Here is a 93192-nt window from a genome sequence, read left to right as displayed (position 1 = left end):
CTCATGGGCAACAAGACTCTAAAACCAGATGGCCCCGTTCACTGGGGACACGCCAGCGGTCTTGCCCGCCTTGATCTCGGACTGAATGCACCCCGCAGAGTCGCGGGCATAGGTGACGGAGATGGCGTTCTGGACAGCCGATGTGATCCGACCGGCACTGCCGCAGGTGAGCTCGGTCTCCACTTGGGGCGAATAACGTATGTCGACTTCCACTTCTGGAGGGAACCGACGGCCAGATCATCGAGGCACCAGCCGTGACGAGGCAACTAGTGGGGGCCGACGACCGGCCCGGGTGGCGCAACAGCGGTGCCGGTGGACGTCGCGATGAATGCCAGAACCGAGGAAGTGAACAGTCCAATGGCAACAAAGCGCCGGACATTCTTCATAGTGCCCGCCACGTCATCGGCCAACCATCCGATTCCGAATAAGCACAGCAACTCCCATCCCGATCGAAGCCAGGATCAGCGGTGCGGCTATTGCCATGTTCGCACCGACGGCGAGGAACAGGATGAGTAGCGCCAGAGCCGCGAGGAAATACACGGCCGCAAAACTGGGTGCCCCAGAAACTGTGTGCATGGAATCCCCAACGTCAGAAGCAGTCTCATTCGGACCGGCGGACGAGAAAAATCGCGGACATGCCCCTCGCCGTTAGCCAGGGTACTAGTTTGACTCGTTAGTCAAGTGTCAGTCGCACACTCACTTCTCGGGTATGTCTGCAGCGGCCAGCGTGAATTGCACGACGTCGATGCGTGAACTCTTGAATCGCGCTGACGAGCCGGTGAGGTATTGCACGTATTTTTCGTACGTCGCCTCCGAGGACACGGCAATGGCCTCGTCGCGAGACGCGATCAGTTTCTCGGCCCAGGTATCGAGTGTCCTCGCGTAGTGCAACCTCAGAGGATGCTCCCGCAGCAACTCGAATCCGGCGTCGGCGGCTTTCGCCTTGATCACCTTGACGAGCGTCAACTGTCCGCCGGGAAAGATGTCGCGCAGAATGAAGCGTGAGAAGTGCGCATCCTCACGCGTGAGGCCGCCCGCACCGGAGGCCGGGTCGGGTGGGGTGATGACGATGGTGTGCAACAACATTCGTCCGTCGACGGGCAGTACCGAGCGGCACTTCGCGAAGAATGCCGAGTACCGGTTACGCCTGAAATGCTCGAACGCGCCGATACTGACGATCCGGTCGACGGGCTCGTCGAATTCCTCCCACCCCTGCAACCGGATGTCGACGGTGCGGTCGGTCGACAGGTCGGCCACGACGGTGCGCCCGTGCTCGTACTGATTTCTGCTCAACGTCAGACCGATGACGTTGACGTCGTACTTCTCGACCGCCCGCTTGGCGAGAGCGCCCCAGCCGCAGCCTATGTCGAGCAACGTCATCCCCGGCTTCAAGTCGAGCTTGCCGAGGGCGAGGTCGATCTTGGCCGTCTGCGCCTCCTCCAGCGTCATGTCCTCACGCTCGAAGTAGGCGCAGCTGTACGTCATGCTCGGGTCGAGGAACAGTGCGAAGAACTCGTCCGAGAGGTCGTAGTGTGCTCGCACGTCATCGACGTACGGCTCCAATTGTTCGCTCATCACGCCACACCTTTCCCCACAGCATCGGTGCCGATCACTCGGCCTAGTGCACGGGCACCGATCTCGCCCAGCATGTCTTCGTGTTCCACATCGACCCGGTGAACCGACATCCGCCCGCCCACGAACTGCGTCCACTGCTCCGCACCGTGCGAGCCGCGAGCGGCGAAGTAGTGCACCGACCCCGCGAACACCGCAGGCGCGTACGACGCCACCCAGGTGGGAGCCTCCGCGACGGGACGATACATCCGCCGCAGATGATCCACGGTGAGGAACGCAAGTTCACTTATGTTCTCGCGCAATCGATCCACGATGGTCTCGAACGAGTCACCCTCGACCCCGAGCTGACGAGCAAGATCGTCGACGCCGAACTCTGCGGCACCCTCCGGTGCCGAGAGCTGCGCGTCGACGAGCGCCAACAGCGCGACGTCCTCACCTTCCGACTGCAGTTGCGTCGCAACAGCATGCGCGATCACACCGCCGAGCGACCATCCGAGCAGGTGGTAGGGGCCGTGCGCCTGAACGCCTCGGATCTCGCGCACATATCTCTCGGCGAACTCCTCGATGGAACTCGGCGCAGCGTCACCGTCGGCGATACCGGGCACCTGAAGCCCGTACAGCGGACGTTCGGTCTCCCCGAGCAGCGAGAGGTAGCTCCACGCGATTCCGATGGCCGGGTGCACACAGAACAGCGGTTCACCCACGCCGTCAGTTCGAAGCGGAAGCACCACATCGAAGGCACCGTCCGCACCGTCCTCGCCCGCGTCGAGTTTCGCTGCCAGGGCCGAAATAGTCGGATGCACCAGCAGCAGACTGATCGGAAGCCGACGGTCGAGCCGGTCCCCCAGCGCATCCATCACCTGCACCGCCGAGAGGGAGTGCCCACCGAGATCGAAGAAATTGTCGTCCACCCCGATGTCCTCACCGGCCATCTGCAGTACATCGGAGAACACGGCATGCACCAGTACTTCGTTCGCGGAGACCGGGGCACGTCGTTCGGTCGACATGATCGAGGGCTCGGGCAACGTGCTCGCATCTACCTTGCCGGACAACGTCATCGGCAGTTCATCGACGACGGTGACGGTACTGGGCACCATGTACGCCGGCAGTGTCCTGGCCAAGAACTCGCGAGCCTCCCGAGGTTCGACGCCGCCCACCACGTAGGCAGCGAGCGACTGCCCACGACCGATCACGCTGGCCTGACGCACATCTCGGTGACGCAGCAGTGTCGCTTCCACCTCGGACAGCTCGACGCGATGGCCGCGAACCTTGACCTGCGAATCGACCCGGCCCAGATATTCGAGTTCACGATCGCTGCTCTGAACCACCCAGCGCACCAGATCGCCTGTCCGGTAGAGCCGACCGTCACCGAACGGATCGGCGACGAAGCTGCTCGCCGTCGTTCCGCTCTGTCCCAGATACCCTTCGGCGAGGCCGGCCCCGCCCAGGTAGAGCTCCCCGACGACGTTGTTGCCCACCGGGCGTAGACGGGCATCGAGTACCACGGCGTCGAAGCCGCGAACCGGTCCACCGATGGTCACCGGCACCGCCAAGCCCCACTGACGCTGGTCCGTGGTGCAGGTGCTCATGACGGTCCCCTCGGTGGGACCGTAGGCGTTGAACACCGAGCGTCGACGCGACCATCGTTGCAGCAGTGCCGAATTGGCGGCCTCGCCTGCCATGACGATCACTCGAAGCGACGGCACGGCCTCCGCGTCGGTCACCTGCAGGACGGTCGGTGTGAGGCACGCATGGGTCACCTGGTGTTGCTCGATGAGCGCTTCGAGTTCACGCCCTCCGTGCACCTCGGGTGGAACGATCACCGTGCTGGCTCCCGCACCGACGGCCATCAGTGTCTCGAAGATCGACGCATCGAAACTCGGCGATGCGAACTGGAGCACCCGCGATACCGGCTCCACCCCGAAGAGATCTCGTTGGCTCTGCACCAGATTCGCGATGCCGCGGTGCGTCACCCGCACGCCCTTGGGCACCCCGGTGGAACCGGAGGTGTACACGACGTAGGCCACGCTGTTCAGCGGTGCCTCGCGACCATCGACCCGATCGAGCTCGTCGCCGGTGACGCTCATCCAATCGTCACCGACCGAATGAAAGTCGGCTGCCGAGATTCCTGTGACCGGGGCAGCGCGCTCGAGGATCTCCTGCACCCGGGCCACGGGTTGAGAGGGGTCGATGGACAGGAACCCCGCTCCGGTCTTGGCCACGGCCCAGATCGCGACGAGGTACTCGACAGATCGTTCATAGGCAACCGCAACCAGAGCCCCTGGCCGAGCACCTGCGTCTATCAGTCTGTCGGCCAGCGCATTCGACTGTCGATCCACCTCACGGTAGGTCAACGATCGCGAGCCCTCGATCACCGCGACATTGTTGGGCCAACTCTGCACTGCCTGCTCGAACACTGCCGCCAGTGTCAGTCCGGGTGCAGTGTCGCGGTGAGAGGTGACAGCCGACGGGGCGTGCCCGAACTGCGCGCTGCCCAGCCGAATGTTCGGCCGCGTCGAGACCATCGTAAACACCTCGGTCAGGCGCTCGGCGAGTCCGAGGATCACCGATCGCGAGAACCGTGCGGGCGAGTACCCGAGATGGCCGATCAGTCCTGCATCGGACTCGTCGACCAGGACCTCGAGGTCGAACTGCGTGTCCGTGATGTCCACGCGACGCGGGGCGATCGACGTCGACCCCAGTTCGATTGCCGGAGTTGCCGTATCACCGAAGGCGAGGAGCACCTGGAACAGCGGGTGGGTATCGATCGCGCGAGTGGGTTGCACCGCGTCCACCACCCACTCGAACGGTACGTCCGCGTTCGCAAAGGCATCGAGATCCCGATCGCGTACCACGGTGACGAAGTCCTCGAACGTCGTCGACGGATCGACCTCGGTCCTGAGTACGACGGTCCCGACGAACATGCCGACGAGGTGATCGAGTGCCGGATCGGATCGGCCACCCACCGGGGTCCCGATGGCGATGTCCTGGGTACCACTGGCTTCTGCGAGGACGGCGGCCAACGCGGCGTGGACCACGACGAACACCGTTGCGCCCACACGATGCGCGAGCGAACGCAGCAGCGTGAGAGTGTCCGGGCCGACGGAGAACTCCACGGCCGTCGCATCGGCCGAGGGATCAGGGGTTCCGGTCGGCAGGTCGAGGAACTCCGGCACGCCGGCCAGGGTGCGAAGCCAGAACTCGAGCTGGTCCGACGCCACGGCGTCGAGCACAGTGCGCTGCCACACTCGGTAATCCGAGTAGTCGACGGCGAGAGGACCGAATTCCGGTGTCGATCCGGCCATTCGGGCCAGCAGGGCGATCTCGACGTCTCGCGCCAGTGGACGGAGCGAGAGCCCGTCGACCGCGATGTGGTGCGCAACAACGGACAGCACCCGCTCGCCGCCTCGGTCCAACAGTCCGAGGCGTAGCGGTGCTTCGAGGGTCAGGTCGAAGCCGTGCAGGGCCAGAGCATCGTGCCCTGCATGGGCATCGTCCAACGTCGACAGCACGATCTGCGGGTCGAGAACCACGGTGACGGGACCGTTCGCGGTCGACGGGTACACCGTGCGCAGCGGCGTATGCCGTTCCAGCACATCAGCTATCGCGGCGCGCAGAACATCGAGGTCCAGGTCCGCCGGAAGCGGTACCTCGACGGCGATGTTGTACGCGGCCGAGGTCGGGTCGTATCGATTCTGCAGCCAGATACGACGTTCGGCCGGGGCAAGACCGGGGTACGACCGCGCGTCGGGATCGTGGACCAGAGCGGGAAGCGGAATGTAGTTCTCGGACAACAACTCGATCGCCGACGCAAGCTGCTGCGCGGTGGGAGATTCGAAGACGGTCCGCACCGGGACATGGGTACCGAGCGCCGCGCTGATGCGGGTTGCGGCACGCGTCGCGACGAGGGAGTCCCCGCCGAGTACGAAGAAATTGTCGTCGACGGCAGGATTCTCGATGCCCAGCAGGTCGGCAAAAATTCCGAGCACCACCTCCTGCGCCAACGTCCGCGCCGCCGCCGGATCGCCGACGGGAAGCGCATTCGAGTACAGGGCGGCGAGATCCACTTTGCCGTTGCCGGTCAGCGGAATACCGTCGATCCGGGTGATGACGGTCGGCTGCATCGACAACGGCAGCCTGTCCAGCAGCCACTGGGCAGCGTCCTGGCCATCGAGTCCCACCACCCAGGCGTGAATCCTGTTCTCACGCACCGCTGTCACCACTCCACCGACGTCGGGATGCGCCGTCAGTGCACTCTCGATCTCCCCCAGTTCGACGCGCACACCGTTGATCTGGACCTGGTCGTCGCGGCGCCCGCGGTAATCGAGCATGCCCGACGGCTGCTGACGAACGAGGTCACCGGTCCGGTACATCCGTGTGCCGCCGGGTGCCGCGACGAAGCGCGTTGCGGTCGACGCCGGGTCCGCGTGGTAGCCGCGAGCCACGCCCGAGCCTGCGAGGTAGAGCTCCCCGACGCCTCCGAGTGGCACCGGATGCAGTCGGTCGTCGAGCACGTGCGCTCCCACATGATCCAGCGGCCGACCGATGGTGACCGGCTCACCGGCACGCAGCGACTCGGCCAACGTGGCCACCACCGTCGCTTCACTGGGACCGTAGGCGTTCAGCATCGACCGCCCGGCCGACCAGTCTTCGACCACAGCGGAACCCAACACGTCACCGCCGACGGCGACGGTCTCGATTCCGGGGGTCGGCGGCACGGTGGCGAGCACCGCGGGTGTGGACAGGTAGTGGGTGACGCGATGCGCAGTGAGGAAGGCCGACATTTCGTCCCCGCCGAGTAGGTCCGGCGAGGCGATCACCATGGTCGCCCCGGCCCCGAAAGCAAGGACGAGTTCGAGCACAGCGGCGTCGAAATTGACCGAGTAGCCATGGAGCACGCGCGAACCCGATGTCACGCCATATCGCGGAATGACCTGCTGCGCAAGCGCATACACACCCTGATGCGTCACCACCACCGGCTTGGGGGTTCCCGTCGAACCGGACGTGTGAATCACGTAGGCGGGGTGCGTCGGTGTCAGCGCTGCCAGGCGGTCCGCATCGGTCAGGGCCACGTCGCTGAAGTTCTCGGCCTGTGTCTCGTCGAGCCAGTGCACTGTCGACTCGACTCCGCCGAAGCCGATCTTGATGTGCGTCAGCATCTGTTCCCGGCGAGCGGCCGGGTAGCGCGGGTCCACGGGCACGAACGCGCCGCCCGCCTTCACCACGGCCCACAGCGCGACGATGTACTCGGCCGAGCGTTCGAGAGACACAGCGACAAGAGTCTCCGGTCCGACGCCGTGTGCGATGAGCAGCCGGGCGATCCGGTTCGAGCGAGAATCGAGCTCGGTGTACGTCATCGGTTCCAGGCCGTCGACTGCGACAGCACCGGACATCGCTGTGCCACCGCCCAATACATCGAGCAGCGTGCCGTCGGGCTTCGACGACGGCAAAGCCGGCGTGTCGGCAAGCGCAAGATCACCGACGACAAAAGCCGGATTCGCGACCGCTGCGTTCAAAAAAGCCAGAACCACCGAGGCGAACTGTTCGACTGTGGCCCGCTGGTAGAGGTCCACCGCGTACTCGATCTGGCCGGTCGACGACGCCGAATCACCCTGTTCGTCCGCAAGCACGAGCGTCAGATCGAATTCCGAGGTGCGAGTGGGTATCTCGAGCACCGAGACGGGTAGGTCCTCGACCGATCGGTGCGGCGCATTGTCGAATGCCAACATCACCTGGAACAGCGGATGCCGGTCGAGGGAGCGATCGGTCGCGAGGGCGTCGACGATGCGCTCGAACGGGACGTCGGTATGCGAGAAGGCATCGAGGTCTGCGGTGCGGACTGCATCGAGCAGGGACGTGAAACTGTCCGATGGGTCCACAGTGACTGCAAGAGGCAGGGTTCCGACGAACATCCCGACCATCTCGTCGAGCGCTTCGTGTCCTCGCCCTGCGGTCGGAGATCCGACCACCACCCGGTTAGAGGTTCCGAAGCGGCTCAGGGCGGCGGCCACGGCGGCGTGGACGATCATGAACGTGGTCGAGTTGGTCGATCGGGCCAGCTCACGAATGCCTGAGTGCAGGTGTGCCCCGATCTCGAAGGGGACTGCGTCCGTTCTCATCGATTGCACCGCAGGCCTGGGGAAGTCCGCCGGTAGCTCCGCTGCCGCGGTGTCGGCATCAGCCAGAACCGACGTCCAGAACGAGAGCTGTTCGGCGGCAACCGAATCCACCACTGTCCGGTTCCACACTGCGTACTGGCCGTACTGGGCGCGCAGACGCGGCCAGGTGGGCGCGTGACCCGCCGTCCGAGAGGCGTGGGCGAAGGCGAAGTCGCGTACGAGTGGGTCGACCGACCACCCGTCCATCGAGATGTGGTGCACCACCACCACGACAACGGTGTCGCCGCATTCGTGCACGTGCAGAAGCGTTGCGCGGATGGGTACCTCGGCCGAGACATCGAAGCCCTCGGCCGCGACCGCTGCGACAGCGGAGTCCAGATCCCGCTCGGAGACAGTGCGCTCGAGTACCTCGACGAGGACGGTATCGGTGGGCCGCACCACCTGCCGCGGACCGTCGTCGTCGGCCGGGTAGTAGGTGCGCAGGGCTTCGTGTCGCTCGATGACGTCGCGCAGAGCCGTCAGAACCGTCGCGGGATCGTCACCGGCTCCGACTCGCACTGCGACCGGCATGTTGTACGCGGGCGATGTGGGATCGAACTGGTTGAGGAACCACAGCCGCTGCTGAGCGTACGACAGCGGGATACGACCCGGCACAACGGTATCGAGTAGTTCGAGTGACGGCTCGGAAGCAGAGGACGCGTCGATGGCCGCAGCGACTGCGCGGACGGTGGAGTCGGCGAACAACACGGTCAACGAGATGGCGGAACCGAGGCGTGCGAGAACTCTGGTAGCACTGAGCGAGTCGCCGCCGAGCTCGAAGAACGAGTGCTCGCGCCCCACCTTCTCGACACCGAGGACGTCGGCGAAGGCTCCAGCCACGGTGCGCTCGGTATCGGTGTGCGGCGCAACGTATTCGGTATTAACGAATGCGGTGGGGGCCGGCAACGCACGACGGTCGACCTTGCCGCTCGCCGTCATGGGCAGCGCGTCCAAAGCAACGACGATGCTGGGAACCATCCAGGCGGGCAGGCGGTTCCGGAGATGACCGTCCAGCTCCGCCGAGCCTCCGGTCACGTACAGAACGAGTCGGTTGTCGCGCACGACGGCCACGGCCGCGCTCACTCCCGCACACGTGGTGGCCGCGGACTCCACCTCGCCGAGTTCGAGACGACGCCCGTGCAGCTGGATCTGCTGATCACTGCGGCCGAGGTACTCCATCGTGGACCCGTCGAACGACCGACGGACGATGTCTCCCGTGCGATACAACCGAGCTCCGGCTGTCCCGGGGTCTGCGACGAACCGCGCCGACGTCACGCCCGGCTGCCCGCTGTATCCGCGGGCCAGTCCGTCCCCACCGAGATAGAGCTCGCCGACGCCTCCGTACGGCGTGGGCCGCAGGTGTGCGTCGAGCACCAACGCCCTCACACCCGGCAGCGGCGCGCCGATGGTCACCCGTTCGGCGGCGCGCATCGGGTCGGACAGCGTGGCCAACACCGTCGCCTCGGTCGGCCCGTATGCGTTGCGCATCGTTCGATCGGCGGAGACGAACCTGTCCCGCAACGCGGGTGGGCACTCCTCACCCCCGACGTCGAAGACGTCGATGGAGCTGAGGTCGTCCGGGTCCAGAGTGGCCAGCACCGTGGGCGAGGTGATCAGGTGCGTGATCTTCTCGCGGTCCAACACGCCGGCGAGGGCGGGACCGGCGTAGACGTCGGCCGGGGCGATCACCAGGGTGGCACCTGCAGCGAACGCGGCAAGAAGCTCCTGGATGGACGCGTCGAAGACCGGCGACGCCGCCTGCAGTACGCGCGAGTCGGGAGTGACGGCATACCGTTCGACGACGTTGGCCGCGAGTTGCGCGAGCCCGCGGTGAGTGACGCTGACGGCCTTGGGTTTTCCGGTCGACCCCGAGGTGTGGATGACGTAGGCCTCGTTGTCGACGTGCAGGGTCGGCGGCGTGAACGCGATCGGGTCGGCGTCGAGCAGGTCCTCGATGAGCAACCATCGGACAGTGCTCGGAAGGTGGTGCGCTCCGGCACGAGTCGTGATGCCGAATTCCACGTGCGCATCGGCGAGCACGGCAGCCAGACGTTCGGTGGGCTCGGTGGGGTCGAGTGGAACGAACGACGCGCCCGAGAGTGAGACCGACCACGACGCCAGCAAGGATTCGTAGGAGCGTTCGATGGCGACGGCAATCCGCTTCTCCGGTCCTGCACCGATCGAGACGAGTTGCGCAGCAATGTGTTCCGCGACCCTGGTGAAGTCGTCACTGGATTGATCGACTCCGGTGGCACGCACCACCGTGCCGGTCGTCAGCAGCGAGGGCAGCAGCGCGGGGGCTACGGTCGCCGTGGAATCCGCGTCGAGCAACGCTGCCTTCTCCTCGGCACCCAGCACTTCGAGCTCGGACACAGCGAGTCCCTCGGGGGCGTGGACCACCTCGCGCAGGAGTGCCAGGAAGCGTCGGTGGTGGGCTGCGAGCTCGTCGGTGCTGTAGAGGGCCGGGTTACCGAGGAAGTCGACGCGGGTGCTGGTGCCTGCGACACCGGGGTAGACGTTGACCATCATGTCGTCGATGGGGCCGCTGGAGAGCACGCGGTATTCGCCGATGACGTCGCCGAGCCGAATTGTGCTGTTGTACATCATGATGTTGACCGTGGGACCGAAGACCCCGCGTCCGGCAGCGGCACTGCCGGTACCGTCGCCGGTAGCACGCTGCATGTCCTCGACGCGGAACCGCTGATGACGAAGTGCGCCGGTGAGTTCCACCTGAATCCGTCGAAGAAGTTCCTCGACGGTCACCCCTCGTTCGACGCCGATACGCAGCGGCACGACGTTGGACATCATGCCGGACGATTCCCGCAGTTTGGTGGTCGCTCGGCCCGATACCGGCAAGCTGAGCATGACGTCGTCGGTGTCGGTCATGCGCGCGAGATAGAGCGCGAACGTGGCGAGGACGACGGGGACGTCGGAGGAGTTGCACCGATGTGCCACTGCTGCAACGGCTTCGGTGAGGTCTGCGTCCAAGACAGCACCGACGCTGACCGTCACTCCGCTGGGAGCGGCCGGTTCACTCGGGCTACCGGCCAGCCTGGGGGCCTCGAGGTGGCCGTCGAGTCGACCGAGCCAGTACTGGCGGTCGGTCTCGTAGCGGGAGGAACTGGGGTACGCGGCCTCGTAGTCGTAGATCTCCCGCACTCCGATGGCGCGGGTCTTCGGGATCTCGGTGCCCGTGATCAACGCGGTGTACACCGCAGCGGTGCGCTCCTGCACCGAGATTGCGCCGAGGCCGTCCATCACGATGTGGTGAGCCCGGCTGTACCAGTAGTAGTGGCACGCGCCCACCTGGATGATCTCGGAGGCGATCAGTTGGTCGCGAACCAGATCCACCGGTTTCCGGTACTGCTCGTCCATGTAGCGCTGGGCATCGTCGATGGGATGGTCGCGGTCGGTGAAATCGCGGTAGATCATCGCGTACGGCACTCGCAAGTCCGACCACTGGTACGGGTGACCGTCGTCCACGCCGATCCGCACGGCAGGCGATTCGAGCCGTCTGCAGGCGATGTCCGTCGCGCGAATCAGCACGGACGGATCGATATCGCCGCGGATCTCGACGTATTGCGCGATGGTGAACGGCACATCCGGTGCCAGCTGCTGAGCGAGGTAGATGTTCATCTGAGCAGCCGACAGGGGGAAGCGGCCATCCTCGAACCGCTCGTCCGCCTCTGGCGACACTTCCCGACCTCCTCAACGCACGCGCCCTGACGGCTTCGATTCGGCCGGCGCGCCACCTCGACGTAGATCTTTCATCGCCCATTACAAACTAGTCGACCCGGTGTGAATGCTCTACCCGGATCGAACTACAGGTACGCGGATCGCCTACTCCCCTTTAGGCTGTGCACTCGAACTCATTTCCTCGACCGAGAGGCCACCGACGATGGCAACCAGTTCCACCGATACCCGTGGTCGGAAATCGGGCAGAAAGCGGCCGATTCTCATCGCGGTGGGGGTATTTCTGGTCATTGTCATAGCTTTTGCGGTGTGGCTTGGTTACGAAGCCTATTCCGCGCAGTCGAGTTTGACCGCCACCCGCGACTCGGCCACACAGGCCAAGGACGCATTGCTCGACGGCGATTCGGCCGGAGCCGAGGCAGCAGCGGCTCGCGCCTCCGAATCCGCCGACGATGCTGTGTCGTCGACGACGTCCCTCCCGTTTTCCATCGCCAAAGCCGTTCCATATCTCGGTAGTCCCTTGAAATCGGTAGCGCAGATCAGCGACGTGGTGCAGGGACTGGCCGTGGACGTGCTCGCACCGGCGTCGGCGGCGGGTGCCAGCCTGAATCCGAGCAGTCTCGTCGACGGCGGCAAGGTGGATACCGCAGCACTGCGGGACGCGCAGCCGGTATTGGAGCAGACCTCCGCCGCAGCCGACGAGCTCAGCGAGCGGGCCCAGCAAGTGGACGAGCCCGACTTCCTCGGCGTGGTGGACGAAGCTCGCACGTCGTTGATCGATCAGACTCACGAACTCGCGACTCTGCTCACCAACACCCGGATCGCCAGTGAACTGCTGCCGTCGATGCTCGGCGACAACGGCCCGCGCAGTTACTTCCTCGCATTCCAGACCAATGCGGAGGCTCGGGGTACCGGCGGGTTGCTCGGTGGCTACGGCATCATTCGGGCCGAGAACGGCACCGCCCGGGTCGACACTCTCGGTGCCAACAACGAACTCGAATTCGCGGAGCAGCCCATCGATCTGGGACCCGAATACAACGCGCTCTGGGCCCCGCGAAACACCACCACCGATTTCCGTAACTCGAACGCGAGCCCGCACTTTCCGTATGCAGGCCAGATCTGGTCGTCCATGTGGACGGAGCAAACGGGTGAGGTGCTCAACGGCGCCATCGCCACCGACCCGATTGCGTTGAGCTACATCCTCGGTGCGACGGGCCCGGTTGCGTTGGCCGACGGTGAGCAGATCACCGCCGACAACGTCGTCGAAATAACTCTCAGCACGGCGTATTCCAGGTTCGGCGACGATCAGTTGGCGCGCAAGGCATATTTGCAGGAGATCGCCGCAGCAGTTGTGCAGAAGATGACCACGGGCGCAGCACCCACCAGGGCTCTGCTCGACGCGGTGGGCCGCGCCGGCAGCGAGGGCCGCATCTCGGTGTGGAGCGCCGATCCGGCGGAGCAGGCAATTCTGGCCGGCACCAAGGTGGGTCACGTCTTGCCGGACAGTCCGGCCCCGTACGCCAATGTGGTAGTCAACAACGCCGGCGGTAACAAGCTCGATTACTACCTGACGCGCGACATCACGTATTCGGCTGAATCCTGCACGGCGGGTACCCGCAAGTCGACCGTGACTGCCACACTCACTAACAACGTGAATCCGAACGGCCTCACGCCGTACGTGGCGAGCACGTTCCAGCCGACGGCGGAGTACGGCACCAACGAATCGATCGTCTACCTGTACGGCACCCAAGGCGCGAAGATCACGTCCATGAAGGTCAACGGCATCACGGGATTCTCCATCCAGGCCGGCACCGAGCTCGGCCGGCCGGTGCAGGCTGCGTACCTCACTATCCCGCCGGGTAAGTCGCAGACGGTAACTTGGGAACTCGAGGAGCCTTCCGCTCCAGGCGAGGCCACGGTACCCATGCAGCCTCTGGTGGATCAGCCAACCGTGACCATCGACGTTCCGCAGTGCTGATCGCGGAGTAATTCGCCCACATCAGTCATTCAATCGAATGAACTTTTAGGCGATGACAGGCCGAATAACGTCCGCTGATAGAGCTACAACTGCTGATGTTATGCGCCCGTTCCCGGGCGAGCACGCCTGCGCATCCGAAAGATTTCGACGTAAGGACATCAGTCCTTCTAACGCGCCGGTTGTGCCGAAGCCATCTCAACACTGGCTAGTCAGTCGGCGAAACGTAGACCTCGAGACGGGAGCATAACTCTCGTTATGCGCCCACAAAAGGGGAACACAACTACTGAACTGCCCTGCGTTCCAAGGCTTTTGACGTGCCGCAACGACGTGTAGCTTCGACGGTGTCATCAACAAATGCCACCTCAGGAGCTACACATGACCAAGAAGAAGATGGAACCCAGCATCAGCGACAGGCTCACAGTGGTGCTTCAGCTACTAGCCGCGGTCGCTTTCACAGCGCAGCTTCCCAACGTCTCGACGCCACTACTTCTAGCGGTGCTGACTCTGGCGGGAATCGTCATCGGTGCAAGCGGACGGACGAAGCCGGACTCCTCACGATCGAAGTGAGTCCGGCCCTCTGTTAACTACTTCCGCAGTCGCGGGCTGTCGGAGCCGTTTCTGGGCGGAGTCTCCGACCGACGGGATCGAGCGTACGACTCCGGTTCCTGAGTTGCTTCTGCTGTACGCGGGCCGGCAGCAGGCGACGCGGAAGCAGAGCGAGGAGCGGACTGCCGCGTCGGCGGCGCATGCACCGGTGCTGGAGCGGGAGGGGACACCGGCGTCGTCGAGGCGACCGGTGCCTGCGGTGCAGGCGCGGGAACCGGCGGTGTCACTTGTCTGGGCAGGTTGGTGTCGGCGGTGTAGTTGTACGAGTAGCTGTACATGTCGCCCTTCTTCGAGGGCGTCAATGCCAGCACCACACCCAGGACATGGGCACCGATCGTTTCCAAATTGCCGATCGACCTGGACAATTCGTTGCTCTTCGTGTGCCCGTAGCGGGTGACCAGGAGGGCACCGTCAGCATGAGTGGTCAGGACGGCCGAGTCGGTAACCGGCAACAGGGGAGCGCCGTCGACAATGACGTAGTCGAATTTGGAGCGCAGTTCCACCAGCAAGGCACGAGATGCTTCCGAACCCAGCAGCTCGGACGGGTTCGGCGGTATCGGACCTGACGCCATGGCCTGCAGGCCCTCGTACTTGGTCGGCTGAAGGACCTCGTCGACTTTCGCCTGTCCCGCAAGGACGGTGCTGAGACCGACCGAACCGATGAGACCCATGTACTTCGAGACGCGGGGGCGACGGAGATCGCCTTCGACGAGAACGACGTGATGGCCGGCCTCGGCCAGCGAGATCGCCAGATTCAGCGCAGTGGTCGTCTTTCCCTCGCTCGGAATCGCGCTGGTGACGACGATGACGCGCGGCGGATGATCGACTTCGAGAAACTGCAGGTTGGTGCGGAGCTCACGGAAAGCCTCGGCGCTGGCCGACTGGGTGAGGTCCTGGAAATCGACGGCCGGATGCGCCTTGCGTTCCTTGTCGAACGGAATGGTGCCGACCAGAGCCTTGCCGGAGATCGACTCGATCTCGCGACGTTCCTTGATCGTGTTGTCCAGACGATCACGCAGGACCGCGAGCGCGATACCGAGCAACAGTCCCACCGCGGCACCCAGGGCAAGGTTGCGCTCGGTGTTCGGACTGACCGGGGTTGCCGACGCATCGGCCTGCTGAAATGTCTTCACTCCGGCCGACGGAGTTCCGCCGTCCTCGGGGGTCTCGAGCTCGCGCACCTGGTTGGTCAGCTCGTTTGCCATTGCGTTGGCGATGTCGCGAGCTATTGCCGGGGACGAGTCACTGACGGTGATGTCGAACAGAACTGTGTCGGGCGTCGACGATGCCTTGACCTTCGCGGCCAGCTGCGACGGGGTCAGACCGAGCGGCAGTACATCGAGAACTCGAGCTGCCAGCGCTTCACTGGTGACCAACTCGGAATAGGACGCGACACGTTGCTGCGAAAACAAGTTGCCCTGGTACGTCTCGCTGACCGATGTTCCACCGGATGTCGAAACGAACATCCTGGCGCTGGACTCGTACATAGGCGTCGTCAACAACGACGTGCCCAGAGCACCCAAGATCGCTACAACCACGGTGACGGCGATGATGATCCAGCGCGCCTTCAGGATCTTCAAATAATCCTGTATCTCCATGCTTCGAGCTCCTCAGTCCGTTCGTAAAACACGCAACGCGACACTGCGTGGCTCAATCGTTACATATCTACCGCACCTTCGCGCATCCGGCAGCCGAGGTGCCACGGAAAACAATTCAAACGCTCGGTTTGCGACACGGGACTGCCCCGAGTTCAGTTGACTCGTGGGGTTGATTGATTCAGGCCGCGTGTGCGGTCTGGTTGATTGTCTCAAACTCGATAGGAGTGAGCTTGCCGAGGCGTCGCTGTCGGCGCTTGCGGTGGTAGGTCCGTTCGATCCACGTAACGATAGCCAGCCGTAGTTGCGCTCGGGTGGACCACCGTTGTCGGTCGAGGACGTTCTTCTGCAGAAGTGCGAAGAACGACTCCATCGCGGCATTGTCACCGCACGCCCCGACACGTCCCATGGAGCCCTGTAAACCGTTGCAAGACAGTTCATGTACGAATTTACGTGACCGAAATTGGCTGCCCCGATCCGAGTGGACAATGGTCCCGTCCGGATTTCGTTGCTCGACTGCATTTCGCAACGCGGTCACGGCGAGGGAGGCTTTCATGCGGGAGTCGATCGAGTAGCCGACGATCTTGTTCGAGTACACGTCCTTGATGGCGCAGAGGTAGAGCTTGCCCTCGTCGGTGCGGTGTTCGGTGATGTCGGTCAGCCAAATTTGGTCGCGTTCCTGTGCCGTGAACTGGCGGTCGACGAGGTCATCGCGGACAGGCGGGCCGGCTTTCCTGTTCAGGCCGCGCTTCTTTGAGAACACGGACCAGAGTCGTTCTTGTGAGCACAGACGTGCGACTCTGTTCTCGCAGGCCGTGATGCCGCGTTCCGGCAGTTCGTCTGCGATGAATCGGTAGCCGAATGCGGGGTCGTCGGCGTGAATGCCTCGGGCGATGTTGATCAGATGCGCATCATCCCAATCACGTTGCGTAACTGGCTGTTTCCTCCATTTATAGAATGCTTGAGTAGAGAAACCGAGAACCCGGCAGGTCACTGTGACGGGCACTCCGTCGGCAGCAAGGTCGAGGACCAGCGGGTAGATCATTTTGGGTTGACGTCCCGGGAGAGGTAGGCGACGGCCCGGCGCATGACCTCGGCTTCTTGCTCGAGGAGTTTGATCCGTTTGCGGGCTTCTCGCAGCTCCGCGGACTCGTCCGAGCCGGCTGAGGTGGTGTTGATGGCTATGCCGTCGTCGCGGTTGGCGATCTTGAGCCAGCGGTGCAGGCAGCCTTCGGAGACGCCGAAGTCCTTCGCGATCTGACGAAGCGGAGCCTCGCCCTTGCGTGCGACAGCGATGACATCGCGGCGAAACTCCTCGGGAAATGCTTTCGGCATGGTGAACATCCTTCCACCGTGAGGAGCGATCCTCACAGATCAGATGTCAACCAAAGCCGGGGCAGTCCCATCTCACGCGGTGCCTTGAGCAATGTAAGTGTAGCAACGATCCCTCGAAATGCCACACGGGTGACACATTTATGGAGACCGGTTGACACTAAGACTTCTAATCAGAAACTGAGCATGGAGACCTTCCACTCACCCCCCACGTAGCGACCACGATTGCCACATCGGCTGATCGGTACGCAGAGATACGAAGCGAGTCATCTGAAAAGATCCCCTTCGTGGTGCATGATCACTTCATGCAACAGCTCAAGCACATACGCAGCCTGATCGACATCGCCAAAGCCACCGATGATCTAGTCGGCTCACACCCGTCCACGCGAAGCCAAGGTTCAATAATTACGACTCTGAAGAGGCTGCTAACGAACCCCTCGGTACGCGCTGGAACCTTAATGGTCCTCGCGTCTCGGTCCAAACGCAGCCATTGGATTTACCGAAACTTGCTAATATCGCTACATTCTTGCGACATCTCGCGGGGCGCAAAAATATCGGGGCCACTACTTCTTCCGCATCCGATCGGCATCGTGATCGGGGCCGGAACAAAAATCGAGGCATACGCGACAATCTATCAGGGGGTCACCCTAGGGACCGACAAGTCCGGAAATTACCCGACTATTGGCGGCGGAGCAATTATTTATACAGACTCCTTGATCATAGGAGGCGTCGCTATCGCACCTGGAGCGAAAGTTCCTGCAAAAACCTTCCTCCGACCTGAAATTCAGTAGGGCAAAAGCAGCAAATCGCGGAAACGGCCCAAAGCGAAAGTTCTATACAAAGGAAGGAACGGCGGCACTACGTGCCGCCTAAAACTGAATGACGGAACTAAATCTTGACCATCTGCGAGCGGCCGCACGCTTCGTCCACTATCGCGGGTCTTCCGTTCCAATCGACGATGGAAATAAGCAAAGCAAGCGCGATACACGAAGGGTAAAAGACAACCGGGTCAGTAACCGAACAAATTAGTATATACAGCCATAAGAAAAGTGCGCCCGTAGACCTCTTGGTAGCTACAAAAACGAAAAACAGACCGAAAGCGACAAACACACAACCGACCAAGCCCAGCTCTACATACGCAGTGACGTAACCGCTGTGCGCGCCCAGACCATCCCCGATTTGAACTTTAGTCTGCTGCCAACCAATACCAAAGAGATTCGGAAACTCGACGAGATTGAGAGCAGACTGCCACTGGCTTAAGCGCCAGCTTCCAGATGAGCTGGAAGCTAAACTGCCAGACTCCAAAAAGGGGAGTACGCGATCTAGAAATGTGGAACCAAGGATTGCGACCGCGGAGGCCACGAGACCTCCAGCGATGAGGAGTCTAACTGGCTGCCTGAGCAGGATAAGTACTCCGATGGCAGCCAAGACGAGCAAAGCCGTCTGTGACGCCGCCAATAGCATCGCTATTAAACCGAGAACGCAAATTGAGATGTCAACCTTCGACAGCCTCTTTCCAACCATAATATAAATAATATAACTTCCAATTAAGTACGATCCGAAATTCGGATGGCCCATCAAGCCACCGTAGCGCACAGACCCATCTGCATCGTAAAATGGCTGAATAAAACGGGTCGCTGTCTGTAAAAAGATACTAAATATACCGACGAGGAGAACTATCCTAATTATCCGCATCAGCACACCGCGGCGAACAAATGGCGCGCACAGCGTCAATAGGATTAACGAGGAAAATCGCACGCCCACCTGCAGGAATGGTACGTCGTTGACCAAACCGGATATCACGACGGCCAGCGCGATGGTGCACGGAAGCACCATCAAAGCGCTGAAACGTACGCCTCTGGTTCGTGTAATCCAAAATAGAAGATAACAGCACCCTAGGAGGACCGCTATATTGTCACCAGTAAGGCTCGATATGCGGATCGTTGACAACAAAACTGGGCCAACGATCATCAAACCAACACCGAACTCCAGCGGCCTAGTTAAACCCCAAATACAAATAACGACTGCTGCAACAATTGCTGGTGCCAGCCACATAAATCCAACCAGGCTCGCAAAGGCAATGACAGCAATTGCGAAAATGTTGCCGATCAAAAGCGTGAGCGCAGTAGATACTGTTCCAGCTTCGACTCGAATCACGTGGTACCACCAATACTATCGATTGCTGCTCAACCCTCAGTGTGTAGAGCTACTGTACCGGACCCGGCGATACATCTTCTTTTCAGTAGAGGCCCAACAGCCCGGACACCCAAAGTCAGTGGGCCACATGCCAAGCTTGGCAAGGTAAAGGCCGTCACCTCAAGTCGATGTCGTCGGCTCTGAAATCTGCGCCGTGATTTCGGCTCTACCCGCAAATGCCCTGGCCCCGTCCGGCAAATCGTCGCTAACAAGTGCATTAGCGCCGACGAAACACCCTGTCCCGATGTCGAGCCTTCTTCCGCTACGAGGGAGGATCACCGCTCCAGTCCCTATGAAAGCGTCGTCGCCAACATAGACTGACAGTCCGTCTCCAATAAGCTGAGAACCCGCAGCAATGGTGACGCCGTGACCAATACGAACGTTTCGGCCAAATACCGTCTTCGGGTGAATTACAGTACCCAAACCGCGGTGGACAAGCTGAATATCTCTAGGAACGGCGCACTCATACGGAAGCACACAGTGAAACAGGAAGAAGCAAATGCCCTTCAACGCCCCTGGCAACAAGGGAATACCAGCGTGATGCAGTTGCGAAGAAACGCGCCATATTAATTCTGGCCTCATATCAAACTCCTTGTTCAGTAGTGTTGGATCTCGATAATCCGTTGAAAGTCAGCGCGAAAGATCAAGCCACTGACGCTCCAAGGCCGGTAAAACACTGCTGGCGTCGAATCTATCAAGGACTACCAGTCGTGCACGTTTTCCCTGCGACTGTGCGACATCCCCCACCATCATGCTTTTGATCGCTATTGACAAATCTTCTACGTTCCCTGCTCGGCACAGAATTCCGGATCCGTTCGATACCAGCTCCGGTATCTGCCCCACCCGTGTAGAAATCACCGCGCAGGACCTGGCCATGGCCTCAATTAGGAACATCGGAAGCGCCTCGTCCCTCGAAGGCAAGACTGCCACCAACGCACGCGCCTGCAACTTTAAGATATCCGCGTGAGAAACAGCGCCTAAAAATTCCACGCCTGTTGTCCTGAGCATGGTTTGGGACACCTCTGCAGTTATTGGTCCAGCGATCACCAATCGCCAATCCCTAGAGTCAACCCGACTCCACGCGGATAGCAAAACATCCACTCCTTTTCGAGGCCCAACTTCACCTCCGAATAGGAACAATTTAGCTTTCTCGATCGGAACATCCGGCACCGCGACACAATTTGTTACAACACGGACGTCTGCGACCCCTAACCGTTCGACCTCACGCAGCGACAGTTGGGTAAGCACGAATGTCGCAGCGCAGCGCTTTAGCACAAACCGCACCAACCATGAGTAACGCTGGCTAAAACTAACGAAATTGGCACCGTGGAGGTGGCCGACTACCCTCAGGCCCAGACATCTACTAACTACAATCAAGATGCCCTCCCGAACAAAAGACCCGCGCTCCGACAGATGGACCACTACCAACCGACGGTTTCGTGATTCGAATCTGAACCAGACGATGTATGCGAAACAGTACAAGATCCTCAATATCGTCCACGGATCACGCTTACCCGCTGTCGAGCAAATCGCGCGCACGCGAACCGTTGCGAAATCCCAATCCAGATAGCCGTTCAAAACCTGAGCCATGCCGCCCGGGTAAGGCCCTACGATTCCGATATGAAGAATATCGGCATCAAACTCGCCCTGGTCTTTGGTCATTTACGCTCCAAGCCCAAGTCCCTCGCCGGATTACCAGCGACCGTAGAACCCGCAGCAACACTGCGGATTACAACGCTTCCGGCACCGACTGTCGCCCCATCACCAATGACGATGTCGCCGAGCACGATTGTGTGCGGTCCAATATCGACCCAATTGCCGATCCGTGGTCCATTGGTATTCTCGGACTTCGCCCCCAAAGTGGTCGAATGACGGACGGTCACATCGTTCCCGATCTTGGTGGTCCGATTTACAACCAGTGCCGTCCCGTGATGAATTCGTAGCCTCCTGCCGACTGAAGTGCCTGCAGGTAGGTCAATATGCGCAACCGAAAGTGCGAACGTACGATATACCATCGCCACCGGAATGCCCGCAAGTCTAATTGCAGGCACGGAGCTTGCGCGGAAAAAGTTGGCACATCTAAACAGAATCAATGTGGCCTGAATGATTGGCCGCCCACCATTGGGCGTGAAGTCCTCGAAGATGCCGCCCGATCGTGACTGTCTCACCTCTGCAGGACCTTTCGACTGTTTGGAGACTTAGCCAGACTATTATATATATCGACGTACGCGGACGCGGTCCTTCCGATCCCAAAACTTTCCGACCTGTTCAATGCCCGTGTACTCATTTCGTCATTCTTCAAAACTGCATTGCACAAAGCCGCCTCAATCGATAGCACAGATTCCGGGTCACAATAGGTTGCCGAGTCGATGCACAATGTTCGGTTCACCGGAATAGAACTTGCCACACAAGATAACCCTATCCCCATCGCTTCGATTAACGAATTAGGAAGTCCTTCACTTCGCGAAGGCAGGATGAATACGTCGGACGCGGCGAGAGCGTCCAACGTTGAGGAATGGGACAATTTCCCGTTAACCCTGATGGTATTCCTAGTAGAAGGATCCAGGTCACCGAGAATTCTTAGAATCTCCTCCCGCACAGGTCCAATTAACGTTAGAGTCGCATCGGGATAGCTGTTTAAAAACCCACGCCAAGCCGCTAACAATGTGTCTACACCCTTTCGAATACAGACGTCACCGGTGAAGATCACCTTCGGCTCGACAACTGGAATCCTCGCACGCAATTCTCTTTCCTCGCGAAAACTTTTGTTCAGTTTCACCCCATTTGCGACGACTACCGTCTCAATTCTGGAGCTGAAATTTGCGCACGCTTTTTGAATGTCGGTGTTCAACGCAACGACGCGATCCGCCCAGAAGAACTGTCGTACAAGAATAATACCGATATTTAGCCCAAGCTTCCTTTGCGCTCGTATAGACTGAGGGTCGTCCGTACCAAGAAGCGTTACCTTCAGTACAATTGGTATGCGGCGGATCTTAGCTGCTGCAGTAGACGAGAATCCATAGTAAAATGCGCCATGGCAATGTAATATATCTGCTCGGGAACTGATTACAATGAAGAAGATTAGTATAGCGAAAATGGCATTACTCAGAGCTTCCGACCGTATCAATGGTCCGACAAATCGAACCATTTCACTCTGCGAGCGAGTCGATTCCCTTCTTCTCGCATAGATGCGCACCGTCGATCCCTCGGCTTCAAGCTCCTTTGCGAGCAGCAGCGCCTGCTGCCCAGCTCCACCATAGTGGGGAGGGGCGGCGTCTACCACCATCAATATTTTCGTCATTTACTGGCTCCTGGGACCAGACGTGAATTCCTGAACAGCCCATTCGTACTGCGCAGCGAGGCCCTGTTCCAGGGACACTTCAGCTGACCACCCAATTTCATTCGCGGCTTTCTCGGAGGTACCCCCCGTCTGCATTACGTCGCCAGCAAATCTCTCCTGCCGCTTAACGATAAGATCATCAACCGCCAGCTCCTGGAGTATTTGAAGGACTTCGTTGACCGAGACCCTGCTACCACCAGACAAATTGTAAACAACACCCGCATCGATTGAAGTCGCAGTGGCCGCCAGAATATTTCCGTTGACGATGTCATCAATGAATGTAAAATCTCTAATTTGACTTCCGTCTCCAAAAAGTGTTATCGGAGTGTTCGTGACTGCAGCTTTAGTGAAGCGAGTGAACGCCATATCGGGCCGTTGCCGTGGCCCGTATACGGTAAAATAACGAAGCGAAACAGTCGGCACTCCGAAGTTCTCGGCGTACAAGCTGCAGAGATGTTCGCCAGCAAGTTTTGAAACACCGTACGGACTGAGCGGTGCAGGCAGATCCACTTCGCTCGTTGGGTACCTATCGGCATTCCCATAGATAGAAGACGATGATGCATATACAAATCGAGTGAGAGACTTGGATTTCTTAGCCGCTTCGAGCAACTTTTGGGTAGCAAGGATATTGGAATCGCAATAAAGCGAGAACTGGCTTCCCCATGAGCCCCTGACCCCCGGTTGACCGGCCTGGTGAAAAACTACGTCAGCCGCACCCACCAGCTGTTCTAAATCTGCCGTATTAATATCCGCTTCGCATAGCGTAAAATCCGTGCAGTCGAGAAGTTCTACATTTCTTCTCTTTAGCGTCGTATCGTAATAGTCTGTAAAGCAATCAAGGCCGACCACCTCATGGCCTTCCTGGAGCAACTTCTGGCAGAGGTTCGAGCCAACGAACCCCGCGGCTCCGGTTACTAGCGTCTTCATTTGCTTCTCGACTTCCATGATTCAATTGCAACGTTTATAAATGCAGGCCCCTTGATTAGATATCTCTGCCACAGCCTCCTTGGCTCCAGGAGCAGCCTCCACAGCCATTCGAATCCCGATCGCCGAAATATATAGGGTGCGCGCCGAAGATCGCCGGCCGCGAAGTCTATGGCTGCGCCTGCGCCAACATAGACTGCGTCCGGGAGTATGTCCCTCCAATGAAGGAACCACTTTTCCTGCTTCGGCGATCCTAAACAAATAAATACTAGATCAGGGTTGTAATCTTGCAGCACCTTAATGCTTCCGAGAGACGCTTCATGGTCCGCCGAAGGTAAGAATGGCAGTTGAATCTGTTTAATTTCCGGTTTCTCACCAATTTCCATGAGCCGTTGGATCGCCCGTTCGCCCGCCCCTGGAGACCCGCCTAGTATAGCGATCTTCCATCCCCTGCTAATCGATTCTTTTGCGCACGCGACTAAAAGGTCGGCCCCCGTAATTCGCTCGATTGTCTTTGCTCCAAGTACTCGCGACAACAGAAGCAGTGGAGAACCGTCTACTATTCGCAAGGTGGCGTAATCATAAGACTCTCGCAGCGAGCGATCGGTTCGCAAATTCAGCACTTGGTCGACATTTGGTGTCACCGCTAACGAGGGCTTTCCGCTCAACGCGATCGTTGCAAGAGTGTCCATAAGGTCCTGCCTACTTCCAGAAAACAGTAGCCACGGCCCTACGTAGGTGTCACCGAGGCTGTCTACTCGGAAATTCACTGGCAATCGCTGCATGGCCTTCATTTCAGGCTCCTCTTCAATAGCATTATTCAAGATCGTCCGCTCCTGCTGACACGAATGAGTCATGCTGTCTCCCTGAAAGATGACATCCGCGGACTGCGACGGTGCGGAGTATCGATTCGAATCGTGGTGCGGAATGGATACACTCGATCCCAAGTATTTTTGAGGGTGTTCACGTCACTCTCCAACAGTCGCCTTGGTTTTTGGGACGTCGTCTATTGCATCAATGGTGCTGGATCCTCGTATCAGCCAGACGACCGCCGCTGAGCATGCGGCCGCGGTTGCCATAGTGACGGTTGTAACGAGCATCGATTGAACTATGCTGCTGCTGAGTGCTGGAAACGCCCACTCTCCAGCCATACTGATGAGGCTTGCGCCCACTATAGTTACGCAAAAAATGGAGACAATCTGCGCATGCAAGAGTGTCAATCGAGCTAGGTTGTTTCCGACCGTGTAGTACGAGAATATAGCGTAGGTGAGTAAAAGAGTCAGAACTCCTCCGGCCACGACGCCTGGGAGTCCATATGTCGGTCTGAATAGAACAGACGCTGCGATACCCAACGACGTTGTTCCGATTGATGTTGCAGCGGCACGTCCATAGTGGCCGGTTGCATACTGAAAGTTAACCAGCGGGCCTGCTACCGCGGAGAATGCGACGCCGACCATCGCCACGCGAATCAGCGCCGAGACGCTTTCTACGTCAGCTGGGTCAAACGCTCCCCGCAGATACAAGATTCTTACGATCTCACGTGAGTGGAGGAATCCGACCACTGTGAAGGGCGCAGCAAACCCGGCAACGTACGTTGCGACACTGGCTGATAACGCGCGGCCTTCCTCGATTTTGCCTGCTGCCACGGCCTTGCTGATCTGTGGGAGCGAGATCAACGCGAGTCCCAACGTACTGGCCAGCAGAGCAGCTTGCGTAATCTTCTCGCCGTAGGCAATGATCGACGGCCCGCCATCAAAAATCGAAGACAGCGAACGCTCGACTAGAGGCTGGCTCTTGTAAAGGATGGCTGAGGAAAATAGTATTGCAATATTTCGTGTAAGTGACTTCTGCTTTGCGTCGCTATTGGTTGATAGTGCCCGGCGGCCATCAAGTTCTGTTGCCTGCTGCCGGTTTTTGATTTCGACGTCACTACGCACTGCGATCAACTGAACTGCAGCCTGCACTGCGTATCCAACTACGAAGCAGATTGCAAGCCGTTGACTGCTGATTCCCATTGAAAAATAGACTACAGCAGTAAGCAGGAGCGCTGCACCGTTCACCGCTCCCGACAATCCAACTACAATGAACCGTTCGCGCGCAATTGATATCGATTGAAAGATCGATGCAAACCAAGCGAGCGGACAAGCCAACAAACAGGTCCTTGCTACGGACGTCAGCTGCTGCGGCTGGTCGTCCGTAAAGAGCGAAGATATGTGGGGCTGCAGAACAAATAATAGAACGACGGGAACTGACAGCATCAGTGTTGGCAAGTAGTAGTCAGCAAGGCTCACTTTTGGTTGATTCTTGGCCAGAATCGAGGGCACCAGTACCGATGGAGCGGAGCCGATGAGTATCGTGGCGATTAGTGTCGGTGCCATAGTACCCAGGAAATACCTGTCAGAAACTTCACTAACGCCAAGCTGCTGCGCGAGCAACAATTGAAAGCCTACGCCGACCAGCACATTCGCAAGAGAACCACCGGTCATGAAAGCGCTCTTGCGAGCCATCGAGCTCATATTGAGCCGCTAGGATTCGAGTCGGGCACTAGCTTGCGCGCGTAGCAAGTACTGGACTTGCGAGCGCTGTGGCTATACGTATCACGGCTCGGGACACAGCCTCCATACTTTTCACTAGTACGCGCCATCACTACCTGCCACAGCCCGAAGCGTCTTCGCAATTATCAGTAGATCCCCCACCATCGACCAGTTTTCGACGTACGAAAGATCCAGTCGGACTGTCTCTTCCCACGACAGGTCTGATCGTCCGCTGACCTGCCACAGGCCGGTGACTCCAGGCTTGACCAACAATCGCCGACGAACCTCACCGTTGTAGGTCTCGACCTCGCGACGTAGCGGCGGTCTCGGCCCCACCACGCTCATCTCACGCTTGAGAACGTTCACGAATTGCGGCAGCTCGTCGAGACTGAAGCGCCGCATAACTTTGCCGACTGGCGTCACCCGCGGATCGTCACGCATCTTGAACAGGACCCCGCCAGCACCCTCGTTTTGATCGAGGAGGTGTGCAACCTGCTTGTCGGCGTCAACGGTCATGCTGCGGAACTTGATCATCGAGAAGGGTTTTCCGTCGATGCCCATCCGCTCGGACTTGTAGAACACCGGCCCACGACTCGTGCTTTTCACCGCGATAGCGACGGCCAGTAGGATGGGCGAGATCGTCACCAGCACCAGTGCAGCGAACGTGAGGTCGAAGGCTGTCTTGCCGAATCGTGTCGCACCGTTGTACTGCGGCTTCTCGACATGGATCAGAGGGAAACCGGCCACCGGGCGCATCACCAATCGAGGGCCGGCAACGTCGACGACTCCCGGCGCGACGACAAGATCAACATCTTTCTTCTCGAGGTCCCAGATCATCTTTCGGATGCCCTTGTGGCCGAGGTGCTCGGTTGCGGTGACGGCAACTGTATCCGCACCGCACTCCTCGATCGCGTCCAGGACGTCGTGCTCATCGCCGAGTACCGGAATGTCGGTTCCCTCAATGTGAACCAGGCCGTCCCGCGGAGCCTCGTATCCAGGCATGCAGATCCCGACCACCGCGTAACCCGAGGTCGGAGACTTCTCGAACGATTGCGCCATCGAAACAGCCGCCACGCGGCTGCCCACGATCAAGACCGAGGTCTTGTATTCGCCATTGCTGCGCAGTCGAGTGACGACTTTGCGCCAAACCCACCGGCTGAGTAGGAGTGCGAGTAGTCCTACCGGTAGTGCGATGGCCAGATACAAGCGAGCGAAGTCGATACGGAACAGCAGTGACACGATCGCGATGACACCGAACAGGCGGAAGGTTGCCGAGACGATACGTCGGTACTCCTCCGCACCGTTTCCTATGACGCGAGGCGATCGGGTGCGGAAGATAGCGAGGAAGGCGATCCAGAGGACGCCCAAAGCAATGGATACCCCGGTGTACGTCACCGTCGGAAACAACCCCGCAGTCGCCACATCGCCGTCACCGAACCGCACGACCTGGGCCAGCGCGACCGACAGCACGACGACGACGACGTCGGTTGTCCGCAGCCGCCTGATGTACTGCTCTTCCCACACGTGACGTGAGGTCAGTGTGCGTGTTGGCACTGCGCCCTGGCGACGCGAGTATCCCCACAGAGTGCGCTGTGCAGCCCCGACAGATGCCACGTGCTCCCCTCCTCTGCAGTGCTGCGCACACCGGAGGTGAACGCGCGAGTTCGGATCGAACCAATCCGGATTGCAACTGGTATCGAATTGGAATAGTCCCACGCCGCTATCCGATGCACCACGCGAGCGGTGCAGATCACAAACGAATAACAGCAGGTATTCGGTTTACCACACCATCACCGACTAGGCGATATGTGTAACAAGAACCCACCGGGTGTAACCGTTCAACGGCCCAAAAACGTTACACATGAACGCAATCGACCCGAGCGATGTGAGGCTTCACAGGCCACCGCGCCGTTTATTGTGTGATCGAAAGCCCCACTCCCGTCTATAGGACGCCGAACAAACCACTGCACCGTCCAACCAGGGCTGAAACAAGGATTACGACTGCATAAAAAGGCACAAGGCACCGAATTGCCGATGCGCGAAATTCATTCCATCAAATGATTCAACGCGAGGATTGTGTGGCGCCGTTAGGGCCGGCCCAAGCCGCGGTAGTTCCATCCCGCCGCTCGCCACTGCTCCGGGTCCAGGCAGTTTCGGCCGTCGATCAGCTTCTTGCTGCGCACGACGCCGTCCAGGTCCTGCGGAGCAAGAGCCTTGAATTCCTTCCACTCCGTCAGCACCAACACCACGTCAGCGCCCTCACAGGCTTCGAGCGCGGTGCTGTTATAGGTCAAGGTTGGGAACAGAGCTCGCGAGTTCTCCATCGCCTTGGGGTCGTACACGTTGACCGCGGCCCCCTGAAGCTGGATCTGCCCCGCCACGTTCAGCGCCGGCGAATCACGAACGTCGTCCGAATCGGGCTTGAAGGCCGCGCCGAGCACGGCGACTCGAGCACCGAGGAGAGATCCACATGCCTCACGCGCAAGCTCCACCATGCGGGTACGGCGACGCATGTTGATGTTGTCGACCTCGCGCAGGAACGTCAATGCCTGGTCAGCACCCAGTTCACCTGCCCGCGCCATGAACGCCCGGATGTCCTTGGGCAGGCAGCCGCCGCCGAAGCCGATGCCGGCATTGAGGAACTTGCGGCCGATGCGCTCGTCGTGGCCGATGGCGTCGGCGAGCACGGTGACATCTGCCCCCGCGGCTTCACAGACCTCCGCGATGGCGTTGATGAACGAGATCTTGGTGGCCAGGAACGCATTGGCGGAGGCCTTGACCAGCTCGGCGGTGGCCAGGTCGGTCACCAGGAACGGGATCTTCTCGTCGAGCAGCTGCCCGTAGACCTCACGGGCCAACTCCTCGGCGCGGCCCGGACGGGCGCGATCAACACCCAGCACCAAACGGTCGGGGTGCAGAGTGTCCTTGACGGCGAAGCCTTCGCGCAGGAACTCGGGGTTCCACGCCACCTCGACGTCGTCGCCGGCAGGTGCGAGTTCGCGAGCGATCTTGCCGAGGCGTTCCGCGGTGCCCACGGGGACGGTCGATTTACCGAAGATCACGGCCGGTTTGGTGAGCAACGGCGCAAGAGTCTCGATGACCGAGTCGACGAACTTCATGTCGGCTGCGAACTCCCCCTTCTTCTGGGGAGTACCGACTCCGAGGAAATGCACCTCTGCGAAGTCCGCAGCTTCCTGATAGGACGCGGTGAAGCGCAGGCGTCCGGCGGCGATGTTGCGCTGCAGCACCTCTTCGAGACCGGGCTCCCAGAACGGGACCTCACCGGCTTCGAGCTTCGCGAGCTTGGCCGGGTCGACATCGACGCCCAGAACCTCGTGGCCGAGCTCGGCCATGCACGCGGCGTGAGTGGCACCGAGATAGCCGGTACCGAAAACTGTGATTCGCATGCTGCTGATTCCCCCCGCAAGAGTGGACGGTCCAAGTACTCGGTCATGGTTAGCGGCGAGGAGCCGCCGAGACTGCGGATACACCCAGTCGACCATGGTCAGTAAACACTGAACAGCCCGGTCCGTCACTCCCACGTGACGAAGCAGGCCTCTCCGTATGGTGGTTTGGAAGTGCGATCGCGTCTGCGCAGACCGATACTATGCCTGCCGGGCCGATTTACTGCCCACCAAATTCGAGGGGACCTGAACCAGACATGAAGAGTGCGTTGATTACTGGTATCACCGGGCAGGACGGGTTGTATCTCTCGGAGCTACTGCACAGTAAGGGCTACAAGGTCTACGGGTTGGTGCGGGGGCAGAACAATCCGAAACGGGCACTCCTGGAGAAGTCGCACCCATTCGTCGAGATCTTGTCGGGGAACCTGTTGGATCTGTCGTCGCTGATGCGCGCGTTCAGTGCTGCGCAACCCGACGAGGTCTACAACCTCGGCGCAATTTCCTTCGTGGCATACTCCTGGGAGAACGCGCGCCTGACCACCGACGTCACCGGCGGCGGCGTCCTCAACGTCCTCGAAGCATTGCGCTTCTACCAGGACACCTCCGGCAAACAGGTCCGGTTCTACCAGGCATCGAGCAGTGAAATGTTCGGTAAAGTCCAACAGGTACCGCAGAGCGAAGAAACACTCCTGTGGCCACGCAGCCCTTACGGCGTGGCCAAGGTCTACGGGCACTACATGACGATCAATTACCGCGAGTCCTATGGACTGCACGCGAGCTCGGGAATCCTGTTCAACCACGAATCACCCCGCCGTGGGCCGGAATTCGTCACCCGCAAGGTCTCACGCGCCGTCGCGCGCATCTCCCTCGGACTCCAGGACCAGATTGCCCTGGGCAACCTCGATGCGAAGCGGGACTGGGGATTCGCTGGTGACTACGTCGAGGCGATGTGGTTGATGTTGCAGCAGGACGAGGCCGACGACTACGTGATTTCCACCGGCGAAACTCACTCCATCCGGGAGCTGCTCGACATCGCGTTCGCCGAGGTGGGCATCGACGACTGGACCGACAAGGTATTCATCGACCCGGCGTTCATGCGGCCGGCGGAAGTGGACCTGCTCATCGGCGACGCGACCAAAGCGCACAGTGTTCTCGGTTGGAAACCGAAGGTCGGGTTCCCGGAACTGGTGAAGATGATGGTACGCAACGACCTCGACGAACTACGAACGGAAAACACGTGACACAACGCGCCCTGATCACCGGAATCGGCGGACAGGACGGAACGATCCTGGCACGCCGATTGAACGAACTCGACTACTCCGTGGTGGGCACCCTCCAACCTGGATCGGCCACATCGGATCAGCCAAGCAACGCCAAGCTCGTCGAAGCCGATCTGCGAGACTCGAATGTGTCCCGCAACGTCATCATGGACGCGGAGCCCGATGTCGTCTTCCACTTTGCTGGAATCTCGTCGGTCGGTTACTCCTGGGACCACCCGGTGGAAACAGCCGAGGTCAACGGTAATTCAGCTGTTGCACTGCTCGACGCGCTGCTCGAGCTCCAGACGAGTTCGGGTAAGGAACGCACTTTCGTCAATGCATCGAGTGCCGAGATCTTTGCCGGAACCACGGCATCACCGCAGAACGAGCAGACGCCTATTGCACCGTTGTCACCGTATGGAGCGTCGAAAGCGTTCAGCCACAACATGACGCAGGTCTACCGCGCGAAAGGGTTGAAGGCCAGCAACGCAATCTTCTACAACCACGAATCGACATTTCGGCCGACCAAGTTCGTCACCCGTAAGATCACGGCTGCAGCGGCAGCGATTGCGCGTGGTAAGCAATCGACGTTGGAACTCGGCAACCTCGATGCACGACGTGACTGGGGTTGGGCACCCGACTACGTCGAGGCGACCTTGCTCATGGCGACCCACGATCGCGGTGACGACTTCGTGATCGCTACGGGCGAGGCTCATTCAGTGCGAGAGTTCGTCGATGCAGCTTTCCGTGCTGCGGGCATTCCGGACTGGCAAGCACTGGTGACGAGCAACGACGCGTTCGGTCGACCTGCGGACTCGGCAGAGATGGTGGGAGACGCCAGCCGGGCCAAGGATGTCCTCGGATGGACGCCTACGAAACGGTTCGACGACGTGGTCAAGGCCATGGTAGAGCACGATTTGTCGCTGCTCTGAAATCGACTGACCCAGTTCATGGGCCATTCGAATCTGCAGCTACCTTCTGACGGGAAACTGCGGGTTCTCCGGTTCTTCGACGGCCTCGGCGCAGCGGTGGACGAAATCACTCAGCTCGGCGCGGACCTCCGGAGCCAGGAGATTCAACGGTGCCTCGGTGCCGTGATACTCCGCGAACGCAGAAGTGTAGGCGTCGACGCTGTCGGAGATGACAGCGTGCAGCGAGGTGGACCTGTTCAGATGGACGCGGGCGATCACGTCGACGCGATCTGCCAGAAAATCGTGAAACGTGTTCTGCCCCATGGATACGTCACGTCCGTTCTGCGACACAGTTGTCATTGCACAATGATACGAACAAAACCGACCGACCGCAGGGTGAGCCTCAGCGCTACTAGTACGCGCCGTCGCTCTTGAGAACGGCGACTGCGGTCTTGGCGATGATGAGCAGATCGCCTGTCATGGACCAGTTCTCGACGTACGAGAGATCGAGGCGCACGCTCTCCTCCCACGACAGATCCGATCGGCCACTCACCTGCCACAGCCCGGTGATACCGGGTTTGACGAGCAGCCTACGACGCACTTCACCGTCGTACGTTTCCACTTCGCTGCGCAGCGGCGGCCGCGGACCCACCACACTCATCTCGCGCTTGAGCACGTTGACGAACTGAGGTAGCTCGTCGAGGCTGAACTTGCGCATCACCTTGCCCACCCGGGTCACCCGTGGGTCGTCGCGCATCTTGAACAACACCCCGCCGGCCCCTTCGTTGAGGGCGGCCAGTTCTTGCACGCGCTTGTCGGCGTCGTGGACCATGCTGCGGAACTTGATCATCTGGAAAGGCTTGCCGTCGATGCCCATTCGCTCGGACTTGTAGAAGATCGAGCCCTTGCTGGTGAGCTTGATGATCACGGCGAGAGTGATCAGAACCGGCGAAATCAACAACAGGATCGAGGCGGCGAACAGGAAGTCGAACGCCGTCTTGCTGAATCGCTTCGCGCCGTTGTACTGCGGCTTCTCGACGTGGATGAGCGGGAAGTTCGCGACCGGACGCATCACCAGACGCGGACCGGCCACGTCCACCACTCCCGGCGACACCACGAGGTCGACCTTCTTCTTCTCGAGGTCCCACACCATCTTCCGCAGGCCGTGATGACCGATGTGTTCGGTGGCCGTCACCGCGACGGTGTCTGCGCCGGAGGTCTCGATGGCCTCGACGACGCTGTGTTCATCTCCGAGTACCGGAATCTCGACGCCGTCGATGGTGAACGACGAGTCGTTGCCGGGCTCGTAGTTGGGGAGGCAGATACCGACCACGCTGTAGCCGGCTTCGGGGGAACGCTCGAACGACGTGGCCATGGCCAGAGCCGAACTACGACTGCCGACGATGAGCACCGAGGTTTGATATCCACCACGAGCACGTTGGCGCGACACTATCTTTCGCCACACCCACCGACTCAACAGAAGCCCCACCAGGCCGACGGGCAGCGCGATCGCGAGATACAGACGGGCGATGTCCAGACGGAACAACAGTGAGAGAATCGCGATGGTTCCGAAGAGCCGGAACGTGGCCGACACGATGCGGCGATACTCCTCCGACCCGTTGCCGATCACCCGAGGAGAACGAGTACGGAAGATGGCGAGAAACGTCAGCCACAGAATTGCGAGTACTCCGGATATCCCGAAATAGCCGACGATGGACCACGGTTCACGAAAATCGATGTCGCCGAAGCGGATGATCTGCGCCACCGTCACCGCACCGAGAACGACCACCGTGTCGGTGACACGCAGGCCCTCGGTGTAATGCGTTTCCCATTCACGACGCGACGTCACCCTGCGCAACCGTCGAGCGTCACGCCGCGAGACAACCGAACTCTGCGCTTCCAGATCGCTGACTGACACTGATTTCCCCTCGGTACGTACGCATTGCCGAACCATTGCGTGATCGACACAGCTCCGTGCCACCCCGTCGTGCAGATTATCTTGTCGTACTTGTCGTGTCACTTGGTGACGATGGTTTGATCGCCATGAACCCGCAGGTCGTTACATGTTTCCACTGCATTAATCGCACGCATCCACAGCGTTGCCGACTTCTCCCCGTGGCCCCCACCCCGGCCTTCCCGACCACCAATTAGCGCGAGATCCACGTCCCGTGTCAAGCAGTGTCGGTCGAACGTCGGACGCTCGGAGATATCTTGGCGAAGGCCTCCCACATTCGGCGTCCCAGTTCCCGTTGCCCCTCGCCGTTGTAGTGAATCTTCTCGGTCTCGCTGTTGTAGAGCCCCCGCGGACCCGGCACGTATGCCACTCCGGCCCTACGTCTGGGCGTATCGGCGTGTACCGCATCGATGACGGCGTAGTTCGCATCCCCTGATTCGATTTCGTCCGGCACCATCTGACCGAGAACGAACGGAACGTCGCCGAACTCGCCGCGCAGGGTATCGATGAGGCTGTCGAGCTTCTCCGCGTACACCGGCCCGGTCAGCAGCGGCACATCGCTCTCCCCCTGATGCCACAGCACCGCCGCGAGCTCGTTGCCGGGCGTGGTCGCCAATCCCGTTCGGATGCGCTGCAGTGAATCCCAGAACAGATTGACGCGCGCCCCGGCATCGGCCGGATCCCAGGAGATACCGTGAATCCGCGCGAAGCCCGAATCGCCGCGCGCATACGGAACCAGCAGCACCGGCCTTCCGGTCGCATCGGCGAGATGCGCGGCGAACGTTGAGCCGAATCCGACTGCCTTGGAGGGCACCTCGTGAAAGAGCGGATTGCTGCCTGCCACGATGGTGTTCTTCGACCGGCCCGACGCCGCCCACTGATGCACCCGTGGATGCGGCGCATCGAGACCCGATCGGTCCAACCCACTGCCCGCACCGTGGGCATTGGACTGTCCCAGCACTGCCACCACCAGATACGGCTCGTCGATCGCTTCCACCGCGATGCCGCGTCCGAGACGCTTTTTCACGACGTCCTTGGCCCGTACCTTCGCGTTCCGACCGAACCCCATGGCGCTCCCCCTGTTCACGTGCAATCGTTCTGAGCCGGTGCCCCCGCGAATCGATCGGCCAACCACTGATTGACGGTGTCGCCGTTGACGTCGCCATGCCCGCGTCCGGCCTGCCGGTCGATGGTGATGACATCGCCCAGTCCGCAGGCCGATTGCAGTGCCGCGTCGGTCCACGCCACGTCGATGTAGGTGTCGGCATCTCCGTAGGCCACCAACATCGGTGCCGACGCCTGCCCCGTCGGCAGCGCCATCCGAGTCAGTTCGTCCCGGAGCACTGCGGCGGCCGCCGGGGACTTCGGCGCAAAGTCTTTGTTGCCGAGACGCTGTGCCGCCTCGGTGCGCGCAGCCGCTTTGTCCGGCGTGCATTGGGTGAGAGTGTCCCAGTCCTGCTCGGCGTTGCCACTGCGGTAGTCGTCCAGATCGACGGTCTCGTCACGCCGCGCGAGTGATTCGAGTATCCACTGCAGCACCGGCCCCTGGTCCTCGGTCAACGTGCCCGCCGTCGCCTTGTCCACCAGACCCACCATGTTGGCGGTGGGTGCCAGAGCGACGGCCCCGACCAGATTCAGCTCCGGCGCATAGGAATCGGCGAGTTCGTTCGCGGCCCAGGCAGCACCGCCGCCCTGCGAACCACCGAACGCAGCCCACCGCGTACCCACGTCGGGAAAAACCGTGCGCAGTGCCCGCACCGCGTCGATGACGTCGTAGCCGGCGGTGATGTTGTCCAGGTAGGCATGGTTGCCCGGATGCCCGAGGCCCTCGTAGTCGGTGATGGCGACCGCGAATCCGGCTGTGGTGTAACCCTGTACGAGCGCCGATGCACCCAGCAGCGACGCGGACCTCGACGGCGCGCACGCCTGCTCGATACCCGTGGTGCCGTGGGCGTAGGAGATGACGGGCCAGCCACCCTCGGGCGCATCACCGGACGGGGTGAACACCGTGCCCGATACCTCGCGCTCACCCACACCCGGTTGCACCGAGCGGTAGACCACCTTCGCCGCGTCGATACCCGACATCCGCACCGGAAGCGGCAGATTCGGCATCGTCTCGGCACTGACGATGGAGCCGCTACCGGTCCCGGGATTCGCAATGTCCATCGGCTCCGGATCGGAACCACGCACCGCCGCTGCCACTGCCCCCTGCGCCTGCACACCGAGCGGCACCACCACCGCGCATCCTGCGAGCAGAGGAAGGAGCATCAGCGGCGCGGCGAGCCTACGGACGGTGTGCATGAATCTATTTGCTCGCCTTGAATCTACGCGCGTACGTCAACGACGGCTTCTCGATGAATCGATACGTCACCGCACCGAACGCGATGCTCACCGCGCTCACCAACACGAAGTTCCGCAGTAACCCCAACGGGCTGTCGCCTGCCATCCATCCGAAGCGGCCCAGCATGATCAGGATGGGAAAGTGCCACAGGTAGACGCTGAGCGAGATCATGCCCACGTAGCTCAGCGGTGCCCAATCGGCCCGTTCGGCGAGCTTCGACTGCTCACCACGTGCCAGCGGCACGATGATGAACAGGATGAGCAGTGCCGATCCGAAGGACACGGTGGAGGTCTGCCAGCGCGAGTTGTCGTCGATCAGCATCAGTGAGATCACCGCGGTGGGAATCATCGCGATCCCGGTCCACCACCGCATGCGGGTGACCAGGGCACCCTTGAACATTCCGTTGTCGATCGCGACGAACACCACCGCCGCCAGCATCCCGTAGGTGAAATTGTCTGCCAGCGACCAGAAGCTGCGGCTGAGCACCGCGATCTCGTTGGGTCCCCATTCCAGCAGTTTCGGATCGGTGATGCCCGACGGCCCCACGCGCGAGGCGGTGTAGAGCTTTCCGGTGATGCCGATGACGAACATGATCACCACCGGAATCAACGCCAGCACCGGTGCCGGGATGGACGTGCGCTTGCGCAGGAAGAACGCGATGCTCGTCAGCAGCGGCAGTGCAATGTAGAACGCGAACTCCAGCGACAGCGACCACGACGGGTTGATGCCAGTCTGGATCATGCTCGGAATGTAGGTGTGCACCAGCGTCAGATTGGCCACCAGCGTCAGCGGATCGGTGAGCAGGCCCAGGCCGTTGTCGGTGAAATGCTGTTCGGCCACCGCTGCGTTCTCCACGAAGACCGCACGCATCACGTAGTTGGCGAACAAGAAGATGAACAGGTACGCGGGAAACACCCGCAGCAGCCGATGCATCGCGTAGCTGACGTTGTTCGGCATCGGTTTGCCGGCGAACAGCTTTCGGACCATCGGGAGGAAGATCAGGAAGCCCGAGAGCGCGAAGAAGAAGATCAACCCCTGCCCCAGCACCCCGAGCTTGTAGGTCAGGACAGTCTGCGGCGAGTAGTGACCGCCGACGTGCACGGCGAGCACACACAGGCAGGCGAATCCACGGGGGCCGTCGAGCCCGACGAGGCGGGCTGGACGCTTGGTACCGGTATCGGGGGCGACCGCGGTGGCGGCGGTCGCAGTGCTGTCTGGAGTGGCGGTCATGGGTACCTTCTGGAGGTCATGGCGCAGGAGGCGGGCAGAAGCTGATGGCCTCGGTGCCGGCGAACCGGTCTTCGAGCCATCCGAACGCAGCAGCACCGTCGATGTCTGCGTGACCGGAATTCGGTTGGAGTACAGATTGAATCGTGTCCCCGGCGGCGCAGCCGGCCGCGATGGCGGTCTCGGTCCACGCCTGCGAGATCAACGTGTCCTTGCCGCCGTAGAGAACCAGCATCGGTGCGGCGGCCGGAGACATCGGCAAGCTCATCTCGCGCAGGTACTCCGCGAGCTTCGCCGTCGCCTCGGGGGTAGCCGGACGCAGATCGTCGTCGCTGATCTGTGCCGCCAACGACGTACGGTCGGCAGCGAGAACGCCGCCGCACGCCGAGAGCTCGTCCCACTTCTCGGCGACGATGCCCCTGCGATAGTCGTCCAGGTCCAGCTCGGGATGAGACTGGGCCAGACCCACCAGAACCCACTGCAGCAGCGGCTTCTGATCGTCGGTGAGGGTGCCGTTCGCGGCGGCGTCGGCGAGACCGACCATATCGGCGGCCGGTACCAAACTGACCGAGCCGACCAGCTCGAGACCCTCGCCGTAGCTGCTCGCGAGTTCGTTTGCAGCCCAGGAGGCCTGACCGCCCTGAGACCCGCCGAACGCCGCCCACTTCGTGGACGCCTCGGGTATCAGCTTGCGGGCTGCACGCACCGAGTCGATGAGATTGTTCCCGACGGTACGAGCGTCGAGATAGGGATGATACGAACCCTCCAGGCCCAGTCCCTGATAGTCCGACACCGTGACGACGTTCCCGGCGCGCACCAGCGCTGCGACGATCTGCGAGCTGCCGAGCAACTCGGGATCGGTCGACGGCGCACAGTCCTCGAGCACGCCGGTGGTGCCGTGGCCGTACGCGATGATCGGCCAACCACCCTCGGGCGGTGTGCCTTCCGGTGCGAAGATCGTGCCCGAGACGCGCTGCGGCGAACCGTCGACGCCGGAGGTGGACGAGTAGACCACCCGCGCGGACACCGAGGACACAGCACTGACCCGACGGTCGATGGTCAGCAGTTGCTGCGCACTCTCGAGCGAACCGGGGCCCGCTTCACCGTAATCGGCGTCGAGCGTCGCACCGAACGCTGCGGACTCCGATACCGAGTACGGATCGGCAGGCGGTTCGTCGGAGGAACACCCCGACGTCACCAGAATCAAGGCCAGTGCGCAGGCACCGCTCGCTTGTCTTGCTCGGCTCGTTCTCGACAGTGTCATCGGACCCCCTCTGCAACAGGCGTCCGCTGGGCAGCGGTCGCCTGCTTCACGATGTTCTCCACTTGATCGCGATGGTCGATCGAGTCGCGTGCAATTCCGAATGCCAGAACCAGCACACTGCTCAGGATCGTGCCCATCACTCCCCCCAGAATCATGTTGCTCATCGGCGTCGGTGTGGTGACCTGATCAGGAGTGGTAGCCGCGTCGACGAGCGTCACCTCCGACACCGCTCCATTGGCACCCAGGTCGATCTCTCCGACGAGCTTGATGAGCTGCACCGCAACCTCATTGGCAATGTCGCGTGCCTGCTCGGCGTCGGAGTTCACCACCGAGATCTCGATCAAAGCGGAGCCCGGAGTGGGCACCGCCGTGATGTCGTTCTTCAGCGTCTCCGGTTCGAGCGGCAACCCCTGCGAGGCGATGACGCGTCGTAGTACCTGTTCGCCGGTGGCCAACTGAACATATGTCTCGACGCGAACCAGCGACCCGCGATTGCCGTCGAGCGAATTCTTGGGCGAGGTGGGACCGGGGGCGGTGACGAACACCCGCGACGCTGCGGTGTACGTCGGCTCGACCAACTGCGTCGCCAGCCATCCGGCACCCGCCGACAGTATCGCGGCGGCGAGAATCAATGCCCAGCCGGACAACAGAATACGGCCGTAGTCCTTGAGGGTCGGCACACCCGTGGGGGCGATCATCGATTCAGCTCGCACGTGTTCACCGGGCGCTGGCCGGCGAACATGCCCTTGACCCACGGAACCGACCGACTGCTGTCCAGATCTCCGTGCCCCTCGCCCTGATGCAGCTCGTACTCGACGAGGTCTCCGGAAGCGCACGCGCGCTGCAACGCCTTTTCGGTCCACGGTTCGAGAATCAGATCGTCCTCGCTGCCGTACATCACCAACAGCGGTGTCGACGAACGCTGCTGTGGTAGAGCCATATCCGCCAGGTAGCCGCGCAGGCGATCGGTCGCTTCGACGCTGACGGGCGTCAGATCTGCAGCCTGCAGACCTGCCAACAGCCCCGGCACGTCGTCGGACTTCGGCGGTACGCACTCCATGAAGTCGTTCCACCGCTCCCGCGCCAACCCGGATCGGTAGTCGTCGAGGTTCATCTCGGGATGGCTGATCGCCAGAGTGTGCAATGCGTACATCAGCAGCGGGTACTGGGCCCGCGTCAGAGTCTGATTCGCTGCGGCATCGGCCAAGCCGGACATGTCCGAGACCGGCACCATCGCCGCGGTGCCCACCAGCTCGAGCCCGCCCCCGTACTCGGCGTTGCGGTCGCTGGCCGCCCAGGCCGCCATACCGCCGAGCGAGACCCCGTAGGCGGCCCACCGCGAACTGAGAGTGGGCACGAAGTTCCTGGCTGCACGGACCGCGTCGATCATGTTGTAGCCGAACGTCTTCGAGTCCAGGTACGGGTGATACGACCCACCGAGCCCGAGCCCCTGATAGTCGGTCATGGCCACGGCGAAACCGTTGAGCACCAGCGCCGCCACGATGGGGGCACTGCCGAGAAGGTTGGCGTACCTCGACGGCCCACACGCTTCGAGCACGCCCGTCGTACCGTGCCCGTAGGACACCACCGGCCAACCACCCTCGGGCGCAGTACCACCCGGGATCACCACGGTGCCCGAGACCTCCGTCGGCTCGCCGGTGACACCCGACGTCGATTGGTACACCACCCGCGTCGCGGTGGCACCCAACTCGGTGATGTCTGCTGCGATGTCCTCGATCGGCTCGGCCGAGATCAACGAACCAGGCCCGGTACCACCGAAATCGGACGGTGGCAGCGGCTCCGATGTCGCCGGAGCGGCCGTCACGGGAGCCGTCTGCGCACCGGGCGGCAGCACGATCGGAGCCTGCTGCGAGCAGGAGATCGACACCCCTGCTGCACACAGCACGGCACCGACTCGGACCGTCCACCTCCCTGACATCGAAGCTATCCTCTGCTCGCCGAGGACGTCGCAGAGTCGTTGTTCGCCGGCCTCGGCCGGACCGCAGCGTGGGCGGGCCCGGACGGAGCATGCGCGGTCGGAACAGTGGAACTGTCTGCAGCAGCGGTTGTTTCACTGGAACCCTCGCCTGCCTCGGAGCTGCCACCGCGGAGGCGTCGGGCCGCGGGTTCGAAGGTGGTCACCACGCCCAGCACGGTGCCGCCGACGCCGTCGAGCGCCTTGATCGCACTCCGCAGCTTGTCACGTGTGGTGCGGCCGGTGCGAGCGAGAAGCACTGTGCCGTCGGACAATGCAGTCAGGATTGCGCCGTCGGTGACGTCCAAAAGAGGCGGGGTGTCGACGATGACGTAGCGGTAGTCACCGCGCAGCGCTGTCAACAGTTCCTGAGTGCGGTCCGATCCGAGCAACTCACTCGGGTTCGGCGGCACCGGCCCTGCCGGAAGCACCGACACACCGTCGAACACGTCATCCTGGATGGCATCCTCCACGCTGTGCTCACCGGAGAGAACTGTGGACAGGCCGCTGTACTGGTCGATGCCCAAGCGGGTGCCCAGCGCCGAGCTACGCAGGTCGCCGCCGACGAGCAGCACGGAATGCCCGGCCTCGGCCAGAACGGCGGCGAGATCGATGGCGGTACTGGTACGCCCTTCACCCGCAGTCGCGCTCGTGATGGTGATGACGCGCGGCGGGGAGCCGCCGCCGAGGAAGCGAATGTTGGTGCGCAGGACGCGCAGTGGTTCGCCCATCGTCGCCATCGACGCCACCGGCACCGTGGGACGCGTCGCATCCACCGGGAGGCCACCGAGTACGACGCGGCCCGAGACGTCCTCGGCGCGTGGACGATCGCGAATGGAGCGATCCATCAGACCACGGAGCAACGCGAGGGCGAGGCCGACCACGAAGCCGATAGCGCCGCCTAGAACGAGAGCCGTCACCAGACCCATGCCGATCGGCGCCGTCGGAACGTCACCCTGATCGACGATGGTGGCACCGGCCGCGGGGTTGCCTCCGCGCTGGGATGTTTCGAGTTCCTGCACCACCTGCGTCAGCTGCCCGGCGACCGCATTGGTCAACGCCTGGGCGACCTCGGGATCGGCGTCGGTGGCACACAGATCGAGCAACACCGTCTTCTCGATCGGCGTCGCGGTGATCCTGGACCGCAGTTCCGCCGCGGACTGCTGCAGCTGCAACTGATCGACGGCTCGCTGCGCAACCTGTGTGCTGGTGGCCAACCCGGCGTAGGAGGACACGCGTTCCTGCGAGAACAGATTGTTCTGGTACGCCTCACCGACGGAACTGCCGCCTTCGGTGGTGACGAACAAACGAGCACACGCTTGGTACTGAGGCGTCGTGAAGAACGTGTAGGCATAACCCCCGGCGACGCCGATGATCGTCGCGAGAGCGACGATCCACCATCCCGCGCGAAGGATCCGCCAATACTCTCGAATCTCCACGAATGCTCCTATCGAATAACCGACGGTCAAGGGCAAAGAATAAAGCGCAGCGAAGGATTCGGCACGGCGTACATGTTGCGAGTAGATGAAAGCGTGACAACATCAGAACCCATGAGCATCGCGCAGCGGGTCGGATGGGTCGCCATCGTGGCAATCCCCGTAACCGTTACATTCGCCATGATCGTCGGCGGAACTCCAGCGAAATTGGGGGCATTCGCCCTCGTCGCGCTGACGGTGGGAGCGTACATAGGCCTACGTCACCCGCTGTATTTGACTCGCGCTCTTGCCTTTTCATTGGGGGCACTCCCCTTCGGTTATGCACCGGGAACACCCGCTCCGCTGGTCTTCACGTTCGCCGTCGCGACGATCTTCGCCACTGTGATTCACCGCACAGCAGTGAGCCGCATCACATGGCCCGAAACCACCGTCATTACGCTGATCGTCCTGTCCGCACTGTCGGTCGTCGTCATGGCAACCGGACTCGGCGATTTCTTCGAATTCGGTAAATGGCTGATCTCGACGCTCGTGGTGGTGTGCCTGTTGCGAATGCCGCGGGACGAAATGGCGATGTTCGGCCGGATCTACGTCTACGCAGCATCCGGGGCCGCCGCTTTTGCATTGCTGATCTTCGTCGGTGATCCCGCAGGCAAGCTCATTCGCTACCTCTCGATTCTCGGATACGGCACCGAGGAGGAGAGCACGCGGTTCGTCTACAGCCCCACCGGAGCTACCTCGGTTCGCCTGGCAGGGACGTACATCGACCCCAATGCCGCCGGAATCGGCTTCGTCCTCGCGCTGATGCTGTGCATCCTGTTGTTGCGTGGATACCTGCGTACCGCCCTCGCAGCCCTGCTGTTCCTGTCGATCGTGCTGACGCTGTCGCGAGCGGCTCTGTTCTCGGTGGTGTTCGGCGTAGTCCTGATGTTCGCGTTCCAACAACTGCGGACCAGGGAACGCCTGGCCATCGTCGGCGCATTCGTCGCGGCCTTCATCGGAGCGCTCGCAGTACCCAGCGTGCGCAGCCGCGTCTTCTCGTCCTTCGGCAACGAGGACGCAGGCTCGAGCGCACGCGGCGATGCCCTCGCCGAATTCCCCGGCCACATGCAAGGCCATTGGCTGTTCGGCCTCGGTTGGGGACGGCCGGAATTCGTCGATCCGGCCACCGCATTCGAGGTGAACTTCGTCGCCAACTCGCCGCTGCTCACCGTCTACCGCGGCGGGATATTCACCGGCCTCGCCTTCACCGCAATTCTCGTTGCCGGTGCCGTTGTCGGCTACCGAATGCTGCGATCGGGACGCTGGGAACTCGGCTTCTACGGCGGCACATTCATCGGCTTCTCGGTGGTCGCGCTGCAACTCGACTTCCCCGTCGTCAGCAATCCTTCCACGACGACGGCATTTTCCGTGATGCTCGCATTCGTCGTCTACGCGTGGGAAAAAGCGACGGAAACCAAGCCCGACGGCGACAACTTCGAGGGTACGAAAACGAAAAGCTTGCTTTCGGCCGGAGGTACTCGACCAGCAGTTTCATAATTATCGGTCCGCTTTTTGTGATTTACACAAAAGCGCGCTCGAGGTGCAATGATTCCCGCACCGGCCCGTCGAATGTTGGTACGGACCCCCTGGTGGAGAGAATTGAAGATGGTTCACTTTCGCGGTGGCTTTCGCACAGTAATGTCAGCGACAACCGTTCTGATCGTCGCTGCCGGGCTCGCTTTCGGAGTCACGTCCGTCATCACTTCACCCGACCACCTCGTCGGCCCGTCCCGCGCCGAAGCAGCCCCCAACCCACCCGGCGTCGGCATTTCCGACGGCGGCGGTTTGCTGTGGGCCTCCGATGCGGAGTTGAACACCACCGTGCAATTCATGACGAGCATGGGCGTCAAGTCGATGCGTATCGCCATTCCGTGGTCCACCGTCGAGTACACCCAGAACAAGCTGGACTGGACGGCCGTCGATCGCGTCGTGAACAAGCTTCGAGCAGCGAACATCTCGATGCTGGGCATCATCGCGTACACCCCGCCGTGGGCGACCTCCCCGGTCAATCAACCCATCAACACCCGCCCGGCATCGCCTGCGGCGTTCAGTACCTTCGCCGGTAAGGTTGCCGCCCGCTACAAGGGCAAAGTGGCCGACTACGAGATCTGGAACGAGCCAAACGGGTCTATGTTCTACGGTCCGCAGCCCGACGCGGCCGGCTACACGGCCCTGCTCAAAGCCGCGTACCCCAAGATCAAGGCAGCCGACTCGGCCGCAACCGTCGTCGGCGGAGTCCTCGGCGCAGCCGAACAAGGCTGGGGCATCGTCAACCCCGTCGACTTCACCAACCAGATGTACGCCGCAGGTGCCGCAGGAAGTTTCGACGCCCTCTCCTACCACCCGTATCAATACTCGTTGAAGTTCTCCGAAGGCCCCTACGTCGAGCATTCACCGGCCCGGCAGGTCATGGACATGCGCGCGGCCATGGTCGCCAACGGCGACGGCAGCAAGAAGATCTGGGCCACCGAGTACGGCGTTCCCACCTCCGCGGTGTCGGGAGATCAGCAGAACGCGATGATCACCGACTTCATCCAGAAGTGGCGCGAGTTGCCGTACACCGGGCCGATCTTCCTATACACGATGCGAGACAAGGCAACCGGCAGCAACGACCCGGAAGACACGTTCGGCCTGCTCGAGAGCAACTGGGGTGCCAAACCGGCCCTGTGGGGCCTGATGGGGCTGCTGCAGCAGGGCATCCCACGCACGGCCGAGTACAACCGATTCGCTGCCGCTCCCAACAACTCCGGAGCGGTACTGGGCCCGGTGTTCCCCGTGCGCGATACGTGGGCGCAGTACCGCCAGGATGCGGTTCTCTACGAGATGCCCAACGGTTTCGTCGCCGTCCCTCGCGCAGTGGCCGAATCGATCAGGGCCACCGGCTTTCTCCCCACGACGCCGTTCAACGGCACCTACCAGGATTTCGACAGCCCCTTCGGCCTCCGTGTGTTCTCCACTGCCATCGGCGGTACACACAACATCGGTGGCGGCATCTACAGCGCCTGGGATCCCACCCTGGGGCCCGCAACGAGCGACGAGATGCCGCAGTACGGCGGCGGCGTGCGGGTGACGTTCCAGTACGGCGCGATCACCTGGACACCGTATGTCGGAGCGACCGTCTCCCGCTGAATAAATTCGATCGATTGATAGTTGATTCGCAAACCGCACGCCCCTTTTGATTGGCTTCGACGCGCCCATTTATCGGTGCATTCATTGCGGCCACGTTAACTCTGCGCAAAGGCGCGGTTTCAGTTCACCGATCAATTAATTCGCGTTGTGAACCACCTCACTTAACGCTATCTATTTCCCCCGTAAACGGATATTCATATAGCGCGAACGAATGACTCTTCGTGGCAGGATTATGTCCAGTGTTCGCACGTCTCGTCGGGGGGACGCCTGAATCTCGACGCTCTTGTTGTGCACCGTCGCACGACAGAGCGTCATTCGGCGTTCGGGAAATCTCCAGCTCCACTCGAGTACGGACCGACACGATGGGTAGCTCATGAAGACGGAAAGTGTTGTGTCACATTCAAGTTCGGCCATTGCTACTCGGGTGGCAGTATGACCGACGGCCTCCGCGTCGCGATCGCGCACGACTACCTCACCCAACGCGGCGTCACCCGCCGCAAGCTCGCCCTTTACTGTTCACCTGCACGCTGGTTGTACGAATCGCAGACGTACCCGGGCGGATGCCTCAGCCCCAACCAAACGATTTGTACTCGAGTCGCTCTCGTGGCCGCTACGTCGGTGGACCGGCGAGCCGCATTGTCGGTTGTAACGGTTTGATCGCCGCGAGCTATGAAGTTTGCGGATTGACCTCATCGAAGCGGTCCACCACCGCAAGCCCAGCGCCGTGCACCGCTGGGGCGGCGCGTCCTCGACACTGTCGAGGAGGGCATCACAGCCATGTACTTCCCTCAACCACAACATGATTCGATCCGCGACGCAGGTCGCCGCTCTCGAACAAACGGCCGGGGAACCACTGAAGACTCAGGCACACGCGAAGCAGTTCAGTGAAGAACGCTTCGCCGCCGAACTCATTTCCGCACTATCCGAGATCAATGCAGAACGAATCGAGAGGACGGCGTCGCCATGAACAAGCGCGCTTTGATCACCGGCATCACCGGACAGGACGGCCCCTACCTCGCCGAGTTGCTCCTGAGCAAGGGGTACACCGTATTCGGTCTGATTCGCGGACAGAACAATCCGAAGGCCGCGATGGTCGAACGAGAGCTACCCCAGGTCCAGATCCTGCACGGTGACCTCCTCGATCTGTCGGCCCTCATGCGCGCGTTCGCCATCGCCGACCCCGACGAGGTCTACAACCTCGGAGCCGTTTCGTTCGTGGCGTACTCCTGGGAGAACGCCCGCCTGACCACCGACGTCACCGGCGGCGGAGTGCTGAACATGCTCGAATCCACACGTCTGTACGAGCAGGTAGCGGGCAAACAGGTTCGCTTCTACCAAGCATCCAGCTCGGAGATGTTCGGCAAGGTGCAGCAGGTGCCGCAGCGTGAGGAAACGCTGCTGTGGCCACGCTCGCCGTACGGCGTCGCCAAGGTCTACGGCCACTACATGACCATCAACTACCGCGAGTCCTACGGCATGCACGCCAGCTCAGGCGTCCTGTTCAATCATGAATCGCCCCGGCGCGGACCCGAATTCGTGACGCGAAAGGTCACCCAGGCCGTCGCACGCATCGCCCTCGGGCTGCAGAGCAAGATTTCGCTGGGCAACCTCGATGCCAAGCGCGACTGGGGTTTCGCAGGAGACTACGTCGAAGCCATGTGGCTGATGCTGCAACAGGACCAGGCGGACGACTACGTGATCTCCACCGGCGAGACGCATTCGATTCGAGAACTTCTGGACCACGCCTTCGCCGCGGTCGACATCACGGACTGGGAGCGCTACGTCAAGATCGATCCACGCTTCTTCCGGCCCGCCGAGGTCGACCTACTCGTTGGCGATTCCACGAAGGCACTTACTGCGTTGGGGTGGAAGCCGAAAGTGACCTTCCCCGAGTTGGTGTCGATGATGGTGCAGCACGATCTCTCCGAACAGTCAGCCAAAACAGTCGCGATAGCGTGAGCATCGAGCAGCACCGGGCCGAACTGATTCCCCCAAATGTCGGGGCGGGCTACGGCTTTCTCTGCGAGTTACGGCTCGAACACGGGTGTGCCATCCAAAGCCACGAACCCCGAGTCCGAGACGTGTTCGGGTGTGAAGCCCCCATTGACCTCGACCAAATGATCGTATCAACAGTCGAATTCGACATGACTGAGGAGATCGCAGCATGACAGCGGCGGAACAACCCGAGAACGAGATCTACGAGGTCTCGAACTACAAGATGCAGGACATCACGTTCAAGCGAAAGCTGCGCAATCGCATCGGCACACTCGGCTTCAACATGATCGTCACCTACATTCCGTCACACTGGATTCGGCAGAACTTCCTGCGCGCCTTCGGTGCAACGATCGGCAAGGACACCTCGATCTTCCGCGGCACCACCATCCTCGATCCCGAGGGACTCACCATCGGTGACGCCTGCGCCATCGGGTTCCGGTGCATGCTCGACGCCCGCGGCGGAATCACCATCGGCAGCAACGTCGTCATCGCCAGCGACACCCACATCATCGGCGGCTACCACGATCACAACTCACCCGAGTTCACCCCGATCCTCGAACCCTGCGTCATCGGCGACTACGTGTGGATCGCCAGTCGCAGCACCATTCTCAGTGGCGTAACCCTCGGCCGCGGTGCCGTCGTCGGCGGTTGCTCGATGGTGCGCGCGGATGTCGGCGAACTCGAAGTGGTCGCCGGTGTGCCCGCAAAAGTGCGAGCGATGCGCGATCCCAAGGCACTCGCCTACCGCCCCAAGTATCGGCCGCTGTTCTACTGATGATCCTGCGCGACTGCCGACTCGTCTACGTCGCCCCCCGATCCGGAGTGGGCGGCGTGGGCGACTATGCCGACGACTTCGCCGACGCCGTCCGGCCACACTTCGCCGAGGTGATTGAGTATCGCCACGAGGGGCCCGGATCGCATTCGGCGCGCGATATTCTGCGCCACCGCAACGCGATTCAAGACTTGGTCGACGCCGACCCCGGCCGCGTCATCGTGCACTGCGAACTGAGCGGCGGCTCGGTGATGCCGTTCTGGGCGACCGCCCGACTCACCGGCGACCCGGTGGTGACCGCGACGGTGCACGACCCGCCCGGACTGGTCTGGTGGCCTGCACGAACCAAATTCCTCGCGGGCAAGAAGGTGCTCAATCACGGCCTGCACTACCCACTTCGGTCGGGATGGCGGGCACTCGAACGCCGGATAGCCGGTACCCGAACGCTGTTCGCACTGACCCGCTCCGGTGCCGACTCCCTCGCGCGTGCGTATCCCGACGCCACCGCCAAGGCCAGTGCTCTCTTCGTTCCCGCGCGCCCTGATATAGAGGCTGCCGAGGAGCGGCCGCTGGCGGTCGGCCTGTTCGGATTGGTCTATCGCGGCAAGGGTTTCGACCAGATCCAGCAACTCCGCGACAGCCTGCCCCGCGACATCGCGATCCGCATCGCCGGCCGGGGAACCGAACTGCTCGACCCCGTCGACGGCGTGGAGATCCTCGGCGAGGTGAACGGACCGGACGAGGACGCCTTCTTCGCGTCCATCCGCGCGCTCGTCCTGCCCTACGGCAAACGGAGCATCTACGGAGACGCATTCCCCGCATCGTCGGTGGTGACACGAGCGATCGCGTATCAGACCCCGGTGACCTGCTTGAAGGTCGGCGCTCTCGCCGAGTCCGACAGCGGAGCACTGGTGGTCGACGGAGGTGTCGCCGAACTCGCCGACGCCACCGCAGACCTCATCACCGATCCCATCGCGCTGGGCAAACTTCGACGCGAGGTCGAGGCGCTTCGCATCTCCCACACCGCGGAGCTCGTCGTCGAGGACTTCGTCTCCGTGTGGGCGGCGCAATGAACGCCAATCTGCTCAAGGCCGGGGTCGCTGCCCTGTGGACGTACGGCGGCCGCGGCATCGGCCTGCTGTGGACCATCGCGCTGATCGCCAAGTTGGGGATCTCCGACTACGGCCAGTACGCGATGGCCTTCGCCCTCGCCGCGATCATCGCAGCACCACTCGATCACCCCTTCACCGTGCGCTCGATCCGTGTGAGCGAACGAGAGTTTCTGGGCGAGCGCACAACTCGCGTGCTCGTCGGTGCAATACTCATCGTCGGCGGCCTGTGCCTGGTTCAGGTCAACTACATCGCCTGGTTCGCCCTGGTCATCGGCGGCGGCGAGCTGGTGTTCAACGCCTACAAGAGCAGAGCACTGCGCGACGGCCGGCCCGACCTCACCCAGCGATGGGACACCACCCGCCAAGCCACGTCCATCGCGCTCGCGACGGCCTACCTCTTCGCTGTGCCCGAGGCCACGCTGACCGTTGCCAGCCTGCTCTATGCCGCACCGTATTTCGTCATCGCCGTGCTGGCCGCGGTACGAACACGCGTCGCAGCGCCGCGCATCCCTGGATCCTGGCGCGAGATGTCGATGCTGTTCTCGGAGAACCTCGCCAACGCGGTCTACATCCAGGGCGACGTGCTGCTGCTCGGCTTCCTCACCGACTCCACCATTGCCGGCTACTACTCCGTCGCGGCCGTGACGGCCTGGGCGGTGGCCTTCATCGGTCAGGCCTTCGGCAACACCTTCCACGAGAAGCTCCGCGCAGCAGATGGACTCGTCAGCGCCGGACCGGCCCTCAAGCACACCGCCGTTCTCGGCTGCGCCGCCGGCGCACTGCTGCTGGTGGCCGGTCTCCTGCTCTTCTTCACCCCGGCGTCCCCGCAGATCGCGGGTGCACTGGTGGTGATGTCGCTGTTCGTGGTGATGCGTGTGATGAACCACGTGTTCACCACGGTGCTCTACCTGCAGCACCGCGACCGAACCCGAGTGCTGGCGGCAGCGACGTTGGCACCGCTGAAGATGGTTCTCGTCCTGTGCCTGTTCCCTTTCGGTGCCGTCGGGGCGGCCGTGGCGTCGGTGATCACCGACGCCGTACTGCTCGTCTGGTTCATGCGGTCCCTGTACCGCGATCCGCTGAAAGAAGAGGTACCTCGATGAGACGTGCGACATTCCTTCTGTCCAAAGACCCAGTCACCGAGCACGGCGGCGATATCGCGCTGTCCCGCTTGATGATGCAGCTTGCCCGCGAGGCGTACGAGGTGCGTTCGATCTGCCTGTCCAGGGAGACCGCCGTGGTGGCCGACGTGGTACGCGTCCCCAAGCCGAACGTCGATCTCGCACTGTTGTTGAAGTCGGCGCGGCCGACGCGCTCGGTGGTGCACGGACGCTACGACGTCGACGCCCTACGTGACGCCATCGACGCGTCGATCTCGGATGTGTATGTGGCCGAACACAGTTACATGGCCGAATCGTTCCTCCGCTCGTCCAAGCTGGGGTCGCCGTTCGCGATCAACACCGTCAACACCGAGTCGCAGGTGTGGAAGGTGACGCGCGGATTGATCGGCCGCATCGAGGCACCGCGCATCCTGAACGACGAGATCCGCGTTGCTCGTGCGGCAGATGCCGTCGGGACCTACGATGCCGACGAAGCGCAGATGTACCGCAGCAAAGGGGTTCGGGGCGCGCGGTGGATCGATCTCACTCTCGAGCCTGCGCCGCAGCTGGACCTCTCCAAGACCGCGAAGCGCCTGGTCTTCATGGGGACTCGTGACTGGCCGCCGAACCAGGAGGCCTTCAGAACCGCGCTCCAATACTGGCCGGCGATCTCTGCGGGCATCGACGGTGCCGAACTGTGCATCATCGGCGCGAAGGCCCCGGGTGCCAAGGATCCCGTCTACCCTGCCGGGGTCCGCGATCTCGGTTTCGTCGACGATCTGCAGGAATTTCTCGGCACCTGCCGAGCGCTGATCGCCCCGGTCGACACCGGCGGCGGAGTGCGCGTCAAGATCCTCGACGCCGCAAGTAAAGGACTACCCGTCGTCGGGACCTCGGCGGCCGTCGGATCGCTCGACTCGACCTTCGAGCTGCCCACGTTCGACGACACTGAAGAATTCGTCGCCGAATGCCGTCGCTATCTGCTCGACCGCACCGCAGCCATCAAGGCAGGCCAAAGACTGTACGAGCTCAACGCTGCCCGCTGGAACGACCGAGTACCCCATTCCACCGTCGAAGCACTGATCAGCGCCCCGCTGACGAGCACCTTAGGATGATCGCCATGACCCTCCGCTCCCGTCTGCTCGCCGTTGCTGCAGCCGCCGCGATCGCTCTCGGCCTCTCGACACCCGTCGCACATGCGGCACCGGCCGACCTGGGCTTCACCGGTGGCGCACCGTTTCTGACGCTCGACGACGCCACGTTGAACAACGAACTCGGTGCCGGACGCGACATCGGTGCATCGTGGGTACGGGTGGTCGTGAACTGGGCGGCGATCGAGACAGCGCCGGGCGTATTCGACTGGGGCAACACCGATCGCGTGATCAATGCCGCGACAGCACAGGGCTATTCGGTATTGGCCGTGCTGGGCGGCACCCCCGGATGGGCGCAGGGCGGCATTGCCTCACCACTGCCCGGTGCAGTTCCGTTGGATCCCAATGCCTTCGGAGCATTCGCCGGTGCGGCCGCGGCACATCTCGGTGAGCGCGTCGACCACTACGAGGTGTGGAACGAGCCCAACATCCCGACCTTCTTCGCCCCCGTCGATGCGGTCCGCTACACGAACATGCTGCGCGCGGCGTACCCCGCGATCCACAACGCCGACGCCGGAGCCACCGTGCTGAGCGCCGGGTTGGCCACAACCGTGAACTTGGGAGCCTGGACCGTCGCGCCGGTGACCTTCCTGCAGCAGATGTATGCCGCCGGAGCAGGCGGATTCATGGACGCAGTGGCCATGCACCCGTACACCTTCCCCTTCACCGTCGAGAACGACCCCAACGATCAATGGGCACAGGTGGATCAGGCCTACGGCACGATGGTGGCCAACGGCGACGGTGGCAAGAAGATCTGGATCACCGAACTGGGCGCACCCACCGGAAACGGGCCGATGGCCGTCACCGAGGATGCGCAAGCCGCGATCATCGGCTCGAGCCTGGCCAAGGCGTCGTCACTGCCGTACGTGGGCCCGATCTTCGTTCACTCCCTGCGTGACTCGGGCACCGACCTCGCCGATACCGAACAGAACTACGGCCTGCTGCGCACGGACTTCAGCCCCAAGTTGGCCTACGACGTGGTGCGGGGTTCGTGAGCTCTGCAATCTCCGCACACTCGGGCACCGAACCCTCAGGTCCGGCAGCGGGGCCTCGGGGGTCCGACGCCGAGTCGAGTGCGACTGCAAGTAGCCGTAGACCGTCCGCACTGGGGCTGCCGGCCGCGGCGTCGAGGACGATCATCTCCATTCCGGGCTCGCCGGGCAGAGCGAAGTTCTCCTGATGAAGTTCCAACAACCCCACCAGTGGATGACGGAACGCCTTCCGCCCGTGCGTGCGCGCGCATACATCTGCGCGCGCCCACAGTCGACGGAATCGGTCACTGCCCATGGACAATTCACCGATCAGCGACGCCAACTGCGCGTCGTCCGGATACTGCCCCGCGGCAAGACGCAGGTGCCCGACGGCATCCAAGGTGCAGGTGTTCCAGTCTTCGTACAACCCGCGATCGGCTTCCTCGAGAAAGATGTGCCGCGCGGTGTTCAACCCGGGTATCGGTTGGCCGTAGAGCAGACGTGCCAGTCGATTGGCGGCCAGCACATTCATGCGGTGATCCATGATGAACGCAGGCGCTCTATCGATCAGATCGAGGACGCTCAGAAGTTCCGGTCTGACACGTCCTCTGGGAGTCTTGGCCGGGCGACGGCGTCGGCGAGCGAGCCGAAGCAGGTGCGCACGTTCGGTGTCGTCGAGACCGAACACGCGCGCGAGGGCGTCGAGAATCTGCTCGGACGGCTGGGTGGCGCGGCCCTGTTCGAGACGCACGTAGTAGTCGATGCTGACGCCCGACAGGTGGGCGACTTCTTCGCGGCGCAGGCCGTCGACGCGGCGATACCGGTCGACGGGAATTCCGACCGAGGCCGGATCGACACGGGACCGCCGAATCTTCAGAAAGCTCGCCAAGTCGTCCACACCTGAAGTATCCCCCGGATACGGCGACCGAGAGTGGTACCGCCGATACCAGGAACACCGACCACAGGACCTCGCGCCCCTGAACGAACAGGGCCGGACGAGAAAAGCTGGAGGCATCCGAACACAAGGAGCACCAGTGAAGACCCTCATCGTCCACGCCCACCCAGAACCGAAGTCGCTGAACCACTCACTCGCAGAACTGGCCGTCACCACGCTGGAATCCGCCGGCCACGAGGTACAGGTGACCGATCTCTATGCCATGAAGTGGAAGGCGGCCCTCGACGCATCGGACTACGGACCTGCCGCGTCGTCGCCGCTACGGGTCGCAGCAGATTCCGGACGGGCTTTCGACACCGGCACTCTCACGTCCGACGTCCGCACCGAGCAGGACAAGTTGTTGTGGGCCGACACCATCATCTTCCAGTTTCCCCTGTGGTGGTACTCGATGCCCGCGATCTTGAAGGGGTGGGTGGATCGAGTGTTCACCTACCACTTCGCTTACGGCGTCGGCGAACACAACGACACCCAGTACGGTGAGCGCTACGGTGAAGGAACGCTCGCGGGCAAGAGAGCACTGCTGTCGGTCACCGTGGGCGGCCCTGCACCCCACTACTCCGATCGGGGTATCAACGGCCCGATCGACGAACTGCTGTTCCCCATCCACCACGGCATCCTTTTCTACCCGGGGATCGATGTTCTGCCTCCGTTCGTCGTCCACGGATCGGATCGATTGACGGCCGAGGAGTACGCGGTGGCCGCGAAGAACTGGGAACGACGACTGCTCGACATCGAGACAACCGAACCGATTGCGTTCAGGAAACAGAACTTCGGCGACTACGAGATGCCATCCCTTCGCCTCAGGGAGGGTCTCGAACAACCCGGGCAGTCGAGTTTTGCCCTGCACGTGCAGCCGCGAACGTAGAGCAACACAATCGGGTGAGTTCGGTTTAGATTAGGGCATCCACACTATGCTCGAAGGAGACTCGATGAATCCAGTGGTGAATCGGCGGACTGCGCTGTCCATGACGTTCGTGTCGGTCGCCGGTCTCGTCGTTGCCGGCTGCGCCAACGGCTCGACCGAATCGGCGGGGAACTCGAGCTCCGGGTCGCATGCGGAGAACGGTGCGTTCCCCGTGACCATCGAACACAAGCTCGGAACGACGACCATCGACGCCGCTCCCACTCGTATCGCCGCTGTGGGGATCGGAGACTCGGACGTGCTGTTGTCGTTGGGTTTGACGCCCGTGCTGGTACCGGTGTGGAAGGGCTCGACCGACGACGGCATCGGCGTCTGGGCCGAACCCGTAGTGCAAGGCGACGAACCGGTAGCACTGGCAAACGCGACGACCGAGTTCGATGTGGAGACGATCGCTGCTGCTGCCCCCGATCTGATCATTGCCGTCAACAACGCGATCGACGAAAACGTCTACGCACAGCTCAGCGCCATCGCGCCGACGGTGCTGCACGCCGCGGATCAGACCGATTGGGTGCTGCCCTGGCAGGAAGTGACCACCAGAATCGGACGCTCGGTGGGCCTGCCGAGTGCCGCTCAGGCCGAGGTCGATCGCGTCGAAGCCCTTGTGGCTCAGGCCAGAAACGACAACCCACAGTTCATCGGCAAGACTGCGGCGTTGGTGATCAGGTGGAGCGACGGCAAATTACGCGCGTTCGCTCCTGATGCGGCGCGGGCCCAACTGTTGACCGCCCTCGGCTTCGAACCTCCCGCCGCCTTGGCATCGAGCTTCGACGGCAAGCTGAACATCGAACTGTCGGCCGAAAGCTACAGTCTTCTCGAATGCGACTATCTGTTCTTCGACAATTACGAACTCCATCGCGAGTCGATGGAATCGCAGGAGACGTTCACCAATCTTCCGGTCGTGCGCAGCGGTGGCCTGATCTCCTTGGATCCAATTGTCTCCGACGCGATTTCGATGCCGAATGCGTTGACCATCCCGTTCGTACTGTCGGCGTTCATCGACGACATCAAGGCAGTCGACGCGGCCAGATAGCGTCCGACATCGACGACCAGATACCGAGCACGAGGGCAGGCACGGCGATGCAGCCGGCGACCACCAACCATGGGGTCGCCGCTGCAACGCTGCCGTCGTCGAGAAGATCGTAGAGGTACCCGACGCCGATCGTGCCGACCAACGACAGGCATCCGCCGATGGTGTTGAGCAGCCCGAAATGCGCCCCGAGAAAGCGTTCTCCAGCAATACGAGCCAGAGTGTCCCGCATCGAGGGCACCATCAACATCTGCCCCAGATGCAGCAGTGCGATCCACGCGGCGAGTTGCAGATACGGCCATATCGTGGCACTCCCTGGGTCGAAGGCCGGAATCAGGAACGACGCCGCCATCACGGCCGAGCCAGTGGTAGTCGCGGCGCGCGATCCCATCCGCGCTGCCACCGCCACCATGGCTCGTTGGCCGATGATCACCAGTACCGCTGCGCCCACGTAGAACCAGCCGAGTAGATCCTGTGAACCGACGCGCAGTGAGAGTTGCTCGGGCAGCATCAGATACAGCTGAGCAAGCGCGACGAACTGCGCGCTGCACAGCATGGCCAGGACGACGTAGCGTCGATTTCCCAACACCACTCGCCAGACCCGGGTGATGGATGTACCGACGACGCTGCCCGTTTCGAGCGTCTTGGGGAACAGGAAGTAGAAGCCGATCCACATGCCCGCGAACAGGATTGCAGCGACGGCGGCGGAGGCCGAGAACGGAAACACCAGGAGCACCGCACCCAGAGCCGGCCCGAGGACGGTACCGAGCCGGCTGCTCATCTGCTCGTAGCCGAACAGTTCGGTGCGTCTGATGACCCCCGAATCTTCTAGTTGCCGGCCGATGTCGGCGTTGGCAGATTCCACCGCCGGGGCAAACAGTGCAGCGGCGAAACCGATCAGCAGAATTCCGAAGGTCACCGCAGCGAGACTGCTCGCAATCGCCAGTACCCCGAAGCCGACAATGCGGATTGCAATGCCCCACAGAATGACCGGTCGTCGACCGAATCGATCGGCGATGCTGCCACCGAGAAAGAACATGCCCTGCTGACTGAACGTGCGCAGACCGAGCACGAGCCCGACGATCCAACTGGCGAAGCCGAGCTCCTCGGACAGATGGACCGCAAGAAATGGAACCACCAGGTAGAAACCGACATTGAACAACACCATCGATGCCAACACGAGCTTGACCTCGGACGGAAGGTCTCGTAGTCGACCCCGCGCCGAGGCAGCACCGAATCCGGGGGTGGTCGTCACGAGCGTCGACACTACTGGCGCGAATGCCACACCGTAACTCCGTCGATCCGGCCCGTTGCAGGGTCGATCCTGGCCGGCGTGACCCTTGCCGGAGTGCGGCGCTGTCGACAATCGAACGCGAGGGTGTGAGCCCGTAGCTCTACTGCCGGCTGCGATCGCGGGCACGCGCACGGAACTGACCGATCGCGAGGACGATCAACGCGGCCCCCAACACCGTGAGGGGAACTTGGGCGAGAGGGGCATCGATGTCGAGTACGACGAACTGCCACACCACCCACCCGATGGTCACCAGACCGACGCACGAGACATAAATCGCAGCCTCGGAGGCGTCGACCATCACGGCAGCCACGCAGATCAACGGTCCGAGACCGAGGAAGATCAGCACGAACAACCCGGAGATGCGGTAGTCCCAGGTGTGCCACGACGGGAGCATTCCGACGTTCAAGCCCAGTGATCGCCCGCTGGGGTCGGAGGTCAACGACACGCCGTTGAACGTCCCGGCTGCACCCAACAGGATCAGCAGTGCCACCGTCAGAAACTTGTTCATGGTGACGTCATGTGTTCGTCGTCCTTCGGTTGCGACCGTCGTGCATCGCCGACAATTCTGCCAGAACGAGTCCGATCGGTCTTGTTCGTTCACTCGGAGCGACTGTTCGCTGGTCGACGCCGAGCAGCATGTCGCGGTACATTCAGTGGGTCGGTCAAGCCCGCGCCGCGTCGTACCGAGCCACCTGCACGTGGTGGCATCTGTCTGCGGAAGCGAGGCACCGTACATGGCCGATGACGTCGACGACCACGAGGAGTTTCCAGCCACCGCAGCGTTGACCCGTGCCGCTGTGGACGTGGCCGCTGTCGACGGCGGTGCGGTGAGTCTGCTGGTAAACGGCGCAGTTGCCCGAGATCTGCTGTACGCCACCGACTCCGACGCAGTGCGGATCGACGAACTGCAATTCACCGTCGGCGAAGGCCCGTGCCTGGACGCATTCAACACCGATACGACCATCGCGGTACCCGACCTCACCGACCCTGCCGGTACACACCACTGGCCGACGTTCGCCTCCGATGTGGTCACCGAACTCGGCGCACACTCCCTGCTGGCATGCCCGATCACCGCACACGGAGCTGCGGTGGGCGTGCTCGAGTTGCACCGCCGAACACCCGGCCCGTACACCCTGACTCAGGTCGAGGCCGCGCGCGCCATCGCGACAGCACTCGGACCCGTGATCCTGACCGAGCTCGTCCCCCACGGCCCAGCCAGAGCAGCATCGCCAGGGCCGCCGGCCGGAAACTACCGACTGGCCCGCGGCGACATCAACGTCGCCATCGGAATGCTGTCGACGCGACTGTCGGTGCCGATGAACGACGCCGCCGCATCCCTGCGCGCACATGCGTACGCGCGGTCGACATCGATTTCGTCGATCGCCCACGACATCGTCAACCGAACCACGGATCTCGACTTCGAGCACTGACTAGACTCGACCGGTTGCTCGTACTACCCCTCAGGAGATCCGCAATGCCCAAGCTGAAGGCCGTCAGCGAGTTCACCGGCAAATGGTTCGCCCTGATCGTCGTGGCGGCGGGCGCACTTGCCCTGATCACTCCCGACACGTTCAGCGGCGGCACTCCTGCCGTTCCGTGGCTGCTGTCGATCATCATGCTCGGCATGGGAATGACGTTGCGGCTCTCCGACTTCGCGGTTGTCGCCCGACGACCGTGGGCGCTGCTGCTCGGTGTCGCCGCGCAGTTCATCGCAATGCCGCTGCTCGGCCTGGGAATCGCCAACGCGCTCGGCCTCTCTGCGGCACTGACCGCCGGGATGGTGCTGGTCGGTTCGGCTCCTGGCGGCACAGCGTCCAACGTGATGGTCTACCTCGCCAAGGGCGATACCGCGCTGTCGGTGGCCATGACGTCGGTATCCACCCTGCTCGCACCGATTCTCACGCCACTGCTCGTGCTCTGGCTCGCCGGTGAGTTCCTGCCGGTCGATGCCGGCGGACTGTTCGTCTCGATTCTGCAGATCGTGCTGGTTCCCGTCGTATTGGGAGTTGTTCTGCGCCTGCTGTTTCCCAAGATCATCGACCGCATGCTCGACGCTCTGCCGTTGATCTCGGTCGCCGGCATCACCGCGGTGGTGCTGTTCGTGGTTGCCGCCAGCGCACCGACTTTGCTGTCCATCGGAGCGCTCATCGTCCTGGCCGTCGTGCTGCACAACTCGCTGGGACTGGCCGTGGGTTACGGCATCGGCAAGGCGTGCGGACTCGACGTCGCCAGCAGGCGTGCGATCAGCATCGAAGTTGGAATGCAGAACTCCGGATTGGCCGCGGCTCTGGCATCGGTGCACTTCAGCCCCGCGGCTGCCCTGCCCGCGGCCATCTTCTCGGTGTGGCACAACGTCTCGGGCTCACTTCTCGCCAGCTACTGGTCGCGGCGCTCGATCGAACCGAAGCCTGCCGAACGCACGCAGGAGTCGACCACCATCGAGTAGGCCGACTCCAGCTGGATTTCGAACAGAATCCGGTGCAGCTGACCGCGCTGAGCGCGGTCAGCTGCACCGGATTTTTGTTTCTGGTCGGAGCAATGCCCTGTACACAGAGCCCTTGCGTTATATGCATTCGCTGTGCAATATTCGCAATCACGCTCAGCGTCCGCCGAGCCCACCAACGAGGAGGCCCCATGATCACAGTGACCAGTGCCGCGGGTGGTGTCGGCCGCTTGCTCGTTCGACAGCTCGCCACGCAGAACGTGCCGGTTCGAGCGGTCGTCAAGAACGCGGCGCAAGCTGCGACCACCCGCCAGGACGGAGCCGTCGAGGTCGTCGTAGGCGATCTCAGGTCCGAGCAAACGCTCCGCAACGCCCTCACCGGGGCGGACGTCCTTTACCACGCGGCACCGACGCAGATCATCGACGAGAAGCCCATCATCGACCATCTGATCGCAATCGGACCGGCAAACGGGCTGCAGCACATAGTTTTCCATTCCGTGATTCATCCGAACCTGCATCAACTGACGCACCACCACCAGAAGGACATCGCCGAAGGAATTCTGCGCAGCAGTGGAATTCCCACCACGGTGCTCAGGCCGTCCCACTACATGCAGAACTACCTGGAAGTGTGGGAATTTCTGCAGGCCGGAGTCATGCCGTACCCGGTTTCACCGGACAGCGTCATGGGTGTCGTCGATGTAGCCGACGTCGCCGAAGCAGCCGCGAACATCCTCGTCGACCCCACGCCGCACACCGATCGCGTCTATGACCTGTCCACGGTGGAACTCACCCGACACGAGATGGCAGAGATCTGGTCCGACGTGCTCGGCCACCGCGTCACCGCCATTCGGATCCCGCCCTCGTCGTTGACGAACTCGTTGAACGTGCTGCCCGCACTGGCCTCGGTGGTCGGGCATGCCGTGCAATCGACGAAACTGAACTCCATCGGCCACCTCGTTCGCGGTGCCAAGGCTGCGTCCAACCCTCGTGACATGAAGAACTGGCCGGCCGATGCACGCGAGGCGTACCGCACGATGATGACCCACTACGACGGCTACGGACTCCCGGCCGGAGACCTGACGGTTCTGCCGAAGCTGCTCGGACACACACCGACGTCGTACGAGCACTTCGCACGGCGCTCGGCCGCTGAGCTCGGGGGCATTCCCATCGGGGCGAGCCGATGAACCTCCGAGGGTCTCGCTACCGGCCGGGCCGCTCGCTGGTGACCGGCGCAAGCTCGGGGATCGGTGAAGAATTCGCGCGGGCGCTCGCCGCCCGCGGCTCCGATCTGGTACTCGTCGCACGACGAGAAGACCGGCTGACCACACTGGCGACGGAACTCGAACAGAACCACGGAATCCATTGCCGCACAGTGGCCTGGGACCTGTCCGAGGAAGCGAGCGGACGCCGACTCCGTGAGGTGGTGCCCGAGCAGATCGATCTCGTCGTCAACAACGCGGGGTTCGCCGTACAGGGACCGTTCGTGGACAGCGACGCCGACGACTTCGAGCGCCTCATCGCCGTCGACATCCGCGCTGTCGTGGACATCTGCTCGGCGTTTCTGCCGGACATGATCGCCCGCTCGAGCGGCACCATCGTCAACGTCGCCAGCACCACTGCGTTCCAGCCCGTCCCGTCACTGGCGGTGTATGCGGCCGCCAAAACATTCGTGCTCAGTTTCAGTCAGTCGCTGTGGTTCGAGTCGGCCCAGCACGGAGTCAGAGTGTTCGCACTCAATCCGGGCCCCACCCGTACCGAGTTCTTCGACGTCATCGGAGACACCGCCGCAGCAACCGGTAGCTACCAGACACCGACCGAAGTGGTCGCCACTGCCATGCACACGCTCGATTCCAGACGGTCTCGCCCGCAGGTTATTTCGGGCCGGATGAACACCGTTCAGGCAATCGCGGCCGGTCTGGTCCCCGCGCGAATTCTACTGCCCGTCCTCGCCCGGATGCTCCACTAGATCCCGGCCGAACTCAGCACCATCCAGGCACCTCACGAGGAATGTAGTGTCACCAGCATGGCCAGGGTCTCCAGATTCACACTCGCCGATCGTCGGCAAGCGGTCGCACGGGCTTTCGGCGGTTCCGAGAGCCCGGCCGCCGTGGCGACTTCGCTGGGCATCCACACCACCACGCTCTATCGCTGGGCCGGGTCGTCGACCACCGACGAACCCGGGCCCGCGGCGGCCCGACTGATCGAGGCCACCCAGGACCTACTGCGAGACGCCGATTACGCCGATATCACCATCGAAAGTGTCGCTCTCCGATGCGGTCTCGCACCGAGGACCGCATTCCACCACTTCCCCACCAAACGCGTACTCTTCCAAGCCGCTGTCGACGACGCCGCCACCGTGTTGATAGACCGCATCCACGAGAAATCGGTCGCCGCCACCTGGCCGGGCACCCCACTCGAGCAGCTGCAGACGTTTCTTCGCATCGCAGCAGAGAGCATCTACGACTCCCCGCGCACACACGTACTGTTCCGCAATCTGGGAGTACCGAGATCCGAGGGCTCAGCAGAACGGTGGCACGACAGTTTTGTCCTCGCGATCTCCCAGTTGCTCCGCGCCGCCGCAGAAGCACACCAAATCGACAGCGACACAGACGTACTCGCTGCAGCGCACCTGCTCACCGGTGCCATGCGCGGAATACACACTGCGGTGTTCGAAGGCGGGGATGCCGACACCGCACTGAGCCTGGTCGAGAGGGTTCACCTCTTGGTCCCACCCCGATGAGCGAAGGTCAGCCGATGCACCGAGGAACTCAGAGCCACCGCACCGTCACCGACGCGGTGGATCGACCGTGACCACGGCGACCGTCGTCGGATCGGGTCCCAACGGTCTCGCCGCTGCGGTGACGCTGGCGAAGGCAGGCGTCGAGGTGACGGTCCTCGAGATGGCCGACACGGTCGGCGGCGGCACCCGAACCTCCGAGCTGACCCTGCCGGGAGTGCTGCACGACGACTGCTCGGCCGTGCACCCGGTGGGCGCGGCATCACCGTTCTTCGCGAGTCTCGATCTCGAGGCCCACGGCCTGACGTGGAAGTACCCGGAGATCGACGCGGTGCAACCCCTCGACAACGGCAGCGCCGGGGTGCTGTATCGGTCCATCACCGAGACGGCAGCCGGACTCGGGCCCGACGGCGCAGCCTGGCAACGGTTCTTCGGGCCACTGTCGGATCGCTTCGACGACCTGACTACCGACTTCTTCCGGCCACTGCTGCATGTTCCGCGGCACCCGATCACGTTGACCAAGTTCGGCCTCAACGCGCTGGCACCGGCGTCGCTGACCGCCCGCCGGTTTCGTACACCCGAGGCGCGCGCGTTGTTCTCCGGTGTCGCGGCCCACGCGCTGTATCCACTGACTCGGCCGACCACCTCCGCCGTCGGAGTCATGATGATCGCGGCCGGGCACAAGTACGGTTGGCCGGTGGCCGAAGGTGGCTCACGCGCAATCAGCGATGCGCTGGTGTCGATCCTCACCGAACACGGCGGGAAGGTCGAGACCGGCGTCAGAGTGACTCGGCTGCAACAGATTCCGACGAGCGACATCGTGATTCTGGATCTTTCCCCCACCGCAGTCGCCGATATCGCAGGCGATGCCCTCCCCCGGCGAGTGGCACGACCCTACCGTCGTTGGCGCTACGGACCCGGAGCGTTCAAGCTCGATCTCGCCGTCGAGGACGGCATTCCCTGGACCAACGACAGTGCCCGACGCGCCGGAACCGTCCATCTCGGAGGAACTTTCGAGGAGGTCGCCGCCGCGGAGCGTGATGTGCACCGAGGCGTCATGCCGCGAAAGCCGTTCGTACTGCTCGGCCAGCAATACTTGGCCGACCCCACCCGCTCGCAGGGCAACATCCACCCGATCTGGACCTACGCCCACGTCCCCAACGGATACACCGGCGACGCCAGCGAAGCGATCATCGATCAGATCGAACGTTTCGCTCCGGGGGTTAGGAATCGCATCGTGGCACGGGCAGTCCGCTCGACCACGCAGATGCCCACGTACAACCCCAACTACGTGGGCGGCGACATCGTCACCGGCTCCAACGATCCGGGCCAGGTGGCCTTACGACCGCGCGTGAGCGTCAATCCGTACTGGACCGGCATCGACGGGGTCTACATCTGTTCTGCAGCAACACCTCCGGGCGGAGGAGTACACGGAATGGGCGGCTACAACGCAGCACAGGTGGCGCTGCGTCGACTTTCGAAGTAGCCGGCTCTGTTTTCATCGACAGTAGCCGGGTATGCGCTCCTGATGGCCGACCAAGCAACCGATCCCGCACCCACCGAAGCCGACCCCGACGATCCCCGCAAGGCAGACTCACCTGCCGATCTGACCAAACCCTCGTGGATCTACGTATTGAAGAAGACGGCTCGTGAATTCTCGCGGGATCAGTGCACCGACCTGGCAGCCGCGCTGACCTACTACGCCGTACTGTCACTGTTCCCCGCGATTCTGGCCATCGTCTCGTTGTTGGGTGTGTTCGGGCAGGGACAGGCAACGGTCGACGGCGTACTGCAGATCGTCGGCGATCTCGGACCCCAATCGGCGGTCGACACCCTGCGTGAGCCGATCGAACAGCTGGTGCAGGCACCCACAGCGGGCTTTGCGTTGATCATCGGTATCGCCGGTGCGCTGTGGTCTGCGTCCGGCTACGTCGGCGCATTCGGCCGCGCGATGAACCGCATGTACGAGGTGGACGAGGGCAGGCCCATCTGGAAGCTGCGCCCGGTGATGCTCCTGGTGACGCTCATCGCGCTGGTGCTCATCGCCCTGGCCGCCGTCATGCTGGCGATCAGCGGCCCCGTGGCCAAAGCTGTGGGCGATGCCGTCGGACTCGGCGATACCGCACTGACGATCTGGAACATCGCTCGCTGGCCGTTGGTTCTGATCGTCGTCGTGCTCGCCGTCGCGATTCTGTACTACGCAACGCCGAATGTGCAGCAGCCCAAGTTCAAGTGGATCAGTTCCGGTGCCGCGGTGGGCATCATCGTATGGATACTGGCCACCATCGCGTTCGGCTTCTACGTCGCGAATTTCTCCAGCTACAACAAGACGTACGGCTCACTCGCCGGTGCCATCGTGTTCCTGCTGTGGCTCTGGATCACCAACCTGGCCTTGCTGTTCGGAGCCGAACTGGATTCCGAACTCGAACGTGGCCGTCAACTCCAGGCAGGAATCGTCGCCGAGAAGCGACTGCAACTGCCGCCGCGCGACACCCGGGTATCGGACAAGAACGACGAGAAGGATGCGCAGGCCGTCGAGCAGGGACGCAAACTGCGCGAGGAACACAACCCGCAACAGTGATCCAGTATGTCCACCGTGCGAGGATCGTTCTACTCCCCTGACGAAACGGACCTCATGCCCGCCCTCAACCATGCTCCGCTTGCCGGCGTAGACCCGAGCACTCTGTACCGCATCATGGCGCTTCGGGTCGCGGTCTTCGTACACGAGCAGAAGATCGTCGACGAGGCCGAACTCGATGGCGCGGACCTACTTCCGACAACGGAGTTGTTCTGGATCCAGGACGAGAGCGGCGAGGTGCTGGCCACCCTCCGCGTCCTCGTCGACAACACGGTCCACATCGGCCGCGTCGCGACCGCAATTCAGGGTCGTGGACGCGGTTATGCCGGCAAGCTCGTCGAGGCCGCGCTGAAGGCATACCCCGGGGTGGTCGAAATCTCCGCGCAAGCGCACCTCGAAAACTGGTACGGGCGTTTCGGATTCATTCGAGTGGGAGAGCAATACCTGGAAGCGGGAATCCCGCACGTGAAAATGATTACCCGCGGAGTTTGAGTCGGCGGCGGACCGGTGACAGTGAACGCCTAGATTACGCCTGACATCGCCTAAGTTAGGCGGAAGGAGTGGTTGCTCCAATCCCGGGCACCACCCGCAGGATCCCGCGCAACGGGGGCGTCGAGTGGAGCAAAACCTGCTCAAACTCGACTACGTGGATGCGATGGACCAGGCGAGAACGATCACGCTGCCGAGCAGTCAGTCCCGCGTGAACCGATGCACCGCTGCGGGGCGACCCACTCGATAGCCCTGCAGCAAGTCGGCCCCGATCGATGTTGCGGCCGCGAGATCGCCGTCTGTCTCGATGCCCTCGAACACGCAGCGAGCATTGGTTTTTCGTGCAAACTCCAGGATAAGTTCGGCCACCGCTGTTTTGGTCGGGTTCGTGCCCATCTCGTGCACGACGAACGCGTCGAGCTTGATGACGTCGGGTTCGAGCAGCACCAGTCGTCGCAGACCCGCATAGCCCGAGCCCACATCGTCGACGGCGATGTCGACGCCGCCGCGTCTGAGTTCGGCCAATGCCGCCAACACCCCCACCTCGTCGTCGATGGTGGCGTGCTCGGTGATCTCCACGATCAGGTGCCGTCGCTGCCGGAATTCCACGAGGTGGCCAACCAACGCGAAATCGGCCACTAGTGTTGCTGCACAGAGATTGACGGCGAGAAACGACCCGCACGGGAGCTGAGCGGACTCCTTGAGGGCATTCATGACGGCAGACGTGTCGAGAGCTGCCCCGAGTCCACAGTGCACGGATTCGGCAAACCAGCTCTCGGTTGTGCCTCCGCCGTCCGGAAAACGCGACAGAGCCTCGTATCCCTCGATCGCGCCGTCGAGCGCGCGAACGATCGGTTGAAAGACGATGGTCGGACCACCCGAGTCGATGACAGCCCGGATCCGACGCGATGCGTGTCGCCGGTGGGAGGCGTCCCTAATCGGTAGCACAGGCCCGCAACGGCGTGACCGAGAAGAGCGTCATCGACGCGGCATTCTCTCTGATCGATCCGCTCACCGCCGAGGGATCGGACTCTCCGAAACCGAGAAGGAGCGCGTGCAGGCGCGTCTCGTCTCGTGGCCAGGTGAGGCCGAAGGCGTTGGCAACGGCGAGATAGTCGTTCACCCGTTGCTCGACGCTCAGACCGGCGTCGATGCGGTTGCGCCGAAGGAACTCTCGCATCGTCCGCCATCGCCAGCGGTCGGCGATCAGGCGAAAGCGCATGGTGCGATACGGGTGCATCGGTCTCTTTCTGCGGAGGGGGTCAGATGTAGGAGCCGATATCGTCGGCAACGATGTTGTCCAGTGCTCGTTCAGCAAGCGCAGCGATGGTCATGGAAGGGTTGCAGGCCGCGGTGTTGCCGGGCATCAGCGCACCGTCGAGCACGTACAGTCCGCGCTGGCCGTGTACGCGGCCGTCGAGATCGCACACCGGGCCCATGTTGGCCCCGCCCAACGGATGCCAGGTGGACGGGAACAGCGCATTGGTGTCGGTGAGAATGCTGCCGGTACCGGCGATGCGACGAACCGTCGGGTCGATGGATCCGTCCTGAATGACGTAGTCGCCGTTGGCCGGCCAGTGCAGCTGGGCTTGGTCTCGCGCCGAGTCGTAGCCGAAGTGGCCGCGCCCGTCGCTGACTCCGTACCCGACGAGCATGGTGCTGTGGGCATCGAAGGACAGTGGCGGTATCGATGCCTGGATGACGGTGTGTGCAGTGCGCGGGTCGTCCCAGTTCAAGCTACCGAACACCACCGGGCCACCCTGCGGCGTACCGAAATTCTGCTCGACGCTGGACCACACGTAGATGCGATCGGCGTTGGTGCCCCAGCCCTGCCCGAGTTCGTCCGGCAGATCGGGAATGGCCCCGGTGGCGCTCGCGCGGACGAGCATCTTGGTGGTGTTCAGGCTTCCCGCCGCCATGATCAGCGCACCGGTGGTGAGGATCTTGTTCTCCAACACCGTTCCATCGGAATCGATTCGGTCCACGTGGACGATCCAGCGACCGTCGGCGGCGCGCTCGACATGCGTGACGTTGTGTTGCGTCGCCACAGTGGCCAGGCCGGTCGCCTCGGCGGCCGCGATGTAGGTGACGTCGACAGAATGCTTGCCGCCGTTGTTCACTCCGAAGGCACCGGCACCGTTGGTGTACGACGGCGTCATGACCCCGCGCGTCTCGTCGAGCGCGTAGTTCCAGTCGATCGGCATCGGAATCTTCGACACCGGCAGCCCCGCCCGACGCGCACTGTCTGCGAACACCCGCGCCGCTTGGTAACTGGGTGTGTCGATCAACTCGTCGGGGGCCTGCGCGAGCTGCAGCATTCGCGCGACGCGGGGGTAGTGGACTGCGTTCAACCTCGTCCAGTCGAGCTCGACCGGAAAGTGTGTCTCGAACACCGCCTGCGACGGCTGCAGCGTCATCCCCTGATAGATCAGGGATCCGCCGCCCACACCCGCGGCGCACAGCGCGGTCATGTTGTCGCCGGGGACGGCCTCGAGCAGTCCGACATATGGATCGAAGGGGACGGGCGTGCCGAACAGATTGGGGCTCGACCCGTACCACAGCATCCGCTTGTCCGGGGCGATCGCATTGGGAAAGGTGTCTGCGTTCGGCCCTGTGGGCCAACGTCTTCCGCGCTCGAGCACCAGAACGGGAATGCCGGCCTCGGCCAGGCGCAATGCTGCGACGCCACCGCCGAATCCTGACCCGATCACGACCACCCGATGGTCTTCCCGGGTGAGCGGAATGCGAGTTCTGACCCCTGCCCGGGCCACCCCGGTACCCGCGACTGCGGCCAGGCCGGCAACTGCAGTAGCGCCCAGAAATGACCGACGGTTCAGATTCGACACGTTCCCCCCCAGGGTTGTGGACAGCACGCACCGAGACTCGGGCCACACGTGCGCGCCGTGCAAAACTAGACAGATGTGTCCTCAGGTGTCAAGTTTTCCAGGCTGAGCAAACGGCAGAACGGGAATCAACCACCGCTCGAGGTAGCGACGCAAACCGTCGTCCTCGTGAATGGAGGGGTCGTCGAACAGGATGACCGACAGCGCCACCCGAACGAGGACTCCATCGATACCGTCGAACTGCGCGGAATCGAATCCGGGATTGCGCTCGACGTATCCGTCCAGGAACTGACGAACCACCGGTAGCGCACGCTCCATCATGTCCGCGTCGAAGAGCGGGTTCGCGTTGCCCGAGCGCAGCAACGAATTCAGAACCGGTTCGCGCCGAATGAGATGGCGTGCGGCGACGATCGTCTCGACGATGAACTGCGTCGGAGTCTCGGCCTGATCGGCCTTGTCCCGTATCCCACCTATGACATCGACGACGAGTCCGATCATGGCCTCGGAGATCATGTCCTCGCGGGTGGTGACAATCGAGTACACCGTCTGACGGGTGACACCGGCTGCCCGAGCCACTGCCGCGATCGTGACGCCCTCGAAGCCGGACTCGGCGATCAACCCGAGTGTGGCGTCGAGAATCTTCTGCTTGGACCGCATGGTCCGAGTATGACGCCACGGGCGAACGATATGCTCACACTGTTCGACACAGGGGGGTTCTGGATTTGAACGACGACATGACGGCCGGATCGACGCGGCGAACGATCACCGGTACGACCAGTGGAGATCTCGACGTGATCGAGGCCGACGGGTTGATCCACGCACGGGGAATTCCCTACGCCACCGCCACGCGCTTTCGGAAGCCACAACCGGTGAACACCCCGGGGACGACGCGGGACGCCACCCGCCGTGGCCCGGCCTGCATTCAAATCCCGTCCCGACTCGACAACGTCACCGGTCCGATAATCGACACACTCGACCAGAGCGAGGACTGTCTCGTGCTGTCGGTGACCGCTCCTGTTGCGGCCGAGGGACTTCCGGTCATGGTGTGGCTGCACGGTGGCGGCTATGTCTCCGGCGGTGGGGAGGCAGAGAAGTACGACGCAGACCACCTCGTCCGGGAGGGCGTGGTGGTCGTCAGCGTCACCTTTCGGCTCGGCGGTTTCGGCTACCTGACCCCTAAAGACACGGGGGACAGCAACATCGGCGTTCAGGATCAGATTGCCGCACTGCACTGGGTGTCGACCAACATCGCTCGATTCGGCGGTGACCCCACCAACGTGACCCTGTTCGGTCAGTCCGCGGGCGGCGATGCCATTCTCTCCCTGATGGCGTGTGAGGCGGCTGCAGGGCTGTTCACCAGAGCCATCGTGCAGAGCGCACCACTCGGATTGCGATCGGGCCGTTCTGCTCTGTACGCCACAGCGCGAAAGGCTTTCGCAGCTCGGTTCTCCACGGACCCGGCCACCGCACCTGCGTCGGATGTTCTGGATGCCGAGCGGGCCGTGACACAGGCTGTGCGCAGGTTCGGTGCCGCGGGCGGAATGCCGTTCGGGCCGGTTGCGCACCTCGAGCCCCTCTCCGGTGACCCCGACGCCGCCCTACGCGCCACTGCCACTCGCGTCGAACTGCTGATCGGCCACACCAGAGACGATGCTGCCCCGTTCGTGGACATCGTGACAAGCATGCTGTGGCTCAACAGGTTCGGAATTGTCAGTTCGACGCTCACCGCTCCGGTCGTCCGTCTCGTCACCAACCTGCTGTTCGGCGTGGATTCGATGGTGAAGATGTGGCACCGCGCCGGTGGTGAGGTCGCATCGTATCGAGTCGACTGGGCACCGAAAGGTGCTCCTCTGTGGGCGTGCCACTGCATCGAACTGCCGCTGCTGTTCGGTGAAGCATGGTCGGATGCGCCCATGTTGGCGGGCAACACACCGCCGTCGGCGTTGGCCGCCAGAGTCCGTCGAACATGGGCAGCCTTCGCCAGAGAAGGAGTGGCGGGGCTGCCTGCGCGCTCACTGGTGTTCTGACAGCCCCTCCCCCCGTCGTCAGAGCTGAGTGTCGGCAAGGACACCGGCAATAGCGAACCCTCCGGCAATGGCGCACCCTGCCACCCGCGTCCGCTGCGGCAGATACGCCGTCAGGGCGAACGCACCGGCATCCCAGACATCGACGGCCACCCCGGCGCGCAGCAAGGGGCGCACCAACTTCGGTGCATACATGGTGGCCGCAAACAGCCCGCCTCCGATGTAGATCTCGCGAATTCCGAAGGTGCGGGCGGCAGCTCGCGTGGTCGCCACTGCTGCGTCGGGCCCGGCGAGAAGTTCGTTGGCGCGAGTGGGCGCGATCATGTGGGCGATTCCGATTGCGGCACGGCCCAATCCGACGATTTCGGGCAGGCGTCGTACAAGTGTGGAGCCAGTAGCCATGAATACGTTCCTCAGGTAGTGGAGAGAGTGTTCTTGCGAGCCAACCGCCGGAGCAGACCGGCGGGCTTCTTGATGCCGAATGCGACGATGGTGGTGCGGCCGTCCTCATGGCTCCACTGCAACAGGGCAGACCCGTCGTCGACGGATCCTTCCAGAACGGTCGGATCTCCCTGCAGGGGTAGAGGACCGACGACTTTGATGGACAACCCCAGGATTTCGGTCCAGAAGTAGTCGTCGGTGGGTGCGCAGGTCGGTTCGATGCCGAGCGCGGAGGCTGCGGCAACTTTGCCCTGCGCAACGGCATTGGACCAGAACGGTGCTCGACGGGACGCCGTGCGCGAGTATGCGACATCCCCGGCTGCAAAAACACCGGGAGTGTTTGTAGCGCAGCGGTAGTCGATCCCGACCCCGATCCGGTCCGCGATGCCGGTACCGTCCAACCAACCCGTCTGCGGCTCATCACCGGCGCAGGTGACAACAAGATCGGCAGTCAGCGTTCGATCTGCGAACTCGATACCCGTGACGGGGTCACCCACCAACGCGACGGGGGCGTCCGCCCGCACGAACTCGACCGAGGCAGCCTCGGCTCGCGCGACTATCGCGTCGGACAGGAAGGAACCCAGGAGCCGGTGCAACGGTGGATCCACATCGACGACGGTCACCGCTGTACCGCGTGCAGCGCAGGCACTGGCGACCTCCATGCCGAGGAATCCTGCACCCACCACGATCGCGGTCGCGGCATCGTCCAGTGCCGGACGCAGGGCACGGACGTCCGCGAAGGTCCGCAGCACCGTCTCACCCGACTGATCCGGACCGGCGATACGCCGGGCGGACGCTCCCGTGGCCACGATCAGAGCGTCGTAGGGAACGTCGATTCCAGCAGTCGTGGTGACCATTCGTCGTGTGGCATCCAACGACACCGCCGGATCGACGATCGCTGTGACGTCGAGATCGGAGAGATCCCACGTCTCGGCCTCGGCCGCTTCACCTTTGAGCACATGCTTCGACAACGGCGGTCTCGCGTAGCAGCCGTCGGCGTCGGCACCGATCATGACGATCGGACCCCGGTGCCCGCGGGCGCGGAGCTCACGGGCGGCGGTGCACCCGGCGATGGAGTCTCCGGCGATGACGATGCGACGGTCGGTGGCGCTCACTTGCTCTCTCGGAGAGCTGCCACGGGACACGCTCCGATCGCCGAACGTGCCGTGGAGGCAAGGTCGTCGGGTATGTCGCCGCCGTCGAAGGCGTAGTGGAGTTCGCCCTCGTCGTCAAGGCTGAAAACCTTGGGAGCTTGATCGGCACAGATTCCGTGCCCTTCGCACCGATCCCAGTCGACGTCGATTCTCATTGCGATGTCCTTTCTGCAGCCACCAGTTTCAGCGGCAGTTGTTCGTATCGGTGAATGACGTTGTTGACGGCCCTCTTCGGTGTTCCCGAGGGGACGAATCTTTCGACCCGGCGCGCGAGCACCCGGAGCATCGTCTGCGCTTCAAGGCGCGCCAATCCTTGACCGGCGCAGCCGTGCGTACCCGAGCCGAAGCCGAGCTGGCGAGCCGCATCGCGGGTGATGTCGAACGCGTCGGGGTTGTCCCATTCCCGCTCGTCTCGGTTCGCCGACGCATAGATCACCAGCACACGGGCACCTGCAGGGATTCTCGACCCGCCGATATCGGCGGCGCGCACAGCCCGTCGAGAAAATGCTCGAATGGGTGACTCGTACCGGACCACCTCGTTGACGGCGTTGGGAATCAGGTCCGGGTTCTGCCGTATCGCCTGCCATTGTTCGGGATGCCGGGCGAACAGGTCCAGTGCGCCGGAGATAGCTCCGATGGTGGTATCGAGTGACGGTCCGAGGTAGTCGATCATCAGTGCCGGGCACGCCGACTTCTCGAGTCGATTCTCGTCGGCGGCGATCAGCACGTCCTCGCCCATACTTCCGGGTAGGACCGACCGTTCGCGCACCACCCGCTTCGAGAAACTCAGCATCTCGGTGGCGGCCTTCACCGCGGTGGCCGAATGCCGATTGACGGGTCCCAGTGAGTCGAAAGTTGCTCCGGCCCATCGCAGAAGGTCCTCGCGGCCATCCTCGGGCCAGCCGACGAGGTCAGGGACGATCGACATGGGCAGCGCCGTCGCGAGTTCGTCGACTCCGTCGACGAACTGTTTGCTCAACGCGACATCGACGATGCTTTCCGCCTTCTCCGAAATTGCCGTGGTCATCTTTCGAACTGCTCGCGGAGTCAGACGGTGAGCCAGAACCGCGCGCTTCGATGCATGCTCGTCGCCATCGCTGTTGAGCGTCGTGCCCCGGCCGAGCCGGTTGGCGATGGGGTTGAGCGCGACACCGTCACCCGAGATGAAGGTCTCGTCGTCGAGCAGTACTTCCTTGCACTCGGCATACCGAGGGATCGCGAACACCTGCTGACCGGGGAGCCACACCACCGGGCCGAGCTCCCGCAATCTCGCATAGTGCGGGTACGGATCGAGAATGGCGTCGGTGGAGTAGATGTTCCTGCGGTACTGGGGAATCGACAATTCGGTTCTCATCAAGTCCTCGATGCGGCCACGGATCCGGCGACGTCCGCCAGACATTGACGATATCGTCACTCACCGTCCCTCGCCCCGTCAAGCTTTTTTGACGAATTCGTCAATATTTATCGCGATAGGCTGCCCTGACCACCTTCCAGAGCAGGAGCACACCGTGACCGAAGGCAACCGTGTCGAGCGCCGCAAGGCCCGCACCAGAGCCGCTCTCGTTCGGGCCGCGCAAGGATTCCTGGCGAACGGCAACACCAACGCACCCGTTCTGGAAATAACCCAGGCCGCCGACGTCAGCAATGGATCGTTCTACAACTACTTCGAGAGCAAAGAAGAGCTGTGGCAGGCGGCCATCGACGCGGCCCTCGAATCCGCAGGCGACTTCCTCGACTCGCTCACTGTCGGCCTGGACGACCCCGTCGAGAAATTCACGCAGTCCTTCCGGTTGTCCGGACGACTGTTCCGCCTCGAGCCGGAACTGAGTCGCGTTCTGCTCAACTCCGAGGCTGCGGCATTCGCAGCAGCCGGTGGCCTGGCACCGCGTTCACGCCGCGATATCGAATCAGCTGCCGCCCAAGGGCGATTCGATGTGGACGACGCAGATGCCGCACTCGCGATCGTGGCCGGCTCCCTGCTGTCGATGGGTCGACTGCTGCTCGCCCAACCCGAGCGTGACGAAGCGACAACCGTGGACGGCACGACGCAGCGCGTGCTCCGAGCGCTCGGGATCTCCGCCGACGAGGCCGAAACTCTGTGCAGCCGCGAGCTTCCGACGTCCTACCGACGCGGAGTACACGCAGCGATCGACCCCACAACCCAACCGTTCACTTAGCCGATCGAAGTCAGTCGTCCGCCGCCCTGAGTGCGACGCTCAACGCCTCTTGCGCCGATATGTCCGCCTCGATCGCACCGCGCATCTCGGCATCGTCGAGGTCGACGAGCAACGGAACATCGGTGTCGGACTGTCCGCGCACATCGGCGAGTACGCGTTCGCGGTCTTTCGCTCGCCGGTAGGCGGCAAGTGCCTCGTCCTGCTTCTCTTGTGCGGTGGCCATGCCGTCAGGCTCTGTGGTGTCGCGCGGGGGCGTGCACAGGCACCTCGGCGGGAACCGATGCGGCAACGGGTTCGACCGTCCGATCACCACTGCGCGTGCTCATCTTCATGAAGTTCTGCAGTTCGTCGTGGATAGGTGTGTCGGTCATGAGACTCGACCTTCTCGACCTACGATGCGCAGGTCGGTTCGGTTTCGCTGAACCATTGCGTGCGCTGAACGAGCGGCGTGACACCGACCCTACGGCCTTCCTCCCACGCGGTCCACGCTGCGCCGAACATCCTGGACCAGAACTCCGTTGCTATCGACGAGCGAGGGGCTCGGGGTCTACTGTCGCTCACGTCGGCGAGTTCGATCGCGAAGAAGCGGCAGTCGATGGTCGCCCTCCGCACACGATGCGGGGTAACGGCGACTCGAACCTCGGCGGACCTTCCTGCCGAGGACAGATGCTGCTCGACCGGGGCACGCGCGGTAGCGGCATTCGACGTACAGGATCGAGTCCGAGTGCTCACCTACAGTTTCAACCTCGACTACCGGGGGGTGTGTCCCATCTGTGACCAGGTCACGTTGGGAGAGAACGTCATCGATTCGCCGCCCGTGGGACCGGCCAACAGCCGCATCTATGCCTCGTGTGAAGCGTGCGGATGGGAAGGACCGGGATGACGGCTCAGCCGATCACCGGCAGCCGATCCTTCGTCAATTCGTCGAGTTCTGCCTGCATCGCAGAGTGAACGCGGTGCGCGAAATCCTCTGCGGACTCGTCGGGCTCGGGACGCATGGGCGCGAGGACCGACGTCTGAAGCTTCGTCGGTAGCGGGAGATACGGAAGCAACCCGACAACCCCGAAATTGACACCCCAGGGAATCGATACCGACAGCGGTACCGTCTTGACCCGCAGTGACGTCTTGTTCAGCCGAAGCGCTTTCGCGATGCGCCTTCCGCTGCTGAGCACGAGGAGCGACTCACCCGCTCCGGCAGTCACCACCGGAACGATCGGCACCCCGGCCTCCATTGCCAGACGGGCGTAGCCGCTGCGGCCGGCGAAGACGATCTCGTTGCGTTGCCGCCACGACTTCAATGCATCGAGGTCACCGCCCGGAAACACCAGGACATTGTGTCCCTCCTCGAATGCATCGAGAGCGTTCTGTCGAGCGGCAGGCCGCGCGCCGAAGGGCTCGAGCAATTTCCCTGCACGCAGAGTCCACGCGATCTGGTGCGTCAACGCGATGATCTCCCTGGACAGCTTCAGATCGTCGTACGCCGCAGAGAACGCGAAGACGTTCAGATCGATCACTCCGCCGAATCCGTGATTGCACACGAACAGCACGGGCTCGTCGGGAACCGGTTGCGCCACGGACACTTCGAGGCGGTTGTACAGACGGACCGCATTGATGCCCATGGCCCGAATCGCGCGAGGTACTTTGTGCATGCGCGCACTGTATCGGGGACCGCCCGCATCCGTATCGGGATCCATCACGTCCGGTCGTTCAGAAATGCCTCGAGTTCGGCGAGGAATCGCTCGGGCATCTCGATGTGGGGCCAGTGACCTGTCCCCTCGATATCGACCGACGTGGCAGAGGGAACCGCCTTCAGGAAACGCTCGACGTCGGACGGCGGAGACAGGGGGTCTCCCGGCCCCCTGATGATTCGCGTCGGACACGTGATGCGGTGTAGATCGGCACTGGGATCGCTCGCGAAGGTCGACAGCAGGGCAGGAAACGACCCGGTCGCGCCCAGTTTGGCCATGACCTGTTCCATCACCTGCGGGTCCAGCTGTCGCGGTGCCTCCACGAAAGGCCCGAGCACCAAAGACAGCGCAGTGGGCGAATGCGCAACTCTGCGGGCAAGCCGTGCAGGAAGCGGCATGCCGATCGTGGCCAGCTCCATCAGAAGTGTTGCCACCGAACGTGGTTGATCACGAAAGGTCTTCACCGGGCTTCTCGCCAGGCCGGTGAGCGACAGTATCGGCCCACCGGTGATGACGAGTCGCTCGACCAGATCGGGCCGTTCGATCGCCAGGCGGGTAGCAACGATGGAGCCCATCGAATGCCCGACGACCGTCGCCCTCGGCACCTCGAGCGCATCGCACACCGCCGCCACCGCACGCGCCATGCCCTCGAAACTCACATCGGCACGGGAGAATTGCGAGTCGCCGAAGCCCGGAAGATCGACTGCGATCGCACGATGCGTCCGCGCCACCTCCGGCAGGATCTCGACGAACCAACGCCAACTCGCCGCGATCCCGTGGAGGAATATCACCACCTCGTCGGTGCCGCTCGGGTTCAGATCGACCAAGCGAATTCGTTTGCCCTCCAGGAGAACATCTCGCGTTGCGCTCTGCCAGTCGATGCTCTGCCAACGTACCCGGTCGGGATGGGGCATTGTCTCTCTATCTCTCGTGCAACGCTTCGCAGGCAGTCAGATCCGGGACCGAGCGACGTCGTACACACTGCGCCACCGTGTCTCGAGGAAATCGGTCAGCGCCGCTCCGGCCTCGCTCGCCGAACCTGTTGTACGCCAGGCAACATGCCCGTCGGGTCGCACCAGTATCGCCCCGGACGTACCGACCTCGTACAGGTCGATCAACCGGCCACCATCGGTGCCCGACGGCGCGTCGGCCGCCACCATGACCACCCCTGGGCCGCCTGCGTCGAGCTCGGAGACCACCGGATCCCACTCAGGACCGGCAAATGTCAGCAGCGTCAACTTGTTTCGATCCAGAGTGTCGTGCGCGTCCACCGAGGTGCCGTTCACCGACAGGACCGCGTGCGGGAGGCGGGCACCCGGGTACGTGGTGGGCAGGTAATCCACCACGTCTTCGGCGGGCTTGGCCGAAGGATCCTGTGCGATCAACGGACCGGCGTAGAGATAGCCGAACTGCAGGCCGATCGAGACGAAGTGCTCCACCTGACCCGGAATCGCGTCGGCGATCTCGCGGCGAAGCCGAGCCGAACCGGGAGCGCCGGGATTCACCTTCTGCGAGCGCGCCATCTGCCGCCGTGTCGCCCCGGCCGCCAGTGGTGCGATCAACTTTCCTGGAATCTTGTTCAGCGGTGGACGGCCCATCCTCTGTGTCGCCTTCGCCAACATCTTGTTGGTGATGCCGACCCTCTTGCCGATGTCGTCCATCCGGAAATGGTTCGCCACACTCTGTTCGGCGAACTTCTCCACCACCGGGCGGCGTTCCGTCTCGTAGGTGTCCAACAGTGAATCGGAGGCGTCGCCCGACAGCACCGCGTCGAGCTTCCACGCCAGATTGTGGGCGTCCTGAACACCCGAGTTCAGGCCGAAACCGCCGGTGTGCGGAAACCGGTGCGCTGCATCGCCGAGCAGGAGCAAGCGACCACGGCGGAACGCATCGGCGGTCTGCGAGGTCATCACCCACGTTCCGGTCGATTCCAGATCGAACTCGTGATCGCCCAACACCTTCGGCAATGTGCGCAACCAGAACGCGCGACTGTCCTTGGCGATCTCCTGCTCGGGGTGCAGGTAGGCGGTCATCAGGATGTATCGATGGTCGGCGTGCGCGATCATCACGCCACACAGCTCGGGCGTGTATATCCAACTGAGCAGCGGCCGAGCATCGTCGGGGAAGAGCGTCTTCGAGGTGAAGAACGCGCTACCCATGTTTGCCAGCACCGGTCCGGTCAGCCCCACCCCGGTACCGTCTCGGGTCGCACTGTTGGCACCGTCGCACGCGAGCACGTACTGGGCCTCGATGTCGGTGATGCCACTCGCACAACGCCCACGAACACGAGCGCCGGACGAGTCGGATTCGACGGACTCGACGGTGCATCCGCGCCTGAACTCGATCAACGGTTCGGCGTCGAGCGCATCCCACAGGGCCGGCATCAGCAGATGCTGACCGATGTGCGAGACCAGGAACGGGCTCTGGCTCTCGACGATGGCCTTGCGCTCGGGGTCAGAGAGCAGGTCGATCGAACCGATGGCCTCGTCCGCGAGATCGCCGTACCAGCTGATGAGATTGACCGTCTCGTGCGGTGGCGACATCGCAGCGATGGAGCGGGCCAGCTCCGGGCTGTACTCGTTCCAGATCTCGAGGGTACGAGCATTGATCACGTGCGCGGCAGGATGGAACAGCGGCGCACCTCGTCGCTCGAGCACGACGCTGCGAATCCCTCTACGCGCCAACAGCAATGCGGCGGTACAGCCGGCCGGTCCCGCCCCGACCACGACAATCGGCGCAGTCATCGGACCACCGTCTCCTGAGTTCCCAGATCGATGGACCCGTCGGAGGTCTTGATACCGGCGGTGATCACGTCGTCCACCGAGAGATACTTCGGATTCTTCGCCTGCCGGGCGAAGAAGAACTTCCACTTCAGAGCCGGTGGAATCAGCTCACCGATCTTCTGCACAACCGTCGGTGGCGCAGAAATGGCTGTCCCGATGGGAGTTCCGGTGAGGAGGACGTCACCGGCGGTCATGTTCTGAAAGCGGGCCAACCTGGTGAGCGCCTCGGCCGGCGGAGTGATGAGGTCGTTGCCGATCGTCTGGTCCTGGCGGGTCTCGCCGTTGACGGCCAGCGTCATGTGCAACTCGGGGATGCGGCGAAGCTCGTCGTTGTCGAGCAACACCAACCTCGGGCCGAGCGGGGTGAACGTGGGATACGACTTGCTCTCGTAGACCTGGACTTTCGTCAGCTGGATCTCACGAGCAGATACGTCGTTGGCCACGACCACACCGGCCACGTAGTCCGAAAGGTTGTCGTCGGTGACCGTCGTACCGATCGGGATCTCGGCACCGAGGACGATTCCGAGTTCGATCTCGTAATCCAGCAGTGCCACCTCGGCCGGCTGGCGAATGGGATCGAACGGGCCGGAGACCGACGCCGAGGACTTACGAAAGAACGTCGGCTGCAACGTGTTCGGGTCGGAGCCTGCATCGATCGCGTGGGATCGGTAGTTGAGCAGTTGCGCCACCACCCGACACGGCGTGGTGATCGGAGAGACGAGCTCGAGCTCATCGACACTCTTACCCGAGCCCGACGCACCGGTGATGGCACCGCGGTCGGCGAGAAGTTCGCGGGTGGTCTCGGCCTCGGTGTCGATACGGATTGCACGGTCGCCGTCGAGACGCCACCAACCGTCGACTGTTCGAACTACGTTGACAGACATGTGATTCTTCCTCCCCCTCGTTGGATCAGCAGCTTTGTTGTGTCACAGAGTTTTCGGCGTGATGGTCTTCTTGTTCGCGACGACCGGACGCCCGGGCCGAGTTCCGGCCTCGCGTCGGCGAAGCTCCTCGTGGGGCACGCCGTTGCGCAGCTGACTGAGCAGGTAATCGGGGTCGATGTTGACGCCGATGGGGTTCTTGGCGAACTCCTCGGTGAAGAAGAATGCCGCGGTGTTCTCGGCGTCGAAGTTCTCGACCTGGAACTCGAGCCGCACCCCGTCGGGATCCTCGTAGTAGAGCGAGATCGTCGGCCCGTGATTGATCGACCAGACGGGGAGGATGTCCATTCGCTTGAGTCGCACATAGTTCTCCAGCAGCCGCTCGAGAGAGTGGAACGTCAGCGCGATGTGGTCGATTCCGTAGGCCTTGCGCCTGAACTTGGCGAACGGGAACAGGAACCTGACAGGCTTCGGCACTGCGATGATCGCCAACCGGTGCGACTCGTCGTCCCAGGTCAGGAACGTGATTCCCTCGTCCTGATAGACGATCTCGGCACCGAACACCGCTCCGTACCACCGCACCATCTCCTCGGTGCGAGCGGACTTGACCACCCAGTGGGCGATGAGATCGGGTGCCACCCTGGGCGCTTTCCGACTCCCTGCATCCTGCGTCGTACTCATCGAACGACCTTTCTTCGGGTCACCTGTGTGTGACCGACGCTACGTCCACTTTGACTACTGGTCAAGAATTTGAACGACGGTCAGGAGGGCCTGCGTGTGGTGCGCTAATGTCGGATCGGTGTCGACCAACCCGCCTCCCGGAGCCGAGCGGTCCCACCGTGCCCGCCCTCGGAAAGACCGTCGCCAAGCCCTGATCGACGCCGCGATCGAGCTGCTGGCCGAGGGAAACAGTGCCGACATCAGCGCAGCGGCCATATCACGTCGCGCAGGAGTGGCCCACGGGCTGCTGTTCTACTACTTCACCGACAAACAGGGCCTCGTCGCGGCAGCGCTGGCCGACGTCCTGGCGAACCTGGCCGAATTCCAGGAACCCGAGGCCGGTGAGCAGTCCGTGCGGGCTCGCGTGGAAGGTTTCGTGCGCCGGCACATCGAATTCCTCGAACGCCACCGCGCCCTCTACGTCCGGGTGATCCGCGAGGGAGAACTGGGCGATTCCGTCGTCGAAGACGCCGTCCGGAAGGCCCGCGCGGAAGGCGCTCAGCAGGTCGCAGCCCTCGCCGAGCTCTCGGAACCCCTGTCTCCGTTGCAGAGTGCCGCCATCTCCGGGTGGACCGGCTTTCTCGATCGCACTGCCGACGCGTACTTCGACACCCCGGATCTCGAACTCGATGCGGTGGTCGAATTGATCGTTGACACCTTCGAAGCCGTAGTGGGAGCAACACACTCGCGCTGCGACGGATAGACGCGACCCTCCGGCGCTTCCTGGACGTGCACCACCGAATTCTCGTGCACAACCAGTTTTGACTTGAAGTCAATATTGACATCAAGTCAGTTTTTGCGCATAGTTCGTGTGACACACCACACCGATCGACTGCAGCTCGTCTCGAAAGGTCATGCCATGGCAACCCCGTCGACCACAGGCAGGACGACACCGACAGTGCGCAATCGATTCGAGGCCGGACTGCCGGTCGTTTTGGCAACCACCGGTGGCGAGGGGCTTGTCGTGGCCTCGGCGCACAACATCACGACGGCAACGATGGCGTTCCTCGTCGAGCACACCTCGGGCTTCGTACGAGTCGCGCTCCCCCAGAGCCGCTGCACCGAACTGCTTCTGCCGCCGATGGATCCGTACGAGCGGGGCAGCACGAGGATGTGTGTCGGCGTGGATGCGGCAGACGAGACCGGCACCGGCATCTCGGCCGCCGACCGCGCTGTCACAGCTCGTCGACTGGTCGATCCCTCGGCGCTGCCGGCGATGTTCACCCGCCCCGGACACCTCGTCCCCGTCAGTGTCGACGACCACGAAAGACACTCTCCCACAGGCAGTGCCGAAGCCGCCCTCGCACTCACCCGAGCTGCGGGACTCCCACTGGGCGCTGTCTTCGCCGAGTTGGTCAGTGTGGCCGACCCGCGCCGCATGATGGATGACGTCGAGTCACTCGCCTTCGCCCGCCGACACGACCTACTGGCCCTCACCCACTGAGACGCCTCGCCTAACATTCACGCACACAGGAGAACTCAGAAAATGGACCTACACACGTTCAAGGACGCCATGGCGCGCGTCACCGGGCCCGTCGCAATCGTCACAGCGTACGAGGACGGCGTACCGCACGGCACCACTGTCAGCTCGCTGGCATCTCTGAGCCTCGAGCCGGCGATGGTGTCGCTTGCCCTGGACAATGCGTCGGCAATGTTGGGCATCGTGCGTCGTACGGGGCATTTCGGAGTGAACATACTCGCTGTCGACCAACACGAGTGCGCCTCACGTTTCGCCGGACCACGGGACAAGCGCTTCCTCGGCTCCGACTGGGAGCTCAGCAGCGGCGCACCCCGACTGCCCGACACATCTGCGTGGTTGCACTGCACCGTGGCCGCCGAGGCTGCAGGCGGCGATCACACCCTCATCCTCGGGCAGGTAGCGGATTGCTCGACCGGCGAGAACGTTCCCCTGGCGTACAACCTGCGGACTCTGGGATCACTCACGCGCGTCCCATGATGTCCCGACTCACCGCCGAGCGGAAGAAGGGATCAGTTCGACCAACTTCGAGCCCCGCCCGCAACCCGAAACCGTGCAATCTGCACCATGTAAACGGCATCACTTGCGCAACAAGGGAAGCGCCTGGTGCACTGTCCACCATCGCAGCTCAGTAGCACCCATCCGGCGATTCGCAACCCGAACGCCCGCCCGGACCAGGACCACACTCGGTCCCGCGTTGTCCACTCTTCTCGCGTGCCTTCGGCCCCGGCCGGCATCAGGACGTTCTTCATCGTCGATCAAGGAGCCATCTGCCATGACCAGCATCAGCCCCGCCGACCGCCGATCGCCGGTCGGTGATGGCAAAGACCTGCACGACATCGCCGAGCGTGTGCTGTGGCTGTCGACCTCGATGATCCACCACGCCAACCGGATTCGGCCGAACCCCACCGGACTGAAGGTCGGCGGGCACCAGGCATCCTGCGCGTCGATGGTGTCGATCATGACGTCGCTGTGGTTCGAGCAGCTGCAGCCCGGCGACCGCGTGTCGGTCAAGCCTCACGCCTCGCCGGTGCTGCACGCGATCAACTACCTGCTCGGTGAGTTGGACCAGAAGTACCTGACGACACTCCGTGCATACGGCGGTCTGCAGTCCTACCCCTCGCGGGCCAAGGACCCGGACACCGTCGACTACTCCACCGGATCCGTCGGCATCGGGGCCACGGCCCCGATCTGGGGAGCGATGTCCCGACGCTTCGTCGAGGACCGGTTCGGCCCGGAGGAATCCACACCGAAGACGCCCGGCTTCAGCGGACGGCAGTACTCGTTGGTCGGCGATGCGGAACTCGACGAAGGCGCGGTCTGGGAAGCGATCATCGACCCGGGCATCGCCGAGCTCGGCGAGATCGTCTGGATCGTCGACCTCAACCGTCAGTCGCTGGACCGAGTGGTCCCCAACATCGCTGCGCGTCGCCTCGAGAAGATGTTCGAGGCCGCCGGCTGGCAGGTCATCACAGTCAGGTTCGGCCGGTTGCTCGAAGACCTGTTCGCCAAGCCGGGCGGCGACGCATTGCGTACGCGCATCCTGGACATGCCGAACCCGGAATACCAACGTCTGCTGCGCTGCACCGCCGACGAGGTGCGCACCAGACTTCCGGGATTAGGTACCGACGCCGCCGCCATTGCCGACCTGATCGCCGATCTCGACGACACACTGCTGACAGAGTCGATTCGCAACCTGGGCGGACACGATCTGGATGCGTTGCGCGAGGCCTACTCTTGCATCGACGACACCCGCCCCACCGTGATCATCGCGTACACGGTCAAGGGATTCGGCCTGCCGACCCAGGGGCATCCGCAGAACCACTCCTCACTGTTGACCGTCGAGGAGTACGCAGAGCTCGCACGTACCCTCGGCACCGATCCCGAGAAGCCCTGGGGCCGCTTCGACAGCGACAGCGGACCCGGGCAGCTGTGCGCCACCACCGCCGAACGGCTACGCCGCGAACCGATTCCGGCGTCGACGCCACCTGCCGTCCCCACCGACATCGGACGCACCCCCAAGGGCACGGCCACCACGCAGGCCGCGCTGGGCCGCACCCTGATCGACCTCACCCGAGAAGCTCCCGACGCGGCTCGTCGTGTCGTCACGGTCAGCCCCGACGTCAGTTCGACCACCAACCTCGGCGGTTGGGTCAACAAGGTCGGCGTCTGGTCGTCGTCGGATCGCCACGACTGGTTCGGCGACGACGCCGAGACGATCATGCACTGGCGTGAAGGGCCGTCCGGTCAGCACATGGAACTCGGTATCGCAGAGACCAACCTGGTCGGCCTGATGGGCGAGCTCGGTGCCACGTGGAGCCGTTGGGGCGAGCCGCTGTTCCCGATCGGTGTCATGTACGACCCCTTCGTCGAGCGCGCACTCGAGCCGTGGTCGTACGGCATCTACGCGGGCGGTCAATCGATTCTGGTCGGAACGCCGTCGGGAGTCACCCTGGCCGCGGAAGGTGGTGCGCACCAGTCGATCAAGACCCCGTCGATCGGACTGGAACAGCCCGGCTGCATCACCTACGAGCCCGCGTTCGCCATCGACGTCGAATGGACACTGCTCGCGAGCATCGGCCGACTCGGACGCCCCGACGGCACCTCGGCATACCTGCGCCTGTCGACGCGTCCCGTCGACCAGTCGAAGGCGGACGTCCCCAGCGATCCGGCTGCCCGGGAACGTAGACGTCGTCAGGTCGTCGCAGGCGGTTACCCGCTGGTGCGCCGAGACGGAGCGACGGTGACCATCGCAGCCATGGGAGCGTTGATGACCGAAGCCCTGGACGCCGCAGCGCGTTTGGAGCAGATCGGCGTCATCGCCGACGTTCTGTGCATCACCAGCCCCGGCGAGCTCTACCGCGCGCTGCAGGCCAGGCAAGGACACCACGCCGGCGAATCCTGGATTCTCGATCAACTGCTGCCCGCTGAGCGAGCGACCCCGATGGTGACGGTGCTCGACGGGCATCCGCACACCCTCGCGTTCCTCGCCACCGTCAACCGGGTTGCGTCGACGTCGTTGGGCGTGAGCAACTTCGGACAGGTGGGCTCACTCGACGAGGTGTACAAGCACCACCGAATCGACACCGATTCCATCGTGGGCGCAGCTCTCGATGTGACCGGTCAGTGACACGGCCCCTCCGACAGCGAAAGCAGCCATGACCGCAACCGTCACGACCACCACCGTTCCGATGCCGTCCCTCGGCGAGAACATCACCGAGGGAACGGTCACCCGATGGCTCAAGCAGCCAGGGGATTCCGTCGCTGTCGACGAGGCTCTGCTCGAAGTGGCCACCGACAAGGTGGACACGGAGATTCCGTCACCGGCGGCTGGGATCCTCACCGAGATCCTCGCCGCCGAGGACGACGTGGTCGCCATCGGTGCACCACTGGCGACGATCGCCCCGGATCATGTTGCGAGCGAAACCCCGTCGCCCGAGACACCTGCTCCGACACCAGAGGCGAAGGACGTCACTCCCGCCGCGGAGGAACCGGAGGTCGTCGAGACTGCGGCCGACCGCGTCGAAAAGCTGCCGCGCATCCGGCGGACCATCGCGACCCGGATGGTCCAATCCCTGCACACCGCAGCTCAATTGACGACGGTTGTGGAAGCCGAGGTGTCCGCGGTGGCGCGGGTCCGGCGCGAGAACAAGGACTCGTTCCAGCGCCGCACCGGAAACAAATTGTCGTATCTGCCGTTCTTCGTCAAAGCTGCAGTGGAGGCACTGGCGGACAATCCCGTCGTCAATTCTTCTCTCGACGCCGACGTCACCACCGTGACCTATCACGGTGCCTGCCATCTGGGTATGGCCGTCGACAGCCCGAAGGGGCTCATGGTCCCGGTCATCCGAAACGCAGAGCAACTCTCCATCTCTGCGCTGGCAGCCGAAATCGCGGGCGCTGCCGAGAAGGTGCGCGGCGGCACCGTCACCGCCGACGATCTTTCCGGAGGCACGTTCACCATCACCAATACCGGAAGCCGCGGCGCACTGTTCGACACGCCCATCATCAATCAGCCGCAATCGGCGATCCTCGGATTCGGCTCGGTCGTCGAGCGTGTGGTGCCCGTCCGAGACGCCGCGGGAAACTTGACCATCACCGCGGTTCCGACCGTGTACCTTTCGCTGTCGTACGACCACCGCATCGTCGACGGTGCCGATGCGGCCCGCTACCTCGGTGATGTCAAGAAGCGGCTCGAAAAGGGTTACACAGCTGATCTTCTCGACTGACGAGTCGAACTTTCCGATCGCCCCGCACGCAAGTGCGGGGCGATCGGCGTTTCACGCGAGGTAGTTCGCGAGTCCGTTCAGGGTGGCCGTGAGCTTCTTCTTGAACGTACCCTGCAGCGCCTTGCCCACCACTCCGAACAGCAACGGACTGGTGACCTCCAACTCGAGGGTGACGGCGGAGCCGCTTCCGCGAGCGACACAGTTCATCGTCAGCCGAATCTTCGATCCAGTGGACCCGGCACCCACCAGGATCAATTCCTCCGGGGCACGCAGACTTTCGACCTGGAACTCGATGGTGTCGGTGATGCTCGCGATCTTGATCTTCTCGACCATCGTCGACCCGACCTCGAGGTCCCTCGGAGGCGTCTCCACCCATTCCTCGTGTAGCGCATGCCACTTCTCGAAGGTGCTGACGTCGGACAGAGTTGCCCACACCTCGTCCTGAGAGGCGGGCAGCTCCTGCGTCATGGTGATGTTGAGCATCCGGGTTCCTTCGTTCGGCAACGGTGTTCCCACAACTACGCCATACCACTGATCGAAAGTCAATATTGACATGAGGTCAATCCAGGCCTAGTTTCGTGAGACACGCCTCACAGGCCCGGCCGAACCGAAGGAAGAACCATGACGACGACCGAAGTGCTACCCGTTGCGACTGCCACCGATGTGATTGCCAACCTTCGCGCTCTCGTGCCCGACCTGAAGGCCGGAGCCGCCGAGAACGAGAAGGCACGACGCCTCTCCGAGGACACCGTCGACGCCCTCCGCCGCGCGGGCGCATTTCGAGTCGCAGCACCGGCGAAGTTCGGCGGACTCGAAACCGATCTGCGCACCATGCTCGATGTCTCGGCGACCATCGCCGAAGGTGACGCGGGCGCATCCTGGGTCACCACCCTGTCCAACGTGAACAACTGGGCCGCAGGCCTGTACAGCGACGAGGCTCAAGCCGAGATCTATGCGAACGGGCCGGACGCAGTCATTGCCGGCGTCGTCACTCCCGGCGGCACGGCCCGCAAGGTCGAGGGCGGCTACCGGCTGACGGGCACCTGGCCCTATGCCTCGGCTAGCCTGCACTCGGAGTGGTTCACCGGCGGAATCATCATCAACGACGAGGACGGCGACATGCTGGACCAGGGCATGGCATTACTGCCCCGCTCGGACTACCGCATCGACGACACCTGGTACGTCGCCGGTATGCGCGCCTCCGGCAGCAACACCGTCATCGCAGAAGACGTGTTCGTCCCCGAACACCGCATGCTCTCGATGATTCCGGCGTTCAGCGGTGCCAACGTGGCAGAACGTACCGACTCCGCGTTCGCTCGCTCGGCCTTCGGCCCCATGCTCGTCATGGTCCTCGTCGGACCGCAGCTCGGAATGGGTCGTGCTGCAGTCGAACTCGTCCGAACGAAGGCGTCACAGAAGGCCCTGGCCTACACGGTGTTCGACCGGCAGGCCGATTCGGTGGCCTTCCAGATGATGCTCGCCGAAGCCGCGTTGAAGGTCGACACCGCGCACCTGCATGCGTACCGCGCGGCAGAGGACGTCAAGCGATGGGCAGAGGCCGGCGTGTACCCGGACCTGCTCTCACGCGCTCGTGTTCGCGGCGACGCAGCAGTTGCGCTGAAAAGCATCAACGAGGCACTCAACATCCTCGTGGACGCCACCGGAGCCGGTGCCTTCGCCGATGTAAATGCACTGCAGCGCATTTGGCGCGACTCGAACGTCGGCGCCCGCCACGCCGTCATGCTCCCGCGAGTGTCGATCGAAACCTACGGCAAGGCACTCCTCGGCTTCGACCTTCATGACCACATCACGCCGATCATCTGACGAGGACCTAGTCTTGTATCGAACCGCGGGCAGCCGCCGAGCGGGGAGGCCGAGACAGAGGGGACTCGAGGTGCCGAATCGATCCAAGCCGGTTGCCCGGGCCACCCGGGCAACCGCTCGAGCCGCAGAAACCCGTCAGCGAATGATCGACGCGGCGGTCGCCCTGTTCGCGGAAACCGATTACGACAAGGTCGGTGTGGCCGACATCGTGGAGTCGGCGGATGTGGCTCACGGCTTGCTGTTCCACTACTTCGGCAACAAGCGAGGCATCTACCTCGAGTCGATGCGGGCCACTGCCGCGGCAATGTCTCAGGCCTTCGCAGACATTCCCGATTCGACGCCCGACGTCCAGATACGGGCCGCTCTGACCAGCCATCTCGAGTACCTGCGCGTGCATCGCGGTCTTGCGCTCCGAATGGTGTTGGGCGGCAGGGGTGCCGATCCGGAAGCCTGGGAAGTATTCGAAGGTGCCCGCACCGCAGTGCTGGAGGCGGCGGCCACGCGGCTCGGACTGGATCCGGAGAACACCGGCGTCAGGCTGGTCGGTCGAAGCATCGTGGCGGCAATCGACGGTGCAACGGCCCGATGGCTCGAAGAGGACGTGCGCATCGACGTCGAGCAGATGGTCGAGTGGATGGTGCACCTCATCGCCGCGTGCCTGAGCACCGCGCCGGTTCTCGATCCCACACTGAACATCGACGGTGCTGTCGCATTGCTTCGAGGATCGGACAACTAGCGGGGGATCACCCCACAGAGACCGTCCTTCGCTCACGGACCCGTGTTCCTACCGTGGCAATTGCGACCACCACTGCGGCGAGAACGGCTGCCCAAGCGACAGTCGTATCGACCACCTCACCGGAGAAGCGGCCCTGCGCCAGCCATCCCAATCCCCAGACGATCGCCAACATCGGTGCGACCGCACCACCGGAGAACTGGGCCAGAAGCACCCCGACACCGGCAGCCACCACAAGCACGATGACCGCCCATACCGTTGCGCCACTGGTCAATCCGAGACTCACCAGCCACGCGGAGACGTTCGCGATCGTCGCCACACACACCCACCCGAGGTAGATCCCCATCGTGCCGTCGGTGATCACCGCGTCGGCCACACCCTCCGGTCGATGCTGCTGCATCAGCACGAACACGCGGACGAGCACCGCCAGCAAGGCGACGATGACGATCACGCTCAGCCACACCTGCCCGAACTGGATCACGAGAATCCACGCCGGATTGAGCAACATCGACGCGACGATCGGTGCGCGCAACGCGTCGTGGCGCGCGGTGCGTCCGGGTAGGAACTGCCAGACGGCGTAGGCGATGAGCCCGGTGTAGATCACCGACCAGATCGAGAACGCCGGGCCCGCGGGTGCCACCAACGTGGACGTGGCGCTCAGCGCCCCATCTGCCGCCTCGGCAATCGGCGTCCCGATCCACGCACCCGACCCGAGAAACGACACCACGACTGCCACGACCGCACTGACGACGACCACTGTTTTCATAGCAGCACTGATCCCCTGAATACGACGGTCGCAAACACCGCTGCCGAGTTGCCGACCCGAATCGGCCGCCACTCACGACCTGGTCGACGATGTCCGCCGGAAGCACACGGGCAGTTGAGGCTGCCGATTCCCGCCAGGGTCTGGTAGACACGCGAGGGTGAATGCCATCAGTGGTCCGAATCGAGCTCGACGCGTCGGAGCCGTTCTCGCGGCGTCCACCTGCGCGCTCGTCGGGTGCAGCTCCCCGCCCGCGCCCTCGGTCACGGTCACGCCCGCCGAGACGACGACCGCACCGGCCCCGCAGTACGACTTCACCGGAGTGCCGGGCACCGTTCTCGATTCCGAGGACTTCGGCGATCGATCGACGGAGCTCTCCGCCACCGGAGCCACGCTGTACCGATTCGTCTACGAGTCCACGTCGGGTGTCGACAATTCCCCCACGGCGGTCTCGGGTGTGGCAGCCGTTCCGGCAGGCACCCCACCCGCGGGCGGTTGGCCGACCGTCGTCTACGGGCACGGCACCACAGGAATTCAGGCCGACTGCGGACCCACCCTGTATCCCGATCTACTCGGCTACCAATTCGCTGTGCAGGACTTCACCGAACTCGGATACGTCACCGTGCTGCCCGATTACCAGGGCCTGGGCACCGGCGGCGGCACCCACCCGTACCTGGAACCGCGCACCTCGGGGCACAACATGATCGACGCGGCCCGCGCCGCCCAGAGCGCGCTGCCGGACATGTCCACCCGCTGGGCCGCTGTCGGGTTGTCACAGGGCGGCCAAGCAGCCTGGGCTGCAAACGAACTCGCCGCCACCTACGGTCAGGGCCTCGACCTGGTGGGATCGGTTTCGCTGTCGCCGCCGACGGACCTGACGCCCCTGGTGCAGGCGGCAACGGACGGAAACCTCACCCGACCGCAGAAGGAGCTTTTGCCGTACCTGCTCTACGGCGCACAGCAAGTCGACCCGACGATCGATCCGATGGACTACAGCGGCAGCGTCGCGGAGGCCAACAACGAGCTGCTGCTCACCTGCTCGGGCGGAGACACGGAGGGCAAGGAGCGAGCCGTCGAGGCAATGACTCCGGACGAGTTCGCCGCTGACTCGGCGCAATCCGAGCAACAGCTGCTCGACGTGATCGGCCGCTACACACTCCCCCAGGTTCGAACCGAGGTGCCGATGTTCGTGGCCTACGGCGCGAAGGACGACATCGTGCTGCCGCAGTGGACCGCCGACGGTGTCCAAAAGGCCTGCGCTCTGGGTGATCCGATCGTCGCGCAGGAACAACCCGAGCAAGGCCACGACGTCAGCGACGAGGCCGCCATGCAATTCCTGGCTGCCGTGTTCGCAGGCCAATCGGTGCCCAGCACATGCTGACGAGCGGCTCCGCGATGGAGAGAATCACCGAGTACACCCATGACGGATGGGTGTTCGACGTCCTCGACCAAGGCCCGCTCGACGGCCCGATCGTGTTGCTACTGCATGGATTTCCCGAGCGGGCATCGTCGTGGTCCGCAGTGATGGCCGTTCTGAACGAGCACGGATTCCGCACTCTTGCACCGGATCAGCGTGGGTATTCACCGCGGGCCCGGCCGAAGCGGCGACGGGACTATCGCATCGGAGCGTTGGTCGGCGATGTCGCCGCCCTGATCGAGGTGATCGGCCAACCCGTTCATCTGGTCGGACACGATTGGGGAGCGAACATCGCCTGGGTCACCGCAGGCCGACACCCTCGGCTCGTTGCGTCACTGACCGCGTTCTCGGTTCCGCATCCCGGCTCGTTCATGACCGCGATGCTCACCTCGAAGCAGATTCTGCACTCCTGGTACTTCGCGTTCTTCCAACTGCCGCTACTGCCCGAGAAATGGATGATGCGGCCCGGCGCCCGGGCCGAGAAGTGGTACGAACAAAGCGGAATGACCGAAGACGACCTCGAACGGACGAAGACGGAGATCGTCGACTACGGCGCACTGCCCTTCGCCGTTACCTGGTACCGCGGACTGCCGTTCTCGAACCCGGGCATCGGCCGTCTGCGCATCACCGTGCCGACGTCGATGGTGTGGAGTGACGGAGACACCTTCATCGGACGATCCGCCGTCGACAATGCGCAACGCTACGTCGACGCTGCATACACCTTGACCGTGTTATCCGATGTGTCGCACTGGATTCCGACACAGGCATCGGATGCGGCCGCCGCAGCAGTGCTGCGGTCGATCGCCCTCAGCGGCACGTGACCGCTCCACAACCGGAGGACACCATGGACACCACCGGCCTGCTCGCTGAACTCGTCGCCACGAGCACCGTCTCCGGCGACCCCGCACCGCAGCGACTGACCATGAACACGGTCCTGTCGCTGCTTCGAGCGCGCACTCCGATGCTGACCGTGGAAGGCGACACCGACGGTCCGCACCCGTGGATGCTGATAACCAACGAGGCACCTCCCGAGACGACGCGGCTGATGTTCGCCTGTCACGTCGACACCGTCCCGCCCGGCGACCTGAAGCACTGGCAGTTCGATCCGTTCGTCGCCGACATCGAGGATGGAGTCCTACGCGGCCGAGGCACCTCGGACATGAAGGCCGGTCTCGTGGCGGCCACGGCCGCAGTGCTCAACGCCATCGACGACGGCGTCCCGGTCGCATTCCTGCTCACCAGCGACGAGGAGATCGGATCGCTCGGCGCGCAGGCCGCCCGCCATGCCGTCGCCGACTGCAGAGTCGGGGCCGTCGTAGTTCCGGAGGCCACAGGAAACCGCGTACACCTCGGCCATCGCGGTGCGCTGTGGGTCGACGTGTTCACCGCAGGCGTTGCCGCACACGGCAGTACACCGCAACGCGGCGAGAGCGCCATCTTCAAACTCGTCGACGTGTTGGCGCGCGCAAGAGAGGAACTGCCGCTCGCCTCGGATACATTCCTGGGCGCGGAAACGTTCAACGTCGGACTGATCGACGGCGGTTCGGCCCCCAACATCGTGCCCGACGCGGCCCACGTGGTGATCGACCACCGTACCGTCGGCGATGGCCGGGATCTGCTGGCCTGGTGGAGGAATCAACCCGAAGTGGATCGTGTCGACGCGCGGATCGACCTCCCCGGAGTACGCACCACGCCGGACAGTAACTGGATCGCCGCGCTCCCGAATCCCGTTGCAGCAGAGCCGGTCACCTACTTCACCGACGCATCCATCCTGGCCGCCGCGGCCCCGTCGGCCCCGATCGTGGTGTGGGGACCGGGCACGCCGGCGCTGATGCACGCGGCCGACGAGAGCGTGTCCTTGGCCGAACTCGACGCCGCTGTCGCCGCCTACGGCGCGGTGACTCGAGCCTGGCCTACGGTCGACTGACGCACCACCAGTTCAGGTTTGAGCGCGATGTGCGCGGTACCGGTGAGGTCGGTGTTCATCGCCTGATCCAGCAGCCGCGTCGCCTCGGCAGCGATCCGTTCCTGGGGCTGCCTGATGGTGGTGATCGGCGGATTGCTCAAGGCGGAGAACGGAATGTCGTCGAAGCCCGTCACCATGATGTCCGACGGTACGGCGAGCCCCAGCGCCTGGCAGCTCTGCAGCACTCCCAGCGCGATCAGGTCGTCTGCACACACCACCGCGTCCGGACGAGACGCCGATGCCAGCATCGCCCGGGATGATTCGCGTCCCCAGTCGATCGAGTAGTCGCCCAGCTGGGTCCACTCCTCTCGCGTCTCGATGCCGACGCGGGCGGCGTGCCGAAAGAAGCCGGCCCGGCGCAGCTCGGTGGAGGAGTTGGTGAGCTCCGAGCTGATGAACGCGGCGCTGCGTGCGCCCTGGGCGGCAAGGTGATCCATCAGAAGTGCCTGCGCCGCATCGTCGTCCACGCCTACCCAGTCGGTGTGCGTGTCGAGGGCGAATCGGTCCAGTTGGACGACGGGGATCGCGCGAGCCGAGGCTCGGACGGCGTCGGCGGATCGTTCACCATGGCACGGGCTGATGATGATGCCATCGACCTGACGAGAGACCAGGCTTCGCAGGCGCTGCGCTTCGACGGCCGGATCCGAGCGCGAATCGCAGAGGAACAGTTGCAGTCCACGCTGCGAGAGCACGTGTTCCACGTTGACGACGAGCGAGGTGAAGAACGGGTTGGCGATGGACGGAACCACCATGCCGATGGTGTCGGTGCGATTGCGACGCAGCGAGCTGGCGATGATGTTTCCGGAGTAGCCCAGCTCGTCCGCTGCTCGCCGGATGGCCGCGGCGACCTCCTCCGAGACCGGCCGAGAACCCGACAGTGCCCGCGACACCGTGGCCGTCGAGACGCCCGCACGTTCGGCGACGTCGCGAATCGTTGCCTTGCGCATCCGACTCCTAGTCTTTGGTGTGGCCTGAGGGTAGCGAACCGTGGACACCGTCCGGTCTGGTTAACACGATAGAGGCAATCGTTTACATAAACGACTCAAGAATTCCTTGACATGAACGGGTGCTGATCCCCTACGGTGCATATACGCAAGGTAATCGATTACATGCCCGACTCGATTGCCCCGATCCCAGGAGCCACCCACGTGAGCACGCCCCCTCCGGAAGCCAGCCCGACGTCGTCGCTGGGAGTATTTCCGTCCAAGCCGTCGGCGCTTGCCGACATCGTCGCCACCACCCCCGCCCTCATCGGGGCCATCCACCTCCCCGCGCTCCCGGGAAGCCCGCACTACAAGGGCCAGCCCGTCGCCGAGATCGCGGCCTTCGCAGTCGCCGAGGCACACGCCTACATCGACAACGGCTTCGACGCGGTCATCGTCGAGAACCACTGGGACATCCCGTTCCTCAAGCCCGGTGAGCACGGCTACGAAACCGCGGCGACGATGGGCGTCGTCACCGCCGCCGTGGTCGCAGAATTCGGTCGAGCCGTCGGCGTCAGCATCCTGTCCAACGCAGGCGAATGCGGCGTGGCCGCAGCGTGGGCCGCAGGCGCGAGCTTCGTCCGCGTCAACCAGTGGGCCAACGCGTACATCGCCAACGAGGGCTTCATCGAGGGCCAGGCCGCCAAGACCACTCGCTTCCGCCATCGCATCGGAG

At 62.9% G+C, this 93192-nt stretch carries 77 protein-coding genes (1 of these 77 only partly in view); 35 read left to right on the top strand and 42 right to left on the bottom strand.

The genetic code is table 11. The features are described 5' to 3' along the window. Positions 1–696 precede the first annotated feature (696 nt). Positions 697–1575 (bottom strand): cyclopropane mycolic acid synthase family methyltransferase, encoded by an 879-nt coding sequence (locus tag QM615_RS09415; protein ID WP_269596751.1) that lies wholly within the window; start codon positions 1573–1575, stop codon positions 697–699. After that, positions 1575–11426, bottom strand: coding sequence for a non-ribosomal peptide synthetase (locus tag QM615_RS09410; protein WP_283347280.1), 9852 nt, complete (start codon positions 11424–11426; stop codon positions 1575–1577). The genes QM615_RS09415 and QM615_RS09410 overlap by 1 nt, the downstream gene beginning before the upstream one ends. A gap of 202 nt (positions 11427–11628) precedes the next feature. Between QM615_RS09410 and QM615_RS09405 the strand changes: the two genes are divergently transcribed. Beyond that, the gene (locus QM615_RS09405) at positions 11629–13401 is read left to right on the top strand and encodes a DUF4012 domain-containing protein (RefSeq protein WP_283347279.1); all 1773 of its coding nucleotides are present in this window, start codon (positions 11629–11631) and stop codon (positions 13399–13401) included. Between the two features lie 375 nt (positions 13402–13776). Beyond that, a complete protein-coding gene (locus tag QM615_RS09400; protein WP_283347278.1) occupies positions 13777–13968 on the top strand; it encodes a hypothetical protein in 192 nt (63 codons plus the stop codon). A 17-nt stretch (positions 13969–13985) separates the two neighbouring features. Here QM615_RS09400 and QM615_RS09395 read toward each other — a convergent pair whose 3' ends face one another. The 10 genes from QM615_RS09395 to QM615_RS09355 all read right to left on the bottom strand — a co-directional run bounded on the left by QM615_RS09395 (position 13986) and on the right by QM615_RS09355 (position 29335). Beyond that, a complete protein-coding gene (locus QM615_RS09395) occupies positions 13986–15605 on the bottom strand; it encodes a tyrosine-protein kinase domain-containing protein (RefSeq protein ID WP_283347277.1) in 1620 nt (539 codons plus the stop codon). 178 nt (positions 15606–15783) lie between these two features. Beyond that, positions 15784–16937, bottom strand: a protein-coding gene (locus QM615_RS09390) for an IS3 family transposase (RefSeq protein WP_283347287.1) whose coding sequence is annotated in 2 segments (ribosomal slippage) — positions 15784–16649 and positions 16649–16937 — 1155 coding nt in all. Because the reading frame shifts where the segments join, the coding sequence is not laid out codon by codon here. An 885-nt stretch (positions 16938–17822) separates the two neighbouring features. Continuing rightward, entirely contained in the window at positions 17823–19091 is a 1269-nt protein-coding gene (locus QM615_RS09385; RefSeq protein ID WP_283347276.1) for an O-antigen ligase family protein, read from the bottom strand. 669 nt (positions 19092–19760) lie between these two features. Further along, positions 19761–20792, bottom strand: a complete 1032-nt coding sequence (locus QM615_RS09380; protein WP_283347275.1) for a glycosyltransferase family 4 protein — start codon at positions 20790–20792, stop codon at positions 19761–19763. A gap of 502 nt (positions 20793–21294) precedes the next feature. After that, positions 21295–22431: a glycosyltransferase family 4 protein gene (locus QM615_RS09375; protein ID WP_283347274.1), complete on the bottom strand. Its 1137-nt coding sequence runs from the start codon at positions 22429–22431 to the stop codon at positions 21295–21297. Further along, entirely contained in the window at positions 22432–23415 is a 984-nt protein-coding gene (locus QM615_RS09370) for an NAD-dependent epimerase/dehydratase family protein (protein WP_283347273.1), read from the bottom strand. It abuts the gene before it with no gap. Next, the gene (locus QM615_RS22440; protein WP_502941872.1) at positions 23394–24086 is read right to left on the bottom strand and encodes a WecB/TagA/CpsF family glycosyltransferase; all 693 of its coding nucleotides are present in this window, start codon (positions 24084–24086) and stop codon (positions 23394–23396) included. The genes QM615_RS09370 and QM615_RS22440 overlap by 22 nt, the downstream gene beginning before the upstream one ends. A 276-nt stretch (positions 24087–24362) precedes the next feature. Further along, positions 24363–25901 (bottom strand): lipid II flippase MurJ, encoded by a 1539-nt coding sequence (locus QM615_RS09365; RefSeq protein WP_283347272.1) that lies wholly within the window; start codon positions 25899–25901, stop codon positions 24363–24365. A 123-nt stretch (positions 25902–26024) separates the two neighbouring features. Beyond that, positions 26025–27512, bottom strand: coding sequence for a sugar transferase (locus tag QM615_RS09360; RefSeq protein WP_502941871.1), 1488 nt, complete (start codon positions 27510–27512; stop codon positions 26025–26027). Between the two features lie 503 nt (positions 27513–28015). Continuing rightward, positions 28016–29335: a UDP-glucose dehydrogenase family protein gene (locus tag QM615_RS09355; RefSeq protein WP_283347271.1), complete on the bottom strand. Its 1320-nt coding sequence runs from the start codon at positions 29333–29335 to the stop codon at positions 28016–28018. Positions 29336–29589: 254 nt separating this feature from the next. Between QM615_RS09355 and QM615_RS09350 the strand changes: the two genes are divergently transcribed. After that, entirely contained in the window at positions 29590–30573 is a 984-nt protein-coding gene (locus QM615_RS09350) for a GDP-mannose 4,6-dehydratase (protein ID WP_283347270.1), read from the top strand. Continuing rightward, positions 30570–31523 carry a GDP-mannose 4,6-dehydratase gene (locus tag QM615_RS09345; RefSeq protein ID WP_283347269.1) on the top strand — a complete coding sequence of 318 codons (954 nt, stop codon included), beginning with the start codon at positions 30570–30572 and terminating at the stop codon, positions 31521–31523. The genes QM615_RS09350 and QM615_RS09345 overlap by 4 nt, the downstream gene beginning before the upstream one ends. A gap of 39 nt (positions 31524–31562) precedes the next feature. Here the strand turns inward: QM615_RS09345 and QM615_RS09340 are convergent, their stop codons facing one another. The 9 genes from QM615_RS09340 to QM615_RS09300 all read right to left on the bottom strand — a co-directional run bounded on the left by QM615_RS09340 (position 31563) and on the right by QM615_RS09300 (position 41702). Then, the gene (locus QM615_RS09340) at positions 31563–31862 is read right to left on the bottom strand and encodes a hypothetical protein (RefSeq protein WP_283347268.1); all 300 of its coding nucleotides are present in this window, start codon (positions 31860–31862) and stop codon (positions 31563–31565) included. A 52-nt stretch (positions 31863–31914) separates the two neighbouring features. Beyond that, positions 31915–33456 carry a sugar transferase gene (locus QM615_RS09335; protein ID WP_502941870.1) on the bottom strand — a complete coding sequence of 514 codons (1542 nt, stop codon included), beginning with the start codon at positions 33454–33456 and terminating at the stop codon, positions 31915–31917. Positions 33457–33673: 217 nt separating this feature from the next. Beyond that, positions 33674–34543, bottom strand: coding sequence for a sialate O-acetylesterase (locus QM615_RS09330; RefSeq protein WP_283347267.1), 870 nt, complete (start codon positions 34541–34543; stop codon positions 33674–33676). Beyond that, positions 34540–35757 carry a lipase family protein gene (locus QM615_RS09325; RefSeq protein WP_283347266.1) on the bottom strand — a complete coding sequence of 406 codons (1218 nt, stop codon included), beginning with the start codon at positions 35755–35757 and terminating at the stop codon, positions 34540–34542. Before QM615_RS09325 ends, QM615_RS09330 begins: the two co-directional genes overlap by 4 nt. Before the next feature lie 4 nt (positions 35758–35761). Continuing rightward, positions 35762–37027, bottom strand: coding sequence for an acyltransferase family protein (locus tag QM615_RS09320; RefSeq protein WP_283347265.1), 1266 nt, complete (start codon positions 37025–37027; stop codon positions 35762–35764). A gap of 16 nt (positions 37028–37043) precedes the next feature. Further along, entirely contained in the window at positions 37044–38288 is a 1245-nt protein-coding gene (locus QM615_RS09315; RefSeq protein ID WP_283347264.1) for a lipase family protein, read from the bottom strand. Beyond that, the gene (locus QM615_RS09310) at positions 38285–38986 is read right to left on the bottom strand and encodes a YveK family protein (RefSeq protein WP_283347263.1); all 702 of its coding nucleotides are present in this window, start codon (positions 38984–38986) and stop codon (positions 38285–38287) included. The genes QM615_RS09315 and QM615_RS09310 overlap by 4 nt, the downstream gene beginning before the upstream one ends. Continuing rightward, positions 38983–40227, bottom strand: a complete 1245-nt coding sequence (locus tag QM615_RS09305; protein WP_283347262.1) for an alpha/beta hydrolase family protein — start codon at positions 40225–40227, stop codon at positions 38983–38985. The genes QM615_RS09310 and QM615_RS09305 overlap by 4 nt, the downstream gene beginning before the upstream one ends. A gap of 5 nt (positions 40228–40232) precedes the next feature. Beyond that, positions 40233–41702, bottom strand: coding sequence for a tyrosine-protein kinase domain-containing protein (locus tag QM615_RS09300; RefSeq protein ID WP_283347261.1), 1470 nt, complete (start codon positions 41700–41702; stop codon positions 40233–40235). A 111-nt stretch (positions 41703–41813) separates the two neighbouring features. Here QM615_RS09300 and QM615_RS09295 point away from each other — a divergent pair, with 111 nt between their 5' ends. The 8 genes from QM615_RS09295 to QM615_RS09260 all read left to right on the top strand — a co-directional run bounded on the left by QM615_RS09295 (position 41814) and on the right by QM615_RS09260 (position 51992). After that, entirely contained in the window at positions 41814–43235 is a 1422-nt protein-coding gene (locus tag QM615_RS09295) for an O-antigen ligase family protein (RefSeq protein WP_283347260.1), read from the top strand. A gap of 141 nt (positions 43236–43376) precedes the next feature. Next, positions 43377–44867, top strand: coding sequence for a cellulase family glycosylhydrolase (locus QM615_RS09290; protein WP_283347259.1), 1491 nt, complete (start codon positions 43377–43379; stop codon positions 44865–44867). A 963-nt stretch (positions 44868–45830) separates the two neighbouring features. Beyond that, positions 45831–46826 (top strand): GDP-mannose 4,6-dehydratase, encoded by a 996-nt coding sequence (locus QM615_RS09285; protein WP_283347258.1) that lies wholly within the window; start codon positions 45831–45833, stop codon positions 46824–46826. Between the two features lie 205 nt (positions 46827–47031). After that, positions 47032–47637, top strand: coding sequence for an acyltransferase (locus tag QM615_RS09280; protein WP_149407053.1), 606 nt, complete (start codon positions 47032–47034; stop codon positions 47635–47637). Further along, positions 47637–48707, top strand: a complete 1071-nt coding sequence (locus QM615_RS09275; RefSeq protein ID WP_283347257.1) for a glycosyltransferase — start codon at positions 47637–47639, stop codon at positions 48705–48707. The genes QM615_RS09280 and QM615_RS09275 overlap by 1 nt, the downstream gene beginning before the upstream one ends. Further along, complete coding sequence (locus QM615_RS09270; RefSeq protein ID WP_283347256.1) at positions 48704–49849, top strand: polysaccharide biosynthesis protein; 1146 nt, start codon at positions 48704–48706, stop codon at positions 49847–49849. The genes QM615_RS09275 and QM615_RS09270 overlap by 4 nt, the downstream gene beginning before the upstream one ends. Continuing rightward, a complete protein-coding gene (locus tag QM615_RS09265) occupies positions 49846–50961 on the top strand; it encodes a glycosyltransferase (protein WP_149407051.1) in 1116 nt (371 codons plus the stop codon). The genes QM615_RS09270 and QM615_RS09265 overlap by 4 nt, the downstream gene beginning before the upstream one ends. A gap of 5 nt (positions 50962–50966) precedes the next feature. Then, positions 50967–51992: a hypothetical protein gene (locus QM615_RS09260; RefSeq protein WP_149407050.1), complete on the top strand. Its 1026-nt coding sequence runs from the start codon at positions 50967–50969 to the stop codon at positions 51990–51992. Here QM615_RS09260 and QM615_RS09255 read toward each other — a convergent pair. Beyond that, positions 51952–52866, bottom strand: coding sequence for a helix-turn-helix transcriptional regulator (locus QM615_RS09255; RefSeq protein ID WP_149407049.1), 915 nt, complete (start codon positions 52864–52866; stop codon positions 51952–51954). The genes QM615_RS09260 and QM615_RS09255 overlap by 41 nt on opposite strands. A 136-nt stretch (positions 52867–53002) precedes the next feature. Between QM615_RS09255 and QM615_RS09250 the strand changes: the two genes are divergently transcribed. Both QM615_RS09250 and QM615_RS09245 read left to right on the top strand, forming a co-directional pair. Then, entirely contained in the window at positions 53003–53788 is a 786-nt protein-coding gene (locus tag QM615_RS09250) for an NAD(P)H-dependent oxidoreductase (protein WP_149407048.1), read from the top strand. A gap of 64 nt (positions 53789–53852) precedes the next feature. After that, positions 53853–54875: an ABC transporter substrate-binding protein gene (locus tag QM615_RS09245; RefSeq protein ID WP_262498508.1), complete on the top strand. Its 1023-nt coding sequence runs from the start codon at positions 53853–53855 to the stop codon at positions 54873–54875. Here the strand turns inward: QM615_RS09245 and QM615_RS09240 are convergent. Together QM615_RS09240 and QM615_RS09235 are read right to left on the bottom strand one after the other, a co-directional pair. Beyond that, positions 54850–56127, bottom strand: coding sequence for an MFS transporter (locus QM615_RS09240; RefSeq protein ID WP_262498507.1), 1278 nt, complete (start codon positions 56125–56127; stop codon positions 54850–54852). The two genes, QM615_RS09245 and QM615_RS09240, sit on opposite strands and share 26 nt — an antisense overlap. Before the next feature lie 139 nt (positions 56128–56266). Then, the gene (locus QM615_RS09235; protein WP_149407046.1) at positions 56267–56674 is read right to left on the bottom strand and encodes a hypothetical protein; all 408 of its coding nucleotides are present in this window, start codon (positions 56672–56674) and stop codon (positions 56267–56269) included. 226 nt (positions 56675–56900) lie between these two features. Between QM615_RS09235 and QM615_RS09230 the strand changes: the two genes are divergently transcribed. From QM615_RS09230 to QM615_RS09195, 8 genes are all read left to right on the top strand, one after another. Continuing rightward, positions 56901–57596 carry a GAF and ANTAR domain-containing protein gene (locus QM615_RS09230; protein WP_188078749.1) on the top strand — a complete coding sequence of 232 codons (696 nt, stop codon included), beginning with the start codon at positions 56901–56903 and terminating at the stop codon, positions 57594–57596. Between the two features lie 44 nt (positions 57597–57640). Then, entirely contained in the window at positions 57641–58612 is a 972-nt protein-coding gene (locus tag QM615_RS09225; protein WP_149407044.1) for a bile acid:sodium symporter family protein, read from the top strand. Positions 58613–58800: 188 nt separating this feature from the next. Further along, positions 58801–59793, top strand: coding sequence for an SDR family oxidoreductase (locus QM615_RS09220; protein WP_149407043.1), 993 nt, complete (start codon positions 58801–58803; stop codon positions 59791–59793). Continuing rightward, a complete protein-coding gene (locus QM615_RS09215; RefSeq protein WP_149407042.1) occupies positions 59790–60575 on the top strand; it encodes an SDR family NAD(P)-dependent oxidoreductase in 786 nt (261 codons plus the stop codon). The genes QM615_RS09220 and QM615_RS09215 overlap by 4 nt, the downstream gene beginning before the upstream one ends. Positions 60576–60632: 57 nt before the next feature. Continuing rightward, entirely contained in the window at positions 60633–61349 is a 717-nt protein-coding gene (locus QM615_RS09210; protein ID WP_149407041.1) for a TetR family transcriptional regulator, read from the top strand. A gap of 67 nt (positions 61350–61416) precedes the next feature. Next, positions 61417–62832 carry a phytoene desaturase family protein gene (locus QM615_RS09205; RefSeq protein ID WP_149407040.1) on the top strand — a complete coding sequence of 472 codons (1416 nt, stop codon included), beginning with the start codon at positions 61417–61419 and terminating at the stop codon, positions 62830–62832. Between the two features lie 42 nt (positions 62833–62874). Beyond that, positions 62875–63927: a YihY/virulence factor BrkB family protein gene (locus QM615_RS09200; RefSeq protein ID WP_149407039.1), complete on the top strand. Its 1053-nt coding sequence runs from the start codon at positions 62875–62877 to the stop codon at positions 63925–63927. Positions 63928–63981: 54 nt separating this feature from the next. After that, on the top strand, positions 63982–64416 hold the full coding sequence (locus QM615_RS09195) for a GNAT family N-acetyltransferase (RefSeq protein WP_149407108.1): 435 nt from the start codon (positions 63982–63984) through the stop codon (positions 64414–64416). A 198-nt stretch (positions 64417–64614) separates the two neighbouring features. On the opposite strand, the gene QM615_RS09190 is transcribed toward QM615_RS09195, so the two are convergent. The 4 genes from QM615_RS09190 to QM615_RS09175 all read right to left on the bottom strand — a co-directional run bounded on the left by QM615_RS09190 (position 64615) and on the right by QM615_RS09175 (position 67913). After that, entirely contained in the window at positions 64615–65361 is a 747-nt protein-coding gene (locus tag QM615_RS09190; RefSeq protein WP_149407038.1) for an EAL domain-containing protein, read from the bottom strand. Continuing rightward, a complete protein-coding gene (locus QM615_RS09185; RefSeq protein WP_149407037.1) occupies positions 65348–65653 on the bottom strand; it encodes a hypothetical protein in 306 nt (101 codons plus the stop codon). Before QM615_RS09185 ends, QM615_RS09190 begins: the two co-directional genes overlap by 14 nt. 22 nt (positions 65654–65675) lie before the next feature. Continuing rightward, positions 65676–67259 (bottom strand): GMC oxidoreductase, encoded by a 1584-nt coding sequence (locus QM615_RS09180; protein ID WP_283347255.1) that lies wholly within the window; start codon positions 67257–67259, stop codon positions 65676–65678. Between the two features lie 81 nt (positions 67260–67340). Further along, positions 67341–67913: a TetR/AcrR family transcriptional regulator gene (locus QM615_RS09175; protein ID WP_149407035.1), complete on the bottom strand. Its 573-nt coding sequence runs from the start codon at positions 67911–67913 to the stop codon at positions 67341–67343. A 65-nt stretch (positions 67914–67978) separates the two neighbouring features. On the opposite strand from QM615_RS09175, the gene QM615_RS09170 reads away from it, so the two are divergent. Then, positions 67979–69283: a carboxylesterase family protein gene (locus tag QM615_RS09170; protein WP_262498506.1), complete on the top strand. Its 1305-nt coding sequence runs from the start codon at positions 67979–67981 to the stop codon at positions 69281–69283. 18 nt (positions 69284–69301) lie between these two features. Here QM615_RS09170 and QM615_RS09165 read toward each other — a convergent pair whose 3' ends face one another. Genes QM615_RS09165 through QM615_RS09150 form a run of 4 tightly spaced genes read right to left on the bottom strand, consistent with a single transcriptional unit; the run spans position 69302 to position 72229 of the window. Then, on the bottom strand, positions 69302–69682 hold the full coding sequence (locus QM615_RS09165) for a hypothetical protein (protein ID WP_149407034.1): 381 nt from the start codon (positions 69680–69682) through the stop codon (positions 69302–69304). A gap of 11 nt (positions 69683–69693) precedes the next feature. After that, positions 69694–70836 carry an NAD(P)/FAD-dependent oxidoreductase gene (locus QM615_RS09160; protein ID WP_149407033.1) on the bottom strand — a complete coding sequence of 381 codons (1143 nt, stop codon included), beginning with the start codon at positions 70834–70836 and terminating at the stop codon, positions 69694–69696. After that, on the bottom strand, positions 70833–71030 hold the full coding sequence (locus QM615_RS09155) for a ferredoxin (protein ID WP_149407032.1): 198 nt from the start codon (positions 71028–71030) through the stop codon (positions 70833–70835). The genes QM615_RS09160 and QM615_RS09155 overlap by 4 nt, the downstream gene beginning before the upstream one ends. After that, positions 71027–72229, bottom strand: coding sequence for a cytochrome P450 (locus QM615_RS09150; protein WP_149407031.1), 1203 nt, complete (start codon positions 72227–72229; stop codon positions 71027–71029). Before QM615_RS09150 ends, QM615_RS09155 begins: the two co-directional genes overlap by 4 nt. 154 nt (positions 72230–72383) lie before the next feature. Here QM615_RS09150 and QM615_RS09145 point away from each other — a divergent pair, with 154 nt between their 5' ends. Then, positions 72384–73052 (top strand): TetR/AcrR family transcriptional regulator, encoded by a 669-nt coding sequence (locus QM615_RS09145; RefSeq protein ID WP_262498505.1) that lies wholly within the window; start codon positions 72384–72386, stop codon positions 73050–73052. A 10-nt stretch (positions 73053–73062) separates the two neighbouring features. Here QM615_RS09145 and QM615_RS09140 read toward each other — a convergent pair whose 3' ends face one another. The 7 genes from QM615_RS09140 to QM615_RS09110 form a co-directional block, all read right to left on the bottom strand. Further along, on the bottom strand, positions 73063–73275 hold the full coding sequence (locus QM615_RS09140) for a hypothetical protein (protein WP_149407030.1): 213 nt from the start codon (positions 73273–73275) through the stop codon (positions 73063–73065). 4 nt (positions 73276–73279) lie between these two features. Further along, positions 73280–73423: a hypothetical protein gene (locus QM615_RS09135; RefSeq protein WP_188078748.1), complete on the bottom strand. Its 144-nt coding sequence runs from the start codon at positions 73421–73423 to the stop codon at positions 73280–73282. A gap of 516 nt (positions 73424–73939) precedes the next feature. Beyond that, entirely contained in the window at positions 73940–74701 is a 762-nt protein-coding gene (locus tag QM615_RS09130; protein WP_149407029.1) for a lysophospholipid acyltransferase family protein, read from the bottom strand. 44 nt (positions 74702–74745) lie between these two features. Next, positions 74746–75654 (bottom strand): alpha/beta fold hydrolase, encoded by a 909-nt coding sequence (locus QM615_RS09125; RefSeq protein ID WP_149407028.1) that lies wholly within the window; start codon positions 75652–75654, stop codon positions 74746–74748. A 36-nt stretch (positions 75655–75690) separates the two neighbouring features. Next, complete coding sequence (locus tag QM615_RS09120; protein ID WP_149407027.1) at positions 75691–77484, bottom strand: FAD-dependent oxidoreductase; 1794 nt, start codon at positions 77482–77484, stop codon at positions 75691–75693. Next, positions 77481–78407 carry a fumarylacetoacetate hydrolase family protein gene (locus QM615_RS09115; RefSeq protein WP_149407026.1) on the bottom strand — a complete coding sequence of 309 codons (927 nt, stop codon included), beginning with the start codon at positions 78405–78407 and terminating at the stop codon, positions 77481–77483. Before QM615_RS09115 ends, QM615_RS09120 begins: the two co-directional genes overlap by 4 nt. Before the next feature lie 42 nt (positions 78408–78449). Continuing rightward, on the bottom strand, positions 78450–79085 hold the full coding sequence (locus QM615_RS09110) for a VOC family protein (RefSeq protein ID WP_068049325.1): 636 nt from the start codon (positions 79083–79085) through the stop codon (positions 78450–78452). A 118-nt stretch (positions 79086–79203) separates the two neighbouring features. Here QM615_RS09110 and QM615_RS09105 point away from each other — a divergent pair, with 118 nt between their 5' ends. The 5 genes from QM615_RS09105 (at position 79204) to QM615_RS09085 (ending at position 84830) form a co-directional block, all read left to right on the top strand. Further along, the gene (locus QM615_RS09105) at positions 79204–79827 is read left to right on the top strand and encodes a TetR/AcrR family transcriptional regulator (RefSeq protein WP_188078747.1); all 624 of its coding nucleotides are present in this window, start codon (positions 79204–79206) and stop codon (positions 79825–79827) included. A gap of 156 nt (positions 79828–79983) precedes the next feature. Further along, positions 79984–80568, top strand: coding sequence for a 3,4-dihydroxy-2-butanone-4-phosphate synthase (locus tag QM615_RS09100; protein WP_149407024.1), 585 nt, complete (start codon positions 79984–79986; stop codon positions 80566–80568). Between the two features lie 42 nt (positions 80569–80610). Then, a complete protein-coding gene (locus QM615_RS09095; protein ID WP_149407023.1) occupies positions 80611–81081 on the top strand; it encodes a flavin reductase family protein in 471 nt (156 codons plus the stop codon). Positions 81082–81376: 295 nt separating this feature from the next. After that, positions 81377–83731 (top strand): thiamine pyrophosphate-binding protein, encoded by a 2355-nt coding sequence (locus QM615_RS09090; RefSeq protein WP_149407022.1) that lies wholly within the window; start codon positions 81377–81379, stop codon positions 83729–83731. A gap of 28 nt (positions 83732–83759) precedes the next feature. Continuing rightward, positions 83760–84830, top strand: coding sequence for a dihydrolipoamide acetyltransferase family protein (locus tag QM615_RS09085; protein ID WP_149407021.1), 1071 nt, complete (start codon positions 83760–83762; stop codon positions 84828–84830). A gap of 51 nt (positions 84831–84881) precedes the next feature. Here QM615_RS09085 and QM615_RS09080 read toward each other — a convergent pair whose 3' ends face one another. Further along, on the bottom strand, positions 84882–85313 hold the full coding sequence (locus QM615_RS09080) for a type II toxin-antitoxin system Rv0910 family toxin (RefSeq protein ID WP_188078746.1): 432 nt from the start codon (positions 85311–85313) through the stop codon (positions 84882–84884). Between the two features lie 138 nt (positions 85314–85451). Between QM615_RS09080 and QM615_RS09075 the strand changes: the two genes are divergently transcribed. Both QM615_RS09075 and QM615_RS09070 read left to right on the top strand, forming a co-directional pair. Beyond that, complete coding sequence (locus QM615_RS09075) at positions 85452–86654, top strand: acyl-CoA dehydrogenase family protein (protein WP_149407019.1); 1203 nt, start codon at positions 85452–85454, stop codon at positions 86652–86654. Between the two features lie 70 nt (positions 86655–86724). After that, on the top strand, positions 86725–87390 hold the full coding sequence (locus QM615_RS09070; RefSeq protein WP_188078745.1) for a TetR/AcrR family transcriptional regulator: 666 nt from the start codon (positions 86725–86727) through the stop codon (positions 87388–87390). Between the two features lie 7 nt (positions 87391–87397). Here the strand turns inward: QM615_RS09070 and QM615_RS09065 are convergent, their stop codons facing one another. Continuing rightward, positions 87398–88153: a TspO/MBR family protein gene (locus tag QM615_RS09065; RefSeq protein WP_149407017.1), complete on the bottom strand. Its 756-nt coding sequence runs from the start codon at positions 88151–88153 to the stop codon at positions 87398–87400. Between the two features lie 157 nt (positions 88154–88310). On the opposite strand from QM615_RS09065, the gene QM615_RS09060 reads away from it, so the two are divergent. Genes QM615_RS09060 through QM615_RS09050 form a run of 3 tightly spaced genes read left to right on the top strand, consistent with a single transcriptional unit; the run spans position 88311 to position 91494 of the window. Continuing rightward, positions 88311–89531, top strand: a complete 1221-nt coding sequence (locus QM615_RS09060; RefSeq protein ID WP_149407016.1) for an alpha/beta hydrolase family protein — start codon at positions 88311–88313, stop codon at positions 89529–89531. A gap of 14 nt (positions 89532–89545) precedes the next feature. Continuing rightward, positions 89546–90388, top strand: coding sequence for an alpha/beta fold hydrolase (locus tag QM615_RS09055; protein WP_262498504.1), 843 nt, complete (start codon positions 89546–89548; stop codon positions 90386–90388). Next, a complete protein-coding gene (locus tag QM615_RS09050; protein WP_262498503.1) occupies positions 90385–91494 on the top strand; it encodes a M20/M25/M40 family metallo-hydrolase in 1110 nt (369 codons plus the stop codon). The genes QM615_RS09055 and QM615_RS09050 overlap by 4 nt, the downstream gene beginning before the upstream one ends. Here the strand turns inward: QM615_RS09050 and QM615_RS09045 are convergent. Further along, positions 91455–92480: a LacI family DNA-binding transcriptional regulator gene (locus QM615_RS09045; protein WP_149407014.1), complete on the bottom strand. Its 1026-nt coding sequence runs from the start codon at positions 92478–92480 to the stop codon at positions 91455–91457. The two genes, QM615_RS09050 and QM615_RS09045, sit on opposite strands and share 40 nt — an antisense overlap. Positions 92481–92681: 201 nt before the next feature. Between QM615_RS09045 and QM615_RS09040 the strand changes: the two genes are divergently transcribed. Then, positions 92682–93192: the 5' portion of a BtpA/SgcQ family protein gene (locus tag QM615_RS09040; protein WP_262498502.1), read on the top strand. Its footprint extends 356 nt past the window's final position; 511 of the gene's 867 nt are visible here — the first part of the coding sequence; the start codon lies at positions 92682–92684; its stop codon lies off the right edge, out of view.

Origin of the sequence: Rhodococcus sp. IEGM 1341 (genome assembly GCF_030056895.1) — a bacterium.
Taxonomy (GTDB): domain Bacteria; phylum Actinomycetota; class Actinomycetes; order Mycobacteriales; family Mycobacteriaceae; genus Rhodococcoides.
This window is presented reverse-complemented; position numbering and strand designations above follow the sequence as displayed.

Coding starts and splice junctions, on each gene's coding strand:
- QM615_RS09280 (WP_149407053.1), top strand. CDS start 47,032: ATGACAGCGGCGGAACAACCCGAGAACGAGATCTACGAGGTCTCGAAC.
- QM615_RS09215 (WP_149407042.1), top strand. CDS start 59,790: ATGAACCTCCGAGGGTCTCGCTACCGGCCGGGCCGCTCGCTGGTGACC.
- QM615_RS09135 (WP_188078748.1), bottom strand. CDS start 73,423: ATGACCGACACACCTATCCACGACGAACTGCAGAACTTCATGAAGATG.
- QM615_RS09350 (WP_283347270.1), top strand. CDS start 29,590: ATGAAGAGTGCGTTGATTACTGGTATCACCGGGCAGGACGGGTTGTAT.
- QM615_RS09265 (WP_149407051.1), top strand. CDS start 49,846: ATGAGACGTGCGACATTCCTTCTGTCCAAAGACCCAGTCACCGAGCAC.
- QM615_RS09405 (WP_283347279.1), top strand. CDS start 11,629: ATGGCAACCAGTTCCACCGATACCCGTGGTCGGAAATCGGGCAGAAAG.
- QM615_RS09140 (WP_149407030.1), bottom strand. CDS start 73,275: ATGGCCACCGCACAAGAGAAGCAGGACGAGGCACTTGCCGCCTACCGG.
- QM615_RS09210 (WP_149407041.1), top strand. CDS start 60,633: ATGGCCAGGGTCTCCAGATTCACACTCGCCGATCGTCGGCAAGCGGTC.
- QM615_RS09335 (WP_502941870.1), bottom strand. CDS start 33,456: ATGGTTCGGCAATGCGTACGTACCGAGGGGAAATCAGTGTCAGTCAGC.
- QM615_RS09355 (WP_283347271.1), bottom strand. CDS start 29,335: ATGCGAATCACAGTTTTCGGTACCGGCTATCTCGGTGCCACTCACGCC.
- QM615_RS09400 (WP_283347278.1), top strand. CDS start 13,777: ATGACCAAGAAGAAGATGGAACCCAGCATCAGCGACAGGCTCACAGTG.
- QM615_RS09340 (WP_283347268.1), bottom strand. CDS start 31,862: ATGACAACTGTGTCGCAGAACGGACGTGACGTATCCATGGGGCAGAAC.
- QM615_RS09415 (WP_269596751.1), bottom strand. CDS start 1,575: ATGAGCGAACAATTGGAGCCGTACGTCGATGACGTGCGAGCACACTAC.
- QM615_RS09175 (WP_149407035.1), bottom strand. CDS start 67,913: ATGCGGTCCAAGCAGAAGATTCTCGACGCCACACTCGGGTTGATCGCC.
- QM615_RS09285 (WP_283347258.1), top strand. CDS start 45,831: ATGAACAAGCGCGCTTTGATCACCGGCATCACCGGACAGGACGGCCCC.
- QM615_RS09125 (WP_149407028.1), bottom strand. CDS start 75,654: ATGCCCCATCCCGACCGGGTACGTTGGCAGAGCATCGACTGGCAGAGC.
- QM615_RS09320 (WP_283347265.1), bottom strand. CDS start 37,027: ATGACCGCCACTCCAGACAGCACTGCGACCGCCGCCACCGCGGTCGCC.
- QM615_RS09155 (WP_149407032.1), bottom strand. CDS start 71,030: ATGAGAATCGACGTCGACTGGGATCGGTGCGAAGGGCACGGAATCTGT.
- QM615_RS09305 (WP_283347262.1), bottom strand. CDS start 40,227: ATGTCAGGGAGGTGGACGGTCCGAGTCGGTGCCGTGCTGTGTGCAGCA.
- QM615_RS09150 (WP_149407031.1), bottom strand. CDS start 72,229: ATGAGAACCGAATTGTCGATTCCCCAGTACCGCAGGAACATCTACTCC.
- QM615_RS09395 (WP_283347277.1), bottom strand. CDS start 15,605: ATGGAGATACAGGATTATTTGAAGATCCTGAAGGCGCGCTGGATCATC.
- QM615_RS09095 (WP_149407023.1), top strand. CDS start 80,611: ATGGACCTACACACGTTCAAGGACGCCATGGCGCGCGTCACCGGGCCC.
- QM615_RS09260 (WP_149407050.1), top strand. CDS start 50,967: ATGACCCTCCGCTCCCGTCTGCTCGCCGTTGCTGCAGCCGCCGCGATC.
- QM615_RS09295 (WP_283347260.1), top strand. CDS start 41,814: ATGAGCATCGCGCAGCGGGTCGGATGGGTCGCCATCGTGGCAATCCCC.
- QM615_RS09045 (WP_149407014.1), bottom strand. CDS start 92,480: ATGCGCAAGGCAACGATTCGCGACGTCGCCGAACGTGCGGGCGTCTCG.
- QM615_RS09110 (WP_068049325.1), bottom strand. CDS start 79,085: ATGAGTACGACGCAGGATGCAGGGAGTCGGAAAGCGCCCAGGGTGGCA.
- QM615_RS09275 (WP_283347257.1), top strand. CDS start 47,637: ATGATCCTGCGCGACTGCCGACTCGTCTACGTCGCCCCCCGATCCGGA.
- QM615_RS09225 (WP_149407044.1), top strand. CDS start 57,641: ATGCCCAAGCTGAAGGCCGTCAGCGAGTTCACCGGCAAATGGTTCGCC.
- QM615_RS09220 (WP_149407043.1), top strand. CDS start 58,801: ATGATCACAGTGACCAGTGCCGCGGGTGGTGTCGGCCGCTTGCTCGTT.
- QM615_RS09165 (WP_149407034.1), bottom strand. CDS start 69,682: ATGGCTACTGGCTCCACACTTGTACGACGCCTGCCCGAAATCGTCGGA.
- QM615_RS09365 (WP_283347272.1), bottom strand. CDS start 25,901: ATGGCTCGCAAGAGCGCTTTCATGACCGGTGGTTCTCTTGCGAATGTG.
- QM615_RS09270 (WP_283347256.1), top strand. CDS start 48,704: ATGAACGCCAATCTGCTCAAGGCCGGGGTCGCTGCCCTGTGGACGTAC.
- QM615_RS09230 (WP_188078749.1), top strand. CDS start 56,901: ATGGCCGATGACGTCGACGACCACGAGGAGTTTCCAGCCACCGCAGCG.
- QM615_RS09055 (WP_262498504.1), top strand. CDS start 89,546: ATGGAGAGAATCACCGAGTACACCCATGACGGATGGGTGTTCGACGTC.
- QM615_RS09315 (WP_283347264.1), bottom strand. CDS start 38,288: ATGACACTGTCGAGAACGAGCCGAGCAAGACAAGCGAGCGGTGCCTGC.
- QM615_RS09120 (WP_149407027.1), bottom strand. CDS start 77,484: ATGACTGCGCCGATTGTCGTGGTCGGGGCGGGACCGGCCGGCTGTACC.
- QM615_RS09200 (WP_149407039.1), top strand. CDS start 62,875: ATGGCCGACCAAGCAACCGATCCCGCACCCACCGAAGCCGACCCCGAC.
- QM615_RS22440 (WP_502941872.1), bottom strand. CDS start 24,086: ATGGACACTCTTGCAACGATCGCGTTGAGCGGAAAGCCCTCGTTAGCG.
- QM615_RS09370 (WP_283347273.1), bottom strand. CDS start 23,415: ATGGAAGTCGAGAAGCAAATGAAGACGCTAGTAACCGGAGCCGCGGGG.
- QM615_RS09185 (WP_149407037.1), bottom strand. CDS start 65,653: ATGCACCCGTATCGCACCATGCGCTTTCGCCTGATCGCCGACCGCTGG.
- QM615_RS09080 (WP_188078746.1), bottom strand. CDS start 85,313: ATGCTCAACATCACCATGACGCAGGAGCTGCCCGCCTCTCAGGACGAG.
- QM615_RS09115 (WP_149407026.1), bottom strand. CDS start 78,407: ATGTCTGTCAACGTAGTTCGAACAGTCGACGGTTGGTGGCGTCTCGAC.
- QM615_RS09195 (WP_149407108.1), top strand. CDS start 63,982: ATGCCCGCCCTCAACCATGCTCCGCTTGCCGGCGTAGACCCGAGCACT.
- QM615_RS09065 (WP_149407017.1), bottom strand. CDS start 88,153: ATGAAAACAGTGGTCGTCGTCAGTGCGGTCGTGGCAGTCGTGGTGTCG.
- QM615_RS09090 (WP_149407022.1), top strand. CDS start 81,377: ATGACCAGCATCAGCCCCGCCGACCGCCGATCGCCGGTCGGTGATGGC.
- QM615_RS09245 (WP_262498508.1), top strand. CDS start 53,853: ATGAATCCAGTGGTGAATCGGCGGACTGCGCTGTCCATGACGTTCGTG.
- QM615_RS09075 (WP_149407019.1), top strand. CDS start 85,452: ATGACGACGACCGAAGTGCTACCCGTTGCGACTGCCACCGATGTGATT.
- QM615_RS09310 (WP_283347263.1), bottom strand. CDS start 38,986: ATGATCGCCCCCACGGGTGTGCCGACCCTCAAGGACTACGGCCGTATT.
- QM615_RS09235 (WP_149407046.1), bottom strand. CDS start 56,674: ATGAACAAGTTTCTGACGGTGGCACTGCTGATCCTGTTGGGTGCAGCC.
- QM615_RS09100 (WP_149407024.1), top strand. CDS start 79,984: ATGGCAACCCCGTCGACCACAGGCAGGACGACACCGACAGTGCGCAAT.
- QM615_RS09290 (WP_283347259.1), top strand. CDS start 43,377: ATGTCAGCGACAACCGTTCTGATCGTCGCTGCCGGGCTCGCTTTCGGA.
- QM615_RS09325 (WP_283347266.1), bottom strand. CDS start 35,757: ATGCACACCGTCCGTAGGCTCGCCGCGCCGCTGATGCTCCTTCCTCTG.
- QM615_RS09085 (WP_149407021.1), top strand. CDS start 83,760: ATGACCGCAACCGTCACGACCACCACCGTTCCGATGCCGTCCCTCGGC.
- QM615_RS09380 (WP_283347275.1), bottom strand. CDS start 20,792: ATGACCAAAGACCAGGGCGAGTTTGATGCCGATATTCTTCATATCGGA.
- QM615_RS09130 (WP_149407029.1), bottom strand. CDS start 74,701: ATGCACAAAGTACCTCGCGCGATTCGGGCCATGGGCATCAATGCGGTC.
- QM615_RS09375 (WP_283347274.1), bottom strand. CDS start 22,431: ATGACGAAAATATTGATGGTGGTAGACGCCGCCCCTCCCCACTATGGT.